This is a genomic window from Brevundimonas vancanneytii (assembly GCF_901421975.1).
GTDB lineage: Bacteria > Pseudomonadota > Alphaproteobacteria > Caulobacterales > Caulobacteraceae > Brevundimonas > Brevundimonas diminuta.
The window spans coordinates 1,118,554-1,229,228 of record NZ_LR588407.1 but is presented as its reverse complement, the minus strand read 5'-3'; the positions used below and the strand labels follow the sequence as shown (position 1 = coordinate 1,229,228).

The window sequence follows — 110,675 nt, the reverse complement described above, 5'->3', positions numbered from 1 at the left end:
CCCCCAAAGTCGGACGCAGCCCAGCCAGCATCGGCAAAAAATAGCCGGGCGGTAACAGGGAGCATTAACCACGCGTTACCTATAAGCCGTCAGCTTTGCCGAAGACGAAAATTCTCCGCCTGGACCGTCCCCGACCATGGATCTTGATCGCCGCCTCATCTTCATGGCGCTGGCCGCCGGACTGGCCGGATGCGCCAGCGGCGCCCCTGCGGGCGGCGTCCGACCGCGGCCGACCGTGGTCGACGACTTCCCTCCCGGCCTGCCTTTCGCCGACTGGACCGAGGTGGAGCCTGAGTACCGGCTCTATCCCGGCGACGATATCGAGGTAGCCTTGCCGACCGCGTCGGAACTGACGCGCCAGTTGAAGATCGCGCCCGACGGCCGGGTCTCACTCCCCCTGCTCGGACACGTCATGGCGGCGGATCGCAGCCTATCCGAGCTGGAGGCTGACATCTCCTACGGCTACGCCCCCCACCTGCTGCGGCCCGAGGTCGAGGTGACGCTGCGCCAGGCCGGCCCGATGAAGGTCTGGGTCGACGGCGAGGTGCGCAATCCCGGCATGTTCGACATGCCCGGCGACATCGACGCCTATCAAGCCGTCATCATGGCCGGCGGCGCGCTGCCGTCCGCCAGATCCTCGCGCTGCGCCCTGATTCGACGCGGCCCCGGCGACGTCCGCATGATGAAGGTGATCGACCTGAGCGCCCCTCGCGCCGAGATCACGCCGATGCGGCGCGGCGACATCATCTTCGTGCCGCGCTCGACCCTGGGCGAACTGGCCGCCTTCTTCACCCAGTTCCGCGCCGCCCTGCCGATCGGCTTCTCCTACGCCATCAACGGCGGCTACGCCTCGACCTGACGGTCGCTGGATCGCTTCCTCTTCAAACAAGCGTCGGAGAGAGCGCCGATCCAGCCATGCGGGCCTACTGGCTCGACGCCATTGGCGCTGTTTCGACTGCTGGATTTATGAAGCGCTCTCGAGCAGTCGCACGCTGACGGTCTCAAATCCATACGATACGACGCCTCCCCTAAACCGCGGTCGGGGCGATATGTCCGCATTGAGAAGCGCACCAGAATTCCGCTTTCGACCCGTTGCGGACATCCATTCGGAAAAGCATTATCGGTGGATGTCAGCGCCAGATTACAACGACCCTAGGTCAAAGCTTAAGCTGCGCTTTCGTCCGCCGCGCGGCTCAAGCACGTTTATCTTGCTGCCTGCCGGACTGTCCATGTTCGCCGCGATTGTCTGCTTAATCTTATTTCTGGCCAGCTTTCTTCCCGGTGCCGAAGGTAGCGGAAGTCCGTTCTGGTTCATCGCCGCAGCGGCGATCTTTGCCCTCGGTGCCGGATTCTTTTATGGGGCACACAGGTTCTTTCGGCGCTTCCGCTGAACGGCAGCTTTCCACCCATTGCGGACGTTCGCAGAGTCTGTTTTTAGGAACCAAGAGCGAGCGTTGATCAACGAAACAGATCGAACGGCGGCGCTTCCACCTTATGGACGAGTGAAACTCATCCAGCCCAAACAGGCTTAAACCGTGGTCGGGGCGAGAGGATTCGAACCTCCGACCCTCTGGTCCCAAACCAGATGCGCTACCAGGCTGCGCTACACCCCGGACCGACGGAGCGCTCTCATGGCACGAGCAGGCGGCCTCCGCAACGGATGAGGCGTCCTATTGTGGCTCAGGGACGAAAGAAGGGGTGCTTAACCTGATCGCCGGGCTTGGCGCCGATCTCATCCGTGCGGCCGGCCCGCAGTTCGAGCACGCCATTGGCCGCGCCGTTCGAGGGAATCGGGGCATCGGAGTTGGGCGTGGCGTGTTTGGCGATCGAAACGATTCGCCCGCGCGGGTCGATGTAGATGATGTCCAGCGAGCTGGGCGTGTTGCGCATCCAGAAGCTCTGCTCGCCCGCCGCGGGGAACTGGAACAGCATCCCCCGGTCGTCAGGAAGCGGCGGACGGAACATCAGGCCTCGCTGCCGCGCCTCATCGTCGTCGGCGATCTCCACCATGAACTTGTGCTCGCCAGAGGCCGTGACGATCGCCAGCGGCTCCAGCGGGCGGCCGTTCTCATCCAGCGGCCCCTTCTTCGCGCAGGCCGTCGTCGCGGCTGCGGCCGAAAGCGCCAGGATCAGCATGAGACGGCGGCTGTGGTTCATGTCTTCGTCCCCCTAGCGGACGAGTCTCACCCGCCCGGTCTGATATCGGCCACGACCAGCCCCTTGGGGCCTTCCGCGAAACGCACGTTCACCGGATCGCCCGGCAACAGGTCGTCCAGACCGCAGCGGCGCAGCGTCTCGACGTGGACGAAGATATCGCCCGCCTGACCGTCGCGCACGACGAATCCATAACCCTTGGTGCGATTGAACCATTTGACGACGGCGGCTTCCAGCGGCCCGTCAGGCAGGCCTTCGGGTCGGGCGTGGGCCGAACTGCGCGTCAGCTCCCGCCGAGCCGGCGCGGCGCTGGCTTCCAACTCCACGATATTGATCACCTGCCAGCCCTTGGCCCGCTTAGCGCATTCGCAGACGATGGCCGCGCCCTCGCCCGCCATCTCATGGCCCGCGTCGCGCAGGCTGGTGACGTGCAGCAGCACGTCGCGTTCCTCGGTCAAATCCGGCTGGTCCGGCACGATGAAGCCGTACCCCTTGCCGGCGTCGAACCACTTGACCCTTCCGACGACCTTTACGGTCTCAATCGGCTCCATCACGTCAATACTCGCCACCTTGAACCCCCGCCCGCGACAATGCGGGTCAGCTACACTAACACGGTTCTTTCAACTCGGACAGACAAGTTGCCCTTTTTGCGCCATATTGTCGACAAGCAAATGTCGCGCACGCGAAAAGGCCGCGCGAAGGGGCTCGGTGAAAGAGATAACAACGACGGGAGAAGGAGTTATTCGCTCCGCGTGGCAGTCCCTAGGGGAATCGAACCCCTCTTTTCAGGTTGAAAACCTGACGTCCTAACCGATAGACGAAGGGACCGCTGCGCGGAGGAGCGGCCTGATAGCCGTCCCTTTTCGGCGACGCAAGAGGGCGTCGCGCGCTTTTTCAAAAAAACGACAGAGACGCCGTTTCAGCGCCCGATCACGGCGCCGATCAGCATCCAGACAGCAGCATCCAGGCGCGCGAAAACACCGCTGGAAACGTCTTCGACTGTCGGGGGAAGGATAACTCCGCGTGGCAGTCCCTAGGGGAATCGAACCCCTCTTTTCAGGTTGAAAACCTGACGTCCTAACCGATAGACGAAGGGACCGCTGCGCGGAGGACCGTGTAGATAGCCGCCGATTCCGCTTATGGCAAGCGCGGCGAAGCGGATTTGTGCGACTTTTTCAAAGACCTGCGTCGTTTCACGGCCAAGGCTGACTGTCCTCAGGCCATGCGCGGGTCGGCGACGTCCTCGATCTCGAACTGCACGCCGCGACGGCCGTTCCAGTCATCCGCCCGAAGCCGCCCGACCACGTTCAATCCCCCCTGCCCCGCCAGCAGCGCCTTGCCCGTCGGCAGGTCGGCGCAGCGCCAGGCGATGGCCCGCACCGAGGCGCCGTCAGGGCCCACCAGGCGGCACCGCACATGGCCGCCGTTCATGGCGACCGGCTCGCGCGCCTGAACCCCTTCCAGCGCGAACAGAGGCTCCGGGTTGGCGGGGCCGTAGGGGGCCAGTTGCTCGAACGCCTCGAACAGATCGCGGGTGGCGGCGCGCGGGTCGATCAGGGCGTCGACCTCGACCCAATCCTGGGCCACGGCCTCGACGCGCTCGGTCGACAGGCGCTCGTTGAGGAAGGCGCGCAGTTCGTCGATGCGATCCGCCGCCACAGTCAACCCCGCAGCCATGGCGTGTCCGCCGCCCGCGATCAACAGGCCCTCATTCCACGCCGCCTGCACCGCCCGGCCCAGATTCATGCCGGGCTGCGAACGGCCTGAGCCCTTACCGACGCCGTTGACGGCGTCGACGCCGATGACGATGACGGGTTTTCTACAGCGTTCGCGCAGGCGTCCGGCGACGATGCCGACCACGCCGGGGTGCCAGTCCTCGCCGCTGACGACCACGACGGCGCTGTCGTCGGCGTGGGCGCCGGTCGCCTCGACGCGACGGACGGCCTGTTCGGTGACTTCAGCCTCGACCTCGCGCCGGGCGAGGTTCAGGGCGTCCAGTTCCTGCGCCAGCATCCGCGCTTCATCAGGGTCGTCGGTGGACAGCAGGCGCGCGCCCAGGTCGGACTTGCCGATACGGCCGCCCGCATTGATGCGCGGGCCGAGGATGAAGCCCGCATGATTGGTCTTGGCCGGTCCCGGCTCGGCGCCCGCCGCCGCCAGCAGGGCGCGCAGGCCCGGATTGCGCCAGTGCGACATGACCCCCAGCCCCAGACTGGTCAGGGCGCGGTTGAAGCCGGTCAGGCCCGTCACGTCGCAGATGGCGCCCATGGCGGCCAGATCCAGCCACTGGCGAATGTCCGGCTCGGCCTTGCCCTCGAACAGGCCGCGCCCGCGGGCCTCGCGGTTCAGGGCGGCCAGCAGGACGAAGACCACCCCCGCCGCCGCCAGATTGCCCTGCCCCGAGCCGCAGCCCGGCCGGTTGGGATTGACTACGGCGAGGCAGGCGGGCGGCTCTTCACGCATCATATGGTGGTCGATGACGACGACCCTCAGGCCGATGGCCGCTGCGTGGGCCACCGCCTCATTGGCCGCCGCGCCGCAGTCGACGGTGATGACCAGATCGGCGCCGCGCGCCTTCAGCGTATCGAAGGCCCGCGCGCTGGGGCCGTAGCCCTCGGTCAGGCGGTCGGGGACATAGATGGGCAGGTCCGCGCCCAGGGTGCGGAACCACCGCACCAGCAGGGCCGCGCTGGACGCCCCGTCCACGTCGTAGTCGGCGAAGACGTGGATGCTGGCCTGCGCCTGAAGCGCGTCGACGATGGCGGCGGCGGCGGCGTCCATGTCCATGAAGCTGGACGGATTGGGGAACAGCGCCTTGAGCGTGGGTTTCAGGAAGTCGGCGCCCTGTTCCGCCGCCACTCCGCGCGACGCCAGCGCACGCGCCAGCGGCTCGTCCAGACCCAACGCCTGGATATGCGCCCGCGTCACGCCCGCCTCGGCCGGGCGCAGCCGCCAGGCTCGGCCCGACAGGGATCGGGATACGTCGAGGAAGGCGGGCGAGACGGCGCCGTCAGCCATCAGCGCGCGCCGCCGAGACGGCAAAAGGGTTCAGACGGGACATGGGCCATGACGGCTCCTCGCACTCAGGTCGGCGAAACGCGGCCGGAGCGGCAGGATCGCCGGATTCGCCCAGACGGGCGACGAAAGCCAAACGGCGACCTTGGGCCGCCGCCACGACTATTGCGGACGCGGCCGGTCGATGGGAGGCGGCGCCTTGGCGCGCTGACGCAACGCCTCGGCGTAGGCCTCGACCTCTTCCGCCGTGCGCGCCGTTTCAGGCGACATCTGGCTGGCGTCAATGCGGCGGTTGATCGATTCGGCGAAGACGGCCGGGTCTTCGTTCAACGTCCACTCGATGCGCGCGACCTCGGCGCCCAGGGCCGCGCTGCGCCCCTGCAGGGCGGCGACGCGGCCGGCGATCTGTTCCGGCCCCGGCAAGGGCTGACTGGAGCGCGGAAAGTCCGCCCAGCGCGGATACTGGCGGTTCTCGTCCACCAGTTGCTGCACGCGCGGCGCCAGGGGCGAGGTCGGGTCGGTTTGAGGCGCGAAGGCGCTGACGCAGCCGCTCAGCAGCGCGGCTCCGCCCAGCATTGCCGCCAGACCTGTCTTTTTCAGCATCAGCACGTTCATTTCCTGCAACGACATATGCCATCATCGCGCCGGGAGGAAGGCGTGCGCGTCGCGCGCCCCCATCGGAGGTTCCGCGCCCATGGCCAAGCGCCCGACCAAGACCCCGTCCGCCACGCCGGATGCGCCCGCCGCGCCGCGCAAGTCCGGACGCCCCACCTCGGCCAAGCCGCGCGCCGCCAAGAAGCCCGCCCCTGTGGAAGGAATGAAGGCCGCCGCGCCTGAAAAACCCGCAGCCGAGGCCCCTGCCCCGCCGCCCGAAACGCCGAACGCCGCGCCCGACTTCATGGCCTTCAGCGCCGAACAGCGCCAGCAGCTCGAGACCCTGTCGCTGAACCTGGCCAAGGCGGCGATGATGGCCCAGACGGCGGTGGCCGAAGCGGCCCTGTCGCAGGCCGACCGCCCCGTCGCCCTGTCGCCGGATCCGTTCAACGTGGCACCGGCCATGTCCTCGGTCATGACCAGCCTGGCCGCCCGCCCCGAAAAGCTGTTCCAGGCCCAGGCCGACCTGTTCGGCCGCTACATGGAGCTGTGGTCGACCACCACGCGCCGGGCGATGGGCGAGACCGTCGACAGCCCCGCCCCGGCCGATAAGCGGTTCCGCGACCCCGCCTGGTCCGAAAACCCCATGTTCGACATGATGCGCCAGTCCTATCTGGCCACCTCGGACTGGATGAACAGTCTGGTCTCCAGCGTCGAGGACGTGGACCCGCGCGTGAAACGCCGGGCCGAGTTCTTCACCCGCCTGCTGACCGACGCCTTCTCGCCCGCCAACTTCCTGGCGTCGAACCCCGTGGCGCTGAAGGCGCTGGCCGAGACCAGCGGCGAATCCCTAGTGCGCGGGATGCAGAACTTCGCCGCCGATCTGGAGCGCGGCGCCGGGTCGCTGAAGATCAGCCAGGCCGACTATGGCCGCTTTGTTCTGGGCGAGAACGTCGCCACGGCGCCGGGTCAGGTGGTCTGGCGCGACGAGCTGTTCGAGCTGATCCAGTATGACGCCGCGACGGAACAGCAGCATGCCGTCCCGCTGCTGATCTTCCCGCCGTGGATCAACAAATTCTACATCATGGACCTGCAGCCGGCGAACTCGCTGATCCGCTGGCTGAGCGCGCAGGGCTTCACCGTCTTCGTCTGCTCATGGGTCAATCCGGACCGCGACAAGGCGGAGTTCGGCCTCGACGACTACATGAAGAAGGGCGTCTATCGCGCTGTCGAAAAGACGTTGGAGCAGACCGGCCAGACGCATGTGAACACCGTCGGCTACTGCATCGGCGGCACCATGCTGGGCGCCAGCCTGGCGCATATGGCGGCCAAGAGCGATGATCGCGTCGCCTCCGCCACCTTCTTCGCCGCCCAGCACGACTTCGCCGAGGCGGGCGATCTGCTGCTGTTCACCGACGAGCACTGGCTGGCCGAGATCGAGCGGCTGATGGACGAGGCGGGCGGCGTCCTGCCCGGCACGGCGATGGCCGACACCTTCAACGCCCTGCGCGCCAATGACCTGATCTGGTCCTTCTTCGTGTCCAACTATCTGATGGGCAAGGCGCCGCCCGCCTTCGACCTGTTGGCGTGGAACGCCGACCAGACGCGGATGCCCAAGCGGCTGCACCTGCAATACCTGCGCCTGATGTACGGCCAGAACGCCCTGGCCAAGGGCGAGCTGGAGATCGACGGCGAGCGCATCGACCTGTCCAAGGTCCGCATCCCGCTCTATTTCCAAGCCAGCCGCGAGGACCACATCGCGCCGATGAATTCGGTCTATCGCTCGGCGCGGCTGTTCGGCGGGCCGGTGACCTATACGCTGGCCGGATCGGGCCACATCGCCGGGGTCATCAATCCGCCCTCCGCCCAGAAATATCAGCACTGGGTCAACGCCGCCCTTCCCGAAACGCTCCAGGAATGGCAAGCGAAAGCGGAACAGCATCCGGGCAGCTGGTGGGCGCACTGGGCCGATTGGCTGGGCGCGAAGTCCGGCGAGAAGATCGCCGCGCGCGATCCCAAGGCCGGGCCGCTGAAACCCATCGAACCGGCGCCCGGCGCCTATGTGAAAGTGAAGTCTTGAAGCGTATCGAGCCCAACCTGCTGCTGGCGATCACCACGGCCTTTCCCCTGGTCCTGCTGATCGCCACCGCGACCCTGTTCGGCGCGCCGGGACAGTTGGTGAAGTACCTGGTGATCGCAGTGCTCGTGCCGGCCGCCTTCGTGCCGCTTAACAGCATGATGGCCAAGCGAATGGGCTCTCAACGCTCGCCGATGATCCACCCAGAGGCCGCCTCGACCGCCGTCTGGGCCAGCCTGTTTCCGGCGCTGATCATTCTGGCGGCGGGCGTGCCGGTGGTTTTTCCCGGCCACGACTACGGCCTGCTGATCATCATCGCCGCCATCTTCTTCGGCGGAACGGTAGAGTCGGCGATCAAGGCCGCACGGGCGCGCTGATCGCGCGCCCGGATCGACCTCACTTGAGGCCGGTCGCCTCGTCCAGACCCAGCATGATGTTGAGGTTCTGGACCGCCGCGCCCGAGGCGCCCTTGCCCAGGTTGTCCAGCAGGGCGACCAGACGCGCCTGCTCTCCTCCGCGATCGCCGAAGACGTGCAGGCGCATACGGTTGGTGCCGTTCAAGCCCTCAGGCTCGATTCCGGTCATGGCCTCGGTCTCGTCGATCTCGGCCACCTCGACGAAATGCTGGCCCTCATAGGCCTCGACCAGGGCGCCGTGCAGCCGCTCGACCGAGGGCGTTTCAGGCAGAGCCGACAGGTGCAGCGGCACCTCGACCAGCATTCCCTGACGATAGTTCCCCACGGCGGGCGAGAACAGCACCGGGCGCGACAGCCCCGCGTGCTTCGTCATTTCCGGCACATGCTTGTGCTTCAACGTCAGGCCATAGGCGCGGAAGGCGGTCGCAGCCCCTTCGGCCTCGAACTCGGCGATCATGGCCTTGCCGCCGCCGGAATAGCCGGACACCGCATTGATGGTAACGGGCCAGTCAGCCGGCACCAGCCCCGCCTTCACCAGCGGCCGCATCAGGCCGATGAAGCCGGTCGGATAGCAGCCAGGGTTTGACACCCGCGTCGAGGCGGCGATGGCCGCGCGCTGAGCCGCGTCCATCTCGGCGAAGCCATAGGCCCAGCCGTCCGCCACGCGATAGGCGGTCGAGGCGTCGATGACCCGCACCGACGGAGTCTCGATCATCGACACCGCCTCACGGGCCGCATCGTCAGGCAGGCACAGGATGACCGCATCGGCGCTGTTCAGCGCCTCGCGCCGCGCCTCGACATCGCGACGACGGTCGCCCAGCAGCATCAGCTCCAGATCGCCGCGCGCCTCCAGACGCTCGCGAATTTCCAGCCCCGTGGTTCCGGCCTCGCCGTCGATGAAGATGGTGTGGGTCATGCGCATCTCCTGCCCTTCTCCCCTTGTGGGAGAAGGTGGCCCGTCAGGGCCGGATGAGGGGTCTGACAAACCCCGGAAATCGGGCGACGACATGACGGGCGACGAGGGAGAAACCCCTCATCCGTCGGCCTTCGGCCGCCACCTTCTCCCACAAGGGGAGAAGGACAAAAGAAAAGGCGCCTCGGGTTTCCCCGAAGCGCCCTTTGTACTCCCAGTCGCGGGTTCGCGACCGACTTAGCGCTTCGAGAACTGGAAGCTGCGGCGAGCCTTGGCGCGGCCGTACTTCTTACGCTCGACGACGCGGCTGTCGCGGGTCAGGAAGCCGTGCGGCTTCAGAACCTTGCGCAGTTCCGGCTCGTAGTGGGTCAGGGCGTGCGACAGGCCGTGGCGGATGGCGCCGGCCTGGCCCGACAGGCCCGAACCTTCGACGGTGCAGATCACGTCGTATTGCGTGGCGCGGTCCGAGACGGTCAGCGGCTGGGCGACCATCATCTGCAGCACCGGACGGGCGAAGTAGGCGGCCACGTCCTTGCCGTTGACGGTGATCTTGCCGGTGCCGCGCTTCACCCACACGCGGGCGATGGCGTTCTTGCGCTTGCCGGTCGAGTACGAACGGCCCAGGGCGTCGATCTTCGGCTCGCGGACGATTTCCTCGGCGGCGGCGGTGCCCAGGCCCTTCAGGGCGTCAAAGCCGGCGGCGGTGTCTTGAGTCACGTCGGTCATGCTCAGGCGCTCCGGGTGTTCTTGGACGACATCGACTTGAAGTCGATGGTCGTGGGCTGTTGGGCTTCGTGTTCGTGAGCCGCGCCGGCGAACAGGCGCAGGTGGGTCATCTGCTTGCGAGCCAGCGGGGACTCCTTGGGCAGCATGCGCTCAACGGCCTTCTCGAGGACGCGCTCGGGGAAACGACCGCCCAGAACCTTCTCCGGGGTGGTTTCCTTGATGCCGCCGGGGTGGCCGGTGTGGCGATAGTAGACCTTGTCCGTGGTCTTCTTGCCGGTGAACACCACCTTGTCGACGTTGGTGACGACGACGTAGTCGCCGCAGTCAACGTGCGGGGTGTAGGTCGGCAGGTGCTTGCCGCGCAGACGGTTGGCGATGAAGGTCGCGAGGCGGCCCACGACGACGCCTTCGGCGTCGATGTGGATCCACTTCTTCTCGACCTCGGCCGGCTTCAGCGAAGCCGTGGTGCTCTTCAGCATGATGAGGGTCCTGGAAGACGAAAAACGCGGCCCGAACCAGATGGATCGGACGGAGGCCGGGGTGATAGAGGGTCACGCGCCGAAGGTCAATGACGGTTGCGATGGCGATTTTGTTATAGATAGCTGATTTTGTTCAATATTTTAAATACGGTATTAAAATACCTACTCCGCTCCCTTCTCCCCTTGTAGGAGAAGGCGGCTGCCGCAAGCAGACGGATGAGGGGTGGGAGCGCCTCGTCTGCCGAATAGTCTGACGGAGGGAAAGCGCTGCATGTCGCGCCGACACCCCTCATCCGGCCCTCACGGGCCACCTTCTCCCACAAGGGGAGAAGGAAAGCGCACTAACCTTTCAGCAGGCGGTCGCGCGCGGCGTTGACGCGGGCGGCCAGCCCCTCGGTTCCGCCCTGATCGGGGTGGGCGCGGGCCATCAAGCGGCGCCAGGCGGCGTGGATCATCTGGGCGTCCGCATCGGCCGCGACGCCCAGAATGGAGCGCGCCTCGGCCTTGCTCATGGGTTCGGCGGGTTGGGCCGCCCTGCCCGCCACGGGCCGGATGCGCGACTGCACGGCCAGCCAGACGCCCGCCGAAGCCATGCCGCCCGCGATCAGCCAAGCTCCGCGCGCGGCGGCGAACACCGCCCCGGCCAGCAGGGCGGCGCTCAATATAGTGGCGGAGATGCGCCAGTGGCCGCGCCGGGCGCGTTCAGTCTGGCGGCCCAGACGCACCATGGCCCACAGGGCCACGGCGGCCAGACCCAACCAGATCAGGCCCATGAAGCGATCAGGCCGCCGCGTCCATGGCGGCGATGGCGTCGTCCAGACCCAGGGCCTGCATCAGGTTGCGCATCTCCTGACGCGCGGCGACGTGGGCCAGGGACACCGACACCGGGCGGATGTCGTTCGACAGGTCCGCCACCGTCAGGCCGAAGGGGAAGAGTTCGCGATAGATGACCCGGTCGCGCAGGCCCGGCCCGACGCGGAAACCGACCCGTTTGGCCAGCTTGGCCATGCGCGAGGCCAGACGACGACGGTTGCGCGCCTCGGCGACGGCCAGACGGTTGGTGACGACGATCCAGTCGATCGTCACCTGACGGCCCTCGGTGATGGCGCGATGCTTGCGCGCCTCCCAGACGCTTTCGGAATAGATGGACGGCTTGACCAGATCCAAGGTCACAGGGTCGACCTCGCCCAGCAGGTCGAAGTCGACGAAGCTGTCGTTCATCGGCGTGACGATCTGATCGGCGCGGCCGTGCGCGGCGCGCGACAGGGCCGTGTCACCGCCCGGGGTGTCGATGACGATGACGTCGGCGACGCCTTTCGCCTCGGCGTAGGCGGCCTCGAAACGGGCCAACTGCTCCGTCTCATCGGCCTTATGAAGAGCCTTGCCATCGCCCATGTCCGGCACGATCGGCTGGGGCAAGTCATGGCCGTTGGCCTTGGTCCAGGCGGCGCGGTTGGCGAAGAACCGCTCCATCGACCGCTGGCGCAGGTCCAGATCGATAATGGCGACCTTGCGTCCGGCGTGCAGAAGGCCGGTGACGATGTGAATGGCCAGGGTGGACTTGCCCGCCCCGCCCTTTTCATTGCCGATGACGATGACCTGAGGCTGCGCCATGTGAAATCCCACTGTGATCAGCAGGCGCGACTCATCTTCGTCCGCCGCCCGCCCATGAGCCGCAAGATCAGCCTCCGAGGGCCAATCGTCAACGAAACCTTAAGCTGAGCCTGTGGACGATCAGGCCGCAGCGGCGCCGGATCGGGCGCACCACGGGTCCGAAGCCGCCAGGTCGCGGCACAGGGCCTGAGCCTGTCCGGCGGAGGCGGCGACCTTCAACCGCACCAGGCGACGCCCGCCGACCTCGACCGCCTCATAGACGGGCTGAAGTCCCGACAGCACCGCCCCGCCCGGCCCGCCGTTCAGTCGCCTCCAGGCCGCCCGAGCGCCGCCCTCGCTGGAATAGGCGCCCAGTTGCACATGATGTGCAGCGACCCCGGCGGGCTTGGACGCCGTCACGGTCTGCGGCGGAGCCTCGGGATCGGGATAGGCCGTCGGCGCCGGTGCAGACGCCGAAGCCAGGCGGACCCTGGCGGTCAGGCCCTCGCGCGCATCCCACAGCTCATGCGGCGTCATCAGCTCGACCTTCAGCGGCGCGGCCCGCTCGCGCGGACGATCCGGCGCAGCGACCGGCGCCCCGCCCGCATCCTCGGCGGACAAGGGAATGGCCGCGATCCGTTCGGCCGCGCTCTCGAACCGGCTGGGGTCGCTTTCCACCACGCCGCAGCCGACCAGCAGCCCGGCAAGGACGCAGATCGGCGCAAGACGCAGGAGGACGGAAGGGTTCATGCCCCTACATTGAACGACGGATTTTGAGACAGGGTTGAGGAACAGGCTTAACGTCGATTCACCCTGTTCCTCAGCCGAACCTGTCAGCCGATGGAGCCGACGCCGCCCTCGACGTCGCCCGGTGCCACGTCGGCGTCGGTCAGGGCCAGGGTCCAACCGTGGTGGGTGTTCAGGCCCCAGCGCCGCGCGCCCGAGCCGTCGCCCGCATCGCCGCCCGCCGTCACCACGACGCGGCGGCCGGTCGGCAGGGCCGGCGGATCGATCTTGCCCACGGCCAGAGACGTCGGCGTCTCGCCGCCGTAGCCGTCGAATACGCTGAGCATCGACCATTCGCGGCGCAGACCGATCCACCAGGGATCGTCGCCGCTGATCGACAGGACGGCCACGCCCTTGCCCTCGGCCGCGTGGGCCAGGGCCGCCTGCGGGTCGAGGACCAGCTTGATGTCGGCGGCGGCGCCGAAACGCAGGCGGGCGCCGTCCACGGCCTTGGCCGGGTCGATGGGGGCCCAGACCTGGACCTGCAGACGCCCCTGGCGCGCCAGGCCCCAGCCGACGATCTCGCGCCACAGATGCTCGACCGCCTCGCGGTTCTCAGGGTCGCACTGCTTCAGCAGGCGCGCCTGGACGGCCTTTTCGCGGTCAGGGCGCAGCTTGGTGTGGGGGCCGGTGGGGGCGTCCTTGGCCTTGCCCACCTGGGCGGCGACGGCCAGGCGGCGCTCGAACAGTTCGAGGATCTGATCGTCCAGGCTGTCGATTTCGGCGCGCAGGGCGGCCAGCGCCTTCTGTTCGGCGCTCAATTCAACGGTTTCAGCGGGCCAGACTTGCTGGATGGCGGATTGCGACATGGGAGATGGCTTTCGGCATAGGATTTTCGATAGGGAAGCCGCGTCCGCCGATGAAGATCAGGCAGGGACGCGCGGTATGGCCGCTTGGGGAGAAGCGGTCGCCAGTGAGACAGTCAGGGTTGGTTAGAAGCCCGACGCCTCAGCCGGCGTATCGAAAGCCGTAATAGCCGTAGCCAAAATAAAAGCCGGCCACCGCGCGCGAGGTGGTTTCAAGGGTCATTTGTGCGCGCAGCGAGGACATGAATCCGGTCCGGTTTCTGGATCAGGGTCGATCCGACCGGACCTTAAAGCCGCAAACTTTATGCGCGGTCAAGCCTGAGGGGCCGTGAACAGGACAAAACGGGTCCGGTTGTCGCTGAAATCCTGCAAATCGTTGCGCAGAACCACCAACCCATAGACCTCGGCCGCGCGGGCCGGCGCCACGGCGGCGCGGGTCACGTCGTCCGCCTCGGCCACGGCGGCGGCGGCGCCCCCGGTGTCGAACGCCTCGACCGCCGCGATCTTCATCTCGTTCAGGGCCTTGGAGCACTGCTGCAGGGCGACAGGATGGCTCTCGGCCGTCTTCACGTCCGACAGGCGCGCTTCGGGCACGCCCAGCAGGGCCAGACGGATCGGCCGCCAGGCGTCGCTGACCGCGACCAGTCCCGCCTGCCGCACCAGGGTGGCGGCAGGCTCGACTACGCCCACGGTCGAGTTCTCGACGGGGATCAGAGCGCACTGGCAGTCGCCGCTCAGGACAGCGTCAATGGCGCCTTGAAAGGTCTCGAAGCCGACGGCCTCGTCCCACGGGCGCAGGTCCAGGCAGGCTTCATGGCTGAAGGCGCCCGGCGCGCCCTGATAGGCGACGCGGCCGGGCGTTTCGTCTTCTGCCGTCATGCGGCCTCGGACCGGGCCTGCCGCCCGGCCTTGAGGCGCTCGGCGACCAGGAAGGCCAGTTCCAGCGCCTGATCCGCGTTGAGGCGCGGGTCGCAGTGGGTGTGGTAACGGCTCGACAGGTCGTCTTCTGTGACCGCCTGGGCGCCGCCGATGCATTCGGTGACGTTCTGGCCGGTCATCTCCAGGTGGACGCCGCCGGGGTGGACGCCCTCGGCCTCGGCCACGTCGATGAAGCTGCGGACCTCGCCCATGACGCGATCGAAGGGCCGGGTCTTGTAGCCGTTGCCGGCTTTCAGCGTATTGCCGTGCATCGGGTCGATCGACCAGATGACGCGCTTGCCCGCCGCCTTCACCGCCCGCATCAGACCCGGCAGGCGGTCGCCCACCTTGTCGTGGCCGAAGCGGCCGATCAGCGTCAGGCGGCCCGGAATATTGTTCGGGTTCAGGGCGTCGATCAGCGGCAGCAGGTCGTCCGCCGTCATGGTCGGCCCGCACTTGACCCCGATAGGGTTGGAGATGCCGCGCATGAACTCGATGTGGGCGCCGTCCAGCTGGCGGGTGCGCTCGCCGATCCACAGCATGTGGGCCGAGGTGTCGAACCATTCGCCGGTCGAGCCGTCCAGGCGCGTCAGGGCGCTCTCGACGTTCAGCAGCAGGGCTTCGTGGCTGGTGAAGACCTCGACGCGCGACAGGTCGGGGTGCGTCTCGGGCGTGACGCCGACCGCCTCCATGAAGGCCAGGGCCTCGGTGATCTTGTCGGCTAGCTCGCGGTAGGCCGCGCCCGCGCCGTCGTCGGCGAAGCCCAGCGTCCAGCGGTGGATGTTGTACAGGTCGGCGTACCCCCCGCCCGCGAAGGCGCGCAGCAGGTTCAGCGTCGAGGCCGACTGATTATAGGCGCGGATCAGGCGCTGCGGATCGGGCGTGCGCTCTTCCGGCGTGAAGCCCATGCCGTTGATGATGTCGCCGCGATAGGACGGCAGTTCGACCCCGCCGATCTCCTCGACCGGGGACGAGCGCGGCTTGGCGAACTGACCGGCGATACGGCCGACCTTCACCACCGGCTTGCGGCCGGCGAAGGTCAGCACCACCGCCATCTGCAGGATCAGGCGGAAGGTGTCGCGGATGTTGTCCGTCGAGAACTCCTTGAAGCTCTCGGCGCAGTCGCCGCCTTGCAGCAGGAAGGCGTTGCCCGCCTCGACCTGAGCAAGGTGATCTGTAAGCTTGCGCGCCTCGCCCGCAAAGACGAGGGGCGGCATCGCGCGCAGCTCGTCTTCGACGCGCGCCAATTCGGCGGCGTCCGGATAGTCCGTCGGCATGTGCAGGACGGGCTTGTTTCTCCAGGATTCGGGAGTCCAGCGCTTACTCATGCCGGCAAGATAGGCTTTTCCCCCGTCCGGAACAATGAAGCTTGCGCGAAATCAGCCGGTCAGCGTTTTCCATGCCTCATCGGCGGGTAAGGGTGCGAACAGGGCCTCGATCTGGGCGCCCGAAACCAAAGAAAGCTCGGCAGGCGACCACTGAGGGGCGTTGTCCTTGTCGATGATGACGGCGCGTACGCCTTCCTGGAAGTCATGCGTCTGAACCACTCGCCCGCCCAGGGCGTATTCCATCGCCATGTTGTCGGCGAAGTCGGTCAGCGTCGCCCCGGTGCGGATCTGGCGCAACGACACCTTCAGCGACTGCGGCGACTTGGTCTTCAGGATGTCGAGCTGCTTCTGCGCCCACTCCGAACCGTCGGCTTGAAGGGCGGCGACGATCTCTTCCACCGTATCGAAGGCGAACAGGCGGTCGATGGCCTCACGGTGCGGAGCCAGCGGCGACGGTCCGGCGTCCCCGGCGGCGCGATCGGCGACCGCCTTCGGATCGGCGGACGCGGCCAGCAGTTCAGTCTTCAGGCTCTCAACAGCCTCGGACGCGACGAAATGGGTATGAATGCCCAGCGCCACCGTATCCGCCGCCTTCAGCCGCGCGCCGGTCAGGGCGAGCCAGACGCCCGTCTGCCCCGGCAGGCGCGGCAGGAACCAGCCGCCGCCCACATCGGGGAACAGGCCGATGCCCGTCTCCGGCATGGCGTAGGTGGTGCGCTCGGTGGCGATGCGGACGTCGGCAGGCTCGCTGATGCCCACGCCGCCGCCCATGACGATGCCGTCCACCACCGCCGTGATCGGCTTGGGATAGACGAACAGCAGATGGTTCAGCTGATACTCGGTTCGGAAGAAGGCCTTGGCCTCGGACGCGTCCCCTGCCCCGCTCTCGGCGATCATGCGGATGTCGCCGCCCGCGCAGAAGCCGCGCTCGCCCGCATGGTCGATCAACACCGACTGAACCGCGTCGTCCCCGCGCCAGGCCAGCAGGGCCTCGATCATCGCCTCGCACATGGGCCGGTTCAGAGCGTGGATCGCCTTGGGCCGGTTCAGGGTGATGCGGCCGACACCATTTTCGATGCGGGTGATGACTTCAGATTCAGACAAGACTTCCTCCAGGGCGGAGCGCCGCGACGAGCGACTATTCAGCGGTTGAATGATCCGGGACGGCGAGGGCCTGTCCGCGTTCGATCAACTCCAGCTCGATCAGGGCCGCCACCTGCCCCGCCCGCCAGTTGATCGTATAATAGCCAAGCAGGCTGGCCGACACGCCGACGATGATCAAGGCAAAGCCGAACCCGCCCCCGACCATGATCATGCGCGTGAACTCTGGCGCGACCTGGAAACCAGCCAAGATCGCCGTCACCGGACCCGAGACATAGAACAGCGCCGCCATCTTCCACAGGGCGTCATTCCGCGCCGCATTGATCCGAGCGATCCCCGCCAGAGCCGTCAGCTGGGGCGCATCCAGATCAGCCAGTATCGCTCCCGCGCTGACGCCCATCGGCGTGGCCTTCAGCGTCGAGACGACATCTACCTCATACAGGCCCCAGCCCGACCGGGAGCCGACGAGATGGCGGACCAGACGCACGAAGCGGAACTCCGTCGTTAAACGCCGCCAGACGGCCCATAGCGCCTCGCGATCGCGGCCAGCCGCCGCTGCATTGGTCGGAGCCACCGCCATGGCGGGCTCGGCCGTCATCCCCGCGCCAGCTCGCGCGCCACGATCACGCGCATGATCTCGTTCGTGCCTTCCAGGATGCGGTGTACGCGCAAATCGCGCACGATCCGCTCCAGCGGATAGTCCTTCAGATAGCCGTAGCCGCCGTGCAGTTGCAGCGCCTGATCGGCGATCTGGAAACAGGCGTCGGTCGTCAGGCGCTTGGCCATGGCGCACCATTTGGTCTTTTCCGGGTGGCCGGTATCGATGGCCCAGGCGCCGCGCAGCACCATCAGGCGGGCGGCCTCAAGGTCCGTCGCCATGTCCGCCAGCTCGAACTGGGTGTTCTGGAACTGGCCGATGGCCTGGCCGAACTGCTTGCGGCCGGCGACGTATTCCTGGGCCGTCTCCAGCGCCAGACGCGCCCCGCCCAGCGAGCAGGCGGCGATGTTCAGGCGCCCGCCGTCCAGACCGGCCATGGCGTATTTGAAGCCCGCGCCCTCCTCGCCCACCAGATTGGCGACCGGCACCCGGCAGTCGTCGAAGCTGACCACGGCGGTCGGCTGGGCGTTCCAGCCCATCTTCTTCTCATTGGCGCCGAACGACAGGCCGGGCGTCCCCGCCTCGACCACGATGGTCGAGATGCCCTTCGGCCCCTCGCCGCCCGTGCGGACCATGACGACATAGATGTCCGACGTCCCGGCGCCGGAAATAAAGGCCTTGGCGCCGTTCAGCACATAATGGTCGCCGTCACGCACCGCCGTCGTCCGCAGCGCCGCCGCGTCCGAGCCCGAGCCCGGCTCGGTCAGGCAGTAGCTGGCGATCTTCTCCATCCCGACCAGCGACGGCACGAAGCGCGCCCGCAGTTCGTCCGAGCCGAACTTATCGATCATCCACGTCGCCATGTTGTGGATCGAGATGAAGGCCGCCGTCGCCACGTCGCCGCGCGACAGCTCTTCAAAGATCACCGCCGCCTCGACCCGGCCCAGCCCCATGCCGCCGTGTTCCTCGCCCGTATAGATGCCGGCGAAGCCCATCTCAGCGGCGGCCTTCAGCACGTCGACCGGGAAATGCTTGTCTTCGTCCCAGCGGGCCGAGTGCGGAGCCAGTTCGGCCTCGGCGAAGGCGCGGGCCGCGTCCTGAATGGCGCGTTGATCGTCGGTGAGGGCGAAGTCCATGAAAGCTCCCGCATTACAGCCTGCCCTCTGACGGGGCGTTCGGGGCGCTTCTAACGGCTGGCGGCGCGCGCGTCACCCCGTCCCCGCCGAGGGATGGCACGGGTGGACAGTTCGCCTTTTGCCTCTCCCCGCGCTTTGTTTTAAGCCGCGCGCATGACCATGCCCTTCCAGCCCGCCGCCTTCCCCTACGCCCGCCCGCGTCGCCTGCGTTCGCAGCCCTGGGTGCGTCGTCTGGTCGCCGAGACGACCCTGACGCCGGCCGACCTGATCTGGCCGTTGATCGTCCATGACGGCGCCGAGGACCGCCAGCCGGTCGCCTCCATGCCGGGCGTCTTTCGCCTGTCGCCCAAGGAGGCAGCCAAGGCCGCCGTCGAGGCGCGCGATCTGGGCATCCCGATGGTCGCCCTGTTCCCCAATGTGAACGACGGGCTGAAGGACAATGTCGCCACCGCCGCCACCGACCCGGACGGCCTGATCCCCGACTGCATCCGCGCCATCAAGGACGCCGCGCCCGAGATCGGCGTCATGACCGATGTGGCGCTGGACTGCTACACCGACCACGGCCACGACGGGGTTCTGGAAGACGGCCGCATCGTCAACGATCCGACGCTGGAACGGCTGGCCGAACAGGCCTTCATCCACGCCCACGCGGGCGCCGACGCCGTAGCGCCGTCCGACATGATGGACGGCCGCGTCCAGGCTATCCGCGAGGCGCTGGAGGCCAACGCCCTCAGCGACACCCTGATCATCAGCTATGCGGCCAAATACGCCTCGGCCTTCTATGGCCCCTATCGCGACGCGGTCGGCTCGTCCAAGTCGCTGACCGGCGACAAGAAGACCTATCAGATGGACTTCGCCAACGCCGAGGAGGCCCTGCGCGAGGTGGCGATGGACCTGTCGGAAGGCGCCGACGCCCTGATCGTCAAGCCGGGCCTGCCCTATCTGGATATCGTCCGACTGGTGTCGCAGACGTTCAAGGTGCCCACCTTCGCCTATCAGGTGTCCGGCGAATACGCGATGATGCAGGCCGCCTTCGCCAACGGTTGGCTGGACCCGGACCGCGCCATCCTGGAAAGCCTGCACGCCTTCAAGCGCGCGGGGGCGTCCGGCGTCATCAGCTACTTCGCGCCGCAAGCCGCGCGGATGATGGGCTGATCTTGCCCTTCTCCCCTTGTGGGAGAAGGTGGCTCGCGTAGCGAGACGGATGAGGGGTTGCTGGACATCGGCCGACGCCAGCCCCCTTTCATTTCAGATTTCGGAGAGACCCCTCATCCGAGCCCTTCAGGCCCACCTTCTCTCACAAGGGGAGAAGGCTCAGGCCGTTGGATCGGCGGCCTTGCCGTACTTCCCCCGGAAATAGGTCAGCGCATCGCCCGGCCGGGTGTCGAACGCCTCGACCCGGCCCACGATGACCAGGTGATCGCCCATGACGATGCGGTCGTGCGTCCGGCAGGTCAGGCGCGTCACCGCGTTCAGAAGGCGCGGCGGCTCGGGATCATCGACCGCGAACTCGTCGTCCGACAGGCGGCAAACGCCCCAGGCGAAGCGGTCGGACATGGCCTGGTCCTCGACCGGCAGCATATGGACGGCGAAGCGATCCGCCCCGGCGAAGGCGTCATGGCGGTCGGACTTGACGTCCATGCACCACAGCACCAGCGGCGGATCCAGCGACACTGAGGTGAAGCTGTTCACCGTGATCCCCAGAGGCCCGTCGACCGTATGGGCCGTGACCACGCATACCCCGGTCGCAAACCCGCCCAGCGCCCGGCGATAGGCGCGAGGGTCGAAATCGGCGGCAGGGGAAGCGGACGCGTCGGACATGGCCCTCAGCTAGGCCGTGAAGCCCGCATCGGCAAGGGCGCGGCGCGCCGTCGCATCTCACCGCAACCGCTTCTTAAGCCCCGCATGGGATTTAGGGCGAACGAACACGGTTAAGACGGATCCGCCCCATGGCGCTGAACGATCGCCCGATCCTGATCAAGAAGGTGAAGAAGGTTGCCGGACACGGCCACCACGGCGGCGCGTGGAAGGTGGCCTACGCCGACTTCGTCACGGCCATGATGGCCTTCTTCCTGCTGATGTGGCTGATCAACACGACCGATCCGGAGCAGAAGCGCGGCATCGCCGAATATTTCGCCCCCGCCAACGTCTCGGCCTCGACCTCGGGCTCCGGCGGCATCCTGGGCGGCACCTCGCTAGGCGATTCCGAAGGGGCCAAGGGCGCCGGCTCCAACGCCGTCATCGAACAACTGGCGCCCGAGGCCCCCGACGCCCCGCAGGAAGCGGGTCAGAACTCCAACCTGGCCTCGGCCAGCGAAGCCGCCCTGCGCGCCGAGATCGCCCGGCGCGAGGCCGCCGACTTCGCCAGCGCCGCCGAATCCCTGCGTCAGGCCATGCAGTCCATGCCGGAACTGGCCGAACTGTCGAAACAGTTGATCATCGACCAGACGCCCGAGGGTCTACGCATCCAGCTGGTCGACCAGGAAGGCCGCTCGATGTTCGAGAACGGATCCTCGCGTCCCAACCCGCGGGCCCAACTGCTGCTGCGCGCCGTGGCCAAGGTGATCAACCAACTGCCCAACCGCATCACCATCACCGGCCACACCAGCGCCGTCGCCGGCTCCAGCCGCGCCAGCAGCCCCGGCGACTGGCCCCTGTCGTCGGCGCGCGCCGATGCGTCGCGCCTGACGTTGCAAAGCGCGGGCGTGAGCAGCGACCGGGTCTATTCCGTCGCGGGCAAGGCGGGGTCCGACCCGCTGTATCCCGACGACCCGTCGCTGGCCGGAAACCGCCGCATCGCCATCGTCTTGCTGCGCGAAGCGCCGGTCCTGCCCACGGACACCAGCCTGTAGGACGCGAAGAAGACTTGCGAAAACGGCCGGTTGCGCGCCAAATCAGGACATGAGCCGCGTCTATTCATCCGGCCCCTGTGCGGGCGCTGACGCCGTCACGGAGCGACAGCCGTGACCCAGCACTTCTTCTCGCGCCAGCTCCGCTTCTTCATGACCGCCAGCGCGCCCTGCCCCTATCTGCCGGGTCAGTTCGAGCGCAAGGTCTTCGCCAACCTGCCGTTCAGCGACGGCGCCGACGTCAACGACGCCCTGACCCAGGCCGGGTTCCGCCGCAGCCAGAACATCGCCTACCGTCCGGCCTGCGAGGCCTGCATCGCTTGCGTCTCGGTGCGGATTCCGGTGGCGGATTTCAAACTCTCGCGCTCGCGCCGCCGCATCCTGGCGCGCAATGCGGACCTGTCGCGCGATCTGGTCGAGGCCGAGGCGACGATGGAGCAGTTCGACCTTCTGCGCCGCTATCTGAGCGCCCGCCATCCCGGCGGCGGCATGACCGACATGGGCTGGCTGGACTATGTGTCGATGGTCGAGGACACGGCCGTCCGCACCCATCTGATCGAATACCGCCTGCCCAGCGAGGACGACGGCCCCGGCCGTCTGGTCGGCGTCTGCCTGACCGACCTGCTGCATGACGGCCTGTCGATGGTCTACAGCTTCTTTGACCCGGATATGGAGCGCCGGAGTCTGGGCCGGTTCGCCATCCTCGATCACCTGCAACAGGCCGAGACGGTGGGCCTGCCCTATGTCTACCTCGGCTACTGGGTCCAGGGCTCGCCCAAGATGGACTACAAGGCCGAGTTCCGCCCGCTGGAGGCCCTGCGGCCATGGGGCTGGGAGCGGCTTTAAAACCCTTCTCCCCTTGTGGGAGAAGGAGCTACGTCGTCGGGACCGCCGTGCCCGCCGCTTGCGGCGCTCCGCCCCACGGCCCGTCGTCCCGGCCGCCGGCGAACTGCACCAGCGCCGCGATCCGCTTCTCGATCGGCGGATGGGTGGCGAACAGGCCCGAGAACCCCGTCTTCTCCGCCGTATTGTCCAGGAACATGCCGCGCAGTTCGTCCGGCGCCTCAAGCTTCGACTGGCCCGACACCTTACGCAGGGCCGAGATCATGGCGTCGGGGTTCTTGGTCAGCTCCACCGCCCCCGCGTCGGCCACATATTCCCGCGTCCGCGACAGGGTCATGCGGATGACGGCGGCCAGGCCGAAGCCGATCACGCCGATGGCCAGGCCGATCAGGATCAGGGGCATGGCGTTCTTGTTGTCCCGCCCTCGCCCGCCGCGCATGTAGAACAGGCTGCGGAACACCAGTTCGGCCACCACGCTGATGATCCCCGCGAAGATCGAGGCGATCACCATGGTCCGCACGTCCTTGTTGATGACGTGGGTCAGTTCGTGCGCCAGGACACACTCCATCTCGTCGCGGTTCAGGGTCTGCATCAGACCGCGCGTGACGGTGACGCTGTAGTTCCCCTCGTGCAGGCCGGACGCATAGGCGTTCAGCGACGGACTTTCGATGATGCGCAGGGTCGGCGTCTTCATCCCGCGCGAGATCGCCAGGTTCTCCAGCAGATTATAGAGTTCCGGTTCGACCCGGCGCTCGACCTTTCGCGCGCCGGTCATGACGTCGATCATCATCTGATTGCCGAAATAGGCGATGACGAACCAGATCGCCGCCGCGATAGCGGCGAAGGGCACGGTCCAGCCCAGCATGGACGCCGCCCAGCGCCAGATCCTGCCCCAGGTCGCCGCCTGAGTTGGGCAGCAGGCCGAAGCCCATCATCAGCACCTGGACGCTGTACAATATGCCGACCAACAGCACCGGGAACCCGGCCAGCAGGATCGCTGACCGGGTGTTGTTTCGCCAGATGTGGGTCTTGAGGCCGACGGCCTGACCGAAAACCGCCATTGGGGCTTAGAACTTCACCGTCGGCGGGGCGGCGTTCAGGGCGGCGCGTTCGCCCTCGCCCACGTCGAAGAAGGGCTTGTCCGCGCCGAAGCCGAATATCCCGGCGAACAGGACGGTCGGGAACTGGCGGCGCACGGCGTTGAACTCGCTGACCGCGTTGTTGAAGAAGCGGCGCGCGGCCGCCAGCTTGTTCTCGATGTCCGATAGGTCCATCTGCAGCTGCTGGAAGTTGGCGTTGGCCTTCAGGTCCGGATAGGCCTCGGACACGGCGAAAAGGCGGCCCAGGGTCGCGGTCAGCATGTTCTCGGCCTGCACCTTCTCATCAATGGTGCGAGCGCCCGCAGCGGCGGCGCGCGCCTGGGTCACAGCGTCCAGGGTGCCGCGCTCATGCGTGGCGTAGCCCTTCACCGTCTCGACCAGATTGGGGATCAGATCCTGGCGCTGCTTCAGCTGCACGTCGATGTCCGCGAACGACTGGTTCGCCGTCTGATCCAGCTTCACCAGCCTGTTGTACGCGCCGACCACGACGAACAGCAGAATGACGACGATGACGCCGATGATGATCCAGGTGATCATTGAGCCTCCTCCGAAAGATCAGGCGTGAATATGAGGGAGCCCCGTCTTCACACCCAATGAATTCGCCGTCACCCTTCTCCCTCTGGGAGAAAGGCGGTCCTAGCGGAACTTGCGTAGACCGCGCGGGCCTTGGCGACCAGCCCCGGCGCGCTTGCCCAGCCAGTCCTTCCAATCGGGCCAGTTGCGGCGACGACCGCCGCCGTCGGCCCATTCCGGCCCCGCCTCGGCGTTGAACACCGTCACATCGGCCAGACCGCCCTGCTTGTAGTTCTGCAGCTTCACGCCCTTGCCCCGGCCCATTTCGGGGCAGCTCGGCCAGGGGGAAGATCAGCGTCTTGATGTTCTCGCCGATGACGGCGACGTGGTCGGCCTGCGGCTGACTGGGGATGCGCAACATGGCCAGCATCTCGCCGTTCAACACCTGCTTGCCGCCGCGCTTCTGGGCCAGAAGGTCGTTTTCGGGCGCGACGAAGCCGTAACCGGCCTTGGACGCGATCAGCAGCTTCGCATCGGGTTCATGCGCCACGACATTGATGATCTCAGCCTTCTCGTCCAGATCGATCATCAGGCGCAACGGTTCGCCGTGGCCGCGCCCGGAGGCCAGCTTGTCGGCGCCGATGGTGAAGATGCGCCCGTCCGACGCCCCGACCAGCAGCTTGTCCGTCGTATAGGCGGGGACCAGGAAGCCCAGCTTGTCGCCTTCCTTGAACTTCAGCTCGGAGGGGTCGTCGACCTTGCCCTTGGCGGCGCGGATCCAGCCGCGATCCGACAGGATGACGGTGATCGCTTCGCGCGGAATGAAGGCTTCCGGCGCCACGAAGGCCGAGGCGTCGACAGCGTCGCCGATCACGGTCCGGCGCGGCGAGACCAGGGCCTTGCGCACGGCCTCCAGTTCCTTGCCGATGGCCTTCCACTGTTTGGTCTCCGAAGACGTCAGCGCCTGCAACGCCGCAAGTTCTTCCGACAGCTCCTTGAATTCCTTCTCGATCGTCATCTCTTCGAGACGGGCCAGCTGACGCAGACGGGTGTCGAGAATGAAGTCGGCCTGAAGCTCGCTCAGTCCGAAGGTCGCGATCAGCGCCGCCTTGGGCTGTTCTTCCTCGCGGACGATGCGGATGACCTCGTCCAGATTCAGGAAGACGATGCGCAGGCCTTCCAACAGGTGCAGGCGCTTTTCGACGCGGGCGATGCGCCACTGGCTGCGGCGGTTCAGCACCACGCGGCGGTGATCCAGGAAGGCCCGCAGGCAGTCCTTCAGCCCCATGACGCGCGGCGTGCCGGTGGCGTCCAGCACGTTCATGTTGATGGGGAAGCGCGTCTCCAGATCGGAAAGCTTGAACAGGCTTTCCATAAGGACTTCAGGTTCTACCGTCCGGGACTTCGGCTCCAGGATCAGGCGGATGTCCTCGGCCGACTCGTCGCGGACGTCGGCCAGCAGCGGCGCCTTCTTGTTCTCGATCAGGTCGGCCAGCTGTTCGATCAGCTTGGACTTCTGCACCTGATAGGGAATCTCGGTGACGACGATGCGCCAGACGCCTCGGCCCAGATCCTCGGTGTCCCAGGCGGCGCGCAGGCGCACCCCGCCCCGGCCCGTCTCATAGGCATCCAGCATGGACGCATGGCCCTCGACCGAGACGCCGCCCGTGGGGAAATCCGGCCCCGGCACGATCTTGACCAGGTCTTCGGTCGTGGCGTCCGGCTGCTCCAGCAGCAGGTGACAGGCGTCGATCAGTTCGCCGACGTTGTGCGGCGGGATCGAGGTCGCCATGCCCACGGCGATGCCCGACGACCCGTTGGCCAGAAGATTGGGGAAGCCCGCCGGCAGGACCACCGGCTCCTCGTCCTGATCGTCATAGGTGGGACGGAAGTCGACCGCGTCCTGATCGATGCCGTCCAGCAGCAGGACGGCGGCGGGTGTCAGCTTGCACTCCGTATAGCGCATGGCGGCCGCGCTATCGCCGTCGATGTTGCCGAAATTCCCCTGACCGTCGACCAGCGGATAACGCTGGGCGAAATCCTGGGCCAGACGGACCAGCGCCTCATAAATCGAGGCGTCGCCGTGCGGGTGATAGCCGCCCATGACCTCGCCGACGACCTTGGCGCATTTGCGTGCGGCCGCCTGCGGGTTCAGCCGCATCTGATGCATGGCGTACATGATACGCCGGTGCACGGGCTTGAAGCCGTCACGCACGTCGGGCAGCGCCCGGTTGGTGATGGTCGACAGAGCGTAGGCCAGATAGCGGCGCGACAGCGCATCGCCCATCGGTTCTTCAACGATGCGGCCGCCTTCGGGCGTCGGGGTGTGGATGGTCATACGGCTTCGAATCAATGATCGGACGAGGAAAGTCTAGCGCAGCCGGGGCCTGACGCCGGGATTGTCAGCGCCTATCTGTGCAGAAACGCGTGAAGGAGCCTCGATGAAGACCGCCTTGACCGACCGCCTCGGCCTGTTCTTCCCCCTGATTCAGGCGCCGATGGCCGGAACCTCGACCGCCGAACTGGCCGCCGCCGTGTCGAACACGGGGGCGCTGGGCTCCATCGCCCTGGGCGCCATCGACGCCGAGGCGAGCCGCAAGGCCATCCGCGCGACGAAGGCGCTGACCGACCGGCCGTTCAACGTCAATCTGTTCTGCCATGCGCCGGTTGCGGCTGATCCGGCGCGCGATGCGGCATGGATCGACAGCCTGCGCCCGATCTTCAGCGAGTTCGACGCCGCGCCTCCCGAACGCCTCAACGACATCTATCAGAGCTTCCTGACCGACGACGCCAAGCTGGCGGTGCTGGTCGAGGAGAAGCCCGCCGTGGTCAGCGTCCACTTCGGCCTGCCGCGCGCCGATCAGATCGCGGCGCTGAAGGCGGCGGGCTGCGTCCTGATCGCCAGCGCCACCACGCCCGAGGAAGGCCGCGCCGCCGTCGCCGCCGGGTTCGACATGGTGATCGCCCAAGGGGTCGAGGCGGGCGGCCATCGCGGCGTCTTCGACCCGGCCGAAGATCCGCGCTTCGCCACCCTGCCGCTGACGCGCCTGCTGGCGCGCGACCTGCCGGTTCCGGTCATCGCGGCGGGCGGGATCATGGACGGCGCCGGGATCGCGGCGGCGCTGGCGCTGGGCGCGGCCGGGGCGCAGATGGGCACGGCCTTCGCCTCGTGCCCGGAGTCGGCGGCGGATGCGGCCTATCGGGCAGTTCTGTCTGGTGTTGAGGCCGGGCGCACGCGGGTCAGCGCCGCCATCTCCGGCCGCCCGTCGCGCGGGGTGGAGAACGCCTTCATGCGCCGCGCCGATGAGACGAAGATCGCCGCCTATCCGTATGCCTACAACCTCGGCAAGGCGCTGAACGCGGCGGCAAGGGCCAAGGGCGACAACGGCTATGCGCCGCACTGGGCCGGACAAGGCGCGCCGCTGGGCCGCGCCCTGCCTGCCGCTGAACTGGTCGCGATGTTGGAAAGGGAAACGCGCGAGGCGATTGCGGGGCTGTCCCGCCTCTAGCCCACCGCCAGGATGAGCGGGCGTGAGGCAGTTACAGCCGCCCCGCCTCGCCCAGCTTGTCGATCATCCAGACCCGCGCGGGCGGCAGAGGCCGGTTCAGGGCGTGGAAGACGAACTGCTCAAGGAAGTGCCCCGTCAGTTCCAGCCCCGCCTTCACGTCGCCCTCGCCCAGCCCGGCCTGCGCGCCCAGCATGAAGGGCGGCAGGGCCAGCAGCTTGTCGGCATAGGGCGCGCCCGCCTCGCGGCTGACGGCGCGGCCGGTGCGGGGGCTGACCCAGACCAGATCGTCCATCGACCCCGTTGAGGCGCACCGCGACAGGTCGAGACCGAAGCCCAAATCCTCCAGCAACCCAGCCTCGAACCGCACGAAGATGGCGGGCCAGACCTCGGGCACGGCGAACGCCCCCATCAACGCCTCGAAGGCGTAGAAGGCGCCGGGATGCGGCTCCCGCTCCGGCAGGGCGCCCTGCGCCACCGCTGCGGCGGCGCTCAACCCGGTCAGGGCCAGCGGGTCGTCGAACAGGGCGGCCGGCCCCTCGCCCACCGGTTCCAGCCGCGCTGAACCCAGCTGATCCGAGGTCCGCGACCGCAGGTCGGCCACGACCCGTGCTCCGGGCTGGAGAAAGGGCCGCATCCGCCGCGACGCCCCGCCCGCGACATAGGCGGCGCGGCGACCGTGCCGCTCGGTCAGCAGATCCACCACCGCCCCCGTATCGCCATGCGCCCGCGCCGACAGCACGAAGGCGTCGTCCTGAACCTCCATCAGTCGGCCTTGATGGCGTCGACGACAGCGCGCGCCTTGTCGTTCGGTACGGCGAAGCTGAGGACGTATTGCTCGATCTTCCAGCCGTCCTCGGTCAGGCGCAACACGCCCGAGCCGCGCGTGGTCCCATAGGCGTCGTTGTCCAGCACCTCGTCGAACCAGGCGACGCAGCGGCAGTCGATCGGGGCGATCGTCACGGTCCGCGCCGTCGGCCGATAGGTCCAGCCCTTGCCTTGCGAGAAGTAGGGCATGGCGTAGGCGCGGAACTCCGGCAGGCTCCACCGCTCGCCCGCATCGGTGCCGATGAAGCGGGCGTCCGGCGTGAAGGTCGCGAAATAGGCCTCGCCGTCCGCCACCGAGGCGGCGGCGTGCATGGCGTCCAGCGTGCGCTCTATCGGCGCGGTCTCTGCGGGCGCGGCGGACAGTTGAAGCATCATCAGGGCAGCGGTGATCATGGCTTTGTTCTAGTCCTGTTCCGTCAATGGGGGAAGCGCCGGGAAACGACGTCCGCCTGGCGCGTTTCGCCTCCATCCGAAGGAGGATCCCATGAAGATCGTCACCAGCCTCAGCTTTCAGGGCCAGTGCCGCGAGGCACTGGAGTTCTACGGCCGCGTGCTGGGCGGCAAGGTCACGGCCGCCTTTCCGTACGGCGATGGCCCGCCCGACATGCCGGTCGATTCCAAATACAAGGACTGGCTGATGCACGGCTGGTTGGAGGTCGGGGATCAGGCGATCATGGGGGCCGACATGCCGCCCGAGTTCGCGCCGAACATCGACAAGCCCAAGAACGGCTTCGACGTGTCGTATCACACCGACGACCTCGCCAAGGCGAGGCAGGTCTTTGCCGCCCTGTCCGAGGGCGGCAAGGTGTCGATGCCCTTCGCCGAAACCTTCTGGTCTCCTGGTTTCGGCAGCTTCACCGACCGGTTCGGCATCCCTTGGATGGTCAACACCAACCCGACGGCGGACTGGAAACCCGGCGGCTAACGCCATTGTGATCACGAACTGTTACGACCAAAGCCGTATTGGAATCAGGATGATGCGGCGCCTATGTCCGCGTCGTTCCATGAGCCCTCCCCGGCTCCAGTCGTCAGGTTAGCGATGTCCCGCGTCCGTAACGCCGCCCTCAAGTCGAAGATCATGTCCGCACAGGACGCCGCCGCCCTGATCCCGGCCAACTCGACCGTGGGCATGAGCGGCTTCACCGGCTCTGGCTATCCCAAGGTCGTGCCCATAGCCCTGGCCGAGCGGATCGAGGCCGAGCACGCAGCTGGCAATCCGTTCAAGCTGAAGGTCTGGACCGGGGCCTCGACCGGGCCTGAGCTGGACGGCGCCCTGGCCAAGGCGGATGGCATCGAGTTCCGCCTGCCCTACAACTCCGACCCCATCGCCCGCGAGAAGATCAACAAGGGCGAGATGGAATACCTCGACATGCACCTGTCTCAGGTGGCGCCGGTCGCCTGGCAGGGTTTCCTCGGCCCGCTGGAGACGGCGGTGGTCGAGGTTTCGGGCATCCGTGAGGACGGGGCGCTGATCCCCTCGTCCTCCATCGGCAACAACAAGACCTGGCTGGACCGCGCCGACCGGATCATCCTTGAGGTCAACAGCTGGCAAAACGCGGCGCTGGAGGGGATGCACGACATCTATTACGGCACGGCCCTGCCGCCTGCGCGCGTGCCCATCCCGCTGACCAAGCCGACCGACCTGATCGGCGAGACGGTCTTCCGCGTCGATCCGTCCAAGATCGCCGCCATCGTCGAGACCGACAGCCCCGACCGCAACCTGCCCTTCGCCGCGCCGGACGCCAGCGCCACGGCCATCGCCGGGCATCTGATCGAGTTCCTGCAGCACGAAGTGAAGCTGGGCCGCCTGCCCGCCCATCTGCTGCCGCTGCAATCGGGCGTGGGCAATGTCGCCAACGCCGTGCTGGCGGGCCTTCAGAACAGCCCGTTCGAGAACCTGACCGCCTATACCGAGGTGCTGCAGGACGGGATGCTGGACCTGCTCGACAGCGGCAAGCTGACGGTCGCCTCGGCCACCGCCTTCTCGCTCAGCCCCGAGGCCGCCGCCGATCTGAACAGCCGGATGGAGCAGTTCCGCGGCAAGATCATCCTGCGCCCGCAGGAGATCTCGAACCACCCGGAGATCATCCGCCGCCTGGGCTGCATCGCCATGAACGGCCTGATCGAGGCCGACATCTACGGCAACGTCAACTCGACCCACGTCATGGGCTCGCGCATCCAGAACGGCATCGGCGGCTCGGGCGACTTCGCCCGCAACGCCTACATCTCCTGCTTCGTTACGCCCTCTACGGCCAAGGGCGGCAAGATCTCGGCCATTGTCCCCATGGCCAGCCACGTCGACCACATCACCCAGGACGTGCAGGTCATCGTGACCGAACAGGGCCTGGCCGACCTGCGCGGCCTGTCACCCAAGCAGCGCGCCCAGGTCATCATCGCCAACTGCGCCCACCCCGACTATCGCGACGCGCTGAAGGACTATTACGCTCGCGCGCTGAAAGGCTCCTACGGCCTGCAATCGCCCCACCTGCTGACCGAGGCGCTGTCGTGGCACCAACGCTTCATCGAAACGGGGTCGATGAAGGCCTGACCCGCCCGTCTCAGGCATAGCGGCGGGCAACGGCGACGCTGACCACGGTCAGGGCGGCGGCCGCCACCATGGTCCACGGCACGGCCTCGTGCAGCACCAGCCCCGCCAGCGCCAGGGCGAAGAAGGGCTGGAGCAGTTGAAGCTGCCCCACGCTGGCGATGCCGCCCATCGCCAGGCCGCGATACCAGAAGATGAAGCCGACCAGCATCGAGAAGACCGAGACATAGGCCAGACCGGTCCACGCAGGCGCCCCGATGGCGCTCCAGTCGGCGGGCAGGTCCAACGCCGCCACCATCAGCATGATCGGCGCCGACAGCACCAGCGCCCAGCAGATGACCTGCCAGCCGCCCAAACGCCGCGCCAGTATGCCGCCCTCGGCATAGCCCAGGCCGCAGATGATGATGGAGGCCAGCATCAGCAGGTCGCTGGTCCATGATCCGTCGCCGTGGCTGCTGAAGGCGAAGCCGATCACTGTGGCGCTGCCCAGACCCGAGAACAGCCAGAACAGCGGGCGCGGCCGCTCCCCGCCTCTCATGACGCCGAAGATGGCCGTGGACAGCGGCAACAGGCCGATGAAGACGATCGACCGGGCCGAGGTCATGTGCTGCAGCGCCAGGGCCGACAGCAGGGGAAAACCGACCACCACCCCGACCGCGATCACCGCCAGCGACATCAGATCGCGTCGATCCGGCCGCGCCTGCCGCGTGGCCGACAGCACCAGCCCCGCCAGCGCCGCCGCGATGACGGCCCGCGCGCCCGTCAGGAACAGCGGCGACAGGTCGGCTACCGCCACCCGCGTCGCGGGCAGCGAACCGCTGAAGATCACGACCCCCAGAAGCCCGCAGATCAGGCCGTCGATGCGTTTCTGTTTCGCCGTGTCCATTCCGTCTCCCTCTTCGCCGCCTGATTGGACGCGCGGCGCTGGCGAAGGCAGCCACAGATCGATACGCTTCTGCCAAACTGTATGGGTTATGGAGCCGGCACGGTTGTCCCGCAGCACACGCACCACAAAGGTCATGGAGGCCATCCGCGCGCGGATCGCGGGGCGCAGCCTGGCGCCCGGCGACCGCTTGCCGTCGATCCGGCGTTTCGCCGAGACCATGGCGGTTTCGCCTTCGACCGTCGTCGAGGCGTATGACCGGCTGGCCGCCGAGGGGTTGATCCGCGCTCGGCCGGGATCAGGCTTCTACGTCTCGGGCGCCGCCCTGCCTCCGCTCAGTTTTGCAGTCGATCCCAGCCTGCACGACCGCGCCGTCGACCCCTTCTGGGTGTCGCGCCAGTCGCTGGAGGCGCCGCCGGAGGCCCTCAAGCCCGGCTGCGGCTGGCTGCCTGCCGACTGGATGCCGACCGAGGCGCTGCGCAAGGCCCTGCGCGCGGTCGCGCGGGCGGACGACGCCCTCCTGACCGACTATGGCGGCGTGCTCGGCTCGAGGGCGCTGCGCCGCATCCTTCTGGGCCGGCTGGCGACCGAGGGGCTGCAACTCGGCCAGGATCAGGTGCTGCTGACCGGATCGGGCACCCATGCGGTCGATCTGACGTGCCGCTATCTGCTGCGGCCCGGCGATACGGTGGTGGTGGACGATCCCTGCTACTTCAACTTTCGCGCCCTGCTGCGCGCGCATCAGGTCCAGGTCGTCGGCGTCCCCTACACGCCCACGGGCCCTGACGTCGAACGGTTCGAAGCCGTACTGAAACAGGCGTCGCCCCGGCTCTATCTGACCAACGCGGGGCTTCAGAACCCGACCGGCGCCGGCATCGCGCCCCAGACGGCGCACCGCCTGCTGAATCTGGCCGCCGCGCATGACCTCACCATCATCGAGGACGATCTTTTCGCCGATCTGGAGCCCGAGCCCACCACCCGTCTGGCGGCGCTGGACGGGCTGAACCGGGTCATCCGCATCGGCAGCTTCTCCAAGACGCTGTCGGCCTCCCTGCGCTGCGGCTACATCGCGGCGCGCGTCGACCGGATTTCGGATCTGGCCGATCTTCAGGTGGCGACGGGTTTTGTCGGCGCCAGTCCCGTTGCGGCCGAAGCCATCGCCCACGTCCTGGCCGGGGGCGGCTATCGCAAGCATCTGGACGAGGTTCATCGACGCCTGGCGCGCAAGCGCCGCGAGGTGATCGCCCGCCTGAGATCCATCGGCGTCGAACCCTGGATCGAGCCGCGCGGCGGCTTCAATCTTTGGTGCCGACTGCCAGGCGAGATCGATTCCGCCGAATTGGCTCGCGCCGCGCTGAAAGAGGGCGTCGTCCTGGCGCCCGGCGACGTGTTCAGTCCCTCACAGACGGCCAGCCGCTTCATGCGGGTCAACGTGACCCACTGCGACGACCCGCGCCTGATGAGCTTCCTGCGCCTAAGCCTCAGCGGCTGAGCGCGGCGGGGAACGGGCGGCCGAGAGCCTCGGCCATGGCCTGCTGGTTGATGAGCAGCACCAAGTCGCGCAGGTGATAGTTGTTCGACAGCACCACCACCGTCACGTCCTGATCGGGCTGATAGGACACCAGGTTGCGGAAACCCGCCCAGCTGCCGGTGTGGTAGATTTGGCGATCGCTGAACGGCGATGAGGTCCGCTCGCCCAGGGCGCTGACGTAAATGCCGTACCCATAGGCCCGATGCGGCCCGCGTCGCTCCGGCATGTCGTCCGGCGCATGGTCGGCGATCAGGTCAGCATAGGCCTTGTCGCTCAGGACGTGGCCCTGATGCAGAGACCGGTTCCAGGCCAGCATATCGTCCAGCGTCGAATACAGCGCCCCGGCGCCTGCCACGACGCTGACGTTGGCGATGGGCTGCGGCGTCAGGCCGGCCGGAAACAGGCCGTAGCCCATGGCCAGCCCCTGGGCGTCGTCATTCACGTCCGAGCCAGTGTCCTTCATGCCCAGGGGCTTGAGGATCGCCTGCTCCATATAGGTCTCGAACGGCTGGCCGCTGGCCTTTGACACGATCTCGGCCGCCAGGTTGAAGGCGGCGTTGTTGTAGCGGACCTTCGTCCCCGGCTCGAACTGCAGGCCATAGCGGGCCGAGGTCTCGGTCAGTTCCTGCGACGTGCGGTGGGTGACGCGGATACGGCCCCACTCGGCCTGGGCCATCACGTCCGGAATGCCCGAGGTGTGCGACAGCAGGTGATGGATACGCAGCGGTCGCCAGGCGTCGGGGCACGGTTCGATCCATTTGCAGACGGGATCGTCGACCGACAGCTTGCCCTCGTCCTGAAGCTTCAGAACGGCGACGGCGGTGAACTGCTTGGACACCGAGGCCAGACGGAAACGGGTGTCCAGGGCGAAGGGCGTGTCCTGCTCATAGTTCGCCTTGCCATAAACCTGGCGGAACAGAACCTGATCGCCCCTGGCCACCAGGACGGCGCCGGTGAACTGCTTGCTGGCCGCCAGGTGGTCCAGACGTTCCTTCAACTGCGGCAGGGCCTCGACCACCTCGACCGGCGGGCGCTTGGGCAGGTCTGTCCGATAGACGGCCGCCGCCTGGGTTTCCGGCGCGACGGCCTTCACGAACACGCGCCCGCCCCGGCCGAGATCAGGCCGGCGGCGACGAGGGAACCGAGGAACCAGGGCCTTCCGCCCGCGGTCTTGGGAACGATGAACACGAGACTAGACGTCAAACTCCAGGCCGAACTGGGCGTACAATGCCTTTGAGTCTTGCCATTTGGGATCGACTTTGACGGTCAAAAACAGGTGAACGGGCCGATCCAGGATCTCGATCAGCTCTTCACGCGCCTTCTGGCCGATCCATTTCAGGGTCTGGCCGCCCTTGCCCAGAACGATCGGGCGCTGGCTTTCGCGCTCGACATAGATGGTCTGTTCAATGCGGGCCGAACCATCCGGCCTGTCCTCGAACGCGGTCGTCTCGACCGCCGCCGAATAGGGCAGTTCCTCGTGCACGCGCAGATAGACCTTCTCGCGCGTGATCTCGGCGGCCAGGACGCGCAGCGGCACGTCCGCCGGACTGGTCCTCGGGGTAGAGCCACGGCCCTCGGGCATGGCCAGGGCCAGGCGCGTCTTCAGATCCTCCACGCCGTCGCCGCTGAGCGCCGAGATCATGAAGACCTCGGAATAGACGCCCGTCTCGAACAGGCGCTGCGACAGGGCCAACAGGGTGTCGCGGCGCATGCCGTCGATCTTGTTCAGCGCCAGGATGACTTGGTGTCGGTCGCCTTCAGATTGGCGATGATGGTCTCGGTGTCCTCGGCCGAGCGGCGGTCGGCGGCGGTGCCTTCGCGACCTTCAGCGTCGATGTGCGACTGGGCGTCGATCAGATGGACGACCACGTCCGCGTCCTGCGCCCCGCCCCAGGCCGAGGCGACCATGGCGCGATCCAGACGGCGGCGCGGCGTGAAGATGCCGGGCGTGTCCACCAGCACGATCTGGGCGTCGCCCTTGATGGCGATGCCGCGCACGGGGAAGCGCGTGGTCTGGACCTTCTGGGTGACGATGGAGACCTTGGAGCCGGTCAACCGGTTCACCAGCGTCGATTTGCCCGCATTGGGGCGCGCCGATGATGGCGGCGAAGCCCCGCACGCTGGCCGGTGATCTCGGTGGTTTCGGTGGTCTCGGTCAAATTACGTCTTCTCGTTTCAGTAGGGCGATGGCGGCGGCCTTTTCCGCCTCCTGTCGCGAACGTCCCTGGGCGCGGGCCGGTTCATAGCCAGCCACCGTCGCCTCGACCGTGAAGGTCGGCGCGTGATCCGAGCCGGTGCGCTGGACCACTTCATAGGTCGGCAGCGGTCGGCCCTGGCCTTGCGCCCATTCCTGCAGGGCGGACTTGGGGTTGGTCACCGCCGCACTCGGAGGCGCGGCCAATTCTTCGGCCCAGGCGCGTTCGAACACGGTCTGAGCGGCGATCAGACCGCCGTCGCGATAGACGGCCGCCAGGATCGCTTCCACAGCATCGGCGATGACTCCGGGCCTTTCTGCGGCCGCCCGTCTTGGTCTCGCCGGGCGACAGGCGAAGCGCGTCGCCCACGCCCAGCCGCTCGCCCACGCGGGCGCAGGCGCTCTTGTCCACCAAGGCGTGCAGGCGAGCGGACAGCTGCCCCTCGTCCGCTGACGGATAGTCGCGCACCAGTCGATCCGCGACCAGCAGGCCCAGCACCCGGTCGCCCAGGAACTCCAGCCGCTCATTGTCGGCGGGCGTATGCGGCCCCGCCCCCTCGCCCACGCTGGAGTGCGTCAGGGCGCGCTCCAGCAGGGAGGCGTCCTCAAAGTCATGCCCCAGGCGCTGGCGCAGGGCCGCCACGGCCTCGGCGCGCACATTCGTGCGTCCGCCGGCCATCAGTCGAGGATCTTGAAGAACCGGCTGAAACGCACGTTGGCGAACCAGCTGACCGGGTTGAACAGCGAGGCGCCCGGCGTCCACGAGAACATGATGATCTCGGCCTTGCCGACCAGATTCTCGGCCGGGACCATGCCCACGCCGGCCGACATCTCGACGCGGCTGTCGATCGAGTTGTCGCGGTTGTCGCCCATCATGAAGTAGTGACCGGCCGGAACCTCATACAGCGGGGGTGTCGTCCAGATCGCCGCCAGGGCCGAAGTCCTGCGTCATGAAGGTGCGGCCGCCCGGCAGGGTCTCGCGCAGCTGGGTCACGGCGCGCGGGCCGAACATGTCGGCCATCTGGGCGCGGCTGACCACCACGTCCTGAACCGGCGCGCCGTTGATGTAGAGTTTGTTGGCGATCATCTGCACCTTGTCGCCCGGCAGGCCGATCACGCGCTTGATGTAGTCCGTCTTGTTGTCGCGCGGCAGCTTGAACACGGCGATGTCGCCGCGCTCCGGCGCCTTGCCCAAGATACGGCCGTTGAACACCGGCGGGCTGAACGGGATCGAGTGCTTGGAATAGCCGTACGACCACTTCGACACGACGATGTAGTCGCCTTCGTACAGGTTCGGCTCCATCGAGGCCGACGGGATGGTGAAGGGCTGGAACAGCAGCACACGCAGCACCAGCGCGATCAGCAGGGCGAAAACGACGGTCTTGATGATCTCGACCGTTTCGTTGCTCGCGGACTTTTCTTTCTTCACTCGCTTGGCCTTCCTGGCGCGCCGGGGCGCATAGATCGGGGTCTCGCTGTCGAGGGCTTCGGGGTCGTCCCCCATGTCGAAGGGGGCGTCGCCGTCGTCGCTCCAGATCGGCCGTTGGTCAGCCGGATCGAGGGCTGGGTCGGCTGCTCCGCCGTTCGCCTTGGGGTCGTCGCTCATCGTCTGCTCGAATCCCCCGCCGAACGCGGGGTTTGAAGGTCGAGGCGTAGTCGCTGAACCCGCCGCGAGCAAGACTCTGGATGATGAAGGAACCGCAACCTTCGCGGCGGCGTCAGGCCTTGGGTAGGGCTTCGATCACCACGAAGGCCAGGGCGTAGGGGTGTTCGTCGCTGAGGGTCAGGTGGATGCGCGCCTCATGTCCCGGCGGGGTCAGGCGAGCCAGATGCTCGGCCGCGTGACCGGTCAGGGCCAGGGTCGGCTGGCCGGACGGCAGGTTCACCACGCCCATGTCGCGCCAGTAGACGTCGGAGCGCATCCCGGTGCCCAGGGCCTTGGCGCAGGCCTCTTTCGCCGCAAACCGCTTGGCGTAGCTCCAGGCCGGATCGGCCTTGCGGTCCGAGCGGGTGCGCTCCAGTTCGGTGAAGACGCGCTGCTTGAAACGGTCGCCGAAGCGGTCCAGCGACGCCTGGATGCGGCGGATGTCCGACAGGTCGGCGCCGACGCCGATAATCATGACCCCGATCCTGAAATCGCCTCGTCCATCGCCGCGCGCATCCGGCGGATGGCGGCGTCCAGGCCGACGAAGACCGCCTCGCCGATCAGGAAGTGGCCGATGTTCAGCTCGACGATCTCGCGAACGGCCAGCACATCGCCTGCCGTAGCGTAGTCGAGGCCGTGGCCCGCATGGACCTCCAGCCCCAGAATGTCGGCCTGGGCGGCGGCGGCGGCCAGGCGGTCGAACTCGACCGCGCGCTGAGCCGAGTCGGTCAGGTGGCAATAGCGGCCGGTGTGAAACTCGACCACCTGGGCGCCGACCGCGGCGGCGGCCTCGACCTGCTCCTCGGACGGTTCGATGAACAGGCTGACGCGGATGCCGGCATCCGACAGGGACTTCACCACCGGGGCGATGCGGGCCTCATGACCGGCGACGGCCAGACCGCCCTCGGTCGTCACCTCCTCGCGCCGCTCGGGCACCAGGCAGGCGGCGTGCGGCCGGTGACGCAGGGCGATGGCCAGCATCTCCTCCGTCACCGCCATCTCGAAGTTCAGCGGCTTGTCCGCGCGGCGGCACAGGGCCGTCAGCACGTCGATGTCGGCGTCGGTGATGTGACGGCGATCCTCGCGTAGATGGGCGGTGATGCCGTCAGCCCCCGCCGCCAGCGCCGCCTCGGCCGCGCGAGCCGGATCGGGATGAGCGCCGCCGCGTGCGTTACGGACCGTGGCGACGTGGTCGATATTGACGCCCAGACGAACCCGCTGACGCTTCATCCCGTTCTCTTTCTCTACTTGGACAACCGGCGGCTGCCCGGATCCTCGACCGGCAGGGCAGCCAGTTCCGGCGGCAGGGCGTCGGCCGGATAGGCCGGCACCTCCATCGAGGCCAGGGCGATCAGGGGCACGCCCACATCGACCTTTCCGCCCGAACGGTCGACGATGCAGGCGGCGGCGACGACATGACCGCCCGCCTTCTGGATCGCGGCGATGCATTCGCGCGACGACAGACCCGTGGTGACGATGTCCTCGACCATGACGATCTTCTCGCCCGGCTCGACCGAGAAGCCGCGACGGAGTTTGAACTCGCCGTCCTCGCGCTCGACGTACATGGAGCGGACGTTCAGGTGCTTGGCCGTTTCATAGCCGGGGATGATCCCGCCGACGGCGGGCGAGATCGCCGCATCGACCGGGCCGACCGCAGCGACGATCTTTTCCGCCAGCGCCTTGCACAGGCGCTCGCAGCGGGCGCCGTCCATGAAGACCAGGTTCTTTTGCAGGAAGACCGGGCTGTGCAGGCCGGACGAGAGGACGAAATGGCCTTCGCGCAGGGCGCCGGCGTCGCGGAATTCGTTGAGGACGTCTTCAGTGTTCATGAAGGCCGTCCTTAGACCCTGCAGCGGCCGCCCTCAACCCGCGCCCTATTTGATGTCGCAGTTGGGCTTCAGGCCGCCTTCCAGCAGCTTGGTCCACACCGTCTCGGCGTCATCGGCGAAGGCGAACAGCTTCATGTCCGACGCCTTGACCATGCCGTGCTCGATCAGGGTGTCGAAGTTGATGACCGAACGCCAATAGGCCTCGTCGAACAGGACGATGGGGATCGGCGGGGCCTTGTCCGTCTGGCGCAGGGTCAGGATCTCGAACAATTCGTCCAGAGTGCCGAAACCGCCGGGGAAGACCACCAGGGCGTTGGCCCGCATGGCCAGGTGCATCTTGCGCATGGCGAAGTAGTGGAACTGGAACGTCAGTTCAGGCGTCGACCACGGGTTCGGGAACTGCTCGTGCGGCAGGGTGACATTGAAGCCGATCGAGGGCGCCCCGGCCTCGTGCGCGCCCTGGTTGGCGGCCTGCATGATGCCCGGCCCGCCGCCCGTGGCGATGACGTTGTCGCGCACCTCGCCCGGCTCGCCGCGGAAGGCGCCGCCGCGTTCGGAGGCGATGCGGCCGAACTGACGCGCCTGCTCGTACCAATAGGCGTGGCGGCCGTCGCCGTTCACGCCGACGCGGGCGCTGCCGAAGACCACGATGGTCGAGCGCACGCCCCACGCCTTCAACGCCTGCTCGGCCTTTTCATACTCCATCAGGAAGCGCACGCCGCGCATCGACTCGCCCAGCAGGAAGTCCTGATCCAGGGCGGCCAGACGATAGGAAGGCGAGGCCATCTGGGCCTCATTGGCGAGCTTCTGTTGTTCGGGGGACATTTCGACCTTTGAGAAAACTGATGGCGTCAGCGTCGGCTCAGCCGCGCGCGCGATCAACCGTATCGACGTAGGGATTGGCCCTCAGCGCCGCAATGATCATGGTGGCGTGGCGGGCGTCCTCGACCTCCACGTCGATGTCGACGTCGTAGAAGTCGTGCTGCCGGTGCGCCATCGACAGATTCAGGATGTTGCCGCCCGCCTCGCCGATGATGGAGGCCACCTGCCCCAGCACGCCGCGCGCATTGGTCAGGGTGGCGTGCAGTTTCACCGCGCCGACGGCGCTGCGCTCGGCCTGCGGCGTCCATTGCAGATCCTGCCAGACGGAGTCGTCATCGGCGAAATCGGCCAGGGTCTGACAGTCGATGGTGTGGACGGTCAGTCCCTTGTCCGGCTCAAGAATGCCGACGATGCGGTCGCCCGGCACCGGCGAACAACACTGGCCGAAATGGATGCTGACGCCCGGCGTCAGACCGCCGCCGCGCACGAACAGACGCGGCGATTCCTCGCCGATGCGCTTGCGCTCCGGCCCGGCCTTCAGCTGGCCCTTCAGCGCCGGGAACAGGGTCTCGGCCACGCGCGTGGCCGTCAAGCGGCCCCGGCCGATGGCGTCGAACATGTCCTCCTCCGACGGCATGGCGAAGGTCTTCAGCACCTCGGTCAGCTTGACGTCGGCCAGCGACTTGCCCGCCCGCTCCAGCGTCTGCTCCAGCGTCGTCTTGCCCAGGCGCACGAACTCTTCGCGTTCCGAGGTGCGGATGTGGCGGCGGATGGCCGAGCGGGCGCGGCCCGTGACCGTCAGGCTGCGCCAGTCGGTCGGCACCTCGCGCTTGGTCCCGCGGATGATCTCGACCACGTCGCCGTTCTGAAGCGCGGTGCGCATGGGCTTCAGCTCGCCGTTGATCTTGACCCCGACGGCGGTGTCCCCGACCTCGGTGTGGACGGCGTAGGCGAAATCCAGCGGCATCCCGCCGCGCGGCAGGGTGATCAGCGTCCCCTTGGGCGTGAAGACGAAGACCTGATCCAGATACATTTCGAGCTTGGCGTGCTCGACCCAGTCCTCGCCCCCCTCCCCGTGCTCGATCACCTGAACCAGATGGCGCAGGTTCAGCAGGGGATCGCGGCCGCCGTCGGCCTCCATCGCCTCGCGGTCGAAGCCGTAGGACTGGTTCTTATAGGCCCAGTGCGCCGCCACCCCGTCTTCGGCCACACGGTCCATGATCTCGGTGCGGATCTGCATCTCGATGCGCAGCCCGCCCGGCCCGACGACCGTGGTGTGCAGCGAGCGGTAGTTGTTCGACTTCGGCGTCGAGATGAAATCCTTGAACCGCTCCGGCACCATCGGCCAGGCGCGATGGATGACGCCCAGGGCGCGGTAACAGTCGTCCTCGCTCTCGACGATGACGCGGAAGCCGTAGATGTCCGACAGGGATGAAAAGCCGACCGTCTTGCGCTGCAGCTTGCGCCAGATGGAATAGGGCGTCTTCTCGCGCCCCTTGACCCGCGCGGTCAGCCCCGCCTCGGACAGCACCCGTTCGATCTCGGGCGAGACGGCCTCGATGGCGCTGCCGTTCTCCAGCTTCAGCGCCTCCAGGCGGCGCTGGATGGCGACGCGCGCCGTGGCGTTCAGATGCTCGAACGCCAGCTCCTCCAGCTCGGCGGCGATGGAGTGAATGCCGATCGACCGACCCAGGGGGGCGTAGACTTCCAGCGTCTCGCGGCTGATGCGCTCGCGCTTCTCCGGCTTCACGAAGTGAAGTGTGCGCATGTTGTGCAGGCGGTCCGCCAGCTTGACCAGCAGCACCCGCACGTCGCGCGAAATGGCCAGGATGAACTTGCGCAGGTTCTCGGCCTGACGCGTGTGCTCGGCCTGAAGCTCCAGCCGCGACAGCTTGGTCACGCCCTCGACCAGGACGGCGACCTCTTCGCCGAACATCTCGGCGATGTCCTCGCGCGTGGCCGAGGTGTCCTCGACCACATCGTGCAGCAGGGCCGTGACGATGGTCGCCGTGTCCAGCCGATAGTCGGTCAGGATGCCCGCGACCTGGATCGGATGGGCGAAATAGGGATCGCCCGAGGCCCGCAGCTGCGAGCCGTGCATCTTCATCGCATAGACATAGGCGCGGTTCAGCAGCGCCTCGTCGGCGGTCGGGTCATAGGCCTTGACCGCCTCGATCAGTTCGAACTGGCGCATGATCGGTGCGCGCTTGGTATCAGACAATGCAGGGCCTTCAGACGACTTCGGCGCCGCCCCGGCAGAGGGCGACGCCGACTTGTCTTGCAGATTCGCGGGTTGGTCCATCGGCGTGTCCGCCAGGGGCCGCGCCGTTGAGGAGGTGACGCCGGTGACAGGCTCTGCCGTCAGTAGCGTTCCTCCTGGCCCCCGTCGCGGTCGCTCTGCAGCGCGCGGATCAGTTCGGCTTCGGCCATGTTCATGTGCTGCGGCTCGGCCAGCAGGGCCACGACTTCGGCTTCATCCTCGGCCTCGGTCCGCTCATCGACCCGTTGCAGGGTGGTGATGATGTTCTCGCGCAGTTCGTCCGGGGTGACGGTGTCCTCGGCCAGTTCGCGCAGGGCGACGACCGGGTTCTTGTCGTTGTCGCGGTCCAGCGTCAGCGGCGCGCCGTTGGCGATGTTGCGGGCGCGGTGACCGGCCAGCAGAACCAGACCAAAGCGGTTCGGCACCTTTTCGATGCAGTCTTCGACAGTGACGCGGGCCATGAATTTCCTCTGGCGGCAGGGAGAACCGCACAAAATATAGGTTGAAAGCCGATTGTGCAACGCCGCGAAGGCGGCATTGGGGCGGATCGGCGTCAGTTGCGCCTCCCCTCGCCCGACAGACCGCCCGGCGTCAACCCCTCGGCAGGGGTCGAGCATCCTCGCCGACCGTGGCCGCCGCCGCCAGATCGCGCGCACGACGACCGCAAACCGGATGCGTCCACTCCGGCGCCACCTCAGCCAGCGGCCCCATGACGAACAGCCGGTCGGCCGCGCGCGGATGCGGCAGAATCAGCCCGTTCAGATCGCCGCTGAGCCGCCCATAGGCGATCAGATCCAGATCCAGCGTGCGCGGCGCATTGCGCGCCGTCCGCACCCGGCCGAACAGATCCTCGACCCGCCCCAGGGTCCGCATCAGGGTTGAGGCGTCCTGGGCGGTGCTGACCACGGCCACCCCGTTCAGGAAGGGCGGGTCGCTGGGGTCAGGCCAGGCCTGGGACGACCACCAGGACGAACGGGCCAGCACATCCACCCCCTCGGCGCGGAACCGGGCCAGCGCCGCCTCCAGCGCCTCGACACAGGACGACCAATCGCCCTTGTCATTGCAGCCCAGTGCGACGATGACTGCCGCGTCCAGATCGGTTTCGCCCCAGGATTCTCCTGCGGCGTCGGTCGGGGCGTTCATTTTCTCGACCATATCGACGGACTCATTTTCGTTCATGACCGACCATCCCGATGACCGCATCGCCCTGTTCATCGACGGCGCCAACCTCTATTCGGCCGCACGCGCCTTGAACTGCGATCTCGACTTCAAGAAGCTGTCCACCTGGTTCGTCGGCGAAGGCCGGTTGATCCGCGCCTATTATTACACGGCCATCGTCGAGGGCGAAGAATTCTCGCCCGTGCGGCCGCTGGTCGACTGGCTCGACTACAACGGCTTCACCGTCGTGACCAAGCCGGTCAAGCGCTTCACCGACGCCCAGGGCCACAGCCGCACCAAGGGCAATATGGACATGGAGATCGCCGTCGACATGCTGGAGCTGGCGCCGCGCCTGGATCAGGCGGTGCTGTTCTCGGGCGACGGCGACTTCCGCCGCGTGGTGCAGGCCCTGCAGGCCAAGGGCGTGCGCGTCACCGTCGTCTCGACCGTCAAGAGCCAGCCGCCCCAGATCGCCGACGACCTGCGTCGTCAGGCCGACGCCTTCGTCGATCTGGCCGACATCATGAACCAGGTCGGCAAGCCCAAGGCCGCGATGAATCAGGGCGTGACCCGCACCCTGGACCGGAGCGATCGCGCGTGAGCGCAGCGTTGACCCCGGAACCGGCGCGCGACTGCCCCCTGTGCCCGCGCCTGGTCGCCTATCGCGCCGAAAACGCGCGTCAGAACCCGGACTGGTGGAACGGTCCGGCGCCCTCGTTCGGCGATCCGAACGCGCGCCTGCTGATCGCAGGCCTGGCGCCGGGCCGCACCGGCGCCAACCGCACGGGCCGCCCCTTCACCGGAGACCACGCGGGCTGGCTGCTGTACGACACGCTGAAAAAGACGGGGTTCGCAAAGGGGTCTTACGATCCTGATGGCCACGACGACCTGACGCTGGTCGACTGCATGATCACCAACGCCGTGCGCTGCGCCCCGCCGCAGAACAAGCCGACGGCGACGGAAGAGAACACCTGCCGCCCCTTCCTGGTGGATCGGCTGACCGCCCTGCCCCGGCTGAAGGTGATCGTGACCCTGGGCGACGTGTCCCGGCGCAGCATCCTGCGGACGCTGGGCTATCCCGGCTCAGCCATTCCCGCCGGGCATGGCGTCGAGGGCCAGGTCGGCCCCTATACGCTGATCAACAGCTACCACTGCTCACGGCTGAACACGAACACGGGCCGACTGACGGCGGAAATGTTCGAGGACATCTTCAAGCGCGCGAAGGCGGCCCTGGAAGCTTGAAACCTCAGCCGCCGGCGATATCCCCGGCGACCATCATCGGAGCGGCCGGCTCGCGGAAATAGCGGTCGATGCCCTCGGCGACCGAGCGCATCAGGCGGCGGCGAGCGCGTTCATCGCTCAGGACGCGCTCATCCTCCGGATTGGTGATGAAGCCCATCTCCAGCAGGATGGCGGGAACGTCCGGCGCCAGCAGCACGGCCAGACCCGCATCGCGGTGACTGCGGCGCAGCAGCGGATGGTCCGCGCCTTCCAGGTGAGTCAGCAGCACCCGCGCGAACTGGGCCGAGCGGTTCTGTGTGGCGCGCTGGGTCATGTCCAGCAGGATGCGGTCGACCGAGGGGTCGCGCCCCGGCAGGCGCAGGTCGCGCTGCCAGTCGTCGCCCTTGGTGAACTCGCGCACGGCGCGACCGGCGCCCTGTTCCGACAGGGTATAGACGCTGGCGCCGCGCAGGGCCGGGTCCGAACCGGCGTCGGCGTGCAGGGAGATGAACAGGTCGGCGCCCGCGTCACGGGCGATCTGCACCCGGCGGCCGTGCACCACATAGACGTCGCCGTCGCGGGTCAGGCGCACGCGATAGCGGCCGGTGCGCTCCAGCGCCGTCTTGAGTTCGCGGGCGGCGGCCAGGGTGACGGCCTTTTCCTGAACATGCTGGCCCTGGGCGCCGGGATCGCGGCCGCCGTGGCCGGCGTCGATGACGATCAGGGGCTTTTCGGCGCGAGCCTGTTCTCGGCGCGGCGCGGCGACCGGAACCGCAGCGGCGGCGCCCGTGGCCTTCAGGTCGATGACGTAGCGATAGTGGTCCACCCCGTCGCCGGGCGGCAGCAGGAAGCGGCGCTCGATCTCGGCGCCGCGCGCCAGGTCCAGCCGCACGCGCGATGCGCCCGAGGCCGCGCTGACCTCGTAGCCGCGCACCAGGCCTGAGCCGCTGCCTTCCAGACCGCGCGCAGGATTGACGCCCGCCAGGGACAGGATGACCCGCCCGGCCGAACCGTCCTCGATCACCTGACCGCGCGTCGAGCGGCCCAGATCCAGCACCACGCGGGTCCGCTGGGCGTCGCCGCCGAAACGCAGACGCACGATTTCGCCATCCGGACCGAAGGCCAGACCGCGCGTCGCCGTGAACGCGACAAGGCAGATGACGACGAACGCAAGGCCGGTCATCGACCACTCGCGCACGCCCCAACGGCTCAGATTGTCACGCCACCAACCCAACATCAGAGGGAAATCGCCCTGCAGTTTAGACGTCAGGATGGGCCCAGGGTTTAAGGATTTCGTTAAGACCTCTTACCGGCGCGCGGTTCTTTTATTTTCCGCAACATCTGCCTATTATCGGTTCCGCATGCGAACGATCGCGCCGCCCGGCACTGTGTCGGGATCAGGCGCGCCCTCCTCGCGGCGTTGAACTTTTCACCAATTCCGAGGATCGCGCGGCCTGGCCGTCGATCCGAAGATACGGGTTCGGGATGCGGCCTTGATCGGCGCGTCCGGGCCCAGGACCGACAACCTTATGGGCCGACCCGCCTGCGCTCCCGAACGGCAAGACCATGCCGCTCTCGCTTTTAGCGAGGGGATGACGCGCGCCCTGGCCCCCATTTCCATTCGGCGAGCCGCCCCTATTCCCGCGACTGCGTTCGCGGCGCACGGCCTGGCGCGCCTGAGAGAGACCTTCAATGTCAAAAACCATGTTGATAGACGCGGCGCACGCGGAAGAAACCCGCGTCGCGATCGTGGACGGCCGCCAGGTTGAGGAATTCGATTTCGAATCCCGCGCCCGCCGTCAGCTTCGGGGGAACATCTATCTCGCCAAGGTCACCCGCGTAGAGCCCAGCCTGCAGGCGGCCTTCGTCGAGTACGGCGGAAACCGCCACGGCTTCCTGGCCTTCAACGAAATCCACCCGGATTATTATCAGATCCCCGTCGCCGACCGCGAAGCCATCATGGCCGAAGCGCACGACGACGCGGACGAAGACGACCTGGGCCGTGAATCCGACGACGCCGATTCCGACGGCAAGCTGGCCGACGAGGAACGCCTGAAGCGTCGCCTGATGCGTCGCTACAAGATCCAGGACGTCATCAAGCGCCGCCAGATCCTGCTGGTGCAGGTCGTGAAGGACGAGCGCGGCGCCAAGGGCGCGGCCCTGACCACCTGGCTGTCGCTGGCCGGCCGTTACTGCGTGCTGATGCCGAACACCGGCAAGGGCGGGGGCATTTCGCGCAAGATCACCAACACCTCGGACCGTCGCCGGCTGAAGTCCGCCGCCGCCGCGCTGAAGGTGCCGCAGGGCATGGGCCTGATCATCCGCACGGCGGGCGCCAAGCGCACGCGGGCCGAGATCAAGCGCGACTATGAATATCTGCTGCGCCTGTGGGAGACGATCCGCGAACTGACCCTGCGCTCCAACGCGCCGGCGATGATCCACGAGGAAGAGAACCTGGTCCGCCGCGCCGTGCGCGACATGTACGACAAGGACTTCGACGGCATTCAGGTCGAGGGCGTCGAAGGCTTCAAGCAGGCCCGCGACTTCATGCGCGTGTTGATGCCGTCGCAGGCCAAGAAGATCCACCTCTACCAGGGCTCGCGCCCGCTGTTCGCGGCGAACGGCATCGAAGAGGTGCTGACCCAGATTCACCAGCCGGTCGTGCCGCTGAAGTCGGGCGGCTATCTGGTCATCAACCAAACCGAAGCCCTGGTCGCCATCGACGTGAACTCCGGCCGCGCCACCAAGGAGCGCAACGTCGAGGCCACGGCCACCAAGACCAACCTGGAAGCCGCCGTCGAGGCCGCCCGCCAGCTGCGCCTGCGCGACCTGGCCGGTCTGATCGTCATCGACTTCATCGACATGGACGAGGGCAAGAACAACCGCGCGGTTGAGAAGGCCCTCAAGGACGCCCTGGCCAAGGACCGCGCCCGCATCCAAATGGGCCGCATATCGGGCTTCGGCCTGATGGAGATCAGCCGTCAGCGTCGCCGCCTGGGCGTGATCGAGGGCGCGACCGAGGTCTGCGAATGCTGCCAGGGCGCCGGGCGCGTCCGCTCGGCCGAATCGGCGGCTCTGACCACCCTGCGCGCCGTCGACATCGAGGCCGGCAAGAACGGCGCGGGTTCGGTGAACCTGCGCGTCTCGACCGCCGTGGCGCTGTACATCCTGAACCACAAGCGGGCCTACCTGCAGTTCCTGCTGGAAGAGCGCGGCCTGAACGTCATCATCCAGATCGACGACAGCCTGGCTCAGGGCGAGCACTCGATCGAGCGCACCGAGACGAACGAGGACTTCGTCGCCCCCGAAAGCCACATCGATCTGGCCGACCTGGACGACGGCTTCGACGACAGCGCCTATGACGACGAGGACGAAGACGCCGAGGACGAAGACGATTTCGGCGACGACGAAGACGAGGCCGATCTCGACCGCGAGGACGAGGACGACGACGAGGCCCGCGCCCGCTCCGAACAGGACGACGACAGCCGCGGCGGACGCCGCCGTCGCCGTCGCGGCGGTCGCCGTGACGAAGAAACCGAAGCCGCCGCTTCCGACGATGACGACGACAGCCGGGGCGGCCGCCGCCGCCGGGGCCGTCGCGGCGGTCGCCGGATGCGCGAGGAAGGCGAACGCGACGTCTACGCCTGGGTGCGCGGCCGCACGCCGTCGCTGCAGGATCCTTACGTCTGGTTCGACCCGATCAACCCGGTCGCCCCTCGTCCCGAACGCAAGGACGAGCGCAGGCCGGAGGCCGCCGGCGAGGATACGGCTCAGGACGTCGGCCTGGACCAGGTCGCCGCTTCGGAAGAAGGCCGCAACGGCCGCTCGCGCCGTCGTCGCGGCCGCGGCCGGGGTCGCGGTCAGGGCGAACTGACCCACGAAACCAAGGTCGAAGACCGCGCCGCCAATGAAGGCCTGCCGCCCGTCGGCTCGCCCGACACGCCGATCGCCGTGGTGATCGAAGGCGAAGCGACCGAGGCGCCCGCCGCCGAGGCCGCTCCGGCCGTCGAACAGGCCGAAGCGCCCAAGCGCCGCCGCGTGCGCCGCAAGGTCAGCGCCGCCGCCGCGGAAGACGCGACGGCAGCGGCCGCGGTTGAGGCCGAGGCCGCGCCGGTCGAAGCCGACCAGCCCGTCCCCGCCGAACTGGACGTGCCGCCCGCCGTGGCCGCCCGCGTCGAACAGGCGATCGAAGAAGCCCTCGAAGAGGCTCTGGGCGAGATCCCGGCCGTCGCCGAGAGCGTGGTCGAAGAGGCTGTCGTCCTGGCCGATCCGGTCCCGGCGCCGACGGCCGAGGTCGACATCGCGGCCATCATCGCCGACGATCCGAACCAGATCGGCGCGCCGCCCGCCAAGCCCAAGCGGGGCTGGTGGCGCCGTTGATCGGACACGATTAAGCTGGAAGCTGCGGGGGAGACTATCGCTCTGGAGATCGTCATGACCAGGACGCCCCCCGCCGCAACCCGCTTTCGGCGCTATCTGGCCGCCGGCGTCGGCGCCCTCGCGGTGCTGGCCTCGGCCGCCGCGGCCCAGGCGCAGAGCCTGATCCGGGACACCGAGATCGAGGGCATCATCCATGAGTGGTCCGAGCCGGTGCTCGACGCCATGGGGCTGGACCCGAACGAGGTCGAGATCCTGCTGGTCAACGACAACGACCTGAACGCCTTCGCCACGCGCGGGCGGATCATGGGGTTGAACACCGGCCTGATCCTGCGGACCAAGAGCCCCAATCAGCTCCTGGGCGTGATCGCCCACGAGGCGGGCCACATCAAGAACCGCCACACCCTGCGCGACGGCGCCCAGAACGCCGGGATGCAGCCGATGATCATGACCATGGCGCTGGGCGCTCTGGCCGCGATCGCCGGCGCGCCGGACGCGGGCGCGGCCCTGCTGGCCTCCAGCCAGTATTTCGGCACGCTCGGCGCCCTGCGTTACATGCAGAGCCAGGAGGGCGAGGCCGACATCACCGGCGCCCGCGCCCTGGAACGCGCCGGGGAATCCGGACGCGGCATGGTCGAGTTCTTTGAGAATTTCCGCGCCCAGGAAATCTTCTCGGATCAGCGCCGCTATCCCTATTTCCGCAGCCACCCTCTGTCCTCGCAGCGGATCGAAGCCCTGCGCCGTCCCGTCGAGGCCGCCTCCCACTACGACAAGCGCGACAGCGACGCGCGCATGGCCCAGCACGCCCTGGTCGTGGCCAAGATCCGCGCCTTCATGGACGCGCCCAACGCCACCTTGCGCGACTATCCGTCCAGCGACGTCACCCTGCCCGCCCGCTACGCCCGCGCCATCGCCTGGTATCGCGACGGCCAGACGCAGAAGGCGCTGGACGCGGTCGACGTCCTGTTGGCCGAACAGCCCGAGAACCCCTATTTCTGGGAGCTGAAGGGCCAGATCCTGTTCGAGGAAGGCCGTCCGGCCGAGGCCCTGGGCGCGCATGAGAAATCGGTTGAGCTGAAGCCGGACGCCCCCCTGCTGCGCATCAACCTGGCTCACGCCCTGATCGAGACCAGCGACGCCTCCAAACTGACCGAAGCCGAGAACCAGTTGAAGCGCGCCCTGGCGCTGGAGCCGGAGAACACCATGGGCTGGCGCCTGCTGTCCCAGGCCTACGCCAGTCAGGGCAAGGAGGGCGAGGCCCGCCTGGCCTCGGCCGAATACTGGTTCGCCCTGCGTCGCCCGGATCAGGCCGCCCAGTTCGCCATGCGCGCCCGCGACATGCTGGACCGCAGCTCCATCGAATGGCGCCGGGCCACCGACATCGTCCTGGCCTCGGGCGCGACCGAAAAAGACATCACCGACGCCGAGCGCCGCAATGAACAGCGCAGCCGCTCCGGCGTCATTCCGCCCGGCGCCTGACGCCGACTCCGCCTTCCCACTACGCCTGACGAGACCTTGATGACCGACGACGCCCGCGAACCCGGCCCTGAAAACGACCAGCCCGCCGTGACGCCGCCCGCCGCCAAGAGCCGCTTCGCCCTGTCGGGAACCGTTTTGGGCGGCGCCGCCGTGGCCATGTCGGCGGTCGCCCTGGCGCTGTCGGCCGCGCCCTATCTGAGCGGCGGTTTCGGCGGCAAGGTGCGCGACTATCTGATCAGCAACCCTCAGGTGCTGGATGAAGTCCTGGCCGCGCGCGAGACGATGGAATCCCAATCGCGCGTCCAGACCATCAACGCCGCCGCCGCCGCCAACCCGGCCCTGCTGGCCGCCGATGCGCGCGATCCGGCTTTCGGCCCGGCGAACGCCAAGGTGACGGTGATCGAATTCTTCGACTTCCGCTGCCCCGGCTGCAAGGCCGTGGCGCCGGAGTATCGCGCCCTGATGGCCGCCCACCCTGACGTGCGCTTCGTCTTCAAGGACTGGCCGATTCTGGACCGGGGGAGAGGACGTCTCCTCGCAATACGCCGCCCGCGCCGCCCTGGCCGCGCATCAACAAGGCAAGTATCTAGCCGTCTATGACGCCCTGATGGCCGAACGCGCGCTGGACCGCGCCTCCATCGATCGCATCCTGGCCGACAACGGCGTCGACATGGCCAGGGCCAACGCCGCCATCTCGGCCCCCGAAATGACGCGCCACGTCACCGACATTCATGCCGCCGCCGCTGCGCTCGGCCTGCAGGGCACGCCGACCTTCTTCATCAACGGCGTCGCCAGCCCCGGCATCGACCCGCGCGAGGTCGGCGCCCTGATCGAAGCGGCCAAGAAAAAGGGCTGACCTTTCGGTCAGCCCCTGAGCCTTCTCAGATCAGCCCCGCCAACGGCGAGGACGGGTCGGCGTAGAACCGCTTCTTCATCCGTCCCGCCAGGTAGGATTCACGCCCTGCGATGACCGCGTGCTTCATGGCGCTGGCCATCAGCAGGGGATCGCGCGCCTCGGCGATGGCGGTGTTCATCAGCACGCCGTCGCAGCCCAGCTCCATGGCGATGGCGGCGTCGGAGGCCGTGCCCACGCCCGCGTCGACCAGCACCGGCACCTTGGACTGCTCGACGATCAGGCGGATGTTGATCGGGTTCTGCACCCCCAGCCCCGAGCCGATCGGCGCGCCCAGCGGCATGATGGCCACGGCGCCCGCGTCCTCCAGCTTGCGCGCATAGACGGGATCGTCGGTGCAATAGACCATGACCTCGAAGCCCTCGGCGGTCAGCAGCTTCAGCGACCGCAGGGTCTCCTCCATGTCGGGGAACAGGGTCTTGGGGTCCGCCAGAACCTCCAGCTTGACCAGGGTCCAGCCGCCCGCCTCGCGCGCCAGACGCAGGGTCCGCACGGCGTCCTCACCGGTGAAGCAGCCCGCCGTATTGGGCAGATAGGTGTATTTCTTCGGGTCGATGAAGTCCGTCAGCACCGGCTGGTTCGGATCGGTCAGGTTCACCCGGCGCACGGCCACGGTGACCATCTCGGCGCCCGAAGCCTCGGCCGCCGCCGCGTTCTGGGCGTAGTCGCGATACTTGCCGGTGCCCACGATCAGGCGCGAGTTGAAGGTGCGGCCGGCGACGGTCCAGCTGTCGGTGCGGGGAGCGGGTGTCAGTCATGCTCCTGACCTAGCGCCGCCCGCCGCCGGGGGGAAGCGGCGTTGCGGGATTTGATCGGCCCCACGCTTCTACTGCTCAGCCCCCGCCGACGAACTGCACCAGTTCGATCTTGTCGCCCTCAGCCAGCGCCGTCTCGCCGTGCAGCGAGCGCGGCACGATCTCCAGATTGCGCTCGACCGCCACCTTCTTCGGATCCAGCGACAGTTCCTGAACCAGTCCCAGAATGGTCGTGGCGGCGGTGTCCCGCGCCTCGCCGTTGACTTCGATACGCATCACATCTTTCCGAGCAGCATAAGCACCGATCGCAAGCGCGCCCTTCTTTCGGGCCCGCCGCTTACGCCGGAGCTATAGCGCGTTTGCGCACGACGAGCATCAATCAGCGCAGAACGCCTTTCAGACGATTATGCGATCGTTCAAGGAGCGGGCCTTAAGCGAGCGGATCGCGCGCGCTACTGTGTCGAACACCGGGCCGGCCTCCTGCTCCATTTCGGCATAGGCGCGTTCAAACTCGGGCGTCAGCCGGTCCAGCAAGGCCAATTGTTCGCGCCCCCTGTCGGTGATCTCGATCAAGTTGATGCGCAGGTCGTTGGGATCGGGACGGCGGCTGACCAGATCCAGGGCCAGAAGCTTGGGTATCTTCTGCTGAATGAGCTGGTGCGAACGGTCCAACGCCCGCACCAGATCGGCGACAGAGACCGGGCCGAGCGTCGCAATGGCGCCCAGCAAGGACGAGGACTTCACCGGGATGACAATGCCCGCGCGCTTGAACACCTCGGCCGACTGCTGCTCGATCAGTTCGCTGAGCTGCTCGCTCAGCCGGCCCAGAAAGGTGCGATCCAACTCGATCATTCGTCCAACGCTTCCTCAGTCCAGGCGACGATAGGTTTCCCGCTCGCCGGACTTCCACACTCGCTCCAAACCGCTCACACGGCCATTCTCGTGCACCAGACGGAAGCGGTAGTCATCCGTTCCCTGGACCGCAAACAGATCTTTCCCGATCGGCTCAAGAGCCAGAACAAAGCGATCCCGCCAATGATAGGCCAGACCGGTGGCGGTGCGCGCCAGGGTTCGACCCTCATAGGCTCCGACTGCGGCATCCATCTCCGTCGCGCTTGCAGCTTGGCCGGTTAGCGCAGTTTCAATCGGAACCAAGGCCCATTTGGCCTCTGCATCGCCAGCATCAGCCCGGCTCTGCAGCAGGAACTTCTGCGCCGCCAACAGGGCCTCCGGAGCCGGAACCGCCAGGTCAGGGGTCACGCCGACGCCCTCGAAATCCTTACCGTCGACCGGATCCCGGATCAGGCCGAACGGAACCTGCAGCATGAAGCGATCATCAATCGGCACACGGGTGACCGGATGCGCGCCCCCAGAGGTCTGTTCGCCGATGACAGTCGCCCGGCCCAGGCGCTGCAGCGAAAACGCCATCCATTCGGCCGCAGAGAAGGACGTCGAACCGGTCAGAACCACCACGGGGATACCCCCCGACCGCCAGCCGGGCACGGCGGGCAGACTCCACTGGCTCCGCACCACCTGCGCCCCCTTGTCATTGTAGTTGTAGTCGAAGAATTCCTGGTCCTTGCCCGCCGGATAGAGGTAGCTCATCAGGAACTGCGCCATCTCCAGGACGCCGCCGTTGTTATAACGCAGGTCGAAGATCAGCCCCTTGGCCCCGTCGGCGAAACGCATGGCCGCCGACGCCGTCTCCTGAGCATATTGCGGGTCGGCGAAGAAATCGAACCGCACATAGGCCAGATCGCCGTCCAGCCGCCGCGCCTCGCGAAACCCGAAATTCGCTGCACGTTCTCTGTCGCGTTGGGCCTGTGTCGTCGTCTCGCCGCTCGCCTTGGCCCGACGGTCAGCCGCAACCTCGTCGGGATCGAAGGCCACCGAAAAGTGCAGATCCTCGCTCGCCTTGACTAGACCTTGAGCAAGGCTCGCGGCGAAGCGATCGGCTTCCATCGGCTCCGATTGAATCCGCCTGTCCAGCTCAGCGGATATGACCGGAATTCGGTCAGGGAAAACATAGTTCTGCTGCAACGCCGTCTCAAGGCGAGCCACGACTTCGCGCTGCGCCTTATGATCCAGGGTCTGCGCATCAACCGAAACCGGCGCCAGGACAGCGACGCTCAGCAGCGAGAGGAAAACTCGATAAATCACTTCCAGACCTCACAATGTAATATATTGCGCAATATGTTGTAATTAATCTTGCCGTCAACCTCTCATCACGGGTTGCTGCACGAGCCCCGCGCGGGTCATCTCCCGCAGCCGTCCCCAGCCAGCGGCCCCAACCTCCCCCTACGTCACCCTTTTTGCCCGCCCGCTTTGCGCCGCGCGCCACCTAGGCTACAACGCGCGCTCGATTCCGCGCGGCGGCGCGCCTGTTTTGCGAGCGAATGCCCGAAACTCTCACCCTGTATGTCCTGAACGGGCCGAACCTGAACCTGCTGGGGGTTCGGGAGCCGGATATCTATGGCCGCGAGACGCTGGCCGACGTTCAGGCCATGTGCGAGGCGGCGGCCGAGGGCGCCCGCGTGGTGTTCCGTCAGTCGAATCATGAAGGCCAGCTGGTCGACTGGATCCAGGAGGCCCGCCTTGAGGCCGACGCCCTGGTCATCAATCCGGCCGCCTTCACCCACACCTCGGTGGCCCTGCTGGACGCGCTGAAGACGCTGAGCATCCCCGTGGTCGAGTGCCACCTGTCGAACCCCGCCGCGCGCGAGGCGTTTCGGCATTACTCCTATGTGTCCCTGGCCGCGACCGGCGTGATCGCCGGCTTCGGCCCCCGCAGCTATGAATTGGCCGTCCGGGCCGCTCTGGACCTGGCGCGCCGCGCCGGGGCCAAGGGCTGACCGCCGCGCGCCGTCTGAAGATCAAGTAGAAGAGACCCTCATGTCCGACGACAAGAACAAGAACATCGACGCCGATCTGGTTCGCAGCCTGGCCGACATCCTGAACGACACCGACCTGACCGAGATCGAAGTCGAGCGCGGCGACCTGAAGATCAAGGTCAAGCGCGAAGTCACCGTCGCCGCCGCTCCGATCCAGTACGCCGCCGCCCCGGCCCCGGTCGCCCACGCCGCGCCGGCCGCCGCAGCGCCGCTCTCCATGCCGTCGGACCCGGCCACCATCGTCGCCCGCGCCGGCGAAGAGGTGAAGTCGCCGATGGTCGGCACCGCCTATCTGCAGCCCGCGCCGGGCGCCGATCCCTTCATCAAGGTCGGCGACAAGGTGAAGAAGGGCCAGACCCTGGTCATCGTCGAAGCCATGAAGACCATGAACCCGATCCAGTCGCCGCGCGACGGCGTGGTGGCTGAAATCCTGGTGGGCGACGCCCAGCCGGTCGAGTTCGGCGAAGCCCTGGTCGTGCTGGAAGCCTGAGCCCCATGTTCACCAAGGTTTTGATCGCCAACCGCGGCGAGATCGCGCTTCGCATCCACCGCGCGTGCAAGGAGATGGGCATCTCCACCGTCGCCGTGCATTCCGAAGCCGACCGCGGCGCCATGTGGGTGCGCCTGGCCGACGAGAGCGTCTGCATCGGCCCCGCGCCGGCGGCCAAGTCCTATCTGAACATCCCCTCGATCATCGCGGCGGCGGAAATCACCGGCGCCCAGGCGATCCACCCCGGCTACGGCTTCCTGTCGGAGAACGCCCGCTTCGCCGAGATCGTCGAGGCCCACGGCCTGGCCTTCATCGGCCCCAAGCCCGAGCATATCCGGGTCATGGGCGACAAGATCACCGCCAAGCAGACCGTCAAGGACGCAGGCATCCCCGTCGTTCCCGGCTCTGACGGCGAAGTCGAGACGGTCGAACAGGCCATCGAGGCGTCCAAGACCATCGGCTTCCCCCTGATCGTCAAGGCGGCCGCCGGCGGCGGCGGCCGCGGCATGAAGGTGGCGATGACGGCCGACAACCTGGTCGAGGCCGTGCAGACCGCCCAGTCCGAGGCCCTGGCCGCCTTCGGCAACGGCGCCGTCTACATGGAGCGCTACCTCCAGAAGCCGCGCCACATCGAGATCCAGGTCATCGCCGACAGCCACGGCAACGTCGTCCACCTGGGCGAACGAGACTGTTCGCTGCAACGCCGCCACCAGAAGGTGCTGGAAGAGGCCCCCTCGCCCGCCCTGTCGGCCGAGGGTCGCGCCAAGATCGGCGAGACGGTCAACAAGGCCATCGCCGCCATCGGCTATCTGGGCGCCGGGACCATCGAGTTCCTGTGGGAGGACGGCGAGTTCTTCTTCATCGAGATGAACACCCGCCTGCAGGTCGAACACCCGGTCACGGAGATGATCACGGGCGTCGATCTGGTGCGCGAACAAATCCGCATCGCCGCGGGCCTGCCGCTGTCGTTCACGCAGGACGACATCGAGTTCAAGGGCCACGCCATCGAGGTGCGGATCAACGCCGAGAACTCGGAGACCTTCACCCCGTCGCCGGGCGCGATCACCGAGTTCCACGCGCCGGGCGGCCTGGGCGTGCGTCTGGATAGCGCCATCTACGCCGGCTATTCGATCCCGCCCTATTACGACAGCCTGATCGGCAAGCTGATCGTTCACGGCCGCGACCGCGAAGAGGCGCTGGCCCGTCTGAAGCGTTCGTTGGGCGAGACGGTCATCAGCGGCGTCGACACCACCATCCCCCTGTTCCAGAAGCTGTTGCAGGAGCCGGACATCCTGTCGGGCGACTACGACATCCACTGGCTGGAGAAATGGGCGGCGGCGCAAAAGGCCAAGGCCTAAGGCGCCTCTCTTGGACGAGCCGGGCTTCAGCGCGAGCGGCCCTTCCGACGTCTTCGGACCGGAAGCGCTGCTCGCCTGCTACGCGCGGGGGGTCTTCCCCATGGCCGAGGCGCACGATGATCCGCGCGTCTTCCTGGTCGAGCCGGACCAGCGGGGCGTCATACCGCTGGATCGCTTCCACATTCCGTCACGCCTGCGCCGCACCGTGCGAGGCGAGCCGTTTCAGGTGCGGGTGAACACGGCCTTCGCCGCCGTGCTGGACGCCTGCGCCGCGCCCGCGCCGGGACGCGAGGACACCTGGATCAACGCCCCGATCCGTCGTCTCTACATCGAACTGCATCAGCGCGGCTTCGCCCACAACATCGAGTGCTGGCGAGACGAGACGCTGGTCGGCGGCCTTTACGGCGTGACGCTGGGCGGCGCCTTCTTCGGCGAGAGCATGTTCAGCCGGGCCACGGACGCCTCCAAGGTCGCCCTGGTCCATCTGGTCGCGCGGCTCAGAAAGGGCGGCTGGCGCCTGCTGGACGCGCAGTTCCTGACCGACCACCTCAGCCAGTTCGGCGCCGTGGAGACGCCGCAGGAAGCCTATCTGCGGATGCTGCCCTGGGCCTTGCAGGCGACGCCGGACGACGCCGCCCTCCTGGCGCCGATAAGCGGCGTCGAAGCCGTGGCCTACGCCTTACAGCCGACCACCCAGGCGTCGTAGACCGGATGCTGCAGCCCGCTGACGCTGGGCGACGAGGCGAACATCCAGCCCTTGAACACCTGACGCGCCTCGGTCGGCGCCGCCAGGCCGCGCGGCTGAACCCCGACCTCCATATAGGCGATGGCGTCCTCGGTCATTTCATCCGAAGCGGAGACCTCGCAGGCGCGGGCCTTGAACAGCAGGGTCTTGCCGAAGCGCACAGGGCGACCGCCGACCTCGACCTCGAACCGCATGGTCTCGGCCGTGGTCTTGTCGACCGCCTGGATGACGGCGATGCGACGGCGCTGACGCACGCCCGGCGGCGTGGTCGGAGCGGCGGGCGCAGGCGCGGCCTCTTCCTCTTCGGCGGTCAGGTCTTCCGGGACTTCTTCCTGAACGGCGACTTCCTGTCCCTGGACCGCGACGGTCGGGACGCCCGGTTGCGCGGGCGCGGTCGGCGCCGCCGGGTTCGTCGCCGGGGACTGGCCGCCGTTGGCGGGCGGAGTCTGCGGCTGGGTCGGTTGCAGCGGCGTGCGGCCGGTGTCGCGCAGCAGGTCGCCGATCGGATCGGCCGGAGCCGGCGTCGCGTCCTGCGGCAGGTCCATCAGGGCGCTGGCCACGCCGGCGCCCGAGATCGCCAGTCCCGCGACGACCACCCCGGCCAGCAGGACATGGCGAAGGGTCATTCCGGGCTCCAGGCCTGATAGTCGCCGGTGGCGGCCGGGCGTTGGCCCAAAGCGGCCAGCGAGCCTTGCGGACGGCGCGCCATCGGCGTGCCCGTCAGGTTCGGCAGGTGATCCTTTTCCCACGCCTGACGCGGCAGCGGGCGCTCGGCCGGGGTCTCGTCATAGGTGTAGCGCAGCCAGCCCTGCCATTCCGGCGGCACCTTGGTCGCCTCGGCGTAACCGTCATAGATGACCCAGCGGCGCTTGCGGCCGTCATAGCTGACGGCGTCGCGGGATTCGTAATAGCGGTTGCCGAACTCGTCCGTGCCGACCAGTTGGCCGCGTTTGCCGACGGTGAACAGGGTGCCGATCGTGGCGCCGTTCCACCAGGTGAAGATCTTGCTCAGCACGTCGTCGAACTCACTCGAATCCACCGCCCAGGGAAGGTCCGGCGGCGCAGGCCGATCATAGAAACCGCGACGCCCTACGTCCAGCATGGAGCGCACGCGAAACGCCTCAACATCTTGTGGGCAACCCCTGCACGAACCACAACATACGTTGAACGCCCGTCGGATCTGTCGGTAAGCTGGTTCAGACGACATGCGTGGAGACGTGGAATGCGCTTCAAGGCTCGCTTTGCTCCTCTCGCCGCGACGCTCGCTTTCGAGCTCCGCGAGATCGAGCGCGGTCGCGCCCTGACGCCGGTCTCGGCGCCCGCCGGGTGGACCGACGTCCGCGTCGAAGCCTGGCTGGACTGGGCTGAAAGCCAGGCGCCGTCGTCCCCCCATGCCCTCGACGACGCCATCCACGGCTGGGCCGCGCGACTGGCGTCCGAGGGGAGTGAAAGCTGCGCCCTGGCTACGACGGCCGAGGCCGAGCGATTCGCCGCTGAACTCGCAGCGTCCGTGCTGCTGGGCCTCGCCGCCCCCGCCTTGCCGACGATGAACGGCTTCCTGCCGCTGATCGACCTGTCCGAACCGGATGCGACGCAGGCCCTGTCGGCCCAGGCGGCCGCCTGGCGCGGGCGTCGCCTGTCCTCGCGCGCGACCGAAGCCCTGGCCAAGGCGCTGGGCGAGGTCGCCGACGCCGTCTCCCGTTGCGAAGGCCCGCGCGAAGCCTGCGCCGATCCCGCCGCCAACCCGGCCCTGGCCCGCGCGGCCGTGGCGGCGCGCCGCTGTGGCGCCGCCGACGCCGACATCCTGCGCGCCATTCAGGGCGAGCCCGCCGATCTCACGATCGAGGCCGCCGAACATCCCGCCGCCCTGCCCGTTCTGGCGGCGCGCGACACCACCGCGTCGGGCGATCCCCGAACCGCCGCCGTGGCCGAGGCCGTGCAGGAAGGCCCGGTCGTGGTCGTCTTCTCGCCCTCCGACGCCGAGGCCATGGCCGCCGCCCAGACGGGCGCGCGAGCGATCCTGAACCTGCCCGCCCTGGCGGCGCTGGCCGGAGCGAACTTCGACGCATCCCTGGACGCCCTGGTCGCCCTATGGACCACGGCGCTGGACATCGAACTGGACCAGACGAGCCAGGCCGAGGCGCAGGCTGCGCGGCCCATCGCCCTGGGCCTCGGCGATCTGGCGGATTGGGCGGTCAGCCAGGACGGAACCGACCCCGCCGCGCAGGCGTCCGCCCTCGGACGCCGCGTCGCTGACATGGCGTGTCAGGCCTCCCGCGATCTGGCGGCCCGACTGGCGCCCTGCCCTGAATGGGCGACCGCCAAGGATGACATCATCGCCGCGCTTCACGCGCAAGGACGCGACGCCGCCCCGCTGAAGCAGAGCGGGCGGCGCAACGCCGTGATCAGCCTGTTCGTCGACGAGGCTGAGCTGGGCCTGCGGCTGGGCCTGTCGCCGTTCAGCGCGACGGATGTGTTCCAGACCGCCGACGACGAAATCGCCCGGCGACTGAGGCCCGCCCTGGCCGCCGCCATCGTCGCGGCGGGCGGCGAGGTCGAGGCGGCGGAGCGCCACCTGTTCGGCCGCCGCACCCTGGCCGAGGCGCCGGGCGTCAGCCACGGACGCCTGCGCGAACTGGGCTTCACCGATCTGGAGCTGGAGGCCATCGAGCGCGCCCTGGCTCTGGTCGAGGACTTCGGCCCCGCCTTTGCTCCGCCGGTGCTGGACGCGGGCTTCATCGGCGACGTGCTGGGACTGACGCCGGACGAAGGCGCCCTGCTGCCCCGCCTGGGCTTCACGGCCGAAGAGATCGAAGCCGCGACCGCCTATGTCTTCGGTCGACCGGACCTGTCGGACTGGGATCAGGCGCCGCCGTCGCTGACGGCCCTGCTGGCGACGTCGGGCGCCGATCTGGAAGCGGCCCTGCGCCAGACGATCGAGCCGTACAGCGACGCGCCCGACGCCCGCCCCCGCCTGCTGGACTGGCGCGCCGACGCCATGCAGATCGGCCGCGCCATCGCCGACGGCGCGCGTGACGATCGCCGCGCCGTGGCCTTGCGTCGCGCAGAAGCCCCGCTCAGCTTCCGCCTGACCCTGCCCGAGGTGGAGGCCCCCCGCCGCGCCGAGACGCCGCCGCAAGCCGCGCCCCAGACCGTCGAGCGCGTGGTCGAGAAGGTGGTCGAGCGCGACCGCACCCGCCGCCGCCTGCCCGACCGCCGCAAGGGCTATATCCAGAAGGCCTCGGTCGGCGGCCACAAGGTCTATATCCATACCGGCGAATACGAAGACGGCGAACTGGGCGAGATCTTCATCGACATGCACAAGGAAGGCGCCGCCTTCCGCTCGATGATGAACAACTTCGCCATCGCCATCTCCATCGGCCTGCAATACGGCGTGCCGCTGGACGAGTTCGTGGACGCCTTCGTCTTCACCCGGTTCGAGCCGTCCGGGCGGGTCACGGGGAACGATTCCATTCGTTCGGCGACCTCCATCCTCGACTATGTGTTCCGCGAGCTGGGCGTCTCCTATCTGGACCGTCGCGAACTGGCGCAGGTCACGCCCGAGGCCGCCAATCTGGACGGTATGGACGGCGCCCCGACCGACGCGCCCCAGCCCGTGCCCGCCGCCCGCTTCATCTCCAAGGGCTTCGCGCGGGGCGCCGCGCCTGACAATCTGATCGTCGCCCCCTTCGGCCGTAAGGAGCCGTCGCCGCGCACCACGCCGCCCGTGCAGGCCGGCCCCTGTCCCGAGTGCGGCGACCTGATGCTGACGGACCGGAACGGGACGCCGGTGTGCGGCGCCTGCGGCGCGGCGCCCCAAGTTCAAGGTTGAAACGGGACGCACTGTCCCGAAACGGCGGCCCGCTTCTTGCTGCAACAGGCGCAAAGCCTGGAGCCATCCGCATGATCCGTCCCGCAATCGCCCTTCTCGCCGCCGTCGGCCTGACGCTGACGGCCCTGCCCGCCTCGGCGCAGAACGCCTCTCAGATCAGCCAGGTGCGTCGCGGCGCCTCCTGCCCCGGCTGCAACCTGTTCCAGGGCGACTTCTCGGGCCTGGAGCGCACGGGCCTGAACCTGTCGGGCGCCCGCGTCCGTCAGGCGGACATCAGCCTGTCGGTGATGAACCGCACCAACTTCAGCCGCTCGGACCTGCGCGACGTCGAGGCTTATGGCGCGGTGCTGTCCAGCTCGAACTTCACCGGGGCGGACCTGACCAACGCCAGCTTCGTCGGAACCTATCTGGAAGGCGCGACCTTCACCGGAGCCAAGCTGAACGGGACCAATCTGTCGGGCGCCGAGATGTCGCGCGCACGCGGCCTGAGCCAGTCGCAGCTCAATCAGGCCTGCGGCGATCAGAACACGGTTTTGCCTTCAGGCCTGCGCATTCCCGCCTGTTGAGCGTCGCCTTCGTTACCACGATTTAAGTAGGGTATTTACGCACTAAGGCGCATTCAGGAGGGGTGATGAAACGCTCCATTTCACCCCTGCGCCGTCTGGCCCTCGCCGCCTCAGCCCTTATGGGACTGACGACGGCCGCCCCAGCCCTGGCCGGCGCCGTGGACACGACTTGGACCCAGGACCGCGACGTCGCGCGCATGGTCTCCCTGGGGGGAAGTTGCACCCGTTGCGAGTTGTCGGGCCGCGACCTGTCCGGCGCGACGCTGACCGGCGCCAACTTCGCCTACGCCACCCTGGTCGGAGCCAATCTGCGCGGCGCCGAACTGGTCGGTTCGAACTTCGTCGGCGCCGACTTCAGCCGAGCCGACATGCGCGGCATCGAAATGGTCGGCTCCACCTTCACCAACGCCAATATGAGCGGCGCCCAGTTGATGGGCGCAGAGGCCACCGGCGCGGTCCTGATCCGGGCCAATCTAACCGGCGCCAATCTGACCGGCGCCGAGCTTCAGGGCGTCAATATGAACAGCGCCGTCCTGGTCCGCGCCCGCCTGAACGACGCCGAGATCTTCGGCGCCACCCTGGCCAATGTGAACGCCAGCGGCGCAGACTTCACGAGCGCCGACGTCAAGGCCTCCAACCTGTCAGGCGGCAATTTCGACAACGCCTCCTTCCGCAACGCGGACCTGGACAACGCGCGCCTGTCCGGCGGCAGCTTCAATCGCACCGACTTCCGCGACGCCTCCCTGCGCCGCACCGACATTCGCGGACTGGACCTCTCCCGGGCACGCGGCCTGACGGCCGATCAGGTCGAAGAGGCCTGCGGCGACGCCTCGACCCGCCTGCCGGGCGGCCTGACGGCCCGCAACTGCCGCGGCGGCGTCCGCGTCATCCGTACGCCGCCCGCACCGCCGACGCCGCCCGTCCCCCCGATTCCGCCGCGCCAGCGCAACCTGGTCATCACCTCGGGCAACTGAGGACCGGACGCAAAAAAGGGAGGGTCGCCCCCTCCCTTTTCCAATTCAGCCCTATGGCTCCGATCAGACCTTGATCGGCAGCTGGGTGCGGATCGACAGCTCCTTCAGCTGACGCTCCTCGACCTCGGCCGGGGCGCTCATCAGCAAATCCTGGCCCTGCTGGTTCAGCGGGAAGGCGATGACCTCGCGGATGGCCTGTTCACCCGCCAGCAGCATGACGATGCGGTCGATGCCCGGCGCCAGACCGCCGTGCGGCGGCGCGCCGAAGCGGAAGGCGTTCAGCATGCCGCCGAACTGCTCTTCGACCACCGAGGCGTCATAGCCGGCGATCTCGAAGGCCTTCAGCATGATCTCGGCCTTGTGGTTCCGGATCGCGCCCGAGCACAGCTCATAGCCGTTGCAGACGATGTCGTACTGATAGGCGCGAATGGTCAGCGGATCCTGCGTCTCCAGCGCCTCCATGCCGCCCTGCGGCATCGAGAAGGGGTTGTGGCTGAAGTCGACCTTCTTCTCTTCTTCCGACCATTCGAACATGGGGAAGTCGACGATCCAGCAGAACTTGAACTGGTCCTCGTCGACCAGCTTCAGCTCCGTGCCGACGCGGGTGCGGGCCAGACCGGCGAACTTGGCGAAGACCGACGGCAGACCGGCGGTGAAGAAGGCGGCGTCGCCCTTGCCCAGACCCAGCGAGGTCATCAGGGCCTGCGTCGGCTCCTGACCCAGGTTCTTGGCGATGGGGCCGCCCCACGACTGCTGATCGTCCGACCAGAAGATGTAGCCCAGGCCCGGCTGGCCCTCGCCCTGCGCCCAGGAGTTCATGCGGTCGCAGAAGGCGCGCGACCCGCCCGTCGGCGCCGGGATGGCCCAGACGGCGTTCTTCTCGTCGGCGCCCAGGATCTTGGCGAACAGGCCGAAACCGCCCTCGCGGAAGTGGTCAGACACGTCCTGCATCTTGATCGGGTTGCGCAGGTCCGGCTTGTCCGAACCGTACCACTTCATCGATTGTTCGAACGTCAGACGCTCGAAGCCCTTGTGCTCCATCGTCTGGCCGAAGTCGTTGGTGAAGACGTGCGTCCCGTCGATCGGCGACACCGGCTTGCCTTCGCCGAACTCGGTGAACAGGCCGTGCATCAGCGGCTCGATCGCCTGGAAGACGTCTTCCTGCGTGACGAAGCTCATTTCCACGTCGAGCTGGTAGAACTCCAGCGAACGGTCGGCGCGCAGGTCTTCATCGCGGAAGCAGGGCGCGATCTGGAAGTAGCGGTCGAAGCCCGAGACCATCAGCAGCTGCTTGAACTGCTGCGGGGCCTGCGGCAGGGCGTAGAACTTGCCCGGGTGCATCCGGCTCGGCACCAGGAAGTCGCGCGCGCCTTCCGGCGACGAGGCCGTCAGGATCGGCGTCTGATACTCGAGGAAGCCCTGGGCGCACATGCGGTTGCGGATCGACTGGATCACGCGCGAACGCAGGACGATGTTCTTGTGCAGACGCTCGCGACGCAGGTCGAGGAAGCGGTTGCTCAGGCGAATCTCTTCCGGATATTCCTGCTCGCCGAAGACCGGCATCGGCAGTTCGGCGGCTTCCGACAGCACCTCCACCGACAGGACGCGCACCTCGACCTCGCCGGTCGGCAGGTTGGCGTTGACGGTCGAGCCTTCGCGCAGGACGACTTCGCCGTCGACCTTGATCACGCTCTCGGCGCGCAGGCGCTCGACCACCTCAAAGCCCGGCGTTTCGGGGTGCAGGACCAGCTGAGTCAGGCCGTAGTGGTCGCGCAGGTCGATGAACAGCAGGCCGCCGTGGTCGCGCTTGCGGTGAATCCAGCCCGACAGACGAACATTCGCGCCGGCATCCGTCGAACGGAGGGCGCCGCAGGTGTGGGTGCGATAGGCGTGCATGATCGGATTTCGTCTGAAAACGGCTGTCGAACAGCGTGAATTAGGAGCGGGGAAAGGCCCATCATCGCCCCCGAAAGTCAAGGCTGACGCCTGAATCGAACAGGATGCGCCATCCACAGCGGCGCGCAGGTTGTCCCCGTGATCCCGCCCTATCAACAGAGACGCCCGCGTCCCGGCCCGGCTAGGGTCCGGTCATCATGAACGCCTCGGCCGCCGAAATCCGTCAACTGCGCCTGCCGCTGCAGCAGGAGACGCCGCAACGCGCCTCCGACCTGGCGATCTCGGAAGCGAATGCGGCGGGCGTGGCCGCCCTGGCCGCCTGGCCGGAAACGCCCGGCGCCATCCTGGCCCTGTTCGGCCCGGCGGGCTGCGGCAAGAGCCACCTGGCCGCCGCCTGGGTCGAGCGCACCGGCGCCATCGCCCTGCACGGCGCCGAGGCCGCCCTGGTCGACCCGCTGGAGCTTGAGGGCCGCCCCGTCCTGCTGGACCGGGCCCAGGACGCGGACGACGAGAGCCTGTTCCACCTGATCAACCTGACCCAGTCAGGCGGCGGCGCCCTGCTGCTGGTGTCGCGCGATCCGCCGGGCGCCTGGGCCACGGACCTGCCCGACCTGCGTTCGCGCCTGAACGCCATCCGCACCGTGGGGATAGAGGCGCCCGACGACGTGGTCTTCGCCGCCATGCTGCGCCGCGCCTTCGCCAGCCGGAACATCACCCCGGCCGACGAACTGATCGACTATCTGGTCCGCCGCATCGACCGCTCGGCCGACGCCGCCGAGGCCGTGGTCGACCGCCTGGACGCCCTGCACCGCCCGGTGACGCGCGTGCTGGCCCGTCAGGTGCTGGACGGCGGTGATATCGCAGAATTTTGAGGCGCAACCTCTTCTGCAGCTAAAGCCACTGGGGTGAAGAGGATTGGTATCAACACCAACAGCGCCGCCGCACCCAAAACCAAAAAGCCGAAAGCTGCACTGCTTCGGTCTACGACCATCCGGGCGACGAACAGCGCCACAAACAGACTGACGCCCAGCCAGCTCATGCTCGACGACCGGATAATGCGAGCCCCGCAACCTCGGCAATCAAAGGGTCTCGGACGAAATTGCGATAGGGCGCGGCTCAGCGGTAAGCGCCGACTGCAAGATGGACATGTTCCGAAACGGACAGGCGTTCTCATGTTCCTTGCCTAACAAGGTTCGGCTGTACTGTCCCTGCGTCAATGAGCCTGTCTCAGAACATCACGGTTGCAGCCGTCACAGGCGCGAGCGACAACGGAATCATGACTGATCTCGCGCCTATCGCCGTCGACACCACCGGCGAGGAAGTCCCTTCCTCGCGCGCCCCGCAGCTGGAGCTGTCCGAGGCGCTGATGGCCTCGCCCGAGCGGTTCATCAACCGCGAGCTGTCCTGGCTGGCCTTCAACGGCCGGGTGCTGGAAGAGGCCGCGAACGAGGGCCACCCCTTGCTGGAGCGAGTGCGCTTCCTGTCCATCTCGGCCAACAACCTGGACGAGTTCTTCATGACCCGCGTCGCCGGTCTGAAGGGTCAGGTGCGCGAGCGGGTGCGCGTCGTCTCGCCTGACGGCCTGACGCCGGCCCAGCAGCTCGAACAGGTCAATGCGGCGGCGGGCGGCCTGATGGCCGAACAGCAGCGTCAGTGGCGCGTCCTGCGCAAGGAGATGGCCGCCGCCGGCATCGAGATCGTCGAACGCGCCCGCATCACCAAGACAGAGCGCGAGCGGCTGGAGCCGGAGTTCCTGAATCAGCTGTTCGCCGTGTTGACGCCGATGGCCATCGACCCGGCGCATCCCTTCCCCTTCCTGCCGAACCTGGGCTTCTCGCTGGCGCTGAAGCTGCGGCGCAACAGCGACAACCGCGTCCTCTACGCCCTGGTGCCGGTGCCGACCCAGGTGCGGCGTTTCTGGGCGCTGGCGACAGACGGGCGCTCGACGCCGGGACGGACGCGCTACGTCTCGCTGGAAAACCTGCTGCTGCTGTTCATCGACCACATGTTCCCGGGCTGTGAGATCCTGGAAAAGGGCCTGTTCCGCCTGATCCGCGATTCCGACATCGAGATCGAGGAAGAGGCCGAAGACCTGGTGATGGAGTTCGAAGAGGCTCTGAAGCAGCGCCGCATGGGTTCGGTCGTCCGCATCAAGATCCAGGCGGACATGCCCGACGACCTGCGCGACTTCATCATCGGCCAGCTTCACGCCCAGCCGCAGGACGTGGTGCTGGTCGACGGCATGCTGGGTCTGGCGCAACTGTCGGAACTGATCCCCGGCGGCCACCCAGACCTGAAGTTCAAGGGCTATGAACCGCGCTACCCCGAGCGGGTGCGCGACAACGGCGGCGACATCTTCGCGGCCGTGCGCGAGAAGGACATGCTGATCCACCACCCGTTCGAGAGCTTCGACGTGGTGGTCCAGTTCCTGCGTCAAGCCGCGCGCGATCCCAACGTCATCGCCATCAAGCAGACGCTCTATCGCACCTCCAAGGACAGCCCTATCGTCGCCGCCCTGATCGAGGCGGCCGAGAACGGCAAGAACGTCACCGCCCTGGTGGAGCTGAAGGCCCGCTTCGACGAAGAAGCCAACCTGCGTTGGGCGCGCCAGATGGAACGGGCGGGCGTCCACGTCGTCTTCGGCTTCGTCGAGTACAAGACCCACGCCAAGATGAGCGTCGTCGTCCGGCGCGAGGGCGACAGCCTTCGCACCTACTGCCACTTCGGCACCGGCAACTATCACCCGGTCACGGCCAAGATCTACACGGACCTGAGTCTGTTCACCTGCGACCCGGCGCTGGGTCGCGATGCGACGCGGGTGTTCAACTACATCACCGGCTACGCGACGCCGGATGAACTGGAAGCTCTGGTCGTCTCGCCGCTGAACATGAAGTCCAGCCTGATCGAGATGATCGGCAAGGAGATGGCCGCCGCCGCCAAGGGCAAGTCCGCCGCCATCTGGGCCAAGATGAACGCCCTGGTCGACCCGGAGATCATCGACGCCCTGTATCGCGCCAGCCAGCAGGGCGTGCGCATCGAACTGGTCATCCGGGGCATCTGCTGCCTGCGCCCCGGCGTGCCGGGCCTGTCTGAGAACATCCGGGTCAAGTCGATCGTCGGCCGATTCCTGGAGCACAGCCGCATCGTCGCCTTCGCCAACGGGCACGACCTGCCCAGCAACCGGGCGCGGCTCTACATTTCCTCGGCCGACTGGATGCCGCGCAACCTGGACCGCCGGGTCGAGTTGATGACGCCAATCCTGAACGCCACCGTCCACGATCAGGTGCTGGACCAGATCATGGTCGCCAATCTGAAGGACGACGCCCAGAGCTGGGTGCTGGAGCCCGACGGCTCCTATCGCCGGGTGACACCCAGCGGGTCGGAGCGGCCCTTCTCGGCGCACAAATACTTCATGACCAACCCCAGCCTGTCAGGACGCGGCCGCAAGGTGAAGACCCTGCCCGGCGCCCTGTCCTATCCGGGCCTCAAGCCGCGGAAGCGCCGCTGATGAGCCCCGAGCGCGAATACGAGTCGAAACAGATCGCCGTCATCGACATCGGCTCCAACTCGGTGCGCCTGGTGCTGTATCGGCTGGAAGGCCGCGCCGTCTGGACCATGTTCAACGAAAAGGTTCTGGCGGGTCTGGGCCGCGATCTGGCCGCGACCCGACGCCTGTCTGAACCGGGCGTGGTGATGGCCATGACGGCGCTGCGCCGCTTCGCCGCCGTGATCGAGGGCGTCCAGCCGGACCAGGTGCTGGTCGCCGCCACCGCCGCCGTGCGCGAGGCCGAGGACGGCCCCCTGTTCTGCGAGCGCGTGGCCGCCGAGACGGGGCTGCGAATCCGCGTCCTGAGCGGCGAGGAAGAGGCGAAATATTCAGCGCTGGGCGTGCTGGCGGGCGATCCCGGCGCGCGCGGCGTGGCCGCCGACATGGGCGGCGCCAGTCTGGAGCTGACGCGGATCGGCGACGGTCCGCGCGGCAAGGGCGTGACCCTGCCGCTGGGGCCCTTCGCCCTGCTGGACGCCAAGGGCTTCGACGCCGATCGCCTGCGCGGCCGTATCGCCAAGCGGCTGGAGCCGATCGAAGACGATTACGCGACCCCGACCCTCTACGCCGTCGGCGGCGCCTGGCGCAGCCTGGCCCAGATGCACATGGCCATGGCCGATCACCCGATCCGCATCGTCCACCAATACGCCATGAGCGCCGCCGACGCCCGCGACATGGCCCGACTGGTCGCGCGTCAGTCCCGCGCCTCGCTCGAAAAGCTGCCCGGCCTTTCCAAGCGCCGCGCCGAGACCCTGCCCTACGCCGCCCTGGTGCTGGAGGGGCTGATCGAACGGCTGGGGCTGGCCTCCGTCAACTTCTCGGCCTGGGGCGTGCGCGAGGGGCTGCTGTATCACGGCATGGAGCCGGCCATGCGGGCGGTCGATCCCCTGCTGGCCGGATGTTCGGCCTGGGGCGGCCGCCAGGGCGTGGACCCCGCCCTGCCCCGCGCGCTGGACGGCTGGCTGCAATCGGTCGCCTCAGCCCTGCCCGAGGTGTTCGGCGAGGAACGCGACGCCCTGCTGACGTCTTCGGTCTGCCGCCTGGCCGATCTGGGCGCGCGGCTGCACCCGGACCACCGCACCAACCTCGTGTTCGATCAGGTGCTGTGGTCGCCCATTCCGGGCCAGACCCACGCCGAGCGCGCCTTCATGGCCGTGGCGATGAACGCCCGCTATGGCGGCGAGGCGCGCACGCCCGCGCCGGAAACGGTCAACCGCCTGCTGTCGGAAAAGGGCCAGAAGCGCGCCCGCGCCCTGGGGCTGGCCATGCGGCTGGCCTGCGACCTGTCGGGCCGCTCGCCGCAGCTTTTGGCCAACGCCACGGCCACGGTCGAGAAAGGCGCCCTGCGCGTCACCGCCGCCACGGGCTACGCCGACATGCTGCTGGGCGAACAGACCAAACGTCGGGCCAAGGCCCTGGCCGAAGCGATGGATCTGGCGCTGAAAATCTAAAAACCCTCTCCCGCCGGGAGAGGGTTGATCAGCCCTCGATCTCGACCACTTCGACGCGGGCGCCGTTCAGCACCAGGGCGATCTCGCCTTTCTTGAGCTTCAGCGCGTCCTCGCCGAACAGCTGACGGCGCCAGCCCTTCATGGCTTCGACGTCGGCGTTGTCGTTCAGAGCGATCTTCTCCAGGTCCGACACGGTGGCGATCAGCTTTGACGCCACGCCCGCGTTGTCGCTCTTGGCCTTCAGCAGCACCTTCAGCAGTTCCACCACCGAAGGCGGCGCCGGCTGGTTGTGCGCCGGGCGCTCCAGCTTGGGCGCGTGGGCTTCCGGGTCGGCCAAAACGCGCTTCAGCTCGGCCGCCAGCTCCAGCCCCAGGCGCGAGCCGCCGAAGCCCTTGGGCACCGAACGCAGGCGGTTGAAGGCGTCGGGGTCGGTCGGCGCCTGGACGGCGATCTCGTCGATGGCCTCGTCCTTCAGGATGCGGCCGCGCGGTTGATCGCGCTCCTGGGCCGCGCGCTCGCGCCAGACGGCGACAGCGACGAAGGCGGCCAGATATTTGGCGTTGAACTTCTTGGGCTTCAGCCGCTTCCAGGCGTTCTCGGGCGAGGTGTCGTAGAGGGCCGGGTCCGTGACCGCGCCCATTTCCGACATGACCCAGTCCAGACGGCCCTCCTTCTGCAGCCGATCGCGCAGCTTGGGATAGAGGGCCGACAGGTGCGTCACGTCGCCCAGGGCATAGGTCAGCTGCGCGTCCGACAGCGGGCGACGCGCCCAGTCGGTGAAGCGGCTGCCCTTGTCCAGCTCCTGACGCAGCATCTGACGGACCAGAGCCTCATAGCTGACCTGATCGCCGAAGCCGGCGGCCATGGCGGCGACCTGGGTGTCGAACAGCGGGCGCGGCATGGCGCCCAGCTTGTTGAAAATCTCCACGTCCTGCCGGGCCGCGTGGAAGACCTTCAGAATCGATTCGTCCCGCAGGATGTCGAGGAAAGGCTCCAGATCCAGCCCCTCCGCCATCGGATCGATGATGGCGGCGTCCGTTGGCGAAGCCGCCGCCTGAATCAGGCACAGCTTGGGCCAGTAGGTCGTTTCCCGCATGAATTCCGTATCAACGGTGATGTACGGGGCCTTGGCCAAACGCTCGCAGAAGGCGATCAGCGCGTCATTGGTGGTGATTGGCGTCATTCCGATGCTATAGCCCCGCGCGACGCCGTCGTGGCAAGAGCGCCGCGACAAATTTTCGCCCCCGATTTCGAGCCGTGACCGATGAGCGACACCCCCGAGGCCCTGAAAAACGGTCTGACCTACGCCGATGCAGGCGTAGACATCGACGCCGGAGAACAGCTGGTCGACGCGATCAAGCCCCTGGCCAAATCCACGCGCCGCCCCGGCGCAGAGGCCTCGCTGGGCGGTTTCGGCGCCCTGTTCGACCTGAAGGCCGCCGGTTTTGAAGACCCGCTGATCGTCACCACCACGGACGGCGTCGGCACCAAGCTGAAGATCGCCATCGAAACCGGCCGCCATGACGGCGTGGGCGTCGATCTGGTCGCCATGTGCGTCAACGACCTGCTGGCCCAGGGCGCCGAGCCGCTGATGTTCCTGGACTACTACGCCACGGGCAAGCTGGACGTGGACGCCGCGCGCCGCGTCGTCGCCGGCATCGCCGAGGGCTGCCGCCAGTCGGGCAGCGCCCTGGTCGGCGGCGAGACGGCCGAAATGCCGGGCATGTATTCGGGCGGCGACTACGACCTGGCCGGCTTCTCGGTCGGCGCGGTCGAGCGCGGCAAGGTTCTGCCCTATCTGGGTCAGCAGAAGGCCGGCGACGTCATCATCGGCCTGGCCTCCTCGGGTCCGCACTCGAACGGCTATTCGCTGATCCGCAAGGTGGTCGAGAAGTCCGGCCTGGCCTGGGGCGACGACGCCCCCTTCGCCAAGGACCAGACCCTGGCCCAGGCCCTGATGGAGCCGACCCGCATCTATGTGAAGCCGGTCCTGCCGCTGATGAAGGCGGACCTGGTCAAGGGCGCGGCCCACATCACGGGCGGCGGCCTGATCGAAAACCCGCCGCGCTGCATCGCCGAGGGCCTGGAAGCCAGCTTCGACTGGGACTCCTGGCCGATGCCCGCCGTCTTCCAGTGGCTGGGCGAGACGGGCGGCATTTCGGATCACGAGATGCGCCGCACCTTCAACTGCGGCGTGGGCTTCATCCTGATCGTCGCGCCCGAAAACGTCGAGCCGGTGCTGGCCGCCCTGCTGAACGCGGGCGAGACGGCGTTTGTCTGCGGACAACTGCAGGCGGCGTAAGGCGTCGCCCCTACTACAAGACCAAAGCCCCCGGCCAACGCGACCGGGGGCTTTTTTGCGTCCACACGTCTTCCGCTCACCCCGGCGGACGCCGGGGCCCAGTGAGAACCGCAAGCGCCGCGTCCTTAGCCAAAGCACTGGATCCCGGCGTCCGCCGGGATGAGCGGGCATGAAGGGTTTCAGCCAACAAAAAGGCCCCGGTCACGCTGACAGGGGCCTTCCTTGTTCAGACTGTCGCCGAGATCAGCGCAGGCCGCCGTTCTGCGTCTCGTCGTAGAACTTGGCCATGTCGGTGTAGAGCTGCTCCAGCGCCGGGCGGGCCGTGTACATCATGTGGCCGCCTTCATAGTAGGTGAACTCCAGATTCCCGCGCAGGTGCGGCTCCAGCATCATCTGGGCCAGGTCGTACTCCGTGCTGAAGAAGGGCGTGGCGGCGTCGTAATAGCCGTTCAGCGCCAGCACCTTCAGGTGCGGATTGCGGCGGATGGTCGTGGCCAGGTCCACCGCCGTGTTCGGCGTCGTCTGCGGGCCGCCGACCGGCGGGCGGTGGCTCCAGTCCCAGTCGAAGCCCGGCAGGCCGCGCGCCGACTGGCGATAGTCCATGTCGGTGCGGTAGTTCAGCGTCGTGGCCACATAGTCGCGGAAGATGCTGAAATAGGCGCCGGTGATGGCGCTGCTGGAGGGGTCTTCCTCGGGCGAGCCGCCGACCGCATTGGCGTCAATGCCCAGGTAGCGGGTGTCCAGACGGCCGACCGTCTGGCGACGGTCGCGCAGCAGCTCCTTGCGGAAGGGGCTCAGCTCAAGGCGCAGATTGGCCTGATCCAGAACCTCGGGCGAAATGCCGATCAGGGCGCTCATCTGCTGGGAGATCTGGGCGCGCTCGGCGTCCGAGATCAGATGCCCCTTCGACAGGGCGGCCGAGTACGGGCCGATGGCGAATTCGCGGGCGCGCTGGACGTGCTCCTCCAGGCTGGGCTTGTTCGGGATCTTGTTGTGATACCAGGCCGTCGCCGCATAGGTCGGCAGCAGGGTGACGAAGTTCTGCGGATAGCCCGGCTGGCGCACGCCGTAGTTCATGATCGACGACAGCAGCACCACGCCGTTCAGCGACATGCCGCGGCTTTCCAACTGATGCACCAGGGCGCCCGCGCGCAAGGTGCCGTAGCTTTCGCCCAGAACGTATTTCGGGCTGGACCAGCGGTCGAACTTGGTCGTGTAGCGCATGATGGCGCGGGCGAAGGTGTCCGCGTCCTGATCCACGCCCCAGAAGGCCGAACCCGGCGTCTCGCCCAGCGGGCGCGAATAGCCGGCGCCGACCATGTCGATGAAGACCAGGTCGGTCTTGTCCAGCAGGGTCATGTCGTTGGGCGCCAGGTTGAACGGCCCCGGGCGCTCGACCACCGGGGCGTCGGTCTGGACCCGCATCGGGCCGAAGGCGCCCATGTGCAGCCACACCGTCGGCGAACCCGGACCGCCGTTGAACATATAGGTGATCGGGCGACGACCGACCGGCTGGCCGTCCAGCGTATAGGCCACATAGAAGAGGCTGGCCGTCGGCATTCCCGCGTCGTTGCGAACCGTCAGGGTGCCGGCCGTGGCCTTGTAGCGCATGGCGCGGCCGTGGGCGGTGATCGAGTGGCTGGTCGTCACCGTCTGCTCATCGGCGCTGGCGCGGGCCCAGTTCTTCTCGATCTGTTCGGCGTTGGCGTTGCGCAGACGTTCGGCCGCCGAGCGGATCGGACCCGAACCGCCGCTGGACGCGGCTTCCTGAGCCATGGAAACGGCCGGCGCGGCCAACAGGGCCGCAGCGCAGGCGGCGGTCAACAGACGACGCATATAGGATACTCCCCCTAGGATGCCGGACTCTCCGGCGGATCGACGCTAGCGCCGCCGTTTCCGAAGAAGCAACGGAGTTTGCGTCAGTTGGTCGATATTCGTTCGGCGGCGCTGCGCCCTCCCCTTCGCCTTGAAGTCCCTCTTGCTAAGTCGCCGTCGGGGCCGCATGGCAGTCGCGCCTTTTTTCAACGCGTGAGCCGCCCATGTCCGTCGCCAAAACCCGCGTCGCCGTCCTGATCTCGGGAACCGGCTCGAACATGGCCAGCCTGATCGCGGCGGGTCAGGCGGCGGACGCGCCGTATGAAGTCGTGGTCGTCGTCTCCAACATCGCGGGCGCGGGCGGTCTGGCCAAGGCCGAGGCAGCGGGCGTCGAGGCGTTGACCGTCGAGCACAAGCCCTTCGGCAAGGACCGCGAGGCGCACGAGCGCGCCATCGACGCCCTGCTGGTAGAGCGCGGCGTCCAGGTGGTGGCCCTGGCCGGATACATGCGCCTGCTGACTCCGTGGCTGGTCGGGAAATGGGCGGATCGAATGCTGAACATCCACCCGTCGCTGTTGCCGCTCTATCCCGGCCTGAACACCCACGCCCGCGCCATCGAGGCCGGAGACCTTGAGGCGGGCTGCACCGTCCACATCGTCACCGAGGGCGTCGACGAAGGCCCGATCCTGGGCCAGGCGCGCGTGCCGATCCAGCCCGGCGACACGCCCGACATTCTGGCGGAACGGGTCAAGGCGGCGGAGCACGGCCTTTATCCCCAGGCGCTCGCCGATTTCGTCCGCCGCTCGTAATCCTTAACGATTTTTAATGCGACAGCCGGTCGCAGGCGAGCGCAGGTTGCCCGCAAGCACGAATGCGCCGTCCTGATGGCGTAATCGCGCACGTCTGCACCACTGGGAAAGACCCGATGATGAAAACCCGCCTGATGGGCGCCGCCGCCATGGCCCTCGCCCTCGCCTTCTCGGCTCAGCCGACCTTAGCCCAACACGCCCACGCCTCGGCGACCGCCTCGACCACGCCCGAAATCAAGCCCTGGGGCTTCGACCTGGACGGCCGCGACCTGACGGTGAAGCCGGGCGACGACTTCAACGCCTACGCCAACGGCGTCTATCTGCGCGATACCGAGATTCCGGCCGACAAGGCCCGCTTCGGCCCGTTCGACGTCCTGTATGAGAACTCGCAGGCCCAGCTTCGCGCCATCATCGAAGCCAGCGCCGCCAACCCGGTCAACGACAACGCCCGCAAGGTCGGCGCCCTGTACGCCAGCTTCATGGACGAGGCCCGCGTGAACCAGCTGGGCGCCCAGCCCCTGGCCGCCGACCTGGCCGCCATCCGCGCCGTCGCGAACCACAGCGACATGGCCCGCCTGATGGGCGCTAGCCACGAAGGCTTCGGCGGCTCCCTGTTCGGGGTGGCCGTGTTCGAGGACTTGCAAGACCCCAACGTCAACTCGGCCTATCTGGGCCAGGGCGGCCTGGGCCTGCCGGACCGCGACTATTATCTGAAGCCCGACTTCGCCACCCAGCGCGAGGCCTATGTCGGGTATGTCACGCGCGCCCTGACCGCCGCCGGCTGGAGCAACCCGGCCCAGGCCGCCGCCGACATCCTGGCCTTCGAGACCAAGGTGGCCGAGAAGCACTGGACCACGGTCGAGCGCCGCCAGATCGACAAGATCTACAACCCGACCCCGGCCGCGCAGCTGTCGACCTTCGCGCCGGGCTTCGACTGGGCCGCCTTCCTGCAGGCCTCCAAGGTCGAAAGCGTGCCGACCCTGGTGCTGATGGAGAACACCGCCATCCCCGGCATCGCCCAGGTGTTCGCCGACACCCCGATCGAGACGCTGAAGGCCTGGCAGGCCTTCCAGACCGTCGATCAGGCCAGCCCCTATCTGTCCGACGCCTTCGTCGACTCGCGCTTCGAATTCCGCGGCAAGACCCTGCGCGGCCAGCCCGAGAATCGTCCGCGCTGGAACCGCGGCGTCGCCCTGGTCGACGGCCAGCTGGGCGAGGTTCTGGGTCAGGAATACGTCCGCCTGCACTTCCCGGCTTCGTCCAAGACGCAGATGGAGACGCTGGTCGCCAACCTCAGCGCCGCCATGACCGAGCGTCTGAAGGCCCTGGACTGGATGAGCGAGGCCACGCGCGAGCAGGCCCTGCTGAAGATGTCCAAGTTCGGCGTGAAGATCGGCTATCCCGAGAAGTGGCGCAGCTATGACGGGCTGGAGCTGACGGCGGGCGACCTCTACGGCAACGTCGAGCGCGCCTCCGCCTTCGACTGGGCCTGGAACCGCAGCAAGATCGGCCAGCCGGTCGATCCGCTGGAATGGGGCATGACGCCCCAGACGGTGAACGCCTATTACAACCCGCCGCGCAACGAGATCGTCTTCCCGGCCGCCATCCTGCAGGCGCCCTTCTTCGATCCGAACGCCGATCCGGCGGTCAACTACGGCGGCATCGGCGCCGTGATCGGCCACGAGATCACCCACGGCTTCGACGATCAGGGCCGCAAGACCGACGCCAACGGCGTGCTGCGCGACTGGTGGACGCCCGAAGACGCCGCCCGCTTCGAGGAGCGCGCCAAGACACTGGGCGCCATCTACGCCGCCGAGGAGCCGGTGCCGGGCACGCACATCAACGGCGACCTGACCATGGGCGAGAACATCGCCGACCTAGGCGGCCTGCTGATGGCGCTGGACGCCTATAAGCGCAGCCTGAACGGCCAGCCGGCCCCGGTGATCGACGGTCTGACCGGCGAACAGCGCGTCTTCCTGGGCTGGGCCCAGGTGTGGCGCGAGAAGTCGCGCGAAGAGGCTCTGAAAGAGCAGCTGACCACCGACCCGCACTCGCCCGGCATGGCGCGCGCCGCCACCCCGCCGCGCAACATCGACGCCTGGTACGCCGCATTCGGCGTCACCCCGGATCAGGCCGAATACATAGCGCCCGAAAAGCGCGCCCGCATCTGGTAAGCGGCGCGTCCGGCGACGGACAAAAGGAAAGGGCGTCGGCTTCGCGGCCGACGCCCTTTTTGTTTCCCCTTGCGGAGAAAGCCTTACTCGTGCGGCTTCTTCGGCGTGGTGGCGGCGCCTGCGACGGCGCCGATGACGCCGCCGGCGACGGTCGCGCCGGTGTTGCCGCCGATCGCCTGACCGGCGACCGCGCCGCCCAGGGCGCCCGTGGCGGCGCGTTGTTCCGTGGTCGTGCCGCAGGCGGCCAGCAGAGCCGTCAGGCCGATCACCGGGGCGAGTTTCAGCATCGTCTTCATGGCGGTCATCCTTGTTCTTCTTCGAGAGACAGCGTGACCATGAGAACGAAACGGCCCGCCCCCGGTTCCGAGGGCGGGCCGCTTTATCGCTGTGCCAAGCCTCACAGAGAGGCCTGTTTCAACCCTTAGCCGACGATGTCGGCGTCCGTGAAGAACTGGGCGATTTCGATGCCGGCGTTCTCCAGCGAGTCCGAACCGTGGACCGAGTTCTCGCCGATCGACAGGGCGAACAGCTTACGGATGGTGCCTTCAGCGGCGTCGTTCGGGTTGGTGGCGCCCATGACTTCGCGGTACTTGGCGACGGCGTTGTCGCCTTCCAGCACCTGGACGACGACCGGCTCGGCGATCATCTGCGAGACCAGTTCGCCGTAGAAGGGACGCTCGGCGTGCACTTCGTAGAACTTCTTGGCTTGGGCTTCGGTCAGCTTGACGCGGCGTTGGCCGACGATGCGCAGGCCGGCGCCTTCGATCACGGCGTTGATGGCGCCCGTCAGGTTACGGCGGGTGGCGTCCGGCTTGATGATCGAGAACGTACGTTCGGTCATGGGATTGACTTCTTGTTTGGGAGTTTGAGGGTCGGCGGCTTATAGCGAGCGCCGCACATCTTTCCAATATCCCCGCGCGTAAGCCTTTTTCTTTCCGGTTGCCATGCTGCAGATCAAAAACCTGACCTACAACGCCTGGGGCCGCGAGTTCCTGGACGACGCCTCCGTCAGCCTGCCGCCGGGTTCCAAGGTCGGCCTGGTCGGCCGCAACGGCATCGGCAAGTCGACCCTGTTCAAACTGATCCTGGGCGAACTGGCCGCCAACGGCGACGAAATCTCCCTGCCCAAAACCGCGCGCATCGGCTCGGTCGATCAGGAACACCCCGCCACGCCCGTCAGCGTTCTGGACACCATTCTGGAAGCCGACGTCGAGCGTCACGACCTGCTGACCCGGCTGGAAACCGCCGAACCGGAAGAGATGGGCGAGATCTGGGGCCGTCTGATCGAGATCGACGCCGACAGCGCCCCCGCCCGCGCGTCCGAAATCCTGGCCGGTCTGGGCTTCAGCCATGACGACATTCTGCGCCCGATGGCCGAGTTCTCGGGCGGTTGGCGGATGCGCGTCGCCCTGGCCGCCGCCCTGTTCGCCGAACCGGACATGCTCCTGCTGGACGAACCGACCAACTACCTCGACCTGGAAGGCGCCCTGTGGCTGGAGCAGCGACTGAAGCGCTATCCGCATACGGCCCTGATCATCAGCCACGACCGCGAGCTGCTGAACGGCGTCTGCACCCACATCCTGCAACTGTCGAACCGCAAGCTGGACCTCTACACCGGCAACTACGACACCTTTGAAAAGACGCGAGCCGAGAAGCTGCGTCTGATGGAGGCCAACAAGTCCAAGCAGGACGCCGAGCGCGCCCACCTGCAGAAGTTCATCGACCGCTTCAAGGCCAAGGCGTCCAAGGCGACGCAGGCACAGTCGCGCGTCAAGCGGCTGGAGAAGATGCAGCGCATCGAACTGCCGCCCGAAGAGCGCGTCGCCCCCTTCACCCTGCCCTCGCCGGAGCGCCCCCTGCCCCCGCCGCTGATCCGGCTGGAGAAGGCCAACGTCGGCTATGAGCCGGGCAAGCCGATCCTGAAGAACCTGAACCTGCGGATGGATCTGGACGACCGTATCGGCCTGCTGGGCGTCAACGGGGCGGGCAAGTCGACCTTCGCCAAGCTGATCGCCAAGGCCCTGACCGTCGAGACGGGCGAGTTCCACCGCGACGGCAAGATGCGCGTGGGCTGGTTCCACCAGCACCAGATCGAGGCGATGGACCCGACCGACACGCCGCTGGAGATCATCCGCCGAGCCATGCCGGACGCCTCGGAGAGCAGCCGCCGCAGCCGTCTGGCCCAGTTCGGCCTGCCGTTCGAGAAGCAGGAGACCACCGTCGCGTCCCTGTCGGGCGGCGAGCGGGCGCGCCTGCTGCTGAACCTGGTGGCGATGGATGCGCCGCACATCCTGATCCTGGACGAACCGACTAACCACCTGGACATCGACAGCCGCCGCGCCCTGCTGGACGCGCTGAACGAATATACCGGCGCGGTCATCCTGATCACCCACGACCGTTCGCTGATGGAGCTGGTGGCCGACCGGCTGTGGCTGGCCGCAGACGGGTCGGTGAAGCCGTTCGACGGCGACATGGACGACTATCAGAAGTTCGTCCTGGACCGCGCCAAGCAGGCGGGGATGAAGCCCAGCCAGGTCAAGCATGAGGAAGCTGTGGCCGAGGCTCCCGCGCCCACGCCCAAGGCCGAAAAGAAGAAGGGGCCGTCTCCGTCCACGCTCCGCCATGCGGTGAAGAAGGCGGAAGAGAAGATGGCCCAATTGACCGCCGACCTGGCGCGGCTGGACGACGATCTGGCCAACGCCGCCGTCAATGATCCGAAGAAGCTGGAAGGCCTGACCCGCGCTCGCACCAAAGCCCAGACCGATCTGGATCAGGCCGAGGTCGACTGGATCGCCGCCGAAGAAGCCCTGGCCGAGGTCTCCTGATGAGCAAGACGCCGCCCCTGCTGACCAAGGACGAGATGCAGGAGGCGTCCGCCCGTCTGCGCGCCTACCTGCGCGACGAGATGGAGGTGGAGGTCGGCCAGTTGCCCGCCGAAATGCTGGTGGAGTTCATCGGCCGCGACATCGGCCGCCTGTTCTACAACCGGGGCCTGCGCGACGCGGAGACCGTGGTGCGCCAGAAGGTAGAGGACGTCGCCGACGCCCTCTACGGCCTGGAGCGATAAGCCCCCCGCTCACCCGGCCTTCGCCGGGATGAGCGGATATTGTTTGAACTCAGCCGCAGCTGACGCGCGTCACCAGGTTGGTCTTGTCGTCGTAGGTGAAGGTCACGCGGTTCTCGCGATAGTCCATGGTCGCCGCGCAGCTGCTGCACAGGACGCGGAAGATGCGGCCTTGCGGCGCGGTCGGAATGGTCGAGCGATTGCGGCCCACATACTCCTGATAGTCGCTGGCCTTGCAGGCGACGGGGGTCGCCTCGCCGCCGGGCGCAGGCGTCGCGCCGCCGCCCTGGGTCGGGGCGCAGGCGGCCAGGGCGAGGAAGCCCGCAGCGGCGCTCAGGGTCAGAATCGTCTTCATGGCGGCGTCCTTTTCGATCAGCCGCAGCGAACCTGTTCGACCAGGCCCGTCTGCTGATTATAGAAAATATTCAAGCGGTAAGGCGAATAGTCTTCGGTTACGGGACAGGTCGTGCAGGCGACGCGACGGTTCACCACATCCACCGGAACGGGAATCTGGCTGCGCGGTTTCCCGACCAGCCACTGAAGCTCGCCGGCCTTGCACATATCGCCGTCGATGCTGCGGACGCCCGGTTCGGACAGATAGGGCCGTTCAGTGGAAGAAACCGGCGTCCGCACCGGCGCCGTCGGCTGGCCGGCGTGTCGCGCAGGCGGCGGCGAGGCGCAGGCCGACAGGGCGACCAGGCCGACGCCCAGGATCAGGCCGCTTTTTCCCAGCGGCCCTCGTCCGATTGTTTCCAGTAGGCCAGGTCGGCGCCGTCCGCCTTCAGCGTCCGCCAGCGCCCGCGCGCATGGTTCAGCGCCTGCTCGTCCCGGCCGTCGAAAATGATGAAGCAACGTGCGAACTCCTGCGTGGCCCCAAGCTCTGAATCATCGACGATGAACAGCGCCTGAGCGCCATTCAGATTTTCGCCCGATTCGGACAGGAGCACAGGCTGGCGCGCAGCGTGTCCGCCGTCAGCCCGTCCGTGCGGCAGGAAACTGTCGTCGCGATAGGTCCACAACAGCTCGTCGATATCGTCGAGCCGGTGCGAGGTCGCGCCCCGGATCAGGGCGCGCCATCCCCGCTGAAGCGTGCGCTCCAGCAGGGTCGGCAGCACCTGATCCAGCGTCGACCGCTCCAGGTGGTAGAACCAGATTTCCGGCTTGGCGTCAGACACCCGGCCCTACCTTCCTGAACTGAGGTCAGCCTTCGTAGTGGTCGGCGACCATGCGGTCGAGCAGGCGCACGCCATAGCCCACGGCGCCGTCCGGCACGGTCGGGTTCTTGGAGTCCTTCACCCAGGCGGTCGAGGCGATGTCGATGTGCGCCCACGGCACGCCGTTGGTGAAGCGTTGCAGGAACAGGGCCGCGGTGATCGAGCCGCCCGCGCGGCCATTGCCCATGTTCTTCACATCGGCGATCGGGCTGTCGATGTGGCGGTCGTATTCCGCCGGGATAGGCATGCGCCAGGACTTCTCGCCCACCTTCGGACCGGCGTCGGCGATGTTGGCGGCCAGTTCGTCGCTGTTGGTGAAGACGCCCGCGTATTCCAGGCCCAGCGAGATGATGATGGCGCCCGTCAGGGTGGCCAGGTCGATCATGAACTTCGGCTTGAAACGGTCCTGCGTGTACCAGAGCGCGTCGGCCAGCACGAGGCGGCCTTCGGCGTCGGTGTTCAGCACCTCGATGGTCTGGCCCGACATGGAGGTGACCACGTCGCCCGGACGCTGGGCGTTTCCGTCCGGCATGTTCTCGACCAGGCCCAGAACGCCGACGACGTTCACCTTGGCCTTGCGGCCGACCAGGGCGTGCATGAGGCCGGCCACGGCGGCGGCGCCGCCCATGTCCCACTTCATCTCTTCCATGCCGTCGGCGGGCTTCAGGCTGATGCCGCCGGTATCGAAGCAGACGCCCTTGCCGACAAAGGCGATGGGGGCCTCGCCTTCCTTGCCGCCGTTCCACTGGATGACGGCCAGCTGGCTTTCACGCACCGAGCCCTGCCCGACGCCGAGCAGCGAGCCCATGCCCAGCTTCTGCATCTCGGCTTCGCCCAGGATCTCGACCTTGGCGCCCAGGGCCTCCAGCTCCTTCACGCGGCGCACGAACTCGGCCGGGTACAGGATGTTGGCGGGCTCCGACACCAGGTCGCGCGCGAACAGCACGGCGTCGGCCACAGCCGACAACGGCTGGAAGGCGGCCTCTGCGGCCTTCACGTCCGAGGTCACGACGCGCACGGTCGTCACCGACGGGATCTTATCGGCCTTCTGCTTGGTCAGGTATTTGGCGAAGCGATAGGCGGCCAGGCGCACGGCGAATCCGGCGCGGGCGGCCAGTTCCGGCGACAGGTGCGACACGTCGATGGTCAGGACTTCGGCGCCCGACAGCTTGGTCGCCTGATAAGCGGCCGCAGCCGCGGTTTCGACCGCCAGATCGTCCAGCTTGTCCGCCGCGCCCGCGCCAACCAGCAGGACGGCGTTCGCGTCGATCCCGGCCGGAGCAGCGACGTTCAGGCTGCTGCTGGCGGCGCCGTTGAAGCGGCTGTTCTTCATCGCCTTGACCAGGGCGCCCGAGGCGGCCTGATCCAGCGCCGGTCCGGTCCCAGCCAGCGCCCGCCCTTCATGAACCAGCAAGGCGAGAATTTCGGCTGCACCCGACGAAGCGACGAATTCGATTTTCATAAACTGACTCCAGACCGAGAAATCATGCCCCGGTCACGCTTGAATTTGCCATGGTCGCGGCGACGGTTTCGTCGGGGCGGCCGGATGTGTATTACATGGCTCGCATCGCCCTGGGCTGCAACACGCTCGCAGCCGATTATACGACCTTACCCGCCGCATGACCCTGATTCAGAGGTATCTTTTCCGCCAGATCGGCCTGCCCATCGTGGCGGCGGTCGCGGCGCTGGCCGGGATAGGCCTGCTGAGTCAGAGCCTTGATCAATTGGAGGTCATCGTCGAGCGCGGCCAGAGCGTCTGGGTCATGGTCAAATTGACCTTGCTGGCCCTGCCGCAGCTGATCGCCGTCATCCTGCCCATCGGCCTGTTCGTCGGCGCCCTGATCGCCCTGACGCGGCTGCAGCGCGAGCAGGAGCTGACCGCCGCCTACGCCGCCGGGGTCAGCCGCTGGGCCCTGATCCGGCCCGCCCTGCAGATCGCCCTGATCGTCACGGTCATCTCCCTGCTGGTGAACGTCTTCGTCCAGCCCTGGGCCCAGCGCGAGGGTCGCCGCCAGGCCTTCGCCATCCGCACCGACCTGGCCGCCCTGCTGGTCGAGGAAGGCCGCTTCGTCCAGGGTCCGGACGGCCTGACCGTCTACGTCCAGCAGATCGAGCAGAACGGCCTGATGAAGAACCTCTTCGTCTACCTGGACAACGGCAAGACGGTCACGACCTGGGACGCCGAGACGGCCCGCTTCGGCCGCGTCGACGGCCTGCCGGTGCTGACCATGCAGAACGGCTCGATGCAGCGCTATTCCTCGCGCGAGGTGCTGAACCAGCTCTCGTTCGACCAGCAGGTGTTCGACCTGTCGCCCTACGCCAAGACCAGCGAGCGCATCCGCTTCAAGCCGTCGGACCTGTGGCTGACGGACCTGTTCGACCCGACACCCGCCCTGCTGGAGACCGCCGGAACGCGCGGCGAGCTGGCGGCCGAGGGCCATTCGCGCTTGGCTTCGCCTCTCTACGCCCTGGCGGCGATGGCCTTTGCGTTGGCGGCCATCCTGGGCGGCGCCTTCAGCCGCAGCGGCTACGCCGGACGCATCGCCAGGGCCGCGGGCGCCTTCCTGATCCTGCGCGTCATCGGCTACGGCCTGGTGGCCGGCAGCGCCTGGAACGGCGCGCTCAACATCCTGCAATACGTCGTGCCGCTGGCCGCCACCTTCCTGGCCCTGCGCATCCTGTTCCGCGCGCTGAAGCCGCGCCGTCGCCGCACCTGGGCGCCGCTGGAACGCCTGAAGGCGAGGTTCGCATGAGGCTCCGTCTTGGCCGCATCGAACGCTATGTGCTGATCCAGCAGATGAAGTCGCTGGGCGTGGCGCTGGCCGTCATCGCCGCCCTGGTCATGCTGATCGACTTCGTCGAGGTCTCGCGCGGGCTGAATTCGTCCGGCGAACTGTCGGGCGGGCGCATCCTGGGCCTGGTCATGGTCAAGTCGCCGTCGGTGATCGTGCAGCTTCTGCCCTTCGTCTTCCTGTTCGGCACGCTGGGCGCCTTCGTCAGCCTGAACCGGCGCAGCGAGCTGATCGCCATGCGGGCGGCGGGCGTTTCGGCCTGGCGCTTCGTCTTGCCGGCGGCAGGCGCGGCGGTGGCGCTGGGCGTGCTGACGGTCACGGTGCTGGGCCCGATGGCGGCGGCGGGCGACGCCGTCTGGCAGCGCGAGCGCGCGCGCATCTCCGGCTCGGTTCCCGGCAGCGAATCGGGCCAGGCGGTCTGGCTGCGCGAAGGCGACGCCAACCGTCAGATGATCATTCGCGGAGGCCGCCAGGAGCAGGCCAGCGGGCGACTGCTGGACGCGACCTTCTTCATCTACACCACGACTTCAAGCGGCCGTCGCGTCTTCACCGAGCGGGTGGACGCCGCCACGGCGACCCTCAACGCCGGGCGCTGGCGCCTGACCGACGCCTCGGGCGCGCAGACGGGCCAGCGGGCGGTGCGCTACGCCACCTTGGACCTGCCGTCCAACCTGGCCGACGAAGAGGCCTTCCAGCGCTTCGCCAGGCCGCAGTCGACGCCCTTCTGGTCCCTGCCCAATCAGATTCGCAGGATCGAGGACGCCGGCTTCGCCTCGACCGCCTACCAGCTGCGGCTGCAACAGCTTCTGGCCACGCCGCTGATCTTCGGCGCCATGTCCATTCTGGCGGCGGCCTTCTCGCTGCGGCTGATGCGCCTGGGCGATCTGGCGCGGATGACGGTGGCGGCCGTGGTGCTGGGCTTCGCCTTCTTCTTCCTGAATCAGTTCTCCTCAGCCATGGGTTCGGCCGAGGTCGTACCGCCGATCATCGCCGCCTGGCTGCCGCCTATATTGACGGCTCTCGCCGCCTTTACCTTGCTGTTCTATACCGAAGACGGCTAATCGAGCGGTTTCCGCCCGGCCGGTAATGAGTGGACACCGCATGACCCATCGCCGTCTCCCCCGCATGGGAGCCCTGCGCCTTCGGCTGTTGACCGGCGCGGCGTTGGTCATAGGCGCGCCCCTGTCTGCGCCAGGACTGGCCCACGCCGCCCAGGCCCAGGCGCCGGCTCCGGCCCCCGCCGTTCAGGCGGCGCCGCAAACGGCCGCTCAGACGCCGGGCGCAGACGGTCTGACGCCTGACGCCGTCTACATGGACGCCGATTCCGCCCAACGTGAGGGCGACCTCGTCTCGGCCCAGGGTTCGGCCGAAGATCGGGTCATGGCGCGTTTCCAGGATCACAGCCTGCGCGCCAAGGACGTCACCTATGACCTGCAAAGCCAGGTCGCCACGGCCTCGGGCGACGCTGAACTGACGGCGCCGGACGGCTCGGTCGTTCACGCCGAACGCATCGAACTGGATTCTGATTTCAAGACGGGCGTGGCCGTCGACCTGGCCACGCGCCTGTCGAACGGCTCCAGCCTGATGGCCGCCACCGCCGTGCGCCGTTCCGAAACGGTCAGCGAGCTGAACAACGTCATCTTCACTCCCTGCCCCATCTGCACCGTGGACGGCGCGGCCAAGACGCCCAGCGTCTCCATCCAGGCCTCCAAGGCGGTGCAGAACGAAGAGCTGCGCGCGATCCTGTATCGCGACGTGGTGTTCCGCCTGGGCGGCGTGCCGATCTTCTACCTGCCCGCCTTCTCGCACCCCGACCCCAGCGTAGATCGGGCGTCGGGCTTTCTGGTCCCCTGGGGCGACTATCAGGCCGGACGGGGCGTCTCGCTCGAACTTCCCTATCTGCACGTCATCTCGCCGTCCGAGGACGTTCTGATCAGCCCGCAGTTCAACACCAGGGTCGAGCCTCTGCTGAACCTGCAATGGCGCAAGCGATTCACGGACGGCATGATCGTGGCGCGCGGCGGCGCCACCTACGGCCGCAGCTTCGGCGACTTCGACCTGGACGGCGACGGCGACGCGGAGAGCAACGTCCGCTTCGGCGACAAGACGGCGCGCAGCTATCTGCTGGCCCACGGCGCCTTCGACCCTGACGGCCCGTGGCGCTGGGGCTTCACGGCCGAGCGCGTCTCGGACAAGACGCTGTTCGACCGCTATGACGTGCGCGACGCCTATCAGGACAACGGCCTGTATTACGGCGACAGCCGCCGTCTGATCAGCCAGATCTACGCCGAGCGTCAGACCCAGCGCTCCTATCTGTCGGTCGCCGCCTTCACCATGCAAAGCCTGCGGGTGGCGCAGTTCGACCCCGTCACCCCGGCCCTGAACGTCTTCGAGGACGACAACACCCTGCCGCTGGTGGCGCCCCTGATCGAGGCGCGATGGGAGCCGGAAGGCCCCGTCTTCGGCGGCCGCCTGCGTCTGCGCGGCTCCGCCGTCGCCCTGACCCGCGACGCCTATGTCGGCTTCCCCACACTGGCGCCCGAACTGATTCCCGGCGGCCCGACCGACGGCCTGCCCGGCGTCGACAGCCGCCGCGTCACCGGCCAGGCGGAATGGCGCCGCGCGATGATCTCGCCCATCGGCGTGCGCTGGGAGCCGTTCGTCGACCTGCGCGCCGACGTCTATTCGGTGGCCGACCTGCCGCCCGCCATGGGCGTCGAAAACGAGACCTACGCGCGCGCGCGCGCCAGCGCCGGGGTCGACGTCAGCTACCCCCTGTACCGCCGCCTCAGCGCCTCGTCCGATCTGATCCTGGAGCCGATGGCCCAGTTGTCGATCTCCAACAAGGCGGACCTGGATCGACGCATTCCGAACGAGGACAGCCAGATCACGGAGCTGGACCACCTGTCCCTGTTCCGCATGGATCGATTCCCCGGCTACGACCTGCTGGAGGGCGGCTTGCGCTTCACGGCGGGCGCGCGCGCGACCTTGCACTGGGACGAGGTGCGCTCGGCCAGCCTGTTCATCGGCCGCAGCATGCGCGCAGACGACCAGGACGAATACCTGACGCCGATCCCGGACGATCCGACGCGCCTTTATGACCCCTCGGGTCTGGCCAGCCGGACCTCGGACTGGGTGGTTCAGGGGTCATTCAATCCCTCGGATCGCATGCGCGGCTGGTTCCACGCCACCATCGACGGCAATGGCCAAGTTCGTCGGGCCGAGGCGACCGTCGACGGCCGCTGGGGACGCCGAAACCTGGCCAGCGTAAGCTACATCGTGGACAGCTCGAACCCCTTGGACGGCCCCGAGAACCGCAACTACGAGTTCGTGCAGCTCTCCGGTCACCAGTTCATCTACGGCAACTGGGGCGTGGCGGTGACGGGGATCGCCGACATGCAACGCGACATCGTCACCCGGTCGGAGGTCGGCCTGCTGTACGACGACGACTGCTTCCGCATTGAGCTGGGCTGGCGGCGCGACAACACGCGCGTCCGGCCGACCGGCCCGGCGGAAGGCGTTTATATCCGTCTTAACCTCGCCACTTTTGGGGCTTCAGGCTATGATCGCAATGATATGCGGTAGGCAGGGCGCGCATTGCGGCGTAGGGGAGCTTGCGCCCCGGCGCTGCGGCGTGGCGATCGCCGCCGACCGGCTCGGGACCGCTTTAGGGAATCAGGACTGACGATGGGTTTGATGCGTTACTCTACGGGAGCCGCCCTGGCCGCCCTTATGGTCGTGGCGGCCGTGGAGCCTTCCTCGGCTCAGACTCCGGCGTCTCCCGCTCCTGCGCAGGCCGCGCCTCAAACGCCGGCCGCCGGCGCGCTGAACCCCGCCGCCGAGGAAGCGCCCCAGCGCACGGCGCCTGCGCCGCAGTTCCGCCTGTCCGACGGCATCATCGCGACGGTCAACGACCGCATCATCACCGGCTTCGACCTGCGTCAGCGGATGCTGGTTCTGATGGCCATGACCCAGGTCCAGCCGACCGAAGAAAACATCGGCGCCATCCAGCAGCAGGCGCTGAACGACCTGATCGACCAGCACCTCCAGGCCGCCGAACTGGCCAAGTTCGAACAGCTCAAGATCGGCGACGCCGAAATCGATCAGGAAATCGCCGACATGGCCCGCCAGGCGGGCACGACGCCGGCCAGCTACATCAACTTCTTGGAACAGGGCGGGATCAGCATCCCCGCCTTCCGCGAGCAGATGCGCACCGAGATCGGCTGGCGCGAACTGGTCGGCGGCCGTTTCCGCGACCGCGCCCGCGTCGGCAAGAGCCAGGTCGAGCAAACCATGCGCCAGATGACCGAATCGGCGACCAAGCCTCAGTATCTGATCGGTGAAATCTACCTGGAAGCCGCCCGCGTCGGCGGCATGCAGGAAGCCATGAACGGCGCGCGCCAACTGGTGCAGCAGATGATCCAGGGCGCGCCCTTCATGGCCGTGGCGCGCCAGTTCTCGGCCGCCCCCTCGGCCGCCCGCGGCGGCGACGCCGGCTGGGTGGTCCAAGGCACAGTCCAGCCCGCCCTGCAGTCCGTCATGGACACGCTGGAGCCCGGCCAGCTGTCGAACCCCATCCCCGTCGATGGCGGCGTCTACATCCTCTACATGCGCGACAAGCGCTCGGGCGCCTCGACCAGCATGGTCAAGATGAAGCAGGTCATGGTCGAGCTGCCGGAAAACGCCGATGAGGCCCAGGTCGCCGCCGCGACCCAGCGCCTCGAGGCCCTGCGCGGCCAGCTGACCTGCGACAACATCCTGACCCGCGCGCGTTCGGAACCGGGCTTGCTGGGCGCCGATCTGGGCGAGAGCGACGTCGCGGACCTGTTGCCGCAGTTCCAGCAGGTCGCCCGCTCGGCCGAGGTCGGCTCAGTCAGCACGGCGGTCCGCACCCCGCTGGGCGTGCACCTGCTGGCCGTCTGCGATCGCCGCCTGGGCGGTCCCGACGCCCCCTCGGCGCAACAGGTCGAAGCCCGTTTGCAGAACCAGAACTACGCCATGCTGGGCCGCCGCTATCTGCGCGACCTGCGGGCCGACGCCCTGATCGAAATCAAGCAATGACGACGCTCCGGCCGCTCATCGTCACGATGGGCGACCCCGCAGGGGTGGGGCCGGAGATCATCGCGCGCGCCTGGTCGGTGCTGGGCTCCGCGCCCGGCCCCCTGGCGCCGGTCGCGCCCTTCGTCGTGGTCGGCGACGCCGATGTTCTGAAGGCGCAGGGCCAGCCGGTCGAGGCCGTCCTCAGCCCCGCGGACGCCGCCGGCGTCTTCGGCCGCGCCATCCCCGTACTGCACCATCCGGCGCCCGCCCCCGTAACGGCGGGTCAGCCTGAGCCCGCCAACGCCGTCGCCGTCGCCGACTGGATCGAGCGAGGCGTCGATCTGGTGCTGTCGGGCGAAGGCTGCGGCCTGGTGACGGCGCCAATCGCCAAGGCGCCCATGTACGCCTCCGGTTTTCGCTTTCCCGGCCACACTGAGTTCATCGCCGAACTGACCGCCGACGTCCCCTTCAGCGGCACGCGCGGCCCGGTGATGATGCTGACGGCGCAGAATCTGCGGGCCTGCCTCGTCACCATCCACGTGCCGATCGACCAACTGCCCGAACTGGTGACGGGCGAGCGCGTCGCCCGCGTCGCCCGCGTCGTCCACGAATCGATGAAGCGCGATTTCAGCATCAACGCCCCGCGCCTGGCCCTGGCCGCCCTGAACCCCCACGCGGGCGAAGGCGGCGCCATCGGCCTGCAGGAGGTGACGGTGCTGCGGCCCGCCGCCGAGGCCCTGCGCGCCGAGGGATTGAACATCACCGATCCCCTGCCCGCCGACACCCTGTTCCACGAAGAGGCGCGGGCGCGGTATGACGCCGTAGTCTGCCTTTATCACGATCAGGCGCTTATCCCGGTGAAGACGCTGGACTTCTGGGGCGGGGTGAACGCCACTCTGGGCCTGCCCATCGTCCGCACCTCGCCCGACCACGGCACCGGCTTCGACATCGCCGGCAAGGGGATCGCCCGCGCCGACAGCTTCATCGCCGCCGTCCGCCTGGCTTCGGAGATGGCGTCCGCCCGCGCCAACCGATAGCCTTCTCCCCTCGGGGGAGAAGGTGGCAGGCGCAGCCTGACGGATGAGGGGGCGGCCAGCCATGTGGCAAACGCCGGACAGGACGAAGCGCGCCCGCCGACAACGGCGAACCCTCACCCCCGCCGAGGAAATATTTTGGCGTCTTGTCCGCGACCGCCGCTTCGATAATCTCAAGTTTCGTCGCCAGACGCCCGTCGGCGGCGTGATCTGTGACTTCGTCTGCACGGAAATTCGACTCGTCGTAGAACTGGACGGCGGCGTCCATAAGCTTCATGAGGCGCAGGATGCTGAACGTGACGCCAGACTGGAGCAGGCGGGATTCATGGTGCTGAGATCGGGCAATGAAGCCTTTCTGTCCGACCCCAACGGCCTGTTGGGCGCGATCCGCGCACGCGCCGTGCAGATGCGGCTGCAGCCCCCTCATCCGAGCGGCTCCGCCGCCCACCTTCTCCCCCGAGGGGAGAAGGGCGAATGACCTTGCCCTCCCTGCGTGAAACGCTCGACGCCCACGGCCTGTCGGCCAAGAAGAGCTTCGGCCAGCACTTTCTGCTGGACCTGAACGTCACGCGGAAGATCGTCCGCTACGCCGGACCGTTCGACGGCCGCGCCGTCATCGAGGTCGGCCCCGGTCCCGGCGGCCTGACCCGCGCCCTGCTGGAGAGCGACGCGGGCAAGGTGGTGCTGGTCGAGAAGGATCCGCGCTTCATCCCCCTGCTGTCCGAACTGGACGACGGCTCGGGCCGCCTGACCATCGTCGAGGCCGACGCCCTGAAGGTGAAGGAAGCCGAACTCGTCGAGGGACCGGCGCACCTCGTCTCCAACCTGCCCTACAACGTCGGCACGCCGTTGCTGATCAAATGGCTGACGGGGCCGTGGACGCCGTGCGCCCTGACCCTGATGTTCCAGAAGGAAGTCGCCGAGCGCGTGGTGGCCCAGCCGGGCGAGGACGCCTATGGCCGTCTGGCCGTCATCAGTCAGGCCGTGGCCGAAGCGCGCATTGTCATGCATCTGCCCGCCGCCGCCTTCACCCCGCCGCCCAAGGTGGCCTCGGCCGTGGTGCATCTGATACCCTTGGCCGAGCGCCCCGCCCCCGACCGCCTGAAGCGGCTGGAACGGGTCACGGCGGCCGCCTTCGGCCAGCGTCGCAAGATGCTGCGCTCCAGCCTGAAACAACTTGGCGGCGCCGCCCTGTGCGAAGCCGCTGGAATCGAACCCGACGCCCGCGCCGAGACCATCGACGTGGCGGGCTTCCTCAGATTGGCCGACGCTTTGACATGACAGTAGAAATCGAACCCTTCCGCGCCATCGCCATCAGCCGCATCGCCCATGAGATGAAGGCTGAGGGCCAGTCGGTCATCCACATGGAGTTCGGCCAGCCCTCGACCGGCGCCCCCAGCCGCGCCATCGCCGAGGCCCACCGCGTGATCGACGCCGAGGCCGGCGGCTATTGGGAAAGCCCCAACCTGCGTGCCCGCGTGGCCAAGCTGTACAAGGACCGCTACGGCGTCGTCATCGACCCTGAGCGCGTCATCATGACCGCCGGCGCCTCTCCCGCCCTGGTGGTGGCGCTGAACATGCGCTTTGCTCCCGGCGACCGCGTGGCTATCGCTCGCCCCGGCTATGTCGCCTATCGCAACACGATGAAGGCCCTGCACATCGTCCCGCAGGAGATCGACTGCGGCCCCGACGTGCGCTTCCAGCTGACGGCCAAGGCGCTGCGCGACCTGGACCCGGCGCCCCAGGGCGTCATCATCGCCAGCCCCGCCAATCCGACTGGCACCGTCATCGCCGAGGACGAGCTGAAGGCCATCGTCGAGGTCTGCCGCGAGCGCAACATCAGCATCATCTCGGACGAGATCTATCACGGCATCACCTACGGCCATGACACGCCCTGCATGCTGCAGTTCGACGACAAGGCCATGATCGTCAACAGCTTCTCCAAATACTGGAGCATGGCGGGCTGGCGTCTGGGCTGGCTGATCCTGCCGGAAGAAGAGGTCCAGCAGGCCCGCGCGCGCATGGGCAACATGTTCCTGACGCCGCCGACGCTCAGCCAGTTCGCCGGCCTGGCCGCCATGGACTGCGAAGAAGAGCTGGAAGCCAACATCGACGTCTATCGCGCCAACCGCGAGCGGATGCTGGAAGCCCTGCCCGCCATGGGCCTGCGCTCGATCGCCCCGCCGGACGGCGCCTTCTACATCTATGCCGACATCGGCCACCTGACGAACGACAGCATGGCCTTCTGTGAGAAGCTGGTGCGCGAGACGGGCGTGGCCACGGCGCCGGGCGTCGACTTCGACCCCGTGAACGGCCACCGCTTCATCCGCTTCAGCTTCGCCGTCTCGACGCCCGAGATCGAGGACGCCCTGGCCCGCATGAAGACCTTCTTCGCCGCCCGCACCGAGGAAATGCAGGAACAGCGGACAGCCTAGGCGCGTTCGACAAGCCCCGGAACCTTCGGAGCTTTCATGTCGAAATCGCGTCTCGCCGTCTCAGTCCTGCCCTTCACCCTGGCCGTGCTCGCGGCCTGCGGATCGCCCGCTGAGACGCCGAGGCCCGAACAGGCCCCGGTCGCCGAAACCGCCGCCTCCGCTCTGAATCGCGAGGCGGTCGAGGCCGCCGTATTTGAGACCGTCGCCGCCCCCGTCGAGGGTCAACCCGCGCGGCCCGACGCGGCGACCGCGCGCGCCCAGATCCTGCTGGACCGCGCCAACTTCTCGCCGGGCGTGATCGACGGCCTGGGCGGCGACAACACCCGCCAGGCCATCGCCGCCTTCGAAAAGGCCGCCGGTCTGCCTCAGGACGGGGGTGCTGGACGCCGAGGTGTTCCGCCGCCTGACCTCGGGCGACGACGGCCGCGTACTGACCGACTACACGATCACCGCCGCCGACTTGGCCGGTCCCTTCATCGGCCAGGTTCCGGCCGATCTGACCGACATGGCCAAGCTCCAGACCGTCGGCTACGCCACGCCGCTGGAGATGCTGGCCGAGAAGTTCCACATGACCGAGGGCCTGCTGCAGGCGCTCAACCCCGGCGTTGACTTCGGCAAGGCGGGCCAGACCATCGTCGTCGCCGCCGTGGCCCAGACCGAGCTGACGGGCGACGTGGCCCATATCGTCGTCGACAAGGCCGAGCGGTCGGTGCGGGTCTATGATGCGGCGGACAAGCTGCTGGCCTTCTATCCGGCCACCATCGGCAGTTCGGCGCGCCCGGCGCCCTCGGGCGAGCTGACCGTCGTCGGCGTCGCGCCCGAGCCCAACTACACCTACGACCCGGACCGGGTCAGCTATGATCGGGGCGACCGCAAGGTCATCGTGCCGCCGGGACCGAACAATCCGGTCGGCTCCGTGTGGATCGACCTGTCGCGCGACACCTACGGCATCCACGGCACGCCGGACCCGTCCAAGGTCGGCAAGACCTTTTCCAGCGGCTGCGTGCGCCTGACCAACTGGGACGCCGAGCAACTGGCCTCCAAGGTCAAGCCGGGCGTGCGCGTGACCTTCCGCTAGTCGCCGTAGAGATCAGCCGCCGTCCGACCGGGCGCGTCCAGTTGCGTCAGCGGCAGCGGCGGCGGGTCCAGCGTCACGCCCAGCGCCTGATAGGTCGCCGCGCTGGAGAAGCCGTAAGGCTCTGCGTCCGCATTGCTGAAGGCGTAGTAGACGGCGCTGACGCGCGTCATCACCGCCGCCGCCAGGCACATGGGGCACGGGTGCCCGCTGGCGTAGAGCACCGCGCCCGACAGGTCGACGCCGCCCAGCGCCGGCCCGGCTTGACGCAGGGCCTCCATCTCGGCGTGGGAGCTGGGATCGTTCGTCGCCAGCATGCGGTTGACGCCGCTGGCGACCAGCGCCCCGTCCTTGACCAGGACCGCGCCGAACGGCCGACCGCCCGCCTTGACGTTCTCCAGCGCCAGATCGACGGCCTGGGCCAGCCAGCGGCGGTGTTCAGCCTCGGACATGGGCGTCAGACCACTTCCTTCAGCAGCGCCTGCTTGTAGCCGTCGACCCACAGGTTGCGGTGACGGCGGCTGCGCTCGGCGTGATAGATGTGGGCCAGTTCGGCGTAGGACCGGTCGAAGTCCTCGTTGACCAGCACATAGTCGAAGTCGTCGCAGTGCTCGATCTCGCCCTTGGCGTTGGCGACGCGGCGCTCGATCACGTCCTCGGCGTCCTGAGAGCGCGTCACCAGACGGCGGCGAAGCTCCTCAAGGCTGGGCGGCAGGATGAAGACCCGCACGGCGTCGCCGGGGCATTTGGCGGCCACGTCGCGGGCGCCCTGCCAGTCGATGTCGAACAGGACGTCGCGCCCTTCGGCCAGAGCGCGCTCGACCGGAGCGGCCGGGCTGCCGTAGCGGTTGCCGTGCACATCGGCCCATTCCAGGAAGGCGTCGGCGTCGACCAGGCGCTGGAATTGCTCCTTGCTGACGAAGTTGTAGTCGCGCCCGTCCACCTCGCCCGGACGGATGTCGCGGGTGGTCATGGAGACCGACAGCTCCAGCCCCTTATGGTCGGCCATCAGGCGGCGGCACAGCGAGGTCTTTCCGGCCCCCGACGGACTGGCCACGATCAGCAGGACGCCACGGCGGGGGGTGCGGTTATTCGACATTCTGAACTTGTTCTCGAAGCTGCTCGATGACGGCCTTCAACTCCAGGCCGATTCCGGTGAGCGCGGTCGTAGCGGATTTCGAGCAGAGGGTGTTCGCCTCGCGCATGAATTCCTGCATCAGGAAGTCGAGTTTTCGACCGGCGGGGGGTTGCTGCAACAGTGCACGGGCCGAGGCGACGTGGGCCGTCAGTCGGTCCAACTCCTCGCGCACGTCGGCCTTGGTCGCCAGCGCCGCCGCCTCGAGGAAGACGCGCTCGTCCAGACCGGGCGCATCGGGCGCCAGTTCGCTGATGCGGCGAGTAAAGCGTTCGCGGATGGCCTCGACCTGAGCCGACGCCTCAAGCTCGGCGCGCGCGACCAGGGCCTCGATGGTCCCGACGAAATCATGAATGACGGGCGTCAGTTGTTCGCCTTCGCGCTGGCGTGAGGCCTTCAGCGCATCCAGCGCCTGTTCGACCGTGGCGACCATGGCGGCCTCAAGGGCGGCGCGTGCTTCAGCGTCCTCGTCCTCTTCGGCGACCTCGATGACGCCGCGCAGGGCCAGCAGACCGTCGGCCGAGGGCGGGGTCGCCCCCTCCTCCGCCAACTGGTTCGCCAGCCGCAGATAGGTCGCCAGCACAGCCTCATTGACGCGCGGCGCGGGTTCCGTCCCCTCGGCGCGCTTGGCCTGCAGGCCCAGCGTCACCTGCCCCCGGTTCAGCCGCGCCTGAGCCGCCGCCTTGGCCAACCGCTCCAGATTGTCGAAGCCGTGCGGGCCGCGATAGCGTGTCTCCAGCGAGCGCCCGTTGACCGAGCGCGCCTCGACCGTCCAGGTCCAGCCGTCCAGCGCCCCATCGGCCCGGCCAAAGCCGGTCATGCCCGAGATTTGGCCTGAAATCTGACTCATCGTCCGACCTCCGTCGGCACGCGAATGACCTTGGCGCCCGGCGGAATGGCGAGAGGCGACGCGGCCTCGTCCGTCATCGGCGCCGGCGAGGTCTCAGGCGCGCTCTCTCCCGCCGCCAGACCGGCCTTGCGGCGTTCGATCTCGCGCCAGCGGGCCACGTTCAGCAGATGCTCCTGATAGGTGCGGGCGAAGACGTGGCCGCCCGTGCCGTCGGCGACGAAGAAGACGTATTCCGAGCGCGGCGGGTTCAGCACGGCCTTGATCGCCTCCTCGCCCGGATTGGCGATGGGCGTCGGCGGCAGGCCGTCGATCAGATAGGTGTTCCACGGCGTCGGATTGCGCAGCTCGGACAACAGGATGCCGCGCCCCAGCGGCCGCCCCTTGGTCACGCCGTAGACGATGGTCGGGTCGCTCTCCAGCCGCATCCCCAGGCGCAGGCGGTTGGTGAAGACGGCCGCCACCTCGGGCCGTTCGGAGGCGATGCCCGTCTCCTTCTCGACGATGGAGGCCAGGATGACGGCCTCTTCCGGCGTCGTGACGACCGTGGAAGGCGAGCGGGCGGCCCACAGGGTCTCCAGCTTGGTCTTGGCGGCGCGCTGCATCCGGGCGACGACGGCCGCGCGAGTCTCGCCGCGCGTGACCTCATAGGTTTCGGGCCACAGGCTGCCCTCGGGCGGAACCTCGACCTCGCCGGTCAGGACCGGCTGTTTCATCAGGATGTCGACCGCCTGGGCGCTGGACCAGCCCTCGGGCAGGGTCACATAGTGGCGTACCGCCTTGCCGTCGACCAGCAGGCCCACCACCGTCGCCAGAGAGGCGCCCGACGGCACCTCATATTCGCCCGCGCGGATCTTGCGGTCGGCGCCCGTCAGGCTGATCGCAGCCCGGAACAGGTCGGTCGAGCGGATCACCCCCGCCGATTTCAGATTGGCCGCGATGGCCGGAACGCCCGCCCCGGACGGCAGGGTGACGATGGTCGCCTCCCCTTCCGCCGCCTTCGGCCCCGGCCCCCAGTAGATGGCCCAGAACGCCACCAGCGCCGCGACGAGGAACAGGCCCAGCGTCCCGGCGGCGGTGATCAGGCCGACGCCGAGGCCGAAACGAGAGCCTCCGCCTCCGCCGCCCTTTTTCGGAACGCGCGACTTGGGAATGCGAACCTTGGGGGTGCGGGGGGGCGGAGCCTTGGCCAAGTCAGTCGACCTTCTTGAAGATCACGGCCGCATTGGTGCCGCCGAAGCCGAAGCTGTTGGACATCGCCACGTCGATCTTCTTGGCCTTGCCCTTGCGCGGGATCAGGTCGATCGGCGTCTCCATCTCCGGATCGTCCAGATTGATGGTCGGCGGCGCCATCTGGTCGCGGATGGCCAGGACCGAGAAGATGCTTTCGATCGCCCCGGCGGCGCCCAGCAGGTGGCCCGTCATCGACTTGGTGGACGACACGGCCAGATCCTTGGCGTGGTCGCCGACCAGGCGTTCGACCGCCTTCAGCTCGATCCAGTCGGCCATGGTCGAGGTGCCGTGGGTGTTGACGTAGTCGAGATCCGACGGCTGCATTCCGGCGCGCTTCAGCGCCGCCTTCATGGCCCGCAGACCGCCGTCGCCGTCTTCCGACGGGGCGGTGATGTGATAGGCGTCGCCGCTCATGCCGTAGCCGACGACCTCGGCGTAGATCTTGGCGCCGCGCGCCTTGGCGTGTTCGTATTCTTCCAAAACCATGACGCCCGCGCCCTCGCCCATGACGAAGCCCGCATGGCCGCGGTCATAGGGGCGCGAGGCCTTCTCCGGCGTGTCGTTATAGGCGGTGCACAGCGCCTTGCAGGCCAGGAAGCCCGCGATGCCGATCGGCACGACCGAGCTTTCGGCGCCGCCCGCCACCATGACGTCAGCGTCGCCCAGGGCGATCATCCGGGCCGCGTCGCCGATGGCGTGGGCGCCGGTGGCGCAGGCGGTGACGACCGAGTGGTTCGGCCCCTTCAGGCCGTGACGGATCGAGATCTGGCCCGACGCCAAATTGATCAGGGCCGAGGGAATGAAAAAGGGGCTGACCCGGCGGACGCCCTGTTCCTTCAGCACGATGGCCGTGTCGGCGATGGGGCCCAGGCCGCCGATGCCGGAGCCGACCATGACGCCGGTGGCTTCCTTGTCGTCTTCCGATTCCGGCTTCCAGTTCGCGTCGGCCAGCGCCTCGTCCGCCGCCGCGATGGCGTACAGGATGAAGTCGTCGACGCGCTTGCGGTCCTTGGCCGACATCACCTGATCGGGATCGAAGACGCCGGGCTGACCGGCCTCGCCGCCGCCGCGTCCGTCGACGCTGGGGACTTCGCCCGCGATGGTGCAGCCGTAGCCTTCGGTGTCGAAGGCGGTGATCGGACGGATGCCCGAACGACCGTCCAGAATGCCCTTCCAGACGTGCTCGACGCCCGTGCCCAGAGGCGTGACCAGGCCAAGGCCCGTGATGACGACGCGGCGCATGGTTCGCGCTCCTTCTTGGTCAGAATCGTAGCCAGAAACACTAATGGCCGCCGGACGGTCCCGCTAGGGGTCCGTCACGGCGGCCATCAGCTGGTAAGTGCGACGAATCGCAGCCGGATCAGGCGGCCAGCTTCTCGTCGATGAACTTCACCGCGTCGCCGACGGTCTGGATGTGCTCGGCGGCGTCATCCGGGATTTCGACGTCGAATTCTTCTTCGAAGGCCATGACCAGTTCGACGTTGTCGAGCGAGTCGGCGCCCAGGTCGTCGATGAAGGAAGCCTTCTCGGTGACCTTGTCCGGATCGGCGTCCAGGTGGTCGATCACGATCTTGCGGACGCGTTCGAGGGTGTCGGACATGAGTGTCTCTCTGCCTGTTTGAAATCGCCGTGAAGGCGGGTCTTGGGTTGTTTCGCCGTGTCACGGCTGCCTGTCGGGATCAAGCCTCAATGAGACTCACCCCCGAAAGACGTCCGAGCCCTTTAGCACAGGGTGACGGCGTGGAAATAGTCTGTTGCGCGTCGTGATGGCGCCGCGCAACGGGTTCAGATCATCGCCATGCCGCCGTTGACGTGCAGCGTCTGGCCGGTGACGTAGGCTGCTTCATCCGACGACAGATAGACGGCGGCCGAGGCGATTTCGTCGCCGGCGCCCAGACGTCCGGCCGGAATCTTCGACAGGATGGCCTCGCGCTGCTGATCGTTCAGCACGTCGGTCATCGGCGAGGCGATGAAGCCCGGCGCGATGCAGTTGACCGTGATCCCGCGCGAACCGACTTCCTGGGCCAGCGACTTGGAGAAGCCGATCATCCCAGCCTTGGAGGCGGAATAGTTGGTCTGGCCGGGGTTGCCGGTGACGCCGACCACCGAGGTGATGCCGATGATGCGGCCCGAACGGCGCTTCATCATCCCCTTCACCGCCGCGCGGGTCAGGCGGAAATAGCTCTCGAGGTTGATCTGAATGACCGACTGGAAGTCCTCGTCCTTCATCCGCATCAGCAGGCCGTCCTTGGTGATGCCCGCATTGGCGACCAGGATGTCCAGCGGCGCGCCCGCCGCCGTCTCGGCCGCGTTCACCAGATTGTCGACCGACTCCGGATCCGAAAGGTTCGCCGTGGCGAAGTGGGCCCGCTCGCCCAGTTCCTTGGCCAGATCGGCCAGCACGGCTTCGCGCGTGCCGGACAGGACGACAGTGGCCCCTTGCGCGTGCAGGGCGCGGGCGATGGCCCCGCCGATGCCGCCGGTGGCGCCGGTCACGAGGGCGGTCTTGCCGGTAAGGTCGAACATCTCTGTCTCTCCTCTTCCTTCTCCCCTTGCGGGAGAAGGTGGCCCGTCAGGGCCGGATGAGGGGTCGTGCCGACCCCTGCCGTGTTTTCAATCTTGAGAGGCTCTGTCGGACCCGTCCGCGAAACCCCTCATCCGTCTGGCTGCGCCAGCCACCTTCTCCCGCAAGGGGAGAAGGATCAAAGGCTTTTCGCGAAGGCTTCCAGCTCTTCGGCCGTGTTCAGCGCCAGAGCCTCGGCGTCGGGCGCGATACGCTTGGCCATGCCGGTCAGCACCTTGCCCGAGCCGACCTCGACAAAGCGGGTCACGCCGCCTTCAGAGGCCATCCACTCCATGCTCTCGCGCCAGCGCACGCGCCCCGTGACCTGCTCGACCAGCAGGCGGCGGATGACCTCGGCGTCGGTTTCCGGACGGGCGGTGACGTTGGCGACCACCGGCACGACGGGCGCGACGATCTTCGCGTCGGCGAGCGCGGCGGCCATCTCGTCCGCGGCAGGCTGCATCAGCGGGCAGTGGAAGGGCGCTGAAACGTTCAGCGGAATGGCGCGCGCGCCCAGTTCCTTGGCCTTCTCGATGGCCATATCCACGGCGGCCTTGTCGCCCGAGATGACGACGTTGCCCTTGTTGTTGTCGTTGGCGACGACGCAGACGCCCGCCGCCGAACCGGCCTTGGCCGCCTCTTCAGCCAGCGCCAGATCGGTCTTGGGGCCGATCAGCGAGGCCATCGCGCCCTTCCCCACCGGCACGGCGCGCTGCATGGCCTGACCGCGCAGCTTCAGCAGGCGGGCGGTGTCCGACAGGCTGATCGCGCCCGCCGCCGCCAGGGCCGAATATTCGCCCAGGGAGTGACCGGCGACGAAGGCGGCGCGCGCCACGTCGACGCCGAACTCGACCTTCAGCACCCGCGCCGTGGCGACCGACACGGCCATCAGGGCCGGCTGGGCGTTCTCGGTCAGGGTCAGTTGATCTTCCGGCCCTTCGCGCATCAGCTCGAACAGCTTCTGGTTCAGGGCGTCGTCCACCTCGGCGAAGACTTCGCGCGCGCTGGCGAAGGCGTCCGACAGGGCGACGCCCATGCCGACCGACTGGCTGCCCTGACCGGGAAAGAGAAGCGCGAGGCTCATCCGGGATCGTCCGTCATCCGTTGAATCAAGCCGCGAGGGGTAGGCGAATCCCTCCCCTACGGCAAGAAGAACGCGACAGCGGACAGGCCTCGCGCCCGTCCTCAGTCCTTGATTTCCGCCGTGCAGGGACGGTCGTCCGGCCCCGCCGCGCCGTCACAACGACGCAGAGCCAGCAGGGTGTCCTCAGTCTCGATCAGCCGCTTCGTCCCATCGGCCTGCCGCTCCAGCGTGAAGGCGTCGTACAGCCCGCCCGTCGCCGTAAAGGCGCGGAACGACAGGCGGTCCGCCTCGACGTCAATCAGCTGATACAGTTCGGTGTTCTCGGCCGCGCGCACCGGCTGCGTGTCCGCCCGGTCGTTCAGTCCATACATCTTGGAGCCGGTGACGGAGACGACATAGACGGGCCCCTGCGGACGGCCCGCCGCGCTGTCGGCGCGCGACGCCTCGGCCCCGGCCGGGTTGGAGACGCGGCCGTAGCAATGGTCATGCCCCTGCAGCACCAGATCGATGTTGCGGGCGTCGAAGATCGGCTTCCAGGCGGCCTTCAGCTCCTCGGTGTCCTCGGGCCGGGCGCAGGTGTAGATCGGCTGGTGGAACAGGGCGACATTCCAGCGCGCCGGGCTTTCGGCCAGCACCTTGTCCAGCCAGCGCGTCTGGCTTTCCCCGGCGCCCAGGTCGATGGCCGCCGTGCCGTCCAGCACGATGAAGCGCACGCCCTGATAATCGACGTAGTAACTGGTCGCCTTCGCCCCCTCGGCGCCGTTGTCCGGCAGGGCGAACTGCAGCGGCCAGTGCGGGGCCCAGAAGGCGCGATTCCTCGCCATTGGGCAGGATATGATCGACGTATTCGTGGTTGCCGCTGGCGGGCAGTTGCGGCGTCATGGCGAAGGCGCGACCGCCCGCCTCGGTCCATTCGCCCCACTCGTCGTCGTGAACCTTGACCTCGCGCTGGGCCACCAGATCGCCCGCATGGACGACCAGGGCCGCCGGTCCCGCCTCCTTGAAGGCCGAGCGGATCACGCGCGAGCCGATCTCCAGAATGTCGTTCTGCGTGTCGCCCAGATAGATGAAGAGGAAGGGCGCGAACTCGGCCTTCGCCGTGCGGAACGGCAGCCACTCGCTCCAGCCGTCGGCGGCGCGCACGCGATAGACATAGCGCGTGTCCGGCTTCAGCCCGTCAAAGCGCGCCTGATGATAGAAGGCGCGGCCGTTCTCGTTCTTGATCGGCGCCGTGGTCCCGGCCACGGTGCGGGCGGCGAAGCCCAGCAGGGGGCCGTCGATCTCCTCGGCGATCTGGGCCTCAGCGGCGGTCTGGCGCGCATCGGTGCGCCAGGCGACGGCGGCGCCGCGCGCGGCGTCTGCGGCGGGGCTCAGCACGATGCGGTCGGCCCAACCCTTGGCGGCCCAGCGGCCGTTGGGCGCGTGCAGCGGCGGCGGCAGCGGATCGGGGTCCGGCGGCGCGACGACCTGGGCCATGGAGGGCGCGGCGGCCAGCAGAACAGACGCGGCCAAACAGGCGACGGACAGCTTCATGACGATGTTTCCCCGAACCTCACGTGGTCGAGGGCGACGCCTAGCGGCCCAATGCGACGGTTCGCCGGGGCTTTTGTGAAACTCCTGCGAGGAATATGCCGCCTACGACGGGATCAGGCCCAGCAGCTCCTTGCCCGCCAGCACGGCGAACAGCAGGGCCGCCGCTCCCAACATCAGGTTGGAAATCCAGCCGCTGCGCCATTCCTGCGGCGTCCGGGCGCTGTTCAGCAGCCACAGAAGCGTCCCCGCCAGGAAGGGCATGAACAGGCTGCCCAGCACCCCATATGCGACAATCAGCCCGAACGGCCGATCCATGAACAGCAGCAGCATCGGCGGGAACGTCAGCCACTGGGCGTAGGCGCGGAACGCCCGGCTCTTGTCGCCGCGCGCCTTCGGATTGTCGGAGCGGCCGCGCACATGGGCGGTGAAGTCGGCGAACATCAGGCTGACGCCCTGCCACACGCCCAGCAGGCTGGAGAAGCTGGTGGCCCAGAAGCCGACCAGGAACAGGATGGAGATCGGCCGCCCGAACCGCTCGCGCAGCACCTGGTCCAGATCCAGCAGCCCCCGGTCCCCGCCCTGCAGGGCGATGCCCGCGCTGTAGAGCAGCTCGGCCCCGACGATCAGCATGGCGACCACGAAGACGCCGGTGACGACATAGGCCACCCGGTTGTCCAGGCGCATGACCGCCATCCAGCCCGGCCCCTTCCAGCCCTTGGCGTTCAGCCAGTAGCCATAGGCCGCCATGGTGATGGTGCCCCCTACCCCGCCGATCAGGCCCAGGGTGTAGAAGGCCGACCCTTCCGGCAGGCTCGGCCACAGGCCGGTCAGCAGTTCAGGCAGGTTCGGCGTGACGATCACGGCCAGGCCGACGACGGTGACGAACATCACCCCGACGCAGGCCGTCATCACCTTTTCGAACAGGCCATAGCCGCCGAACCAGACGAAGATCAGCCCGGCGACCCCGCTCAGCATCCCCCAGGCCTTGAGATCCAGCACGGGGAACAGCGCCGCCAGCGGCAGAGCCGTCGAAGTCATGGCCGCCGCCCCATAGACGAAGCCCCACACCACTACATAGACGCCGAAATAGAGCCCGGCCCAGTTCAGCCGCCCGTCCAGCCAGCCGCCGCCCAGACTGGACCAGCCCTCGAACATCGTCCGCTCGCTGGACAGGGTCCACCGGCCCACGGCCTCGGCCAGGGCGATCTTCAGCACGGTCCCGACGACGGCGGCCCACAGCAGGGCGTAGCCGAAGCGCGATCCGGCGATCAGGGTGGCGACCAGATCGCCCGCCCCCACCCCTGTCGCCGCCACCACGATTCCCGGCCCGATCAGCGACCAGCGGTTCCTCGGCGTCGGCGTTTGCGTCATCCTGAAGGCTCCGGTTGCGTGAACCATAACCGTGCCGCGCTTCGCCGCCCATGCCAATCGCCGGCGCAAGGGCCGCCGCGCCTTGCCCTGTCGGGGTTTTTCCCGTATAGGCGCGCCCTTTCCAGGGCTTCGGTCCTGCTGCGGAACGTCAAAGGGTCGGGAAACTCCCGTCCGCCGCGTCAGGAGCCATCGTGGACGAACTCCCCGGTTCGCCCGCGCCGATGTCCGCCAAGGGAGAATGCCGCATGGCTCTTTACGAGCACACGGTCATGACGCGCCAGGATATCTCGGCGCAACAGGCCGAAGCGCTGAACGACACCATCAAGGCTCTGATCGAAGAAAACGGCGGCTCCGTCGCCAAGATCGAGTACTGGGGTCTGCGCAACCTGACCTACCGGGTCAAGAAGAACCGCAAGGCTCACTATTCGCTGATGGCCGTCGACTGCCCGCCGGCCGCCATGGCCGAAGTCGAGCGCCAGCTGTCGATCAACGAAGACGTGCTGCGCTGGCTGACCATCCGCGTCGAGGAACTCGACCTGGAGCTGTCGCCCCTGCTGGCCCGCCGTGAACGCGAGCGTGACCGCAGCGCCCCGCGCGGCGACGACGCCGCGGCTTCGGAATAAGGAACCGGATCATGACCGATACGACTGCCCCCATCCCGGGCGCTCCGGCCGGCTCCGGCCCGGCCCGTCGCCCCTTCTATCGTCGTCGCAAGGTGTGCCCGTTCTCGGGCGCCAACGCGCCGAAGATCGACTACAAGGACGTGAAGCTGCTGCAGCGTTACGTCTCCGAACGCGGCAAGATCGTGCCCTCGCGCATCACCGCCGTTTCCGCCAAGAAGCAACGCGAGCTGGCCAAGGCCATCAAGCGCGCCCGCTACCTGGCCCTGCTGCCGTACGTGGTGAAGTAAGATGAAGGTCGTTCTGCTGGAACGCGTCGAGAACCTCGGCGCCATCGGCGACGTCGTCACTGTCAAGGACGGCTTCGCCCGCAACTTCCTCCTGCCGCGCGACAAGGCGCGTCGGGCCACGGAAGCCAACCTGAAGGCCTTCGAAATCGAGCGCGCCGCCATTGAGGCCCGCAACGACAAGAACAAGGCCGAAGCTCAGAAGATCGCCGACAAGATCGACGGTCAGAGCTACGTCATGATCCGTCAGGCCGGCGAAACCGGCCAGCTGTACGGCTCGGTCGCCGGCCGCGACGTCGCTGAGGTCGTTCGCGCCGAAGGCGGCAAGGTCGAGCGCTCGCAGGTCGTCCTGAACACGGCGATCAAGACGCTGGGCGTTCACGAAGTGCTGGTTCGCCTGCACCCCGAGGTCTCGGCCACCGTCAAGATCAACATCGCCCGTTCGGCCGACGAAGCCGAGCGTCAAGCGAAGGGCGAGGACGTGATCCGCGCTCAGTTCGACGACGAGCGTAACGCCGCCGACCAGGCCGCTCAGGAGCTGCTGGAAGGCGGCGCCGGCCAACAGGAAGGCTTCGGCGACGAAGCCTGATCCTGTCGCTTCGGCGAGATGATCGAGGGGCGTTTCCGCAAGGAAGCGCCCCTTTTTCTTGGGCTGAACGCCCCCTGTTCCGCTCGCTCGGCGGACGCCGGGGCGGGCGGGTATTGAGCATATCGCTCACACTTTAGTTTCCCTAAACATCCTCGCACATAATCTCGATAGGCGTCGCCGTTTTCGCACCGCAATATCGCCATGGCTCGTCGCCGTTGACGGGCAGGAGATGACGATGCACCCCGGTCTTTACGCCCGACTGCATCGCCCGGTTGTGCGACCGGCGCGATGTCCGTTCCAGCGACCCTGAAACCGCCCTCCCTGACCAGCCCGCCGCCGGTCCGCGGTTTCCGTCCGCTTTAAGAATTTCGCTTCCCGACGCGCCTGACGTCCGCCCTTCCGCGGCGGCGATCCCTGACGTGCGTCCAATCAGAAAAGACGACCTCTCGAGATGACCTCCCGCTTTCCCCGCCGCCCCGCCCTTCTGGCCGCCGTATCCGGCGTCGCCCTGCTGATCGCAGGCGCCGCCAGCGCCCAAACTGTGCCTGACGACGCGACCTCGGTCGACGACATCGTGGTGACGGGCACCCGCGCCCCGGCCCGCTCGCGCCTGGACACCCTGGCCCCCGTCGACGTGGTGACGGCCGAGACCCTGCAGAACCGCGGCACGACCGAGTTCGCCGCCGCCCTGGCCCAGACGGTGCCGTCCCTGACCTTCCAGCGGCCCTCGGCCAACGACGGCACGGACTCGATCCGTCCCGCCACCCTGCGCGGCCTGTCGCCGGATCAGACCCTGGTGCTGGTCAACGGCACGCGCCGCCACGCCTCGGCCCTGGTCAACGTCAACGGCACGGTCGGCCGCGGCTCGGCCGCCGTCGACCTGAACGCCATCCCCAGCGGCGCTCTGGACCGGGTCGAGGTGCTGCGCGACGGCGCCTCGGCGCAATACGGCTCGGACGCCATCGCCGGCGTGGTCAACCTGCGCCTCAAGGAAGCCCGCGAGGGCGGCGGCGCCAGCGTCACCTACGGCCAGTATTTCACCAATGTGGAGACCGCGCGCGGCAAGCGGGACGAGCAGGACGGCCGCGCCGTCACCGTCTCGGCCTGGCAGGGCTTCGGCCTGGGCTCGGACGGCTTCCTGACCCTGTCGGCGGAGTATTCCGACCGCGACCCGACCAACCGTTCGGACTACGATCCGCGCCCCGCCGCCAACGGCGCGATCACCGCCCGCTTCGGCGACCCCAAGGTCGAGCAGTGGAGCGTCTTCGCCAATGCAGGCAAGCCGCTGAACGCCGACTGGGAAGCCTATGGCTGGGCCGGCTATCAGGAACGCGACAGCTCATCCGCCGCCTTCCCGCGCCTGTCGAACAACCCCAACAACGTGCCGTCCATCTATCCGAACGGCTTCCTGCCCAAGATCGCCATCAACTCCCAAGACGTTTCAGCCGCCGGCGGCGTGCGCGGGGCTCTGGCCGGATGGGACGCGGACTTCAGCCTGGTCTACGGCCGCAACGCCCTGGAATTCCGCACCGAGGACTCGCTGAACGCCACCTATGGCGCCGCCTCCCCGACCAGCTTCGATTCCGGCGGCCTGACCTATGACCAGTTGGTCTTCGGCGCCGACTTCACCCGCCAGTTCGAGATCGGCCTGGACGGCGGCCCGTTGAACTTCGCCTGGGGTCTGGAGGCCCGCAAGGAGAACTACAAGATCGACGCCGGTCAGCCGGAATCGTGGAACCGCGGCCCGCTGGGATCGAACACCGCCCTGGCCGGCGGCGCCCAGGGCTTCCCCGGCTTCCAGCCCTCGAACGCGGTCGATGAAGACCGCGACGCCGTGGCCCTGTACGCCGACGTCGAAATCCCGCTGACTGAAAAACTGACGGTCGAGGGCGCGCTGCGCGTCGAGGACTATTCCGACTTCGGCGACGCCCAGACGGGCAAGTTCGCCGCCCGCTACGACTTCACCCCGAACTTCGCCCTGCGCGGCTCGGCGTCGACCGGCTTCCGCGCCCCATCGCTGCAGCAGAGCTTCTTCACCTCGACCTCCTCGGTCGTGCAGAACGGCGGCTTCGTCGAAACCGGCACCTTCCCCGCCACCAGCGAAGTCGCCTCGGTTCTGGGCGCCCGTCCGCTGAAGGCCGAGACCTCGACCAACTACACCCTGGGCGCCGTGATCCGGCTGGGTAATTTCGACCTGACCGTCGACGCCTACCGCATCGAGATCGAGAACCAGATCGTCCTGTCGGAGCTGATCAACCGCAGCTTCTCGTCTCAGGTCGCCGGTCTGCTGGACCCGCTGGGCGTCCAGGCCGCGCGCTTCTTCCTCAACGGGGTGTCGACCGAAACCGAAGGCGTCGACATCGTCGGCCGCTATCGCCTGCGCACCGAGACGGCGGGCGATTGGGACTTCACCGTCGCCGCCAACGTCAACGACGTCAGCGTGACCAAGACCCCGACCTCTTCCTCGGTGCTGAACCCGGTCCCGACCCTGTTCGCGCGCCAGCGCATCCTGACCATCGAGGAGGGCACGCCGGACACCAAGGTCTCCGCCTCGGCCGACTGGAGCCAGGGCCGCTGGGGCGCCACGGCGCGAGCGACCTATTACGCCAGCGTGCTGCAACCCGGCTCGACGTCCGCCAACGACTATTCGACCGGCGACAAGACCACCATCGACCTGGAAGGCCGCTTCCAGATCACCGACCGGGTCGGCCTGGCGATCGGCGTGGACAACGTCTTCGACGAATACCCGGACTTCGTGCCCGCCAACCTGAACAACAACGGGGTGCTGGGCTTCCCTTACTACTCGCCGTTCGGGTTCAACGGCCGCTACGGCTACGCCCGGTTGAACGTGAAGTGGTGATGGACTTGGAGCGCGCGCTTCGGGGCTTCCTCCCTGTCCTTTGAGCGCGCCTCCCTCGTCAGACGCGGCGGCCCGCGGGGAGCCGCCGCGTCTGACGAAAACTTAATGTGGGCCAACGTTCGTCGGTCATGGTTCGGTCGCGAACCGCGCGCTAGGCTTCACCGTCTCGCGGGAGGGAAGCCCATGAAAGCCGCCACATTCGCCGCCGTCGCCGCCCTGGCGCTGTCCGCCCTGCCCAGCGCCGCCGCCGCCGCAATGACGGTGCAGGAGTTCCTGACCTCCGCCAACCGCATCCCTCGCAATCCCACGGCGCTGCTGCGGTCGGACACGCGGCGGCTGATGAATGAGATAAACGGAGCCTTCAAGGCGGTGCGCGACGATCAGGTCGCCGCCAAGGCTGCGGGACGGCGCTCCGCCACCTGCATTCCCGAAGGCGCCAAGATCAGCCTGTCGCCCGACATGATCCTGAACCGTTTCAACGCCATCCCGGCCCAGCGGCGCAGCATCAGCGTCAATCAGGCCGTGCGCGAGTGGATGGCCGAGGAATACCCCTGCCCCGCCTGATCGGCTCCCGAACCCTTGCACAGCGGCGCAGGCGAGCGCATCTAGCCCTCCATGCCGCGTTCCGTTCCCGTCCTCTTCGCCGCGTCGCTAGGCGCCCTGACTCTGCTCGCCTCCGCGCCCCTGACCCAGGCCCAGTCGTCTGACATGACCGTCCAGCAGTTCCTGACGATCGGTCATGACATCCCGCGCAACCGCGCCGTGGCCATAATGCGCCCGGACACCCGCCGCCTGATCCGCGTCGTCACCGGCGCCGTCAGCACGGTCAAGGCCGAGCAGGCCTCGGCCGTCTCGGCGGGCCGCACGCCGGCGCACTGCATCCCCGCCTCCGGCACCGGCATCACGCCCGAGGCTCTGGTCGCACGCTTCGAGGCCATGCCGGAATCGCGCCGTCGCATCACCGTGACCCAGGCCGTGCGCGATTGGATGGCCGAGCGCTACCCCTGCCGCGCCTGACGACCTCCTACTGATCCGACAGCGGTTTTCCGCGCCCGTCCACAGGCGTCGGCGACTGTCCACGACCACGACCCCGCCCGCGTCTGACGCAGGGCGCGCCTATGCGTATTGATGATGCCGATGAACGCCGCCTTCGCTCCGATGCCCTATGACGCCCCCGACGCCGTGCAGGTGTCGTCCATGCCCCACAACCTTGAGGCGGAGCAGGCCCTGCTGGGTTCGCTGATGTTCGACAACGCCGTGTTCGAGCGCCTGTCGGACCGGCTGCGCGGCAGCCATTTCTACGAGCCCTTCCACCAGCGCCTGTTCGATGCGGTCGAGGACCACATCCGCCAGGGCCTGCTGGCCGAGCCGACCATTCTGATGGAGCGGTTCAAGCAGGATCCGGCGTTCCAGGAGTTCGGCGGCCTGCGTTACCTCGCCGATCTGGTGGACCGGGCGCCGCCCGCCGCCAACGCCCCCGACTACGCCCGCGTCGTCTATGATCTGGCCCTGCGCCGCGACCTGATCCGCATCGGCGGCGAGATCATCAAGGAGGCGCCCAACCCCGAGACGCCCGCCGACGAACAGATCGAACAGGCCGAACAGACCCTGTATTCACTGGCCGAGACGGGCAAGCCTTCGTCGGGCTTCGTCAGCTTCTCCCACGCCCTGTCCGGCGCCGTGGAGATGGCGGGCGAGGCCTATCAGCGCGAGGGCAAGCTGGCCGGTCTGGCCACCCGCCTGGACGACCTGGACCAGAAGCTGGGCGGCCTGCACCCGTCCGACCTTCTGATCCTCGCGGGCCGTCCCTCGATGGGCAAGACGGCGCTGGCGACCAACATCGCCTTCAACGTCGCGCGGAACTATCGCTGGGAGCCGACGCCGGACGGCGGACGCAAGACCGTCGACGGCGGCGTCGTCGCCTTCTACTCGCTGGAAATGAGCGCCGAACAGCTGGCCATGCGTATCCTGGCCGACGCCTCGGGCGTGTCCTCGGACAAGCTGCGCAAGGGCGAGATCGACGCCTCGGACTTCGGCAAGATCCGCGACGCCGCCATCGAGATCGGCGAAAGCCCCCTCTACATCGACGCTACCGGCGGCCTGTCCATCTCCAAGCTGGCGGCGCGCGCGCGACGGCTGAAGCGGATGGAGCACGGCCTCGACCTGATCGTGGTCGACTACCTGCAACTCGTGACGACCGGCGAGAACAGCCAGAAGAACCGGGTGCAGGAAGTGTCCGAAATCACCGGCGGCCTGAAGGCGCTGGCCAAGGAGCTGAACGTCCCCATCATCGCCCTGTCGCAGTTGTCGCGTCAGGTCGAGCAGCGCGAGGACAAGCGGCCGCAACTGTCCGACCTGCGGGAATCCGGCTCGATCGAACAGGACGCCGACTGCGTCATGTTCGTCTATCGCGAAAGCTACTACCTGGGCCGCGCCGAGCCGCGCGAAGGCACCGAAGAACACCTGAAGTGGCAGGAAGACATGGACCGCCTGCAGCACCAGGCCGAGGTGGTCATCGGCAAGCAGCGTCACGGCCCCATCGGCATCGTCAAGCTGGCGTTCGATTCCAACACCACCCGCTTCGGCAACCTGGCCCACGACGGCCGCTACGGCGGCGCCTATGCGGATATTCCGGAGTAGGCCGTCAAAGCGGTGGCGCCGCCCGAACAGCGGCCTATAACCGTCGCCATGACCTCCCCCGTCCTCGCTCCCGCCGTCCTCAACGTCGATCTGGACGCGCTCGCCCGCAACTATCGCACCCTGGGCGCCGTCAGCGGCGCGCCGGTCAATCCGGTCGTGAAGGCCGACGGCTACGGCCTCGGCGCCGCCGCCGTGACCCAGCGCCTGATGGCCGAGGGGGCGCGCACCTTCTTCGTCGCCCGCGCGGCCGAGGGCGTGCGCCTGCGCGAGGCGATCGGGCCTGAGCCGGTCATCTACATTCTGGACGGCTGCCACGGCGATGGCGCCGCCATGCTCAAGGCGTCCAACCTGCGGCCCGTCATCAACCACCCGACCCAGCTTCAGACCTGGCAGGCGGCGGGCGGCGGCGCCTGCGGGCTTCAGATCGACACCGGCATGAACCGCCTGGGCTTTCGCGTCGAGGACGCGCCCGAACCGTTCGAGGGTCTCGAACTGGTGATGACCCACCTGGCCTGCGC

Annotated in this window: 105 protein-coding genes, 3 tRNA genes and 6 pseudogenes (1 of these 114 running past the window's edge); 50 read left to right on the top strand and 64 right to left on the bottom strand. The window is 67.8% G+C overall.

Annotation, left to right across the window (positions count from 1 at the left end; translation table 11 throughout):
* The first annotated feature begins 136 nt into the window (after positions 1 to 136).
* Together FGL25_RS05950 and FGL25_RS16800 are read left to right on the top strand one after the other, a co-directional pair.
* On the top strand, positions 137 to 859 hold the full coding sequence (locus tag FGL25_RS05950; protein ID WP_138141205.1) for a polysaccharide biosynthesis/export family protein: 723 nt from the start codon (positions 137 to 139) through the stop codon (positions 857 to 859).
* A gap of 370 nt (positions 860 to 1,229) precedes the next feature.
* A complete protein-coding gene (locus FGL25_RS16800; protein ID WP_167493293.1) occupies positions 1,230 to 1,391 on the top strand; it encodes a hypothetical protein in 162 nt (53 codons plus the stop codon).
* Positions 1,392 to 1,536: 145 nt separating this feature from the next.
* On the opposite strand, the gene FGL25_RS05945 is transcribed toward FGL25_RS16800, so the two are convergent.
* From FGL25_RS05945 to FGL25_RS05915, 7 genes are all read right to left on the bottom strand, one after another.
* Positions 1,537 to 1,613 (bottom strand) — tRNA-Pro (locus tag FGL25_RS05945).
* A 67-nt stretch (positions 1,614 to 1,680) separates the two neighbouring features.
* Complete coding sequence (locus FGL25_RS05940) at positions 1,681 to 2,157, bottom strand: DUF192 domain-containing protein (RefSeq protein ID WP_112999877.1); 477 nt, start codon at positions 2,155 to 2,157, stop codon at positions 1,681 to 1,683.
* A gap of 26 nt (positions 2,158 to 2,183) precedes the next feature.
* Complete coding sequence (locus FGL25_RS05935) at positions 2,184 to 2,705, bottom strand: cold-shock protein (RefSeq protein WP_003165339.1); 522 nt, start codon at positions 2,703 to 2,705, stop codon at positions 2,184 to 2,186.
* Between the two features lie 202 nt (positions 2,706 to 2,907).
* Positions 2,908 to 2,982, bottom strand: a tRNA-Glu gene (locus FGL25_RS05930).
* Between the two features lie 196 nt (positions 2,983 to 3,178).
* A tRNA-Glu gene (locus FGL25_RS05925) sits at positions 3,179 to 3,253 on the bottom strand.
* Between the two features lie 116 nt (positions 3,254 to 3,369).
* Positions 3,370 to 5,172 carry a single-stranded-DNA-specific exonuclease RecJ gene (gene recJ / locus FGL25_RS05920; RefSeq protein WP_138141204.1) on the bottom strand — a complete coding sequence of 601 codons (1,803 nt, stop codon included), beginning with the start codon at positions 5,170 to 5,172 and terminating at the stop codon, positions 3,370 to 3,372.
* A 159-nt stretch (positions 5,173 to 5,331) separates the two neighbouring features.
* Positions 5,332 to 5,772 (bottom strand): hypothetical protein, encoded by a 441-nt coding sequence (locus FGL25_RS05915; protein WP_252970251.1) that lies wholly within the window; start codon positions 5,770 to 5,772, stop codon positions 5,332 to 5,334.
* A 91-nt stretch (positions 5,773 to 5,863) separates the two neighbouring features.
* Between FGL25_RS05915 and phaC the strand changes: the two genes are divergently transcribed.
* Positions 5,864 to 7,843, top strand: a complete 1,980-nt coding sequence (gene phaC, locus FGL25_RS05910) for a class I poly(R)-hydroxyalkanoic acid synthase (RefSeq protein WP_138141202.1) — start codon at positions 5,864 to 5,866, stop codon at positions 7,841 to 7,843.
* Positions 7,840 to 8,217: a hypothetical protein gene (locus FGL25_RS05905; RefSeq protein WP_046654180.1), complete on the top strand. Its 378-nt coding sequence runs from the start codon at positions 7,840 to 7,842 to the stop codon at positions 8,215 to 8,217. The genes phaC and FGL25_RS05905 overlap by 4 nt, the downstream gene beginning before the upstream one ends.
* A 19-nt stretch (positions 8,218 to 8,236) precedes the next feature.
* Here FGL25_RS05905 and argC read toward each other — a convergent pair whose 3' ends face one another.
* The 12 genes from argC to FGL25_RS05845 form a co-directional block, all read right to left on the bottom strand.
* Positions 8,237 to 9,172: an N-acetyl-gamma-glutamyl-phosphate reductase gene (gene argC / locus FGL25_RS05900; protein WP_138141201.1), complete on the bottom strand. Its 936-nt coding sequence runs from the start codon at positions 9,170 to 9,172 to the stop codon at positions 8,237 to 8,239.
* Positions 9,173 to 9,406: 234 nt separating this feature from the next.
* The gene (rpsI, locus tag FGL25_RS05895; protein WP_003165345.1) at positions 9,407 to 9,895 is read right to left on the bottom strand and encodes a 30S ribosomal protein S9; all 489 of its coding nucleotides are present in this window, start codon (positions 9,893 to 9,895) and stop codon (positions 9,407 to 9,409) included.
* 2 nt (positions 9,896 to 9,897) lie between these two features.
* Positions 9,898 to 10,371, bottom strand: a complete 474-nt coding sequence (rplM, locus tag FGL25_RS05890; RefSeq protein WP_172575532.1) for a 50S ribosomal protein L13 — start codon at positions 10,369 to 10,371, stop codon at positions 9,898 to 9,900.
* A 344-nt stretch (positions 10,372 to 10,715) separates the two neighbouring features.
* Positions 10,716 to 11,147, bottom strand: coding sequence for a molecular chaperone DnaJ (locus FGL25_RS05885; RefSeq protein WP_138141200.1), 432 nt, complete (start codon positions 11,145 to 11,147; stop codon positions 10,716 to 10,718).
* 7 nt (positions 11,148 to 11,154) lie between these two features.
* Positions 11,155 to 11,988, bottom strand: coding sequence for a division plane positioning ATPase MipZ (locus FGL25_RS05880; protein ID WP_046654184.1), 834 nt, complete (start codon positions 11,986 to 11,988; stop codon positions 11,155 to 11,157).
* A 120-nt stretch (positions 11,989 to 12,108) separates the two neighbouring features.
* Complete coding sequence (locus tag FGL25_RS05875; protein ID WP_138141199.1) at positions 12,109 to 12,717, bottom strand: SPOR domain-containing protein; 609 nt, start codon at positions 12,715 to 12,717, stop codon at positions 12,109 to 12,111.
* Positions 12,718 to 12,800: 83 nt separating this feature from the next.
* Positions 12,801 to 13,562: a chorismate mutase gene (locus FGL25_RS05870; RefSeq protein ID WP_138141198.1), complete on the bottom strand. Its 762-nt coding sequence runs from the start codon at positions 13,560 to 13,562 to the stop codon at positions 12,801 to 12,803.
* A 309-nt stretch (positions 13,563 to 13,871) separates the two neighbouring features.
* Positions 13,872 to 14,438: a prephenate dehydratase domain-containing protein gene (locus FGL25_RS05865; RefSeq protein WP_138141197.1), complete on the bottom strand. Its 567-nt coding sequence runs from the start codon at positions 14,436 to 14,438 to the stop codon at positions 13,872 to 13,874.
* A complete protein-coding gene (locus tag FGL25_RS05860) occupies positions 14,435 to 15,805 on the bottom strand; it encodes a class II 3-deoxy-7-phosphoheptulonate synthase (RefSeq protein WP_003165353.1) in 1,371 nt (456 codons plus the stop codon). Before FGL25_RS05860 ends, FGL25_RS05865 begins: the two co-directional genes overlap by 4 nt.
* Positions 15,806 to 15,856: 51 nt before the next feature.
* The gene (locus FGL25_RS05855) at positions 15,857 to 16,909 is read right to left on the bottom strand and encodes an enoyl-CoA hydratase/isomerase family protein (RefSeq protein WP_138141196.1); all 1,053 of its coding nucleotides are present in this window, start codon (positions 16,907 to 16,909) and stop codon (positions 15,857 to 15,859) included.
* A gap of 34 nt (positions 16,910 to 16,943) precedes the next feature.
* A complete protein-coding gene (locus FGL25_RS05850; protein WP_138141195.1) occupies positions 16,944 to 17,504 on the bottom strand; it encodes a hypothetical protein in 561 nt (186 codons plus the stop codon).
* Positions 17,501 to 18,640, bottom strand: a complete 1,140-nt coding sequence (locus tag FGL25_RS05845) for an isobutyryl-CoA dehydrogenase (RefSeq protein WP_138141194.1) — start codon at positions 18,638 to 18,640, stop codon at positions 17,501 to 17,503. Before FGL25_RS05845 ends, FGL25_RS05850 begins: the two co-directional genes overlap by 4 nt.
* A gap of 153 nt (positions 18,641 to 18,793) precedes the next feature.
* Here FGL25_RS05845 and hemB point away from each other — a divergent pair, with 153 nt between their 5' ends.
* Positions 18,794 to 19,795: a porphobilinogen synthase gene (gene hemB / locus FGL25_RS05840; protein WP_138141193.1), complete on the top strand. Its 1,002-nt coding sequence runs from the start codon at positions 18,794 to 18,796 to the stop codon at positions 19,793 to 19,795.
* A gap of 159 nt (positions 19,796 to 19,954) precedes the next feature.
* On the opposite strand, the gene FGL25_RS05830 is transcribed toward hemB, so the two are convergent.
* A complete protein-coding gene (locus tag FGL25_RS05830) occupies positions 19,955 to 20,461 on the bottom strand; it encodes a flavin reductase family protein (protein WP_003165358.1) in 507 nt (168 codons plus the stop codon).
* A gap of 128 nt (positions 20,462 to 20,589) precedes the next feature.
* Between FGL25_RS05830 and FGL25_RS05825 the strand changes: the two genes are divergently transcribed.
* Both FGL25_RS05825 and FGL25_RS05820 read left to right on the top strand, forming a co-directional pair.
* Positions 20,590 to 21,492, top strand: coding sequence for a flagellar motor protein MotB (locus tag FGL25_RS05825; RefSeq protein ID WP_003165359.1), 903 nt, complete (start codon positions 20,590 to 20,592; stop codon positions 21,490 to 21,492).
* 111 nt (positions 21,493 to 21,603) lie between these two features.
* On the top strand, positions 21,604 to 22,335 hold the full coding sequence (locus tag FGL25_RS05820) for an arginyltransferase (protein ID WP_138141192.1): 732 nt from the start codon (positions 21,604 to 21,606) through the stop codon (positions 22,333 to 22,335).
* Between the two features lie 28 nt (positions 22,336 to 22,363).
* On the opposite strand, the gene FGL25_RS05815 is transcribed toward FGL25_RS05820, so the two are convergent.
* From FGL25_RS05815 to parC, 3 genes and pseudogenes are all read right to left on the bottom strand, one after another.
* The gene (locus FGL25_RS05815; protein WP_252970051.1) at positions 22,364 to 23,197 is read right to left on the bottom strand and encodes a M48 family metallopeptidase; all 834 of its coding nucleotides are present in this window, start codon (positions 23,195 to 23,197) and stop codon (positions 22,364 to 22,366) included.
* A 202-nt stretch (positions 23,198 to 23,399) separates the two neighbouring features.
* Entirely contained in the window at positions 23,400 to 23,849 is a 450-nt protein-coding gene (locus FGL25_RS05810; protein WP_252970250.1) for a LemA family protein, read from the bottom strand.
* Positions 23,850 to 24,068: 219 nt separating this feature from the next.
* Positions 24,069 to 26,283 (bottom strand): annotated as a pseudogene (parC, locus tag FGL25_RS05805) (DNA topoisomerase IV subunit A).
* A gap of 103 nt (positions 26,284 to 26,386) precedes the next feature.
* On the opposite strand from parC, the gene FGL25_RS05800 reads away from it, so the two are divergent.
* On the top strand, positions 26,387 to 27,454 hold the full coding sequence (locus tag FGL25_RS05800; RefSeq protein WP_138141190.1) for an NAD(P)H-dependent flavin oxidoreductase: 1,068 nt from the start codon (positions 26,387 to 26,389) through the stop codon (positions 27,452 to 27,454).
* A 31-nt stretch (positions 27,455 to 27,485) separates the two neighbouring features.
* Here FGL25_RS05800 and recO read toward each other — a convergent pair whose 3' ends face one another.
* Entirely contained in the window at positions 27,486 to 28,217 is a 732-nt protein-coding gene (gene recO / locus FGL25_RS05795) for a DNA repair protein RecO (protein ID WP_088491459.1), read from the bottom strand.
* Positions 28,217 to 28,672, bottom strand: a complete 456-nt coding sequence (locus FGL25_RS05790; RefSeq protein ID WP_138141189.1) for a nuclear transport factor 2 family protein — start codon at positions 28,670 to 28,672, stop codon at positions 28,217 to 28,219. Before FGL25_RS05790 ends, recO begins: the two co-directional genes overlap by 1 nt.
* 91 nt (positions 28,673 to 28,763) lie before the next feature.
* Here FGL25_RS05790 and FGL25_RS05785 point away from each other — a divergent pair, with 91 nt between their 5' ends.
* Positions 28,764 to 29,204 (top strand): VOC family protein, encoded by a 441-nt coding sequence (locus FGL25_RS05785; RefSeq protein WP_138141188.1) that lies wholly within the window; start codon positions 28,764 to 28,766, stop codon positions 29,202 to 29,204.
* A gap of 114 nt (positions 29,205 to 29,318) precedes the next feature.
* Positions 29,319 to 30,827 carry an acetyl-CoA hydrolase/transferase family protein gene (locus tag FGL25_RS05780; RefSeq protein WP_138141187.1) on the top strand — a complete coding sequence of 503 codons (1,509 nt, stop codon included), beginning with the start codon at positions 29,319 to 29,321 and terminating at the stop codon, positions 30,825 to 30,827.
* Between the two features lie 10 nt (positions 30,828 to 30,837).
* Here FGL25_RS05780 and FGL25_RS05775 read toward each other — a convergent pair whose 3' ends face one another.
* Positions 30,838 to 31,710 carry a DMT family transporter gene (locus tag FGL25_RS05775; protein ID WP_138141186.1) on the bottom strand — a complete coding sequence of 291 codons (873 nt, stop codon included), beginning with the start codon at positions 31,708 to 31,710 and terminating at the stop codon, positions 30,838 to 30,840.
* Between the two features lie 103 nt (positions 31,711 to 31,813).
* On the opposite strand from FGL25_RS05775, the gene FGL25_RS05770 reads away from it, so the two are divergent.
* Complete coding sequence (locus FGL25_RS05770) at positions 31,814 to 33,199, top strand: aminotransferase-like domain-containing protein (protein ID WP_252970050.1); 1,386 nt, start codon at positions 31,814 to 31,816, stop codon at positions 33,197 to 33,199.
* On the opposite strand, the gene FGL25_RS05765 is transcribed toward FGL25_RS05770, so the two are convergent.
* The 11 genes and pseudogenes from FGL25_RS05765 to folK form a co-directional block, all read right to left on the bottom strand.
* The gene (locus FGL25_RS05765) at positions 33,189 to 34,337 is read right to left on the bottom strand and encodes a serine hydrolase domain-containing protein (protein WP_252970049.1); all 1,149 of its coding nucleotides are present in this window, start codon (positions 34,335 to 34,337) and stop codon (positions 33,189 to 33,191) included. The two genes, FGL25_RS05770 and FGL25_RS05765, sit on opposite strands and share 11 nt — an antisense overlap.
* A 93-nt stretch (positions 34,338 to 34,430) precedes the next feature.
* Positions 34,431 to 35,397, bottom strand: a pseudogene (gene era / locus FGL25_RS05760) (GTPase Era).
* Positions 35,394 to 36,111: pseudogene (gene rnc, locus FGL25_RS05755) on the bottom strand (ribonuclease III). The pseudogenes era and rnc overlap by 4 nt, the downstream one beginning before the upstream one ends.
* Positions 36,111 to 37,038 (bottom strand): annotated as a pseudogene (lepB, locus tag FGL25_RS05750) (signal peptidase I). The pseudogenes rnc and lepB overlap by 1 nt, the downstream one beginning before the upstream one ends.
* 112 nt (positions 37,039 to 37,150) lie before the next feature.
* Positions 37,151 to 37,552 (bottom strand): holo-ACP synthase, encoded by a 402-nt coding sequence (gene acpS / locus FGL25_RS05745; protein WP_003165381.1) that lies wholly within the window; start codon positions 37,550 to 37,552, stop codon positions 37,151 to 37,153.
* Positions 37,549 to 38,307 (bottom strand): pyridoxine 5'-phosphate synthase, encoded by a 759-nt coding sequence (locus FGL25_RS05740; RefSeq protein WP_138141185.1) that lies wholly within the window; start codon positions 38,305 to 38,307, stop codon positions 37,549 to 37,551. The genes acpS and FGL25_RS05740 overlap by 4 nt, the downstream gene beginning before the upstream one ends.
* 14 nt (positions 38,308 to 38,321) lie before the next feature.
* Positions 38,322 to 38,906, bottom strand: coding sequence for an orotate phosphoribosyltransferase (gene pyrE / locus FGL25_RS05735; RefSeq protein ID WP_138141184.1), 585 nt, complete (start codon positions 38,904 to 38,906; stop codon positions 38,322 to 38,324).
* Between the two features lie 45 nt (positions 38,907 to 38,951).
* Complete coding sequence (locus tag FGL25_RS05730) at positions 38,952 to 39,731, bottom strand: LOG family protein (protein ID WP_076222809.1); 780 nt, start codon at positions 39,729 to 39,731, stop codon at positions 38,952 to 38,954.
* Between the two features lie 37 nt (positions 39,732 to 39,768).
* Positions 39,769 to 42,030: a RelA/SpoT family protein gene (locus FGL25_RS05725; RefSeq protein ID WP_138141183.1), complete on the bottom strand. Its 2,262-nt coding sequence runs from the start codon at positions 42,028 to 42,030 to the stop codon at positions 39,769 to 39,771.
* A gap of 59 nt (positions 42,031 to 42,089) precedes the next feature.
* Positions 42,090 to 42,449: a DNA-directed RNA polymerase subunit omega gene (gene rpoZ / locus FGL25_RS05720; protein ID WP_003165386.1), complete on the bottom strand. Its 360-nt coding sequence runs from the start codon at positions 42,447 to 42,449 to the stop codon at positions 42,090 to 42,092.
* Between the two features lie 130 nt (positions 42,450 to 42,579).
* A complete protein-coding gene (folK, locus tag FGL25_RS05715) occupies positions 42,580 to 43,167 on the bottom strand; it encodes a 2-amino-4-hydroxy-6-hydroxymethyldihydropteridine diphosphokinase (RefSeq protein WP_138141182.1) in 588 nt (195 codons plus the stop codon).
* Between folK and FGL25_RS05710 the strand changes: the two genes are divergently transcribed.
* Positions 43,166 to 43,747 carry a LabA-like NYN domain-containing protein gene (locus tag FGL25_RS05710; protein WP_076222705.1) on the top strand — a complete coding sequence of 194 codons (582 nt, stop codon included), beginning with the start codon at positions 43,166 to 43,168 and terminating at the stop codon, positions 43,745 to 43,747. The genes folK and FGL25_RS05710 overlap by 2 nt on opposite strands.
* A complete protein-coding gene (locus tag FGL25_RS05705; protein WP_040345635.1) occupies positions 43,744 to 44,388 on the top strand; it encodes a uracil-DNA glycosylase in 645 nt (214 codons plus the stop codon). Before FGL25_RS05710 ends, FGL25_RS05705 begins: the two co-directional genes overlap by 4 nt.
* A gap of 4 nt (positions 44,389 to 44,392) precedes the next feature.
* Here FGL25_RS05705 and FGL25_RS05700 read toward each other — a convergent pair whose 3' ends face one another.
* Entirely contained in the window at positions 44,393 to 45,604 is a 1,212-nt protein-coding gene (locus FGL25_RS05700) for an N-acetylmuramoyl-L-alanine amidase family protein (RefSeq protein ID WP_138141181.1), read from the bottom strand.
* Positions 45,605 to 46,059: 455 nt separating this feature from the next.
* On the opposite strand from FGL25_RS05700, the gene FGL25_RS05695 reads away from it, so the two are divergent.
* The 4 genes from FGL25_RS05695 to FGL25_RS17390 are packed head-to-tail and all read left to right on the top strand — an operon-like array spanning position 46,060 to position 51,079.
* Positions 46,060 to 48,747, top strand: a complete 2,688-nt coding sequence (locus FGL25_RS05695) for an Rne/Rng family ribonuclease (protein ID WP_138141180.1) — start codon at positions 46,060 to 46,062, stop codon at positions 48,745 to 48,747.
* A 54-nt stretch (positions 48,748 to 48,801) separates the two neighbouring features.
* Positions 48,802 to 50,223 (top strand): M48 family metalloprotease, encoded by a 1,422-nt coding sequence (locus tag FGL25_RS05690; RefSeq protein WP_003165394.1) that lies wholly within the window; start codon positions 48,802 to 48,804, stop codon positions 50,221 to 50,223.
* A gap of 39 nt (positions 50,224 to 50,262) precedes the next feature.
* Complete coding sequence (locus FGL25_RS05685) at positions 50,263 to 50,823, top strand: thioredoxin domain-containing protein (RefSeq protein ID WP_252970048.1); 561 nt, start codon at positions 50,263 to 50,265, stop codon at positions 50,821 to 50,823.
* Entirely contained in the window at positions 50,783 to 51,079 is a 297-nt protein-coding gene (locus tag FGL25_RS17390) for a DsbA family protein (RefSeq protein ID WP_252970249.1), read from the top strand. The genes FGL25_RS05685 and FGL25_RS17390 overlap by 41 nt, the downstream gene beginning before the upstream one ends.
* Before the next feature lie 25 nt (positions 51,080 to 51,104).
* Here the strand turns inward: FGL25_RS17390 and FGL25_RS05680 are convergent, their stop codons facing one another.
* The 4 genes from FGL25_RS05680 to FGL25_RS05665 all read right to left on the bottom strand — a co-directional run bounded on the left by FGL25_RS05680 (position 51,105) and on the right by FGL25_RS05665 (position 54,051).
* Positions 51,105 to 51,890, bottom strand: coding sequence for a thiazole synthase (locus FGL25_RS05680; RefSeq protein ID WP_138141179.1), 786 nt, complete (start codon positions 51,888 to 51,890; stop codon positions 51,105 to 51,107).
* Between the two features lie 79 nt (positions 51,891 to 51,969).
* On the bottom strand, positions 51,970 to 52,167 hold the full coding sequence (thiS, locus tag FGL25_RS05675; protein WP_003165397.1) for a sulfur carrier protein ThiS: 198 nt from the start codon (positions 52,165 to 52,167) through the stop codon (positions 51,970 to 51,972).
* Positions 52,168 to 52,287: 120 nt separating this feature from the next.
* A complete protein-coding gene (locus tag FGL25_RS05670; protein WP_088409893.1) occupies positions 52,288 to 52,743 on the bottom strand; it encodes a MarR family transcriptional regulator in 456 nt (151 codons plus the stop codon).
* A 15-nt stretch (positions 52,744 to 52,758) separates the two neighbouring features.
* The gene (locus FGL25_RS05665) at positions 52,759 to 54,051 is read right to left on the bottom strand and encodes a S41 family peptidase (RefSeq protein ID WP_252970047.1); all 1,293 of its coding nucleotides are present in this window, start codon (positions 54,049 to 54,051) and stop codon (positions 52,759 to 52,761) included.
* 236 nt (positions 54,052 to 54,287) lie between these two features.
* On the opposite strand from FGL25_RS05665, the gene aroQ reads away from it, so the two are divergent.
* From aroQ to aat, 4 genes are read left to right on the top strand one after another with little or no spacing between them, the layout of a single operon-like run.
* Complete coding sequence (gene aroQ / locus FGL25_RS05660) at positions 54,288 to 54,743, top strand: type II 3-dehydroquinate dehydratase (protein ID WP_138141178.1); 456 nt, start codon at positions 54,288 to 54,290, stop codon at positions 54,741 to 54,743.
* A gap of 40 nt (positions 54,744 to 54,783) precedes the next feature.
* On the top strand, positions 54,784 to 55,272 hold the full coding sequence (gene accB / locus FGL25_RS05655) for an acetyl-CoA carboxylase biotin carboxyl carrier protein (RefSeq protein WP_003165401.1): 489 nt from the start codon (positions 54,784 to 54,786) through the stop codon (positions 55,270 to 55,272).
* Positions 55,273 to 55,277: 5 nt separating this feature from the next.
* On the top strand, positions 55,278 to 56,630 hold the full coding sequence (gene accC / locus FGL25_RS05650; RefSeq protein WP_138141177.1) for an acetyl-CoA carboxylase biotin carboxylase subunit: 1,353 nt from the start codon (positions 55,278 to 55,280) through the stop codon (positions 56,628 to 56,630).
* 10 nt (positions 56,631 to 56,640) lie between these two features.
* Positions 56,641 to 57,336 (top strand): leucyl/phenylalanyl-tRNA--protein transferase, encoded by a 696-nt coding sequence (gene aat / locus FGL25_RS05645; protein ID WP_138141176.1) that lies wholly within the window; start codon positions 56,641 to 56,643, stop codon positions 57,334 to 57,336.
* Here aat and FGL25_RS05640 read toward each other — a convergent pair.
* Both FGL25_RS05640 and FGL25_RS05635 read right to left on the bottom strand, forming a co-directional pair.
* Positions 57,303 to 58,001, bottom strand: coding sequence for a DUF2155 domain-containing protein (locus tag FGL25_RS05640; protein ID WP_128116089.1), 699 nt, complete (start codon positions 57,999 to 58,001; stop codon positions 57,303 to 57,305). The two genes, aat and FGL25_RS05640, sit on opposite strands and share 34 nt — an antisense overlap.
* The gene (locus tag FGL25_RS05635; RefSeq protein WP_040346802.1) at positions 57,998 to 58,390 is read right to left on the bottom strand and encodes an NADH:ubiquinone oxidoreductase subunit NDUFA12; all 393 of its coding nucleotides are present in this window, start codon (positions 58,388 to 58,390) and stop codon (positions 57,998 to 58,000) included. The genes FGL25_RS05640 and FGL25_RS05635 overlap by 4 nt, the downstream gene beginning before the upstream one ends.
* Before the next feature lie 207 nt (positions 58,391 to 58,597).
* Between FGL25_RS05635 and FGL25_RS05630 the strand changes: the two genes are divergently transcribed.
* The 3 genes from FGL25_RS05630 (at position 58,598) to FGL25_RS05620 (ending at position 62,747) form a co-directional block, all read left to right on the top strand.
* Complete coding sequence (locus tag FGL25_RS05630; protein ID WP_138141175.1) at positions 58,598 to 61,207, top strand: TSCPD domain-containing protein; 2,610 nt, start codon at positions 58,598 to 58,600, stop codon at positions 61,205 to 61,207.
* Positions 61,208 to 61,278: 71 nt separating this feature from the next.
* Positions 61,279 to 61,773, top strand: a complete 495-nt coding sequence (locus tag FGL25_RS05625; RefSeq protein WP_138141174.1) for a pentapeptide repeat-containing protein — start codon at positions 61,279 to 61,281, stop codon at positions 61,771 to 61,773.
* A 65-nt stretch (positions 61,774 to 61,838) separates the two neighbouring features.
* The gene (locus FGL25_RS05620) at positions 61,839 to 62,747 is read left to right on the top strand and encodes a pentapeptide repeat-containing protein (protein WP_088409900.1); all 909 of its coding nucleotides are present in this window, start codon (positions 61,839 to 61,841) and stop codon (positions 62,745 to 62,747) included.
* A gap of 63 nt (positions 62,748 to 62,810) precedes the next feature.
* On the opposite strand, the gene aspS is transcribed toward FGL25_RS05620, so the two are convergent.
* Positions 62,811 to 64,643: an aspartate--tRNA ligase gene (gene aspS, locus FGL25_RS05615; RefSeq protein WP_138141173.1), complete on the bottom strand. Its 1,833-nt coding sequence runs from the start codon at positions 64,641 to 64,643 to the stop codon at positions 62,811 to 62,813.
* A gap of 197 nt (positions 64,644 to 64,840) precedes the next feature.
* Between aspS and FGL25_RS05610 the strand changes: the two genes are divergently transcribed.
* From FGL25_RS05610 to FGL25_RS05600, 3 genes are all read left to right on the top strand, one after another.
* Positions 64,841 to 65,515: a DnaA ATPase domain-containing protein gene (locus FGL25_RS05610; RefSeq protein ID WP_138141172.1), complete on the top strand. Its 675-nt coding sequence runs from the start codon at positions 64,841 to 64,843 to the stop codon at positions 65,513 to 65,515.
* 404 nt (positions 65,516 to 65,919) lie between these two features.
* Positions 65,920 to 68,151, top strand: a complete 2,232-nt coding sequence (locus FGL25_RS05605) for an RNA degradosome polyphosphate kinase (RefSeq protein ID WP_138141171.1) — start codon at positions 65,920 to 65,922, stop codon at positions 68,149 to 68,151.
* The gene (locus tag FGL25_RS05600) at positions 68,151 to 69,641 is read left to right on the top strand and encodes a Ppx/GppA phosphatase family protein (RefSeq protein ID WP_046654240.1); all 1,491 of its coding nucleotides are present in this window, start codon (positions 68,151 to 68,153) and stop codon (positions 69,639 to 69,641) included. The genes FGL25_RS05605 and FGL25_RS05600 overlap by 1 nt, the downstream gene beginning before the upstream one ends.
* Positions 69,642 to 69,669: 28 nt before the next feature.
* On the opposite strand, the gene rnd is transcribed toward FGL25_RS05600, so the two are convergent.
* On the bottom strand, positions 69,670 to 70,824 hold the full coding sequence (gene rnd, locus FGL25_RS05595) for a ribonuclease D (RefSeq protein WP_003165412.1): 1,155 nt from the start codon (positions 70,822 to 70,824) through the stop codon (positions 69,670 to 69,672).
* An 81-nt stretch (positions 70,825 to 70,905) separates the two neighbouring features.
* Here rnd and purM point away from each other — a divergent pair, with 81 nt between their 5' ends.
* Entirely contained in the window at positions 70,906 to 71,943 is a 1,038-nt protein-coding gene (gene purM, locus FGL25_RS05590) for a phosphoribosylformylglycinamidine cyclo-ligase (protein ID WP_138141170.1), read from the top strand.
* A 243-nt stretch (positions 71,944 to 72,186) separates the two neighbouring features.
* Here purM and FGL25_RS05585 read toward each other — a convergent pair whose 3' ends face one another.
* Positions 72,187 to 73,779, bottom strand: coding sequence for a S10 family peptidase (locus FGL25_RS05585; RefSeq protein WP_138141169.1), 1,593 nt, complete (start codon positions 73,777 to 73,779; stop codon positions 72,187 to 72,189).
* Positions 73,780 to 73,982: 203 nt separating this feature from the next.
* On the opposite strand from FGL25_RS05585, the gene purN reads away from it, so the two are divergent.
* Entirely contained in the window at positions 73,983 to 74,567 is a 585-nt protein-coding gene (gene purN / locus FGL25_RS05580) for a phosphoribosylglycinamide formyltransferase (RefSeq protein ID WP_138141168.1), read from the top strand.
* 116 nt (positions 74,568 to 74,683) lie between these two features.
* Positions 74,684 to 76,741, top strand: coding sequence for a M13 family metallopeptidase (locus tag FGL25_RS05575; protein ID WP_088491457.1), 2,058 nt, complete (start codon positions 74,684 to 74,686; stop codon positions 76,739 to 76,741).
* A gap of 83 nt (positions 76,742 to 76,824) precedes the next feature.
* On the opposite strand, the gene FGL25_RS05570 is transcribed toward FGL25_RS05575, so the two are convergent.
* Positions 76,825 to 77,046: a hypothetical protein gene (locus FGL25_RS05570; RefSeq protein WP_369822373.1), complete on the bottom strand. Its 222-nt coding sequence runs from the start codon at positions 77,044 to 77,046 to the stop codon at positions 76,825 to 76,827.
* A 116-nt stretch (positions 77,047 to 77,162) separates the two neighbouring features.
* Positions 77,163 to 77,582: a nucleoside-diphosphate kinase gene (gene ndk, locus FGL25_RS05565; protein ID WP_003165416.1), complete on the bottom strand. Its 420-nt coding sequence runs from the start codon at positions 77,580 to 77,582 to the stop codon at positions 77,163 to 77,165.
* A gap of 103 nt (positions 77,583 to 77,685) precedes the next feature.
* Between ndk and FGL25_RS05560 the strand changes: the two genes are divergently transcribed.
* Positions 77,686 to 79,566, top strand: coding sequence for an ABC-F family ATP-binding cassette domain-containing protein (locus FGL25_RS05560; protein ID WP_138141167.1), 1,881 nt, complete (start codon positions 77,686 to 77,688; stop codon positions 79,564 to 79,566).
* Entirely contained in the window at positions 79,566 to 79,808 is a 243-nt protein-coding gene (locus FGL25_RS05555; RefSeq protein WP_003165418.1) for a DUF2164 family protein, read from the top strand. The genes FGL25_RS05560 and FGL25_RS05555 overlap by 1 nt, the downstream gene beginning before the upstream one ends.
* A 49-nt stretch (positions 79,809 to 79,857) precedes the next feature.
* On the opposite strand, the gene FGL25_RS05550 is transcribed toward FGL25_RS05555, so the two are convergent.
* The 4 genes from FGL25_RS05550 to FGL25_RS05535 form a co-directional block, all read right to left on the bottom strand.
* Positions 79,858 to 80,160: a hemolysin gene (locus tag FGL25_RS05550; RefSeq protein WP_046654251.1), complete on the bottom strand. Its 303-nt coding sequence runs from the start codon at positions 80,158 to 80,160 to the stop codon at positions 79,858 to 79,860.
* 17 nt (positions 80,161 to 80,177) lie between these two features.
* Positions 80,178 to 80,438 (bottom strand): hypothetical protein, encoded by a 261-nt coding sequence (locus FGL25_RS05545; RefSeq protein ID WP_232464015.1) that lies wholly within the window; start codon positions 80,436 to 80,438, stop codon positions 80,178 to 80,180.
* 80 nt (positions 80,439 to 80,518) lie between these two features.
* Positions 80,519 to 80,980: a DNA polymerase III subunit chi gene (locus FGL25_RS05540; protein WP_003165424.1), complete on the bottom strand. Its 462-nt coding sequence runs from the start codon at positions 80,978 to 80,980 to the stop codon at positions 80,519 to 80,521.
* A 25-nt stretch (positions 80,981 to 81,005) separates the two neighbouring features.
* The gene (locus tag FGL25_RS05535; RefSeq protein WP_138141166.1) at positions 81,006 to 82,481 is read right to left on the bottom strand and encodes a leucyl aminopeptidase; all 1,476 of its coding nucleotides are present in this window, start codon (positions 82,479 to 82,481) and stop codon (positions 81,006 to 81,008) included.
* A gap of 157 nt (positions 82,482 to 82,638) precedes the next feature.
* Between FGL25_RS05535 and FGL25_RS05530 the strand changes: the two genes are divergently transcribed.
* The 10 genes and pseudogenes from FGL25_RS05530 to FGL25_RS05490 all read left to right on the top strand — a co-directional run bounded on the left by FGL25_RS05530 (position 82,639) and on the right by FGL25_RS05490 (position 93,398).
* Positions 82,639 to 83,772: an LptF/LptG family permease gene (locus FGL25_RS05530; protein WP_138141165.1), complete on the top strand. Its 1,134-nt coding sequence runs from the start codon at positions 82,639 to 82,641 to the stop codon at positions 83,770 to 83,772.
* The gene (lptG, locus tag FGL25_RS05525; RefSeq protein ID WP_088409909.1) at positions 83,769 to 84,872 is read left to right on the top strand and encodes an LPS export ABC transporter permease LptG; all 1,104 of its coding nucleotides are present in this window, start codon (positions 83,769 to 83,771) and stop codon (positions 84,870 to 84,872) included. The genes FGL25_RS05530 and lptG overlap by 4 nt, the downstream gene beginning before the upstream one ends.
* A gap of 40 nt (positions 84,873 to 84,912) precedes the next feature.
* Positions 84,913 to 87,396, top strand: coding sequence for an LPS-assembly protein LptD (locus tag FGL25_RS05520; RefSeq protein WP_252970045.1), 2,484 nt, complete (start codon positions 84,913 to 84,915; stop codon positions 87,394 to 87,396).
* A gap of 111 nt (positions 87,397 to 87,507) precedes the next feature.
* Positions 87,508 to 88,872, top strand: a complete 1,365-nt coding sequence (locus tag FGL25_RS05515; RefSeq protein WP_223850868.1) for a peptidylprolyl isomerase — start codon at positions 87,508 to 87,510, stop codon at positions 88,870 to 88,872.
* The gene (gene pdxA, locus FGL25_RS05510; protein ID WP_138141164.1) at positions 88,869 to 89,888 is read left to right on the top strand and encodes a 4-hydroxythreonine-4-phosphate dehydrogenase PdxA; all 1,020 of its coding nucleotides are present in this window, start codon (positions 88,869 to 88,871) and stop codon (positions 89,886 to 89,888) included. The genes FGL25_RS05515 and pdxA overlap by 4 nt, the downstream gene beginning before the upstream one ends.
* Positions 89,889 to 89,949: 61 nt before the next feature.
* Positions 89,950 to 90,363, top strand: a complete 414-nt coding sequence (locus FGL25_RS05505) for an endonuclease domain-containing protein (protein ID WP_046654368.1) — start codon at positions 89,950 to 89,952, stop codon at positions 90,361 to 90,363.
* On the top strand, positions 90,360 to 91,166 hold the full coding sequence (rsmA, locus tag FGL25_RS05500; protein ID WP_003165432.1) for a 16S rRNA (adenine(1518)-N(6)/adenine(1519)-N(6))-dimethyltransferase RsmA: 807 nt from the start codon (positions 90,360 to 90,362) through the stop codon (positions 91,164 to 91,166). Before FGL25_RS05505 ends, rsmA begins: the two co-directional genes overlap by 4 nt.
* Entirely contained in the window at positions 91,163 to 92,320 is a 1,158-nt protein-coding gene (locus FGL25_RS05495) for a pyridoxal phosphate-dependent aminotransferase (protein ID WP_138141163.1), read from the top strand. Before rsmA ends, FGL25_RS05495 begins: the two co-directional genes overlap by 4 nt.
* Before the next feature lie 36 nt (positions 92,321 to 92,356).
* A pseudogene (locus FGL25_RS17385) lies at positions 92,357 to 92,647 on the top strand (hypothetical protein); the annotation flags it as partial.
* Positions 92,648 to 92,696: 49 nt separating this feature from the next.
* The gene (locus FGL25_RS05490; protein WP_252970044.1) at positions 92,697 to 93,398 is read left to right on the top strand and encodes a L,D-transpeptidase; all 702 of its coding nucleotides are present in this window, start codon (positions 92,697 to 92,699) and stop codon (positions 93,396 to 93,398) included.
* Here the strand turns inward: FGL25_RS05490 and FGL25_RS05485 are convergent.
* The 11 genes and pseudogenes from FGL25_RS05485 to FGL25_RS05440 form a co-directional block, all read right to left on the bottom strand.
* Positions 93,395 to 93,847 (bottom strand): nucleoside deaminase, encoded by a 453-nt coding sequence (locus FGL25_RS05485; RefSeq protein WP_088409913.1) that lies wholly within the window; start codon positions 93,845 to 93,847, stop codon positions 93,395 to 93,397. The genes FGL25_RS05490 and FGL25_RS05485 overlap by 4 nt on opposite strands.
* Positions 93,848 to 93,852: 5 nt before the next feature.
* Entirely contained in the window at positions 93,853 to 94,494 is a 642-nt protein-coding gene (gmk, locus tag FGL25_RS05480) for a guanylate kinase (RefSeq protein WP_040345659.1), read from the bottom strand.
* Positions 94,484 to 95,380: a YicC/YloC family endoribonuclease gene (locus tag FGL25_RS05475; RefSeq protein ID WP_138141162.1), complete on the bottom strand. Its 897-nt coding sequence runs from the start codon at positions 95,378 to 95,380 to the stop codon at positions 94,484 to 94,486. The genes gmk and FGL25_RS05475 overlap by 11 nt, the downstream gene beginning before the upstream one ends.
* Positions 95,377 to 96,570, bottom strand: coding sequence for an endolytic transglycosylase MltG (gene mltG / locus FGL25_RS05470; protein WP_138141161.1), 1,194 nt, complete (start codon positions 96,568 to 96,570; stop codon positions 95,377 to 95,379). Before mltG ends, FGL25_RS05475 begins: the two co-directional genes overlap by 4 nt.
* 1 nt (position 96,571) lies before the next feature.
* On the bottom strand, positions 96,572 to 97,852 hold the full coding sequence (gene fabF, locus FGL25_RS05465; RefSeq protein ID WP_138141160.1) for a beta-ketoacyl-ACP synthase II: 1,281 nt from the start codon (positions 97,850 to 97,852) through the stop codon (positions 96,572 to 96,574).
* A gap of 118 nt (positions 97,853 to 97,970) precedes the next feature.
* Positions 97,971 to 98,210 carry an acyl carrier protein gene (locus FGL25_RS05460; protein WP_003165440.1) on the bottom strand — a complete coding sequence of 80 codons (240 nt, stop codon included), beginning with the start codon at positions 98,208 to 98,210 and terminating at the stop codon, positions 97,971 to 97,973.
* 185 nt (positions 98,211 to 98,395) lie between these two features.
* The gene (gene fabG / locus FGL25_RS05455; RefSeq protein WP_138141159.1) at positions 98,396 to 99,136 is read right to left on the bottom strand and encodes a 3-oxoacyl-[acyl-carrier-protein] reductase; all 741 of its coding nucleotides are present in this window, start codon (positions 99,134 to 99,136) and stop codon (positions 98,396 to 98,398) included.
* Positions 99,137 to 99,312: 176 nt separating this feature from the next.
* A complete protein-coding gene (gene fabD, locus FGL25_RS05450) occupies positions 99,313 to 100,257 on the bottom strand; it encodes an ACP S-malonyltransferase (RefSeq protein WP_138141158.1) in 945 nt (314 codons plus the stop codon).
* 101 nt (positions 100,258 to 100,358) lie between these two features.
* A complete protein-coding gene (locus FGL25_RS17380; RefSeq protein WP_354702792.1) occupies positions 100,359 to 101,081 on the bottom strand; it encodes a metallophosphoesterase family protein in 723 nt (240 codons plus the stop codon).
* Positions 101,082 to 101,415: 334 nt separating this feature from the next.
* A pseudogene (locus tag FGL25_RS17375) lies at positions 101,416 to 101,733 on the bottom strand (fibronectin type III domain-containing protein); the annotation flags it as partial.
* 159 nt (positions 101,734 to 101,892) lie between these two features.
* Positions 101,893 to 103,161 carry an Nramp family divalent metal transporter gene (locus tag FGL25_RS05440; RefSeq protein WP_167493291.1) on the bottom strand — a complete coding sequence of 423 codons (1,269 nt, stop codon included), beginning with the start codon at positions 103,159 to 103,161 and terminating at the stop codon, positions 101,893 to 101,895.
* 245 nt (positions 103,162 to 103,406) lie between these two features.
* On the opposite strand from FGL25_RS05440, the gene rpsF reads away from it, so the two are divergent.
* The 8 genes from rpsF to alr all read left to right on the top strand — a co-directional run.
* Positions 103,407 to 103,784, top strand: coding sequence for a 30S ribosomal protein S6 (gene rpsF, locus FGL25_RS05435; protein ID WP_003165448.1), 378 nt, complete (start codon positions 103,407 to 103,409; stop codon positions 103,782 to 103,784).
* Between the two features lie 11 nt (positions 103,785 to 103,795).
* Positions 103,796 to 104,071, top strand: coding sequence for a 30S ribosomal protein S18 (rpsR, locus tag FGL25_RS05430; RefSeq protein ID WP_003167100.1), 276 nt, complete (start codon positions 103,796 to 103,798; stop codon positions 104,069 to 104,071).
* Position 104,072: 1 nt separating this feature from the next.
* The gene (rplI, locus tag FGL25_RS05425; RefSeq protein WP_003165450.1) at positions 104,073 to 104,657 is read left to right on the top strand and encodes a 50S ribosomal protein L9; all 585 of its coding nucleotides are present in this window, start codon (positions 104,073 to 104,075) and stop codon (positions 104,655 to 104,657) included.
* A 451-nt stretch (positions 104,658 to 105,108) separates the two neighbouring features.
* Entirely contained in the window at positions 105,109 to 107,517 is a 2,409-nt protein-coding gene (locus FGL25_RS05420; RefSeq protein ID WP_138141157.1) for a TonB-dependent receptor plug domain-containing protein, read from the top strand.
* Positions 107,518 to 107,700: 183 nt separating this feature from the next.
* Positions 107,701 to 108,081, top strand: coding sequence for a hypothetical protein (locus FGL25_RS05415; RefSeq protein WP_138141156.1), 381 nt, complete (start codon positions 107,701 to 107,703; stop codon positions 108,079 to 108,081).
* 51 nt (positions 108,082 to 108,132) lie between these two features.
* Positions 108,133 to 108,534, top strand: a complete 402-nt coding sequence (locus tag FGL25_RS05410) for a hypothetical protein (protein WP_138141155.1) — start codon at positions 108,133 to 108,135, stop codon at positions 108,532 to 108,534.
* A 120-nt stretch (positions 108,535 to 108,654) separates the two neighbouring features.
* Positions 108,655 to 110,157 (top strand): replicative DNA helicase, encoded by a 1,503-nt coding sequence (locus FGL25_RS05405; protein ID WP_046654370.1) that lies wholly within the window; start codon positions 108,655 to 108,657, stop codon positions 110,155 to 110,157.
* 48 nt (positions 110,158 to 110,205) lie between these two features.
* Positions 110,206 to 110,675, top strand: the start of a protein-coding gene (alr, locus tag FGL25_RS05400) for an alanine racemase (RefSeq protein ID WP_138141154.1). Its footprint extends 580 nt past the window's final position; 470 of the gene's 1,050 nt are visible here — the first part of the coding sequence; it begins with the start codon at positions 110,206 to 110,208; its stop codon lies off the right edge, out of view.

Excerpts from the sequence above, each read along its gene's own strand:
- FGL25_RS05950 (WP_138141205.1), top strand. The coding sequence starts at position 137 with ATGGATCTTGATCGCCGCCTCATCTTCATGGCGCTGGCCGCCGGACTG.
- FGL25_RS16800 (WP_167493293.1), top strand. The coding sequence starts at position 1,230 with ATGTTCGCCGCGATTGTCTGCTTAATCTTATTTCTGGCCAGCTTTCTT.
- FGL25_RS05940 (WP_112999877.1), bottom strand. The coding sequence starts at position 2,157 with ATGAACCACAGCCGCCGTCTCATGCTGATCCTGGCGCTTTCGGCCGCA.
- FGL25_RS05935 (WP_003165339.1), bottom strand. The coding sequence starts at position 2,705 with ATGGAGCCGATTGAGACCGTAAAGGTCGTCGGAAGGGTCAAGTGGTTC.
- recJ (WP_138141204.1), bottom strand. The coding sequence starts at position 5,172 with ATGGCTGACGGCGCCGTCTCGCCCGCCTTCCTCGACGTATCCCGATCC.
- FGL25_RS05915 (WP_252970251.1), bottom strand. The coding sequence starts at position 5,772 with ATGCTGAAAAAGACAGGTCTGGCGGCAATGCTGGGCGGAGCCGCGCTG.
- phaC (WP_138141202.1), top strand. The coding sequence starts at position 5,864 with ATGGCCAAGCGCCCGACCAAGACCCCGTCCGCCACGCCGGATGCGCCC.
- argC (WP_138141201.1), bottom strand. The coding sequence starts at position 9,172 with ATGACCCACACCATCTTCATCGACGGCGAGGCCGGAACCACGGGGCTG.
- rpsI (WP_003165345.1), bottom strand. The coding sequence starts at position 9,895 with ATGACCGACGTGACTCAAGACACCGCCGCCGGCTTTGACGCCCTGAAG.
- FGL25_RS05885 (WP_138141200.1), bottom strand. The coding sequence starts at position 11,147 with ATGGGCCTGATCTGGTTGGGTCTGGCCGCCGTGGCCCTGTGGGCCATG.
- FGL25_RS05880 (WP_046654184.1), bottom strand. The coding sequence starts at position 11,988 with ATGGCGCAGCCTCAGGTCATCGTCATCGGCAATGAAAAGGGCGGGGCG.
- FGL25_RS05875 (WP_138141199.1), bottom strand. The coding sequence starts at position 12,717 with ATGAACCCTTCCGTCCTCCTGCGTCTTGCGCCGATCTGCGTCCTTGCC.
- FGL25_RS05870 (WP_138141198.1), bottom strand. The coding sequence starts at position 13,562 with ATGTCGCAATCCGCCATCCAGCAAGTCTGGCCCGCTGAAACCGTTGAA.
- FGL25_RS05865 (WP_138141197.1), bottom strand. The coding sequence starts at position 14,438 with ATGACGGCAGAAGACGAAACGCCCGGCCGCGTCGCCTATCAGGGCGCG.
- FGL25_RS05860 (WP_003165353.1), bottom strand. The coding sequence starts at position 15,805 with ATGAGTAAGCGCTGGACTCCCGAATCCTGGAGAAACAAGCCCGTCCTG.
- FGL25_RS05850 (WP_138141195.1), bottom strand. The coding sequence starts at position 17,504 with ATGACGGCCGAGCCCGCCATGGCGGTGGCTCCGACCAATGCAGCGGCG.
- FGL25_RS05845 (WP_138141194.1), bottom strand. The coding sequence starts at position 18,640 with ATGGACTTCGCCCTCACCGACGATCAACGCGCCATTCAGGACGCGGCC.
- hemB (WP_138141193.1), top strand. The coding sequence starts at position 18,794 with ATGACCATGCCCTTCCAGCCCGCCGCCTTCCCCTACGCCCGCCCGCGT.
- FGL25_RS05830 (WP_003165358.1), bottom strand. The coding sequence starts at position 20,461 with ATGTCCGACGCGTCCGCTTCCCCTGCCGCCGATTTCGACCCTCGCGCC.
- FGL25_RS05825 (WP_003165359.1), top strand. The coding sequence starts at position 20,590 with ATGGCGCTGAACGATCGCCCGATCCTGATCAAGAAGGTGAAGAAGGTT.
- FGL25_RS05815 (WP_252970051.1), bottom strand. The coding sequence starts at position 23,197 with ATGCTGGGCTGGACCGTGCCCTTCGCCGCTATCGCGGCGGCGATCTGG.
- FGL25_RS05800 (WP_138141190.1), top strand. The coding sequence starts at position 26,387 with ATGAAGACCGCCTTGACCGACCGCCTCGGCCTGTTCTTCCCCCTGATT.
- recO (WP_088491459.1), bottom strand. The coding sequence starts at position 28,217 with ATGGAGGTTCAGGACGACGCCTTCGTGCTGTCGGCGCGGGCGCATGGC.
- FGL25_RS05790 (WP_138141189.1), bottom strand. The coding sequence starts at position 28,672 with ATGATCACCGCTGCCCTGATGATGCTTCAACTGTCCGCCGCGCCCGCA.
- FGL25_RS05785 (WP_138141188.1), top strand. The coding sequence starts at position 28,764 with ATGAAGATCGTCACCAGCCTCAGCTTTCAGGGCCAGTGCCGCGAGGCA.
- FGL25_RS05780 (WP_138141187.1), top strand. The coding sequence starts at position 29,319 with ATGTCCCGCGTCCGTAACGCCGCCCTCAAGTCGAAGATCATGTCCGCA.
- FGL25_RS05775 (WP_138141186.1), bottom strand. The coding sequence starts at position 31,710 with ATGGACACGGCGAAACAGAAACGCATCGACGGCCTGATCTGCGGGCTT.
- acpS (WP_003165381.1), bottom strand. The coding sequence starts at position 37,552 with ATGATTATCGGCGTCGGCGCCGACCTGTCGGACATCCGCCGCATCCAG.
- FGL25_RS05740 (WP_138141185.1), bottom strand. The coding sequence starts at position 38,307 with ATGAAGCGTCAGCGGGTTCGTCTGGGCGTCAATATCGACCACGTCGCC.
- pyrE (WP_138141184.1), bottom strand. The coding sequence starts at position 38,906 with ATGAACACTGAAGACGTCCTCAACGAATTCCGCGACGCCGGCGCCCTG.
- FGL25_RS05730 (WP_076222809.1), bottom strand. The coding sequence starts at position 39,731 with ATGTCCCCCGAACAACAGAAGCTCGCCAATGAGGCCCAGATGGCCTCG.
- FGL25_RS05725 (WP_138141183.1), bottom strand. The coding sequence starts at position 42,030 with ATGGACCAACCCGCGAATCTGCAAGACAAGTCGGCGTCGCCCTCTGCC.
- rpoZ (WP_003165386.1), bottom strand. The coding sequence starts at position 42,449 with ATGGCCCGCGTCACTGTCGAAGACTGCATCGAAAAGGTGCCGAACCGC.
- FGL25_RS05710 (WP_076222705.1), top strand. The coding sequence starts at position 43,166 with ATGACCGACCATCCCGATGACCGCATCGCCCTGTTCATCGACGGCGCC.
- folK (WP_138141182.1), bottom strand. The coding sequence starts at position 43,167 with ATGAACGAAAATGAGTCCGTCGATATGGTCGAGAAAATGAACGCCCCG.
- FGL25_RS05700 (WP_138141181.1), bottom strand. The coding sequence starts at position 45,604 with ATGTTGGGTTGGTGGCGTGACAATCTGAGCCGTTGGGGCGTGCGCGAG.
- FGL25_RS05695 (WP_138141180.1), top strand. The coding sequence starts at position 46,060 with ATGTCAAAAACCATGTTGATAGACGCGGCGCACGCGGAAGAAACCCGC.
- FGL25_RS05690 (WP_003165394.1), top strand. The coding sequence starts at position 48,802 with ATGACCAGGACGCCCCCCGCCGCAACCCGCTTTCGGCGCTATCTGGCC.
- FGL25_RS05685 (WP_252970048.1), top strand. The coding sequence starts at position 50,263 with ATGACCGACGACGCCCGCGAACCCGGCCCTGAAAACGACCAGCCCGCC.
- thiS (WP_003165397.1), bottom strand. The coding sequence starts at position 52,167 with ATGCGTATCGAAGTCAACGGCGAGGCGCGGGACACCGCCGCCACGACC.
- FGL25_RS05670 (WP_088409893.1), bottom strand. The coding sequence starts at position 52,743 with ATGATCGAGTTGGATCGCACCTTTCTGGGCCGGCTGAGCGAGCAGCTC.
- aroQ (WP_138141178.1), top strand. The coding sequence starts at position 54,288 with ATGCCCGAAACTCTCACCCTGTATGTCCTGAACGGGCCGAACCTGAAC.
- accB (WP_003165401.1), top strand. The coding sequence starts at position 54,784 with ATGTCCGACGACAAGAACAAGAACATCGACGCCGATCTGGTTCGCAGC.
- accC (WP_138141177.1), top strand. The coding sequence starts at position 55,278 with ATGTTCACCAAGGTTTTGATCGCCAACCGCGGCGAGATCGCGCTTCGC.
- FGL25_RS05640 (WP_128116089.1), bottom strand. The coding sequence starts at position 58,001 with ATGACCCTTCGCCATGTCCTGCTGGCCGGGGTGGTCGTCGCGGGACTG.
- FGL25_RS05630 (WP_138141175.1), top strand. The coding sequence starts at position 58,598 with ATGCGCTTCAAGGCTCGCTTTGCTCCTCTCGCCGCGACGCTCGCTTTC.
- FGL25_RS05625 (WP_138141174.1), top strand. The coding sequence starts at position 61,279 with ATGATCCGTCCCGCAATCGCCCTTCTCGCCGCCGTCGGCCTGACGCTG.
- FGL25_RS05620 (WP_088409900.1), top strand. The coding sequence starts at position 61,839 with ATGAAACGCTCCATTTCACCCCTGCGCCGTCTGGCCCTCGCCGCCTCA.
- aspS (WP_138141173.1), bottom strand. The coding sequence starts at position 64,643 with ATGCACGCCTATCGCACCCACACCTGCGGCGCCCTCCGTTCGACGGAT.
- FGL25_RS05610 (WP_138141172.1), top strand. The coding sequence starts at position 64,841 with ATGAACGCCTCGGCCGCCGAAATCCGTCAACTGCGCCTGCCGCTGCAG.
- FGL25_RS05605 (WP_138141171.1), top strand. The coding sequence starts at position 65,920 with ATGACTGATCTCGCGCCTATCGCCGTCGACACCACCGGCGAGGAAGTC.
- FGL25_RS05600 (WP_046654240.1), top strand. The coding sequence starts at position 68,151 with ATGAGCCCCGAGCGCGAATACGAGTCGAAACAGATCGCCGTCATCGAC.
- rnd (WP_003165412.1), bottom strand. The coding sequence starts at position 70,824 with ATGACGCCAATCACCACCAATGACGCGCTGATCGCCTTCTGCGAGCGT.
- purM (WP_138141170.1), top strand. The coding sequence starts at position 70,906 with ATGAGCGACACCCCCGAGGCCCTGAAAAACGGTCTGACCTACGCCGAT.
- FGL25_RS05585 (WP_138141169.1), bottom strand. The coding sequence starts at position 73,779 with ATGCGTCGTCTGTTGACCGCCGCCTGCGCTGCGGCCCTGTTGGCCGCG.
- purN (WP_138141168.1), top strand. The coding sequence starts at position 73,983 with ATGTCCGTCGCCAAAACCCGCGTCGCCGTCCTGATCTCGGGAACCGGC.
- FGL25_RS05575 (WP_088491457.1), top strand. The coding sequence starts at position 74,684 with ATGATGAAAACCCGCCTGATGGGCGCCGCCGCCATGGCCCTCGCCCTC.
- FGL25_RS05570 (WP_369822373.1), bottom strand. The coding sequence starts at position 77,046 with ATGACCGCCATGAAGACGATGCTGAAACTCGCCCCGGTGATCGGCCTG.
- ndk (WP_003165416.1), bottom strand. The coding sequence starts at position 77,582 with ATGACCGAACGTACGTTCTCGATCATCAAGCCGGACGCCACCCGCCGT.
- FGL25_RS05560 (WP_138141167.1), top strand. The coding sequence starts at position 77,686 with ATGCTGCAGATCAAAAACCTGACCTACAACGCCTGGGGCCGCGAGTTC.
- FGL25_RS05555 (WP_003165418.1), top strand. The coding sequence starts at position 79,566 with ATGAGCAAGACGCCGCCCCTGCTGACCAAGGACGAGATGCAGGAGGCG.
- FGL25_RS05550 (WP_046654251.1), bottom strand. The coding sequence starts at position 80,160 with ATGAAGACGATTCTGACCCTGAGCGCCGCTGCGGGCTTCCTCGCCCTG.
- FGL25_RS05535 (WP_138141166.1), bottom strand. The coding sequence starts at position 82,481 with ATGAAAATCGAATTCGTCGCTTCGTCGGGTGCAGCCGAAATTCTCGCC.
- FGL25_RS05530 (WP_138141165.1), top strand. The coding sequence starts at position 82,639 with ATGACCCTGATTCAGAGGTATCTTTTCCGCCAGATCGGCCTGCCCATC.
- lptG (WP_088409909.1), top strand. The coding sequence starts at position 83,769 with ATGAGGCTCCGTCTTGGCCGCATCGAACGCTATGTGCTGATCCAGCAG.
- FGL25_RS05520 (WP_252970045.1), top strand. The coding sequence starts at position 84,913 with ATGACCCATCGCCGTCTCCCCCGCATGGGAGCCCTGCGCCTTCGGCTG.
- FGL25_RS05515 (WP_223850868.1), top strand. The coding sequence starts at position 87,508 with ATGCGTTACTCTACGGGAGCCGCCCTGGCCGCCCTTATGGTCGTGGCG.
- pdxA (WP_138141164.1), top strand. The coding sequence starts at position 88,869 with ATGACGACGCTCCGGCCGCTCATCGTCACGATGGGCGACCCCGCAGGG.
- FGL25_RS05505 (WP_046654368.1), top strand. The coding sequence starts at position 89,950 with ATGTGGCAAACGCCGGACAGGACGAAGCGCGCCCGCCGACAACGGCGA.
- rsmA (WP_003165432.1), top strand. The coding sequence starts at position 90,360 with ATGACCTTGCCCTCCCTGCGTGAAACGCTCGACGCCCACGGCCTGTCG.
- FGL25_RS05495 (WP_138141163.1), top strand. The coding sequence starts at position 91,163 with ATGACAGTAGAAATCGAACCCTTCCGCGCCATCGCCATCAGCCGCATC.
- FGL25_RS05485 (WP_088409913.1), bottom strand. The coding sequence starts at position 93,847 with ATGTCCGAGGCTGAACACCGCCGCTGGCTGGCCCAGGCCGTCGATCTG.
- gmk (WP_040345659.1), bottom strand. The coding sequence starts at position 94,494 with ATGTCGAATAACCGCACCCCCCGCCGTGGCGTCCTGCTGATCGTGGCC.
- FGL25_RS05475 (WP_138141162.1), bottom strand. The coding sequence starts at position 95,380 with ATGAGTCAGATTTCAGGCCAAATCTCGGGCATGACCGGCTTTGGCCGG.
- fabF (WP_138141160.1), bottom strand. The coding sequence starts at position 97,852 with ATGCGCCGCGTCGTCATCACGGGCCTTGGCCTGGTCACGCCTCTGGGC.
- FGL25_RS05460 (WP_003165440.1), bottom strand. The coding sequence starts at position 98,210 with ATGTCCGACACCCTCGAACGCGTCCGCAAGATCGTGATCGACCACCTG.
- fabG (WP_138141159.1), bottom strand. The coding sequence starts at position 99,136 with ATGTTCGACCTTACCGGCAAGACCGCCCTCGTGACCGGCGCCACCGGC.
- fabD (WP_138141158.1), bottom strand. The coding sequence starts at position 100,257 with ATGAGCCTCGCGCTTCTCTTTCCCGGTCAGGGCAGCCAGTCGGTCGGC.
- FGL25_RS17380 (WP_354702792.1), bottom strand. The coding sequence starts at position 101,081 with ATGGCGAGGAATCGCGCCTTCTGGGCCCCGCACTGGCCGCTGCAGTTC.
- FGL25_RS05440 (WP_167493291.1), bottom strand. The coding sequence starts at position 103,161 with ATGACGCAAACGCCGACGCCGAGGAACCGCTGGTCGCTGATCGGGCCG.
- rpsF (WP_003165448.1), top strand. The coding sequence starts at position 103,407 with ATGGCTCTTTACGAGCACACGGTCATGACGCGCCAGGATATCTCGGCG.
- rpsR (WP_003167100.1), top strand. The coding sequence starts at position 103,796 with ATGACCGATACGACTGCCCCCATCCCGGGCGCTCCGGCCGGCTCCGGC.
- rplI (WP_003165450.1), top strand. The coding sequence starts at position 104,073 with ATGAAGGTCGTTCTGCTGGAACGCGTCGAGAACCTCGGCGCCATCGGC.
- FGL25_RS05420 (WP_138141157.1), top strand. The coding sequence starts at position 105,109 with ATGACCTCCCGCTTTCCCCGCCGCCCCGCCCTTCTGGCCGCCGTATCC.
- FGL25_RS05415 (WP_138141156.1), top strand. The coding sequence starts at position 107,701 with ATGAAAGCCGCCACATTCGCCGCCGTCGCCGCCCTGGCGCTGTCCGCC.
- FGL25_RS05410 (WP_138141155.1), top strand. The coding sequence starts at position 108,133 with ATGCCGCGTTCCGTTCCCGTCCTCTTCGCCGCGTCGCTAGGCGCCCTG.
- FGL25_RS05405 (WP_046654370.1), top strand. The coding sequence starts at position 108,655 with ATGAACGCCGCCTTCGCTCCGATGCCCTATGACGCCCCCGACGCCGTG.